General features: G+C 69.6%; 108 protein-coding genes and 1 pseudogene. 63 read left to right on the plus strand and 46 right to left on the minus strand.

What is annotated here, in order from left to right; translation table 11 throughout:
* From ON19_RS08130 to ON19_RS08155, 6 genes and pseudogenes are all read right to left on the minus strand, one after another.
* A pseudogene (locus ON19_RS08130) lies at window positions 1-192 on the minus strand (hydroxyneurosporene methyltransferase); the annotation flags it as partial.
* 39 nt (window positions 193-231) lie between these two features.
* Window positions 232-1,014 carry a MerR family transcriptional regulator gene (locus ON19_RS08135; RefSeq protein ID WP_043688681.1) on the minus strand — a complete coding sequence of 261 codons (783 nt, stop codon included), beginning with the start codon at window positions 1,012-1,014 and terminating at the stop codon, window positions 232-234.
* Window positions 1,015-1,108: 94 nt separating this feature from the next.
* On the minus strand, window positions 1,109-2,614 hold the full coding sequence (locus ON19_RS08140) for a flavin-containing monooxygenase (protein WP_043688682.1): 1,506 nt from the start codon (window positions 2,612-2,614) through the stop codon (window positions 1,109-1,111).
* 11 nt (window positions 2,615-2,625) lie between these two features.
* Complete coding sequence (locus ON19_RS08145; RefSeq protein ID WP_043688817.1) at window positions 2,626-3,546, minus strand: reductase; 921 nt, start codon at window positions 3,544-3,546, stop codon at window positions 2,626-2,628.
* 7 nt (window positions 3,547-3,553) lie between these two features.
* Window positions 3,554-4,456: an SDR family NAD(P)-dependent oxidoreductase gene (locus ON19_RS08150; RefSeq protein ID WP_051168649.1), complete on the minus strand. Its 903-nt coding sequence runs from the start codon at window positions 4,454-4,456 to the stop codon at window positions 3,554-3,556.
* Between the two features lies 1 nt (window position 4,457).
* Window positions 4,458-5,444: an alpha/beta hydrolase gene (locus ON19_RS08155; protein WP_043688683.1), complete on the minus strand. Its 987-nt coding sequence runs from the start codon at window positions 5,442-5,444 to the stop codon at window positions 4,458-4,460.
* A gap of 124 nt (window positions 5,445-5,568) precedes the next feature.
* On the opposite strand from ON19_RS08155, the gene ON19_RS08160 reads away from it, so the two are divergent.
* A complete protein-coding gene (locus ON19_RS08160) occupies window positions 5,569-6,150 on the plus strand; it encodes a GrpB family protein (RefSeq protein WP_043688684.1) in 582 nt (193 codons plus the stop codon).
* Between the two features lie 51 nt (window positions 6,151-6,201).
* On the opposite strand, the gene ON19_RS08165 is transcribed toward ON19_RS08160, so the two are convergent.
* Both ON19_RS08165 and ligD read right to left on the minus strand, forming a co-directional pair.
* On the minus strand, window positions 6,202-7,152 hold the full coding sequence (locus tag ON19_RS08165; RefSeq protein WP_043688685.1) for a D-isomer specific 2-hydroxyacid dehydrogenase family protein: 951 nt from the start codon (window positions 7,150-7,152) through the stop codon (window positions 6,202-6,204).
* A 112-nt stretch (window positions 7,153-7,264) separates the two neighbouring features.
* Entirely contained in the window at window positions 7,265-8,242 is a 978-nt protein-coding gene (ligD, locus tag ON19_RS08170) for a non-homologous end-joining DNA ligase (RefSeq protein WP_043688686.1), read from the minus strand.
* A gap of 140 nt (window positions 8,243-8,382) precedes the next feature.
* On the opposite strand from ligD, the gene ON19_RS08175 reads away from it, so the two are divergent.
* Together ON19_RS08175 and ON19_RS08180 are read left to right on the plus strand one after the other, a co-directional pair.
* On the plus strand, window positions 8,383-8,622 hold the full coding sequence (locus ON19_RS08175; RefSeq protein WP_043688687.1) for a hypothetical protein: 240 nt from the start codon (window positions 8,383-8,385) through the stop codon (window positions 8,620-8,622).
* Window positions 8,619-8,927 (plus strand): hypothetical protein, encoded by a 309-nt coding sequence (locus ON19_RS08180; RefSeq protein WP_043688688.1) that lies wholly within the window; start codon window positions 8,619-8,621, stop codon window positions 8,925-8,927. The genes ON19_RS08175 and ON19_RS08180 overlap by 4 nt, the downstream gene beginning before the upstream one ends.
* A gap of 568 nt (window positions 8,928-9,495) precedes the next feature.
* Here ON19_RS08180 and ON19_RS08185 read toward each other — a convergent pair.
* From ON19_RS08185 to ON19_RS08210, 6 genes are all read right to left on the minus strand, one after another.
* A complete protein-coding gene (locus ON19_RS08185) occupies window positions 9,496-11,619 on the minus strand; it encodes a RecQ family ATP-dependent DNA helicase (protein WP_043688833.1) in 2,124 nt (707 codons plus the stop codon).
* 75 nt (window positions 11,620-11,694) lie between these two features.
* Entirely contained in the window at window positions 11,695-12,627 is a 933-nt protein-coding gene (locus tag ON19_RS08190; protein ID WP_051168650.1) for an alpha/beta fold hydrolase, read from the minus strand.
* 262 nt (window positions 12,628-12,889) lie between these two features.
* Entirely contained in the window at window positions 12,890-14,113 is a 1,224-nt protein-coding gene (locus tag ON19_RS08195; protein ID WP_043688689.1) for an RtcB family protein, read from the minus strand.
* A gap of 93 nt (window positions 14,114-14,206) precedes the next feature.
* Complete coding sequence (locus ON19_RS08200; RefSeq protein WP_227954422.1) at window positions 14,207-15,301, minus strand: amidohydrolase family protein; 1,095 nt, start codon at window positions 15,299-15,301, stop codon at window positions 14,207-14,209.
* Complete coding sequence (locus ON19_RS08205; RefSeq protein ID WP_043688690.1) at window positions 15,289-16,659, minus strand: type I glutamate--ammonia ligase; 1,371 nt, start codon at window positions 16,657-16,659, stop codon at window positions 15,289-15,291. Before ON19_RS08205 ends, ON19_RS08200 begins: the two co-directional genes overlap by 13 nt.
* 51 nt (window positions 16,660-16,710) lie before the next feature.
* The gene (locus ON19_RS08210; RefSeq protein ID WP_043688691.1) at window positions 16,711-17,589 is read right to left on the minus strand and encodes a ribokinase; all 879 of its coding nucleotides are present in this window, start codon (window positions 17,587-17,589) and stop codon (window positions 16,711-16,713) included.
* Window positions 17,590-17,698: 109 nt separating this feature from the next.
* Here ON19_RS08210 and ON19_RS08215 point away from each other — a divergent pair, with 109 nt between their 5' ends.
* The 15 genes from ON19_RS08215 (at window position 17,699) to holA (ending at window position 35,780) form a co-directional block, all read left to right on the plus strand.
* Entirely contained in the window at window positions 17,699-18,964 is a 1,266-nt protein-coding gene (locus tag ON19_RS08215; protein ID WP_043688692.1) for a glutamate-5-semialdehyde dehydrogenase, read from the plus strand.
* 90 nt (window positions 18,965-19,054) lie between these two features.
* On the plus strand, window positions 19,055-19,936 hold the full coding sequence (locus ON19_RS08220) for an AAA family ATPase (protein ID WP_043688693.1): 882 nt from the start codon (window positions 19,055-19,057) through the stop codon (window positions 19,934-19,936).
* 3 nt (window positions 19,937-19,939) lie between these two features.
* A complete protein-coding gene (locus ON19_RS08225; protein WP_043688694.1) occupies window positions 19,940-21,367 on the plus strand; it encodes a vWA domain-containing protein in 1,428 nt (475 codons plus the stop codon).
* A 9-nt stretch (window positions 21,368-21,376) separates the two neighbouring features.
* Window positions 21,377-21,715 carry an MmcQ/YjbR family DNA-binding protein gene (locus ON19_RS08230; RefSeq protein ID WP_043688695.1) on the plus strand — a complete coding sequence of 113 codons (339 nt, stop codon included), beginning with the start codon at window positions 21,377-21,379 and terminating at the stop codon, window positions 21,713-21,715.
* Window positions 21,716-21,769: 54 nt separating this feature from the next.
* A complete protein-coding gene (locus ON19_RS08235; RefSeq protein WP_043688696.1) occupies window positions 21,770-23,620 on the plus strand; it encodes an HSP90 family protein in 1,851 nt (616 codons plus the stop codon).
* Between the two features lie 2 nt (window positions 23,621-23,622).
* Complete coding sequence (locus ON19_RS08240; protein WP_043688697.1) at window positions 23,623-25,584, plus strand: hypothetical protein; 1,962 nt, start codon at window positions 23,623-23,625, stop codon at window positions 25,582-25,584.
* Window positions 25,585-25,681: 97 nt separating this feature from the next.
* A complete protein-coding gene (nadD, locus tag ON19_RS08245; protein ID WP_083899221.1) occupies window positions 25,682-26,323 on the plus strand; it encodes a nicotinate-nucleotide adenylyltransferase in 642 nt (213 codons plus the stop codon).
* Between the two features lie 28 nt (window positions 26,324-26,351).
* Window positions 26,352-26,765: a ribosome silencing factor gene (gene rsfS / locus ON19_RS08250; RefSeq protein ID WP_043688699.1), complete on the plus strand. Its 414-nt coding sequence runs from the start codon at window positions 26,352-26,354 to the stop codon at window positions 26,763-26,765.
* Window positions 26,759-27,421: a histidine phosphatase family protein gene (locus tag ON19_RS08255; RefSeq protein WP_043688837.1), complete on the plus strand. Its 663-nt coding sequence runs from the start codon at window positions 26,759-26,761 to the stop codon at window positions 27,419-27,421. The genes rsfS and ON19_RS08255 overlap by 7 nt, the downstream gene beginning before the upstream one ends.
* Window positions 27,422-28,157: 736 nt before the next feature.
* Window positions 28,158-28,853 carry a diglucosylglycerate octanoyltransferase gene (gene octT, locus ON19_RS44490; RefSeq protein ID WP_043688838.1) on the plus strand — a complete coding sequence of 232 codons (696 nt, stop codon included), beginning with the start codon at window positions 28,158-28,160 and terminating at the stop codon, window positions 28,851-28,853.
* Window positions 28,854-28,856: 3 nt separating this feature from the next.
* Window positions 28,857-29,699 (plus strand): DegV family protein, encoded by an 843-nt coding sequence (locus ON19_RS08265; protein WP_043688700.1) that lies wholly within the window; start codon window positions 28,857-28,859, stop codon window positions 29,697-29,699.
* An 82-nt stretch (window positions 29,700-29,781) separates the two neighbouring features.
* Window positions 29,782-30,267 (plus strand): GNAT family N-acetyltransferase, encoded by a 486-nt coding sequence (locus ON19_RS08270; protein ID WP_043688701.1) that lies wholly within the window; start codon window positions 29,782-29,784, stop codon window positions 30,265-30,267.
* A gap of 611 nt (window positions 30,268-30,878) precedes the next feature.
* The gene (locus ON19_RS40005) at window positions 30,879-31,769 is read left to right on the plus strand and encodes a ComEA family DNA-binding protein (RefSeq protein WP_227954419.1); all 891 of its coding nucleotides are present in this window, start codon (window positions 30,879-30,881) and stop codon (window positions 31,767-31,769) included.
* Window positions 31,770-31,930: 161 nt separating this feature from the next.
* A complete protein-coding gene (locus tag ON19_RS38775) occupies window positions 31,931-34,555 on the plus strand; it encodes a ComEC/Rec2 family competence protein (protein ID WP_227954418.1) in 2,625 nt (874 codons plus the stop codon).
* A gap of 253 nt (window positions 34,556-34,808) precedes the next feature.
* Window positions 34,809-35,780, plus strand: coding sequence for a DNA polymerase III subunit delta (holA, locus tag ON19_RS08285; RefSeq protein ID WP_043688702.1), 972 nt, complete (start codon window positions 34,809-34,811; stop codon window positions 35,778-35,780).
* A 106-nt stretch (window positions 35,781-35,886) separates the two neighbouring features.
* On the opposite strand, the gene ON19_RS08290 is transcribed toward holA, so the two are convergent.
* Window positions 35,887-36,348, minus strand: coding sequence for a VOC family protein (locus ON19_RS08290; protein WP_043688703.1), 462 nt, complete (start codon window positions 36,346-36,348; stop codon window positions 35,887-35,889).
* Window positions 36,345-36,935, minus strand: a complete 591-nt coding sequence (locus tag ON19_RS08295; protein ID WP_043688704.1) for a DinB family protein — start codon at window positions 36,933-36,935, stop codon at window positions 36,345-36,347. Before ON19_RS08295 ends, ON19_RS08290 begins: the two co-directional genes overlap by 4 nt.
* A gap of 68 nt (window positions 36,936-37,003) precedes the next feature.
* Between ON19_RS08295 and ON19_RS08300 the strand changes: the two genes are divergently transcribed.
* Window positions 37,004-37,999, plus strand: coding sequence for a helix-turn-helix transcriptional regulator (locus ON19_RS08300; protein ID WP_218006386.1), 996 nt, complete (start codon window positions 37,004-37,006; stop codon window positions 37,997-37,999).
* 155 nt (window positions 38,000-38,154) lie between these two features.
* Here the strand turns inward: ON19_RS08300 and ON19_RS08305 are convergent, their stop codons facing one another.
* Together ON19_RS08305 and ON19_RS08310 are read right to left on the minus strand one after the other, a co-directional pair.
* A complete protein-coding gene (locus tag ON19_RS08305) occupies window positions 38,155-38,787 on the minus strand; it encodes a maleylpyruvate isomerase family mycothiol-dependent enzyme (protein WP_043688706.1) in 633 nt (210 codons plus the stop codon).
* Window positions 38,788-38,968: 181 nt separating this feature from the next.
* Window positions 38,969-40,039 carry an aldo/keto reductase gene (locus ON19_RS08310; RefSeq protein WP_043688842.1) on the minus strand — a complete coding sequence of 357 codons (1,071 nt, stop codon included), beginning with the start codon at window positions 40,037-40,039 and terminating at the stop codon, window positions 38,969-38,971.
* 124 nt (window positions 40,040-40,163) lie between these two features.
* Between ON19_RS08310 and ON19_RS08315 the strand changes: the two genes are divergently transcribed.
* A complete protein-coding gene (locus ON19_RS08315; protein ID WP_306307036.1) occupies window positions 40,164-41,078 on the plus strand; it encodes a helix-turn-helix transcriptional regulator in 915 nt (304 codons plus the stop codon).
* Between the two features lie 6 nt (window positions 41,079-41,084).
* Here ON19_RS08315 and ON19_RS08320 read toward each other — a convergent pair whose 3' ends face one another.
* The gene (locus ON19_RS08320) at window positions 41,085-41,330 is read right to left on the minus strand and encodes a hypothetical protein (RefSeq protein ID WP_043688708.1); all 246 of its coding nucleotides are present in this window, start codon (window positions 41,328-41,330) and stop codon (window positions 41,085-41,087) included.
* Window positions 41,331-41,485: 155 nt separating this feature from the next.
* Complete coding sequence (gene rpsT / locus ON19_RS08325; RefSeq protein ID WP_043688709.1) at window positions 41,486-41,746, minus strand: 30S ribosomal protein S20; 261 nt, start codon at window positions 41,744-41,746, stop codon at window positions 41,486-41,488.
* Window positions 41,747-42,039: 293 nt separating this feature from the next.
* Between rpsT and ON19_RS08330 the strand changes: the two genes are divergently transcribed.
* Window positions 42,040-42,828: an aquaporin gene (locus ON19_RS08330; RefSeq protein ID WP_043688710.1), complete on the plus strand. Its 789-nt coding sequence runs from the start codon at window positions 42,040-42,042 to the stop codon at window positions 42,826-42,828.
* Between the two features lie 56 nt (window positions 42,829-42,884).
* Here ON19_RS08330 and ON19_RS08335 read toward each other — a convergent pair whose 3' ends face one another.
* Window positions 42,885-43,289 (minus strand): DUF5360 family protein, encoded by a 405-nt coding sequence (locus ON19_RS08335; protein ID WP_043688711.1) that lies wholly within the window; start codon window positions 43,287-43,289, stop codon window positions 42,885-42,887.
* Window positions 43,290-43,297: 8 nt separating this feature from the next.
* Complete coding sequence (locus ON19_RS08340; RefSeq protein WP_043688712.1) at window positions 43,298-43,852, minus strand: type II toxin-antitoxin system PemK/MazF family toxin; 555 nt, start codon at window positions 43,850-43,852, stop codon at window positions 43,298-43,300.
* A gap of 557 nt (window positions 43,853-44,409) precedes the next feature.
* Here ON19_RS08340 and lepA point away from each other — a divergent pair.
* Window positions 44,410-46,311: a translation elongation factor 4 gene (gene lepA / locus ON19_RS08345; protein ID WP_086006610.1), complete on the plus strand. Its 1,902-nt coding sequence runs from the start codon at window positions 44,410-44,412 to the stop codon at window positions 46,309-46,311.
* Window positions 46,312-46,315: 4 nt separating this feature from the next.
* Here the strand turns inward: lepA and ON19_RS08350 are convergent, their stop codons facing one another.
* Entirely contained in the window at window positions 46,316-47,581 is a 1,266-nt protein-coding gene (locus ON19_RS08350) for a sensor histidine kinase (protein ID WP_043688714.1), read from the minus strand.
* Window positions 47,578-48,270: a response regulator transcription factor gene (locus ON19_RS08355; protein WP_043688715.1), complete on the minus strand. Its 693-nt coding sequence runs from the start codon at window positions 48,268-48,270 to the stop codon at window positions 47,578-47,580. Before ON19_RS08355 ends, ON19_RS08350 begins: the two co-directional genes overlap by 4 nt.
* A 487-nt stretch (window positions 48,271-48,757) precedes the next feature.
* Here ON19_RS08355 and ON19_RS08360 point away from each other — a divergent pair, with 487 nt between their 5' ends.
* Window positions 48,758-50,965: a hypothetical protein gene (locus tag ON19_RS08360; protein WP_043688716.1), complete on the plus strand. Its 2,208-nt coding sequence runs from the start codon at window positions 48,758-48,760 to the stop codon at window positions 50,963-50,965.
* A gap of 81 nt (window positions 50,966-51,046) precedes the next feature.
* Window positions 51,047-52,852 (plus strand): dynamin family protein, encoded by a 1,806-nt coding sequence (locus ON19_RS08365; RefSeq protein WP_043688717.1) that lies wholly within the window; start codon window positions 51,047-51,049, stop codon window positions 52,850-52,852.
* Between the two features lie 13 nt (window positions 52,853-52,865).
* Here ON19_RS08365 and ON19_RS08370 read toward each other — a convergent pair whose 3' ends face one another.
* On the minus strand, window positions 52,866-54,866 hold the full coding sequence (locus ON19_RS08370) for a glycoside hydrolase family 15 protein (RefSeq protein WP_043688718.1): 2,001 nt from the start codon (window positions 54,864-54,866) through the stop codon (window positions 52,866-52,868).
* A 111-nt stretch (window positions 54,867-54,977) separates the two neighbouring features.
* Between ON19_RS08370 and ON19_RS08375 the strand changes: the two genes are divergently transcribed.
* Window positions 54,978-55,256 (plus strand): hypothetical protein, encoded by a 279-nt coding sequence (locus ON19_RS08375; RefSeq protein ID WP_043688719.1) that lies wholly within the window; start codon window positions 54,978-54,980, stop codon window positions 55,254-55,256.
* An 80-nt stretch (window positions 55,257-55,336) separates the two neighbouring features.
* On the opposite strand, the gene ON19_RS44945 is transcribed toward ON19_RS08375, so the two are convergent.
* Window positions 55,337-55,519 carry a hypothetical protein gene (locus ON19_RS44945; RefSeq protein ID WP_043688720.1) on the minus strand — a complete coding sequence of 61 codons (183 nt, stop codon included), beginning with the start codon at window positions 55,517-55,519 and terminating at the stop codon, window positions 55,337-55,339.
* A 395-nt stretch (window positions 55,520-55,914) separates the two neighbouring features.
* On the opposite strand from ON19_RS44945, the gene ON19_RS44635 reads away from it, so the two are divergent.
* The 8 genes from ON19_RS44635 (at window position 55,915) to ON19_RS08415 (ending at window position 64,433) form a co-directional block, all read left to right on the plus strand.
* Complete coding sequence (locus tag ON19_RS44635; protein WP_312038717.1) at window positions 55,915-56,004, plus strand: Ms4533A family Cys-rich leader peptide; 90 nt, start codon at window positions 55,915-55,917, stop codon at window positions 56,002-56,004.
* A gap of 207 nt (window positions 56,005-56,211) precedes the next feature.
* Window positions 56,212-57,249, plus strand: a complete 1,038-nt coding sequence (locus tag ON19_RS08385) for a sulfate ABC transporter substrate-binding protein (RefSeq protein WP_043688721.1) — start codon at window positions 56,212-56,214, stop codon at window positions 57,247-57,249.
* A 36-nt stretch (window positions 57,250-57,285) separates the two neighbouring features.
* Window positions 57,286-58,179 (plus strand): sulfate ABC transporter permease subunit CysT, encoded by an 894-nt coding sequence (cysT, locus tag ON19_RS08390; RefSeq protein ID WP_372478622.1) that lies wholly within the window; start codon window positions 57,286-57,288, stop codon window positions 58,177-58,179.
* On the plus strand, window positions 58,176-58,982 hold the full coding sequence (gene cysW, locus ON19_RS08395; RefSeq protein WP_043688722.1) for a sulfate ABC transporter permease subunit CysW: 807 nt from the start codon (window positions 58,176-58,178) through the stop codon (window positions 58,980-58,982). The genes cysT and cysW overlap by 4 nt, the downstream gene beginning before the upstream one ends.
* Window positions 58,979-59,974 (plus strand): sulfate/molybdate ABC transporter ATP-binding protein, encoded by a 996-nt coding sequence (locus ON19_RS08400; RefSeq protein ID WP_043688723.1) that lies wholly within the window; start codon window positions 58,979-58,981, stop codon window positions 59,972-59,974. The genes cysW and ON19_RS08400 overlap by 4 nt, the downstream gene beginning before the upstream one ends.
* A gap of 588 nt (window positions 59,975-60,562) precedes the next feature.
* Window positions 60,563-61,669 carry an Hsp70 family protein gene (locus ON19_RS08405; RefSeq protein WP_227954417.1) on the plus strand — a complete coding sequence of 369 codons (1,107 nt, stop codon included), beginning with the start codon at window positions 60,563-60,565 and terminating at the stop codon, window positions 61,667-61,669.
* A 160-nt stretch (window positions 61,670-61,829) separates the two neighbouring features.
* Window positions 61,830-62,837: an AurF N-oxygenase family protein gene (locus ON19_RS08410; RefSeq protein WP_051168651.1), complete on the plus strand. Its 1,008-nt coding sequence runs from the start codon at window positions 61,830-61,832 to the stop codon at window positions 62,835-62,837.
* A 6-nt stretch (window positions 62,838-62,843) separates the two neighbouring features.
* Entirely contained in the window at window positions 62,844-64,433 is a 1,590-nt protein-coding gene (locus ON19_RS08415) for an FAD-dependent oxidoreductase (RefSeq protein WP_043688724.1), read from the plus strand.
* 63 nt (window positions 64,434-64,496) lie between these two features.
* Here the strand turns inward: ON19_RS08415 and ON19_RS08420 are convergent, their stop codons facing one another.
* Window positions 64,497-65,258: an SDR family NAD(P)-dependent oxidoreductase gene (locus tag ON19_RS08420; protein ID WP_043688849.1), complete on the minus strand. Its 762-nt coding sequence runs from the start codon at window positions 65,256-65,258 to the stop codon at window positions 64,497-64,499.
* A 536-nt stretch (window positions 65,259-65,794) separates the two neighbouring features.
* On the opposite strand from ON19_RS08420, the gene ON19_RS41315 reads away from it, so the two are divergent.
* Together ON19_RS41315 and ON19_RS08435 are read left to right on the plus strand one after the other, a co-directional pair.
* The gene (locus tag ON19_RS41315; protein ID WP_051168652.1) at window positions 65,795-68,044 is read left to right on the plus strand and encodes an Hsp70 family protein; all 2,250 of its coding nucleotides are present in this window, start codon (window positions 65,795-65,797) and stop codon (window positions 68,042-68,044) included.
* A gap of 89 nt (window positions 68,045-68,133) precedes the next feature.
* Entirely contained in the window at window positions 68,134-68,928 is a 795-nt protein-coding gene (locus ON19_RS08435; RefSeq protein ID WP_227954416.1) for an HAD family hydrolase, read from the plus strand.
* A gap of 286 nt (window positions 68,929-69,214) precedes the next feature.
* On the opposite strand, the gene ON19_RS08440 is transcribed toward ON19_RS08435, so the two are convergent.
* The gene (locus ON19_RS08440; RefSeq protein WP_043688725.1) at window positions 69,215-69,625 is read right to left on the minus strand and encodes a VOC family protein; all 411 of its coding nucleotides are present in this window, start codon (window positions 69,623-69,625) and stop codon (window positions 69,215-69,217) included.
* Between the two features lie 97 nt (window positions 69,626-69,722).
* Between ON19_RS08440 and ON19_RS08445 the strand changes: the two genes are divergently transcribed.
* Entirely contained in the window at window positions 69,723-70,691 is a 969-nt protein-coding gene (locus tag ON19_RS08445; protein WP_043688726.1) for a helix-turn-helix transcriptional regulator, read from the plus strand.
* 191 nt (window positions 70,692-70,882) lie between these two features.
* Here ON19_RS08445 and ON19_RS08450 read toward each other — a convergent pair whose 3' ends face one another.
* Window positions 70,883-71,608 carry a TetR/AcrR family transcriptional regulator gene (locus ON19_RS08450; RefSeq protein WP_043688727.1) on the minus strand — a complete coding sequence of 242 codons (726 nt, stop codon included), beginning with the start codon at window positions 71,606-71,608 and terminating at the stop codon, window positions 70,883-70,885.
* Between the two features lie 214 nt (window positions 71,609-71,822).
* Between ON19_RS08450 and ON19_RS08455 the strand changes: the two genes are divergently transcribed.
* Window positions 71,823-72,926, plus strand: coding sequence for an FAD-dependent monooxygenase (locus ON19_RS08455; protein ID WP_043688728.1), 1,104 nt, complete (start codon window positions 71,823-71,825; stop codon window positions 72,924-72,926).
* A 223-nt stretch (window positions 72,927-73,149) separates the two neighbouring features.
* Here the strand turns inward: ON19_RS08455 and ON19_RS41320 are convergent, their stop codons facing one another.
* Together ON19_RS41320 and ON19_RS08465 are read right to left on the minus strand one after the other, a co-directional pair.
* A complete protein-coding gene (locus ON19_RS41320; protein WP_043688729.1) occupies window positions 73,150-73,833 on the minus strand; it encodes an SGNH/GDSL hydrolase family protein in 684 nt (227 codons plus the stop codon).
* An 8-nt stretch (window positions 73,834-73,841) separates the two neighbouring features.
* Window positions 73,842-75,251: an MFS transporter gene (locus tag ON19_RS08465; RefSeq protein WP_043688730.1), complete on the minus strand. Its 1,410-nt coding sequence runs from the start codon at window positions 75,249-75,251 to the stop codon at window positions 73,842-73,844.
* Window positions 75,252-75,353: 102 nt separating this feature from the next.
* Here ON19_RS08465 and ON19_RS08470 point away from each other — a divergent pair, with 102 nt between their 5' ends.
* Window positions 75,354-75,974, plus strand: a complete 621-nt coding sequence (locus ON19_RS08470) for a TetR/AcrR family transcriptional regulator (protein WP_043688731.1) — start codon at window positions 75,354-75,356, stop codon at window positions 75,972-75,974.
* An 81-nt stretch (window positions 75,975-76,055) separates the two neighbouring features.
* On the opposite strand, the gene ON19_RS08475 is transcribed toward ON19_RS08470, so the two are convergent.
* From ON19_RS08475 to ON19_RS44640, 8 genes are all read right to left on the minus strand, one after another.
* Complete coding sequence (locus ON19_RS08475) at window positions 76,056-77,531, minus strand: ABC transporter substrate-binding protein (protein ID WP_083899227.1); 1,476 nt, start codon at window positions 77,529-77,531, stop codon at window positions 76,056-76,058.
* On the minus strand, window positions 77,531-79,555 hold the full coding sequence (locus tag ON19_RS08480) for a hypothetical protein (protein ID WP_043688732.1): 2,025 nt from the start codon (window positions 79,553-79,555) through the stop codon (window positions 77,531-77,533). The genes ON19_RS08475 and ON19_RS08480 overlap by 1 nt, the downstream gene beginning before the upstream one ends.
* Before the next feature lie 503 nt (window positions 79,556-80,058).
* On the minus strand, window positions 80,059-80,922 hold the full coding sequence (locus tag ON19_RS08485; RefSeq protein ID WP_083899228.1) for a sirohydrochlorin chelatase: 864 nt from the start codon (window positions 80,920-80,922) through the stop codon (window positions 80,059-80,061).
* Window position 80,923: 1 nt separating this feature from the next.
* Entirely contained in the window at window positions 80,924-82,219 is a 1,296-nt protein-coding gene (locus ON19_RS08490; protein WP_043688733.1) for a sulfate adenylyltransferase subunit 1, read from the minus strand.
* A gap of 1 nt (window position 82,220) precedes the next feature.
* A complete protein-coding gene (cysD, locus tag ON19_RS08495; RefSeq protein ID WP_086006611.1) occupies window positions 82,221-83,153 on the minus strand; it encodes a sulfate adenylyltransferase subunit CysD in 933 nt (310 codons plus the stop codon).
* 14 nt (window positions 83,154-83,167) lie between these two features.
* Entirely contained in the window at window positions 83,168-83,884 is a 717-nt protein-coding gene (locus ON19_RS08500) for a phosphoadenylyl-sulfate reductase (RefSeq protein ID WP_043688735.1), read from the minus strand.
* Window positions 83,885-83,904: 20 nt separating this feature from the next.
* Window positions 83,905-85,719, minus strand: coding sequence for a nitrite/sulfite reductase (locus ON19_RS08505; RefSeq protein ID WP_043688736.1), 1,815 nt, complete (start codon window positions 85,717-85,719; stop codon window positions 83,905-83,907).
* 125 nt (window positions 85,720-85,844) lie between these two features.
* A complete protein-coding gene (locus ON19_RS44640; protein WP_368854281.1) occupies window positions 85,845-85,937 on the minus strand; it encodes an Ms4527A family Cys-rich leader peptide in 93 nt (30 codons plus the stop codon).
* 213 nt (window positions 85,938-86,150) lie between these two features.
* Between ON19_RS44640 and ON19_RS08510 the strand changes: the two genes are divergently transcribed.
* The 3 genes from ON19_RS08510 to ON19_RS08520 all read left to right on the plus strand — a co-directional run bounded on the left by ON19_RS08510 (window position 86,151) and on the right by ON19_RS08520 (window position 88,319).
* On the plus strand, window positions 86,151-86,558 hold the full coding sequence (locus ON19_RS08510) for an SgcJ/EcaC family oxidoreductase (protein ID WP_043688737.1): 408 nt from the start codon (window positions 86,151-86,153) through the stop codon (window positions 86,556-86,558).
* A gap of 115 nt (window positions 86,559-86,673) precedes the next feature.
* Window positions 86,674-87,882, plus strand: coding sequence for a radical SAM family heme chaperone HemW (hemW, locus tag ON19_RS08515; protein ID WP_043688738.1), 1,209 nt, complete (start codon window positions 86,674-86,676; stop codon window positions 87,880-87,882).
* Window positions 87,883-88,103: 221 nt separating this feature from the next.
* Complete coding sequence (locus tag ON19_RS08520) at window positions 88,104-88,319, plus strand: hypothetical protein (RefSeq protein WP_043688739.1); 216 nt, start codon at window positions 88,104-88,106, stop codon at window positions 88,317-88,319.
* 3 nt (window positions 88,320-88,322) lie between these two features.
* On the opposite strand, the gene ON19_RS08525 is transcribed toward ON19_RS08520, so the two are convergent.
* On the minus strand, window positions 88,323-89,288 hold the full coding sequence (locus ON19_RS08525) for a helix-turn-helix domain-containing protein (protein WP_043688740.1): 966 nt from the start codon (window positions 89,286-89,288) through the stop codon (window positions 88,323-88,325).
* A 394-nt stretch (window positions 89,289-89,682) separates the two neighbouring features.
* Between ON19_RS08525 and ON19_RS08530 the strand changes: the two genes are divergently transcribed.
* The 5 genes from ON19_RS08530 (at window position 89,683) to ON19_RS08550 (ending at window position 94,645) form a co-directional block, all read left to right on the plus strand.
* Entirely contained in the window at window positions 89,683-90,504 is an 822-nt protein-coding gene (locus tag ON19_RS08530; RefSeq protein ID WP_043688741.1) for an alpha/beta fold hydrolase, read from the plus strand.
* 14 nt (window positions 90,505-90,518) lie between these two features.
* Window positions 90,519-91,322: an alpha/beta fold hydrolase gene (locus ON19_RS08535; RefSeq protein WP_043688742.1), complete on the plus strand. Its 804-nt coding sequence runs from the start codon at window positions 90,519-90,521 to the stop codon at window positions 91,320-91,322.
* 247 nt (window positions 91,323-91,569) lie between these two features.
* Complete coding sequence (hrcA, locus tag ON19_RS08540) at window positions 91,570-92,601, plus strand: heat-inducible transcriptional repressor HrcA (RefSeq protein WP_043688743.1); 1,032 nt, start codon at window positions 91,570-91,572, stop codon at window positions 92,599-92,601.
* Between the two features lie 151 nt (window positions 92,602-92,752).
* On the plus strand, window positions 92,753-93,904 hold the full coding sequence (gene dnaJ / locus ON19_RS08545; RefSeq protein WP_043688744.1) for a molecular chaperone DnaJ: 1,152 nt from the start codon (window positions 92,753-92,755) through the stop codon (window positions 93,902-93,904).
* Window positions 93,905-94,645, plus strand: coding sequence for a 16S rRNA (uracil(1498)-N(3))-methyltransferase (locus ON19_RS08550; RefSeq protein ID WP_043688745.1), 741 nt, complete (start codon window positions 93,905-93,907; stop codon window positions 94,643-94,645).
* A gap of 45 nt (window positions 94,646-94,690) precedes the next feature.
* On the opposite strand, the gene ON19_RS08555 is transcribed toward ON19_RS08550, so the two are convergent.
* Window positions 94,691-95,932, minus strand: coding sequence for an MFS transporter (locus ON19_RS08555; protein WP_051168654.1), 1,242 nt, complete (start codon window positions 95,930-95,932; stop codon window positions 94,691-94,693).
* A 100-nt stretch (window positions 95,933-96,032) separates the two neighbouring features.
* Here ON19_RS08555 and ON19_RS08560 point away from each other — a divergent pair, with 100 nt between their 5' ends.
* The 6 genes from ON19_RS08560 to era all read left to right on the plus strand — a co-directional run bounded on the left by ON19_RS08560 (window position 96,033) and on the right by era (window position 101,424).
* Window positions 96,033-96,935 carry a LysR family transcriptional regulator gene (locus ON19_RS08560; RefSeq protein ID WP_043688746.1) on the plus strand — a complete coding sequence of 301 codons (903 nt, stop codon included), beginning with the start codon at window positions 96,033-96,035 and terminating at the stop codon, window positions 96,933-96,935.
* A 156-nt stretch (window positions 96,936-97,091) separates the two neighbouring features.
* Window positions 97,092-98,153 carry a PhoH family protein gene (locus tag ON19_RS08565; RefSeq protein WP_043688864.1) on the plus strand — a complete coding sequence of 354 codons (1,062 nt, stop codon included), beginning with the start codon at window positions 97,092-97,094 and terminating at the stop codon, window positions 98,151-98,153.
* Between the two features lie 62 nt (window positions 98,154-98,215).
* Window positions 98,216-98,770, plus strand: a complete 555-nt coding sequence (gene ybeY / locus ON19_RS08570; RefSeq protein WP_043688747.1) for an rRNA maturation RNase YbeY — start codon at window positions 98,216-98,218, stop codon at window positions 98,768-98,770.
* Window positions 98,767-100,131 (plus strand): hemolysin family protein, encoded by a 1,365-nt coding sequence (locus tag ON19_RS08575; protein ID WP_043688748.1) that lies wholly within the window; start codon window positions 98,767-98,769, stop codon window positions 100,129-100,131. The genes ybeY and ON19_RS08575 overlap by 4 nt, the downstream gene beginning before the upstream one ends.
* Window positions 100,128-100,514 (plus strand): cytidine deaminase-like protein, encoded by a 387-nt coding sequence (locus ON19_RS08580; RefSeq protein ID WP_043688749.1) that lies wholly within the window; start codon window positions 100,128-100,130, stop codon window positions 100,512-100,514. Before ON19_RS08575 ends, ON19_RS08580 begins: the two co-directional genes overlap by 4 nt.
* Window positions 100,507-101,424: a GTPase Era gene (gene era / locus ON19_RS08585; protein WP_043688750.1), complete on the plus strand. Its 918-nt coding sequence runs from the start codon at window positions 100,507-100,509 to the stop codon at window positions 101,422-101,424. The genes ON19_RS08580 and era overlap by 8 nt, the downstream gene beginning before the upstream one ends.
* Before the next feature lie 6 nt (window positions 101,425-101,430).
* Here era and ON19_RS08590 read toward each other — a convergent pair whose 3' ends face one another.
* On the minus strand, window positions 101,431-102,861 hold the full coding sequence (locus tag ON19_RS08590; protein ID WP_051168655.1) for an amidase: 1,431 nt from the start codon (window positions 102,859-102,861) through the stop codon (window positions 101,431-101,433).
* Window positions 102,862-103,271: 410 nt separating this feature from the next.
* On the opposite strand from ON19_RS08590, the gene ON19_RS08595 reads away from it, so the two are divergent.
* From ON19_RS08595 to recO, 8 genes are all read left to right on the plus strand, one after another.
* Window positions 103,272-104,756, plus strand: coding sequence for an AbeC-like domain-containing protein (locus tag ON19_RS08595; protein WP_043688751.1), 1,485 nt, complete (start codon window positions 103,272-103,274; stop codon window positions 104,754-104,756).
* Window positions 104,753-105,139 (plus strand): DUF5955 family protein, encoded by a 387-nt coding sequence (locus tag ON19_RS08600; protein ID WP_043688752.1) that lies wholly within the window; start codon window positions 104,753-104,755, stop codon window positions 105,137-105,139. Before ON19_RS08595 ends, ON19_RS08600 begins: the two co-directional genes overlap by 4 nt.
* A 201-nt stretch (window positions 105,140-105,340) precedes the next feature.
* Window positions 105,341-105,889, plus strand: coding sequence for a hypothetical protein (locus tag ON19_RS08605; protein WP_051168656.1), 549 nt, complete (start codon window positions 105,341-105,343; stop codon window positions 105,887-105,889).
* A gap of 79 nt (window positions 105,890-105,968) precedes the next feature.
* A complete protein-coding gene (locus ON19_RS08610) occupies window positions 105,969-106,835 on the plus strand; it encodes an alpha/beta fold hydrolase (protein ID WP_043688753.1) in 867 nt (288 codons plus the stop codon).
* Window positions 106,822-107,427: a TetR/AcrR family transcriptional regulator gene (locus ON19_RS08615; RefSeq protein ID WP_043688754.1), complete on the plus strand. Its 606-nt coding sequence runs from the start codon at window positions 106,822-106,824 to the stop codon at window positions 107,425-107,427. The genes ON19_RS08610 and ON19_RS08615 overlap by 14 nt, the downstream gene beginning before the upstream one ends.
* A gap of 110 nt (window positions 107,428-107,537) precedes the next feature.
* Window positions 107,538-107,951 carry a hypothetical protein gene (locus tag ON19_RS08620; RefSeq protein ID WP_043688755.1) on the plus strand — a complete coding sequence of 138 codons (414 nt, stop codon included), beginning with the start codon at window positions 107,538-107,540 and terminating at the stop codon, window positions 107,949-107,951.
* Window positions 107,948-108,148, plus strand: a complete 201-nt coding sequence (locus ON19_RS08625; protein WP_043688756.1) for a DUF6186 family protein — start codon at window positions 107,948-107,950, stop codon at window positions 108,146-108,148. The genes ON19_RS08620 and ON19_RS08625 overlap by 4 nt, the downstream gene beginning before the upstream one ends.
* 299 nt (window positions 108,149-108,447) lie before the next feature.
* Window positions 108,448-109,275 (plus strand): DNA repair protein RecO, encoded by an 828-nt coding sequence (recO, locus tag ON19_RS08630; RefSeq protein ID WP_051168657.1) that lies wholly within the window; start codon window positions 108,448-108,450, stop codon window positions 109,273-109,275.
* Here the strand turns inward: recO and ON19_RS08635 are convergent.
* A complete protein-coding gene (locus tag ON19_RS08635) occupies window positions 109,232-109,612 on the minus strand; it encodes an Aca2/YdiL-like domain-containing protein (protein WP_043688757.1) in 381 nt (126 codons plus the stop codon). The genes recO and ON19_RS08635 overlap by 44 nt on opposite strands.
* 121 nt (window positions 109,613-109,733) lie before the next feature.
* Here ON19_RS08635 and ON19_RS08640 point away from each other — a divergent pair, with 121 nt between their 5' ends.
* Together ON19_RS08640 and ON19_RS08645 are read left to right on the plus strand one after the other, a co-directional pair.
* A complete protein-coding gene (locus ON19_RS08640; protein WP_043688759.1) occupies window positions 109,734-110,552 on the plus strand; it encodes an isoprenyl transferase in 819 nt (272 codons plus the stop codon).
* 14 nt (window positions 110,553-110,566) lie between these two features.
* Window positions 110,567-110,980: a YbjN domain-containing protein gene (locus tag ON19_RS08645; RefSeq protein ID WP_043688871.1), complete on the plus strand. Its 414-nt coding sequence runs from the start codon at window positions 110,567-110,569 to the stop codon at window positions 110,978-110,980.
* A gap of 70 nt (window positions 110,981-111,050) precedes the next feature.
* Here ON19_RS08645 and ON19_RS08650 read toward each other — a convergent pair whose 3' ends face one another.
* Window positions 111,051-111,671 carry a TetR/AcrR family transcriptional regulator gene (locus ON19_RS08650; protein ID WP_043688760.1) on the minus strand — a complete coding sequence of 207 codons (621 nt, stop codon included), beginning with the start codon at window positions 111,669-111,671 and terminating at the stop codon, window positions 111,051-111,053.
* Between the two features lie 104 nt (window positions 111,672-111,775).
* Here ON19_RS08650 and ON19_RS08655 point away from each other — a divergent pair, with 104 nt between their 5' ends.
* Window positions 111,776-112,747 carry a hypothetical protein gene (locus tag ON19_RS08655; protein ID WP_043688761.1) on the plus strand — a complete coding sequence of 324 codons (972 nt, stop codon included), beginning with the start codon at window positions 111,776-111,778 and terminating at the stop codon, window positions 112,745-112,747.
* Window positions 112,748-112,830: 83 nt separating this feature from the next.
* Here the strand turns inward: ON19_RS08655 and ON19_RS08660 are convergent, their stop codons facing one another.
* Together ON19_RS08660 and ON19_RS08665 are read right to left on the minus strand one after the other, a co-directional pair.
* The gene (locus ON19_RS08660; protein ID WP_043688762.1) at window positions 112,831-113,265 is read right to left on the minus strand and encodes a Fur family transcriptional regulator; all 435 of its coding nucleotides are present in this window, start codon (window positions 113,263-113,265) and stop codon (window positions 112,831-112,833) included.
* A gap of 3 nt (window positions 113,266-113,268) precedes the next feature.
* A complete protein-coding gene (locus ON19_RS08665; RefSeq protein ID WP_043688763.1) occupies window positions 113,269-113,619 on the minus strand; it encodes an ArsR/SmtB family transcription factor in 351 nt (116 codons plus the stop codon).
* Between the last annotated feature and the right edge of the window lie 165 nt (window positions 113,620-113,784).

Consider the following 113,784-nt stretch of genomic DNA (forward strand, 5'->3'; position numbering starts at 1 on the left):
CGCGAGCTCGTCGGCCACGCCGAGCGCCGCGGCGGCATGGATGGCCTGGGTGATCCATCCGGCCGCGATCAGCTCCATCAGCGCGACGTGGCCCGGCACCAGTTTGCGGAACGCGACGGCCAGCGCGCCGCGCACCGATTCGACGGCCCGTACCAGCGGCAGCGGAGGGATTCTCGGTCGGTCGGACGCCACAGCGACTCCATCCGTCGAAGGTCGGCACTCTGCGCTTGTCTAGGAGGGTACGTCGCGACCGGATTCGCTGCGCTGTTTCTCTCGCTCGGCCGCCGTGGCGAGGTAGTCGCCGAGTTCGCGTCGCAGCGTGACGTCCATCGAGCGGGCGAGCGTGGCGTGGACCGAGGCCACGGCGAGTTCGCGCATCTTGTTGAGCATCGTTGTGGTGTCGGCGATTTCGCTGCTGGTGTCGGGCATCCAGCCGGGGCCGTGCTCGTCGATGATGTGCTGTTTGGCGGCGGTGATCATGATGTGGGTGATGTCATCGATCCGGTCGGCCACCTTGGCGTAGATCTCGACGAGCGTGCGCAGTTCGAGCCCGTATTCGTGCAGTTCGGCGAACGAGGTGAGCAGCTGGGTCTCGGTGAACACCACCGTGTCGCCTTCCAGCCGGACCAGCTTCATCTCGCGCAGCCGGTCGACCAGCTCGTCGGCCTCGGCGCCGAGAATGGTGCCGATCAGCTCGCGGGGCACCTCGAAGGTCTCGTCCTTGGCCCAGGACGCCGTGACGGCGTGTTGCAGGCCGAGCACCTCGGTGAGGTCCTTACCGGTCTCCCAGCTGGTGATGAAATCGGCGATGTGCGCGGTGGTGAAGCCGCGTTGCAGCAGCGCGTCGATCAGGCGCAGCCGCTCCAGGTGCGCGTCGTCGTAGATACTGGCTCGGCCGTCCTTGCCGACCGGGGGCGGCAGCAGACCGCGTTCCTGGTAGGCGCGCACGTTGCGGGTGGTGGTGCCCGCGGCGCGCGCGAGGTCATCGATCCGGTACTCCGGCGTCGACCTCACCTCCCTCGCTGACCACGGCGCCGATGCGCCGGCGGCGCGCTGCTGAACTCCCTGCGGACCGAGTCTATCGTCCGCGCCGCCGGTTCCCCGGCACCTAGGAAACCGGTGCGACCCGTGGTTGCCGCTGGTCGGCGCTGGATTCGACCACGAGGTAGTCGTCGAGATCCACTGCGCGCAGCTGGTGGACGTACTGGGTGGCGAAACCCGGATACATCGTGGCGTTGAAGCCGTCCTCGGTGAGGTACCAGCTGCGGCAACCCGAGTTCCAGGTGGTGGCCGACAGCTTGCGCTGGATGGCGGCGTTGTAGCGGTCCTGCCGATCCCGCCGCACGTCCAGCATCCGCAGATTCCGGTCCAGAATGAGGCCGATCGCGCCGACCAGGTAGTCGATCTGGGCTTCCATGTAGACCAGCGCCGAGTTGTGCCCCGGCCCGGAATTGGGTCCGAACGTGAGATACAGGTTGGGATAGCCGGAGACGGCGACGCTCTTGTAGGCGTAGGCGCCACGCGACCATTCGTCCGCGAGGACCCGGCCGTCGCGCCCGACCACCGGCACGGGCGTCCCGGTCTTGGAGACGTCGAATCCGGTCGCGAAGACGATGCAATCCGCCTGGTGCTCGATGCCTTCCGCGGTGCGGATGCCGTGCTCGGAGATCCGGGCGATCGGCCAGGTGATCAGCTTGCAGTTGTCCCGCTGCAAGGCGGGGTAGTAGTCGTCGGTCATCAGCAGGCGTTTGCAGCCGGCCCGGAAGTCCGGGGTGAGCTGGCGGCGCAGCCAGGGGTCCTTGACCTGCCTGCGCAGCTGCGCTTTGCCGACCAGCTCGACCACCCTGGTCAGCGGCGTGTTCCAGACCACGCCCAGCGCCACCGACTCGTGCCCGTAGAACCAGGCGCGCCGGGCCAGTTGTTCGGCGGCGGGCACCCGGCGGTAGAGCTCCTTGGTCAGGCCGTTGGTCTGCCGGTCGACCCGCGGCAGTACCCAGCCCGGCGTGCGCTGGAACACCTTCACCGAGGCGGCCTTCTCGACCAGTTCCGGAATGATCTGGACCGCGCTGGCCCCCGTGCCGACGACCGCGACGCGTTTACCGGTGAAGTCGTAGTCGTGATCCCAGCGGGCGCTGTGGACCTTGTGTCCCTGATAGGTCTCGATGCCGCGGATATCCGGGAGACCGGCGTTGGCCAGCGGTCCCGACGCCAGCACCACGGTGCGGGCGAGGATCGGATGCGCGTGGCCCTCGACAGCGATTTCCCAGACCCCGGCCTGCTCGTCGAACACGATGCCGGTGACGTTGTGCCCCAACCGCAGGTGCGGGCCGAGCCCGAATTCCGCGGCCATCGCCTCGATGTAGCCGAGGATCTCGTTGCTCCCGGAATAGGTGCGCGACCAGTCCGGGTTGGGCGCGAAACTGTAGGAGTACAGCCGGGACGGAATGTCGCACGCCGCACCGGGATAGGTGTTGTCGCGCCAGGTGCCGCCGATCGCGGTGCCGCGCTCGAAGATCGCGAAATCATGGATTCCGCGCTGCTTCAGCCGGATGGCCGTGCCTATTCCGGCGAACCCGCCGCCGATGACGGCGACATCCAAGGTATGCGTGCTCATCGGGTTCCCTGTCATGCCGCGGGCTCGTAGGTCAGTTCTTTCGACCAGGTGGGGTTGTTGCGCAGCAGCGCCTTCGGCATCAGCCCGGTGATCTTCACCAGCGCGTCGGCGACCACGTGGTAGGGGTGGTCACGATCGATCACCCAGCTGCCGTGCATCTTCACGATCTGGTACATCGGGAGTCGGCGGGCGAATTCGCTGCGCTCGCCGACATTCGCGTAGCGCTTGAGCGCGCCGTAGAGCTTCTCCTCGTCGACGCCCATCGCGACGATGTTGTCGCGCATCTTGTTCAGCAGCGGCACGTAGCTCAGCACGCCGATGATCAGCGAGGGCTTCGCCCAGCCGCCGACCAGGTCGATGAACAGCTTGCGCATCTGCGCGTGGCCCAGCAGATCCATCACCGCGAAATCGACCGCGAGATGGCGGGATTCGTCGGAATTGATCTTCTTGAACGCCTCCTGGCAGACCGGGTCCTCGATCTCGTCCATGATGAACTTGATCAGCGCGCCGTCCAGGGCGACCTCCAGCATCGGGATCACGGTGCCGAGGAAAGACAGCGACATGTCGTCGGAGTACTTGTCCAAGAAGTCGATCACGAGCTTCACGTTGACGTTCGGCTGCGGGATCTCGTCGCCGTCGAGCATGCCCCACCGGCGCATCAGCGCCAGCTCGGCGTTGGCGTGCTTCTGCTCCTCGGCGTGGAAGTAGCGGTAGATCTCGCGCAGCGTCTCGGTCGGCGCCTTCTTGGCCATCGCCGCGAAGCCGCGCGCGCCGACGTTCTCGATCCACATCAGGTCGGCCATGAACGGCTTGAGCTTGGCGTGCAGTTCGGGCGTGATCGTCTCGGCGCCCGGCGCGTCCCAATCGATGTCGGCCAGCGCCCACTGGCGGTCCTTGATCTTGCGGAGCATGTCGTCGAAGTCCATCGCGATGGCCATGTCAGACTCCTGTCTTGTCGGTGACCGACGTGCGGTCGGTGGTGGTCGAGTCCTCCTGTGGCAGCAGCCGATCCAGGAGCCCGAGGACGAAGGTGTACTGTGCGGGGAAGTACCGCTTGAGCAGCCAGACGACGTGCGCGTCCAATTGGGGGAGCACGTAGAGCTGCCCGCGGTCGTGGGCGTCCAGGGCCGTGCGTGCGACGCGCTCGGGCGAGAAACCGGTCCAGCGCATGAGGAAATCGGCCAGTTGCGCCGACTCCCTGGTGATCCGGCCGTCACGGGCGACGTTCGTGCGCACGAACGTCGGGCACAGCACCGTGACCGCGACGCCGGAACCGCTCAGCTCGGCGGCCATGGTCTCCGACAGCGACAGCACGCCCGCCTTGGACACGTTGTAGGCGGCCATCGAGGGGGCGGCGGCGAATCCGGCGGCCGAGGCGACGTTGATGATGCCGCCGCGCCCGGCGGCGCGCAGGTGCGGAGCGAAGACCTCGCAGCCGTGCACCACGCCCCACAGGTTGATGCCGAGCGCCCACTGCCAGTCGTCGAAGCCGATGTGGCCCACCGGTTTTCCGCCGATGCCGACGCCCGCGTTGTTGACGACGAGGCTGACCGGGCGCTCGAACAGCGTTTCGGCGAACCGGGCCAGCAGCTCCACGTCTTCGCGCTGTGCGACGTCGCAGCGGAAGGCGTGGGCGGCGCCGGGGTGGGTGCGTTCGATCAGGGCGACGGTCTCGTCGGCGCGCGCCTCATCGATGTCGGCGCAGATCACCCGGCCGCCACGGGCCGCGATCTCCAGCGCGAACGCCCGGCCGATGCCGCTGCCCGCGCCGGTGACCACGGCTCGCGCGCCGTGTGTGCGCCGGGCCCGGCCCAGCGCCACCAGCTTGTCCAATCCGAACATCTCAACTCACCTTTTCCGTGCCGGAGGTAGCGACCAGCGCCGCGCGCAGGAAGTCGGCGGCGCGGGCGAGGGCCTGGTCGGCCTCGGGCACCACCAGGGGAAGGGCCTGGAAGACGTGCAGTTGCCCCGGCCAGATCTCGAGTTCGCAGCTGCCGCCCGCGCGCCGGACCATCTCGCACAGCGCTCGCGCGTCGGCGGCGAGCATCTCGGTGCCGCCCACCTGCACCAGGATCGGGGGCAGGGGCAGACCGTGCGGTACGGCGAGTCGCAGGCGCGGCGCGTCGGCCGGGTGCCCGGTGGTGTAGGACGCGGGCAGCCTGCTCGCCGCGGCGGCGGAGATCAGCGGATCGGTCCGGACGCGTTCCTGCTCGGCGGCCAGGCCGAGGGTCAGGTCGAGCAGCGGGGAGAACATCGCGACCGCCGCGGGCTGGGGCCGCCGGTGTCGTCCGTTCTCCACGAGCAGGTCGAGGGCGAGGTGTCCACCCGCGGAATCGCAGGTGATCACCAGGTCTCGCGCGGCGATGCCACGGTCGAGCAGCCAGCGGTAGCCCGCCTCGACGTCGTCGGCCGCGGCGGGGAACCGGTGTTCGGGCGCGAGGCGGTAGTCGGTGAGGAAGACCGGAAGCCCGGTCTCGGCCGAAAGCCGCGCGGCGAGAGCGCGATGCGTACGGGCCGAGCAGATCACATAGCCGCTGCCGTGGATGTAGTAGACCGCTCGCGTCCCGAACGGCACGCCGGCCGCCCGCACCCATTCGCCGCGCACCGCACCGGACCGGACCTGCGTTACGGACGTCCTGGGTGGAACCGGACCGCCGACGGTCATCAAGGTGGCGATGAGCTTGCGTGCGAACCAGACGCCCGGCGTGTTCATCGGAACCGCGCAGTTCAGCGGACGCAGGGCGAGCCGAGTGGCGGCCGCGGCCACAGTGGCGCGTGCCGAGGGCGCGGCGGGGACGCCGGGTACCGAGGTCCTCGTTGACCTTGTCATGCGTTCAGAATCAGTCACCAATGTGCCAGTTGTCAATGGCACATTTCTAAGAGGCTGATTGTGTTCGTCTTGGTCGGCGCATCATGCAGCGCCTGAACGGACGAGCCCGGCCGTACAGTGACGTGTGGCGACATTGGACGACGATGAGATCGCTGCCGTAACCGTCGGCGATTTGCAGCCGTATGCGGTCGAGGTGGTGCTCGAGGAATACAACCCTGCGTGGCCGAACTGGTACGCCGAAGAGGAAGCCGTCATTCGCGCGGCGCTGGGCGCGGTGGCTCTGCGGATCGAGCACACCGGCTCCACGTCGGTGCCCGGTCTCGCGGCCAAGCCGCTGATCGACATCCTGCTGCTGGTTCCGGACACCGCCGACGAGGCCGCCTATGTTCCGGCTCTCGAGGCTGCGGGGTACGCGTTACGGATCCGGCAGCCCGACTGGTACCAGCATCGCTGTCTCGTCCGCCGTCTGGGCACCGGTGCCTCGCGGGACGTGAACCTGCACGTGCTCTCGCCGGAGTCGGGCGCGCCGGAGATCGAGCGGATTCTCGCCTTCCGCGACCGGCTGCGCACTAACGACAGCGACCGGGAGTACTACGAGCGGACCAAACGTGAACTGGCGCAACGCGACTGGAAGTTCGTCCAGCACTACGCCAACGCCAAGAGCGCGGTCATCGAGGAAATACTCGGCCGGGCGCTGCCCGGCTGACGGTCGCGACGTGCGCCCCGCGCGGATGCTGCTTGCGCCGAAGTGTTTTCGTCAGTACCCGCGCGCGGGATCGATCGGCGCCAGTAGCTCTCCTCCGTCGAGGAACCGCTTCACGTTCGCCTCGACGTGATCGGCGAAGGCCGCGAACCGCAGCTGGGGCGGGTTCGAATCATGCGGCGTGACAATGGCGTTCGGCAGCTTCCAGAGCGGATGCCCCGCCGGGAGCGGCTCGGGGTCGGTGACGTCGAGCGCGGCGCCGCCGATCGCGCCGGAGGACAGCGCCACCACCAGAGCGTCGGTGTCGACGAGGCTGCCGCGCGCGACGTTGACGATCCACGAGGACGGCTTGAGTCGCGCGAGTTCGTCCGCACCGACGAGATGCCTGGTGGCGGGTGTGGCGGGCGCGGCGATCACCACGTGATCGGTGTGCGGCCAGATCCGGCCGAGATGATCGGCGGAAATCGTCTCGACCGAGGACGGAATGCCGGGGCCGGTGACCGGTCGCCCGCTGCGGTTGACCGCGATGATGTGCGCGCCGAGCGGGACCAGCATCGGGATCAGCGCGCGGCCGATGCCGCCCGCGCCGACGATGGTCACCGTCTTGCCGCGCAGCGTGCCGACGTGGGGAAAGAAGTCCTGTTGCCGCCAGTCCGTCGCGCGCAGGTGTTCGGGCAGGTACCGGACGCCCGCGAGCAGCAGCATGAGCGCGTGTTCGGCCACGCTCGCCGCGAAAGCGCCTGCGGCCGAGGTGAACCGGACACCGGGATGCCGGGCGATGATGCCCGCGGTGAACCAGTCCTCGACGCCCGCGGCCGGGAGCTGTACCCACTCCACGCGGGCGGGCAACTCGTCGGGGAACTCCTCAGGGTCGCCGACCCAGATCAGCCCCTGCGCCTCATCGAGGCCGGAGACCACGGCGCCCGCCTCCAGCACGGCCTTCTCCACGAGCGTGGGAGGAGGGTCGGTGGGGCCGATCGCGATGGATACTGCCGGTCGGTTCATGGACGGACCTCCTTCGGAGCAGTAGGACGTGGTCGCGAGCGGGATGGACGTTGCGACCGTAGCACCGCCGGGCGCGCGCCGACCGGTCGCGGGACGCCGGTCCGGATCGGCGCTAGGCCTCGCGCCGATCCGTCTGCTCCTCGTCGAGCTCCACGTCCACTTTGTCCCGCTCGGCCCACTCCAGGAGAGGATCCAGGTGGAACACCGCGTCGTCCATGCCCGCGTGCAGATCGCCGAGTTCGGCGAAGCGAGCGGGAACGGTGGACATGGTGAAATCGCGCGGATCGATGTCGGGAATTTCGTCCCAGCGTACCGGGGTGGAGACCGTGGCGGCCGGGACGCCGCGCACGGAGTAGGCGGCGGCGATGGTGTGGTCGCGCGCGTTCTGGTTGTAGTCGACGAACAGCAGCTTCGGATCGCGGTCGCGGCGCCACCAGGTGGTGGTCACGTCGTCGGGCGCGCGACGCTCGACCTCACGGGCGAAAGCGAGCGCTGCCCGGCGCACATCCTGGAAACCTCGGTCCGGCGCGATCCGCACGTACACGTGCAGGCCCTTGCCGCCGGAGGTCTTGGGCCATCCGACGGCGCCGATCTCGTCGAGCACCTCGTGCACCACTCCGGCGACGCGCTGCACCCGTGACCACGGGCAGTCCGGCATCGGGTCGAGGTCGATGCGCCACTCGTCGGGGCGCTCGGTGTCGGCGGCGCGGGAATTCCACGGATGGAACTCGACCGTCGACATCTGCACCGCCCAGACGACGTCGGCGAGCTTCTCGACGCACAGCTCGTCGGCGTGCCTGCCGTAGCGCGGAAAGTACACCCGCACAGTGGGAATCCAGTCCGGTGCGCCCGCGGGAAGCCGCTTCTGATGCACCTTGTCGCCCGCGAGTCCTTTCGGGAACCGGTGCAGCATGCAGGGCCGGTTGCGCAGCGCGTTGACGATGCCGTCGCCGACGCTCAGGTAGTACTGCACCAGATCGAGCTTGGTCGCGCCGGTCTCCGGGAAGTAGACCCGGTCCGGATTGGAGATACGGATCGTGTGGTCGTCGACCTCGAGTTCGATCGCCGACCCCGCGGATTTGCTTGCCACGAATCGACCTTAATAGGCAGAGCCGGACGGGGGCGGTCGGAAGCGCCGCAGGGGTGCAGCGCGGCGATGGCGAGGCATTCCCACAGCGGGCGGCCTGGGGCCGGTACCGGTCGTCGCACCGCTCTGGTATGCATACGAATATGAGCAAGGCGACGCGCGTGACCGTCACGTTGGATCCGCAGGTGGCCGAATGGGCCAGGGATGTCGCCGATCGCCAGAACCGCAGTCTGTCGGCGGTGATCAACGCCGCGCTGCGCACCACGCTCGTGCACGACAGCCTGACGGCGCTGGCCATCGACGACGAGGCCGAGCTGGCCGCCGCCTACGACGACGTCACGCTCACCCAGGCCGCCGAAGACGACGCCAGCGGCGCCGCATGAGACGCGGTGAGATCTGGCGCTACGCCCCGACGCTCAGCGACGGCACTCCCTTCCCCCGACGCATGACGGTCGTGCTGGTTTCCGACTCGGCGGTGATCACCTCGCGCTATCGCTGGCTGCAAGTCGTCCCGTTGCGCGAGGCCGACCCCGGCCACGTGCTGGCCACCCACACCGAGCACGGCTGGGCCGACACCCTGAAACTGCACCGCGCCTACCGTCCCTGGCTCACCGAACACCTCGGTGTGCTCACCCAGGCCGAGACGGAATCCCTCGACGCACGCTTGCGGGCGACGCTGAGTCTTTGATTGCAGCGCCTGCGGCGCTGCGTGTTCGCGGCCCCTTGGTGGCTCGCGTCCGAGCGACCGCCGCTTGCTCCTTCGTCGCCTACGCGGCGGCCACTCGGACGCGAGCCGGGCTGTGTTGGTTTTGCCAGCGCCTGCGGCGCTGGGTGTTCGCGGCCCCCTGGTGGCTCGCGTCCGAGCGACCGCCGCTTGCTCCTTCGTCGCCTACGCGGCGGCCACTCGGACGCGAGCCGGGCCGCGAACGGCGCATGCACGGTCTCGCTTCGCTCGAAACCTGGGGCTGAGCTGGGGTGGTGCGTAGGCGGTAAGCCTCTCGGCCTGATTTTTGCCATCGTCAGGTCGGGGGGGGGTCGGCACTTGTGCTTCGTCACGGATGCTGCGATTACTTGGACGTTCATGGTGGGCGAAGCTCGCGCAAACTTCGCTGTCGCTTCGTTCGAGACTTGCGGCTGGGAGGATGTGGGGGACTCGTCGCAGGCACACCCGATGGACGCCGGTGAGCGTGTTCGACGGTGCGGTGCAACATGTCCTTGGGGCGAGAGACCGGCCCGCGTCTGCCGAGCGTCGTCGTTTATGTCGGGGTGGCCAGGGCGAACGGCAGGATGGCGTCGGCTCCGGCCGCGCGGAGCGCGTGGGCGGCGACGGTGAAGGTCCAGCCGGTGTCGGTGACGGTGTCCACGAGCAGGATCGGGCCCGACACCTGGGTGAGGTCGGGGATCTCCCACGAGTCGAACAGTCCGGCGACGCGATGCGCGGAATTGGCCGCGGAGACCGGCGGCCTGCCCGGGCGGGTGCGCAGTGTGCCGAGGTCGTGCAGCCGGCCGACCTCGGCGAGCCGGGCGGCGAGGGTGGCGGTGAGCACGGGGTAGCGCGGGGATTCCAACGCGAGCACCGAGGTCGGGCGGGCTGCCCAGTCCCACTCCCGCAGAACGGCGATGCAGGCGTCGAAGACCGCGTCGGGAACCGGGTCGTCCGGCGCGTCGAGCAGCACTCGCAGCCGCTGCCCCCAGCCGAGGTCGGTCAGCCTGCCGAGTACGCGACCGGTCTCGGCGCCGCCGGTGATCTTGCCGGACAGCGGGATTCCGAGCTTGGCCATGCCGGTGGGCCACTGCTTGCGCGGTGCGAGATCGATGCCGGGGCGGTCGAGCCGGGCTTTGGTCGCGGCGACCGCTTCGGCGGCCACGGTGCGGTCGGGGCGACTGCCGGTGCAGTTGTCGCAGCGGCCGCAGCCGGGCGAATCGGCGGGTCCCGCGGACAGTCCGGGGTCGTCGAGCTGGCGGCGCAGGAACTCCATGCGGCAATCGGCGGTCGACTGGTAGTCGATCATGGCCTGCTGTTCGGCCTCACGCGCGACGGACAGCCGCTCGTAGCGCTCGGTGTCGTAGGTCCACGGCTCGCCGGTGGCGATCCAGCCGCCGCGGACGCGGCGTACCGCGCCGTCCACGTCGAGCACCTTCAGCACCATTTCCAGCCGGGAGCGGTTCAGTTCCACCAGCGGCTCCAAAGCCGCGGTGGACAGCGCACGGTCGGAGTCCAGCGCATCGAGCACCGCACGCACGATGTGCTCACGCGGAAAGGCGACAGAGGCGAAGTAGCTCCAGATCCTGGCGTCCTCGGGGCCGGGCAGCAGGACCACCTCGGCGCGGTCGGTGCCGCGCCCGGCGCGCCCTACCTGCTGGTAGTAGGCGATGGGCGAGGAGGGCGCGCCGACGTGCACCACGAACCCGAGATCGGGTTTGTCGAACCCCATGCCGAGAGCGGAGGTGGCGATGAGCGCCTTCACCTCGTTGTTCAGCAACGCCGCCTCCAGTGCCTCGCGTTCGGCGGGGTCGGTCTGGCCCGTGTAGGCGGCGACGGTGTGGCCATGGGAGTTCAGCACGTCGGCCAGATCGTGCGCGGCGGCGACGGTGAGGGTGTAGACGATGCCGGACCCGGGCAGCCGGTGCAGCTGACCGCTGAGCCAGGCGGTGCGTTCCACGGCGTCGTCGAAGCGGACCACCGACAGGTGCAGCGACTCGCGATCCAGCGTGCCGCGCAGCACCAAGGTGTCGGTGCCGATCTGGGTGGCGACGTCGGTGACCACCCGGTCGTTGGCGGTCGCGGTGGTGGCGAGCACCGGGACGTCGGAGCCGAGGTCGGCGATCAGCGTCCGGATGCGCCGGTAGTCCGGCCGGAAGTCGTGGCCCCAGTCCGACACGCAGTGCGCTTCATCGATCACCACCAGCCCGGCGTCGGCCGCGAGCCGGGGCAGCACCTGGTCCCGGAAATCCGGGTTGTTCAGCCGTTCCGGGCTGACCAGCAGGACGTCGACCGCGCCCGCCGCCACCTGTGCATGGATCTCGTCCCACTCGGTGACATTGCCCGAGTTGATGGTGGCGGCCACCACCCCCGCGCGCTGCGCCGCCGCCACCTGGTTGCGCATCAGCGCGAGCAGCGGCGACACGATCACCGTGGGCCCGCGCCCGGCCCTGCGCAGCAACTTGGCGGCGATGAAGTACACCGCCGACTTGCCCCAGCCGGTGCGCTGCACGACCAGCGCCCTGCGCCGCCGGACGACGAGCGCCTCGATGGCGGTCCACTGGTCCTCCCGCAGCGCAGCGCCCGCCCCGGCCAGTTCGCGCAACAGCTGTTCGGCATGCTCGCGCAGGTCGGGGGCCGTGAGGTCGATCGAGGACGCGCCGGTGGCCGTGGTCATGCGCTCCATCGTGCCCGACGGCTCCGACAGGTGGCCGCGCGCCCGACCGCCACCGCGGACGCCGCTCGGTCGTGATCAGGCCGGTCGCGCGGTCGCGGCCGCAAGTTCGACCAACCGGGCGCGGACCAGGTCGGGACGCTCCTCCAGGATGAAGTGGCCGCAGTCGCGCACCGGTTCGAAGCGGTAGTCGTCGGCGCGCGCGGTTTCCTCGGCGGCGAGCGAAGGATGGACCGCCGCGTCCTCGACCCCGAACAGGGCGCGGATCGGGACCCGCGCTCGACGCCGTTCGCCGTGTCCGGCCTTGCGCGGGACTTCGCGCAGCAGGAAGGTGCGGTAGGTGTCGGTCGCGGTGCGGGCGCAGACGGGGTCCCGGAAACGATCCGCGTACGCCCGGATCACCTCGGGGCCGAAGGCCTCGCGATCACGGACGGCGCCGGCGAAGACGAACTGCTCCAGAAACCGGGTGCGCCGGTGCAAGTAGGTGCCGAACGCCGCGACGGCCGGTTGGTAGAGCAGGAACCGCCACGCGTGCGGGAGGAAACCGCGCGCCGTCTGCCACGGGTGGGCGATGTTGAGCGCCAGCAGGGCATCGAATCGCTCCGGCTCGCGCAACACGAGCAGGTGGGCGATATAGCCGCCCCAGTCGTGGCCCACCAGCAGGACGCGCTGTAGGTCGAGCGCATCCAGCAGCGCGAGCAGGTCGGAGGCGATGTCCTCCTTGGCCCACCGGTGCGGCGCGGGACCCGACCAGCCGTAACCGGGCAGGTCGGGCGCGATGATCCGCACTCCTTCCGGTGGATCGGCGAGCAGATGCCGGTAGGCGTAGTGATGCTCGGGCCAGCCGTGCAGCGCGAGCACCGGGCGTCCGTCCGCCGGGCCCGCCTCGGTGACGTGGAAACGCACGCCGCGGGCGATCACCTCCGACCGTCGCACGCCGGGGATCTCCGGCGGGCCCGCCGCCGGGTCGGAGTCCGGAGGAGTCGAGAAGAACGAGGGCCACGAGGGCATATCCGATGATATCGAGGAAGTCGTCGGCGGATCCAGGTCGACAGGTGCGGGCGCGTCGGCGTCGGCGCAGCTCGCCGCACTCCCCGGTGTCCGATGGCACGAGCGCTGGACCAAGCCGTAGGAACCGAGTCGGCTGGGCACTGACGCTCGGCTTTTTCCTCACCGGGGAGCCGAGTTCGTCGCTCACCCTCGCGGCGACACTGAGCGCGACTCAGCGCCGGGCGAGCGCGACTCGCCCGGCGCGAAGCCCGCTACGCGGCGGTCAGCCCTTGACGCAGAGCACCTGACGCAACGTCGCGACCACGTCGACCAGGTCCCGCTGTGCCTCGATGACCTCGTCGATGTCCTTGTACGCGGCCGGGATCTCGTCCACCACGCCCGCGTCCTTGCGCGACTCGACGCCCTCGGTCTGCGCGATGAGATCGGCCACGGTGAACTGCTTCTTGGCCGCGTTGCGGCTCATCCGCCGCCCCGCGCCGTGCGAGGCGGACTGGAACGAAGCGGGATTCCCCTTACCGCGCACCACATACGAGCGGGTTCCCATCGAGCCGGGAATCAGCGCGAGATCCCCAGCTCCCGCCCGCACGGCGCCCTTGCGGGTGACCAGCATGGGCACGCCGTCGATGATCTCCTCCGCCACATAATTGTGGTGGCAGCTGAGCGGCTGCTCGAAACGCACTCCGCGCGCGGCGAATTCGGCGCTCACCGCACGGCAGACCAGGGCGAGCATCACCGCGCGGTTGCGCGCCGCGTACTCCTGGGCCCAGGTGAGGTCACGCCGGTAGGCCTCCATCTCCGGCGTGCCGGAGACGAAGACCGCCAGATCGCGGTCGGGCAGGTCGACGTTGTGCGGCAGCGTCCGCGCGATCGCCATGTGCCGCTCGGCGAGTTCCTTGCCTATGTTGCGGCTGCCGGAGTGCAGCAGGATCCACACCCGGTCGTCCTGGTCCAGGCAGACCTCGATGAAGTGGTTGCCGCCGCCGAGCGTGCCCATCTGCTTGTGCGCCTTGGACTCTCGTGCCTGTACCCGGTCGTCCAGCGCGCCGAACGATCCCCAGAAGCGGTCCCAGCCCGCACGCAGTGTGGCGGTGCTCGCGCCGAGCCCGGCCACCTGGGCGCCGAGCCGGGTGACGTCGACGGCGTCGTGGTGGGCCTGGAAGCCGACCGGCACCGCCGCCTCGATCCGCGACCGCAGCGAACGCAGGTTGTCGGGCAGATCGGCCGCGGTGAGGTCGGTGCGCACGCTCTCCATGCCGCAGCCGATGTCCACGCCCACCGCGGCGGGCGACACCGCGTCCTTCATCGCGATCACCGAGCCGACCGTGGCCCCCTTGCCGAGGTGCACGTCCGGCATCACTCGGACGCCGTGGACCCATTTCAGCGCGGCGATGTTGCGCAGCTGTTGGAGCGCGGCCTGCTCGACCTCGTGCTCCTGGGCCCACATCAGCGTCTGCGCCTTGGTGCCGCGCAGCTCGACGGGAAACATGGTCTCGATCCTTTCGTCGGTTCTCCACTCCAACGGTAGGGACCGAGCGCACCCGGCGCACCCCAATATCGAACCGGTCGGAATGCCCGGATGTCAGCGGGTGGCCGGGGCGAGCCGAGCGCGGTAGACGCGCTCGGCATTGCCGTGGGCGATGGCGCCGACCAGGCCTTCGGCGTCGGCCGTCGTGATCGCGTCGTCGGCGATCCACTCGTCGATCAGCTTGCCGAGCCCGCGCCGCCAGAGCAGGGCACCGAGGTAGTGCAGCTCCGGAAGCCCGTAACCGTCCGAGGAGTAGAGCAGCGCCCGGAACGGGGCGAGTTCCAGCGTCTCGGCGAGCACGGCGCCCGCGCGCTGTCCGACATACGGGATGGTGAGGCCGAGATCCAGATGGACGTGGTCGAAGACGTGCGTGAGGTAGGCGGCGTGGCGATGGAAGGGCCAGCAGTGCAGCAGCGATACCGAGAGGCCGGTGCCCGCCGTCCGGCGCAGGAAGTCGGTGAGCAGCGCCGGGTCGCCGCGCCGCAGCCGCAGATCGGGGTCGCCGAACCCGGTGTGGAATTGCAAGGGGATGCCGAACTCGGCGCCGATCCGTGCGCCGAGGCTTACCAGCCAGCCGAGTACCTGCGGATCGGTGAGCCGGTGCTCGGGCGCGAAACTGGTCGGCGGATGGTCGCGCAGCGGGAAATCCAGACCGCACCGATAGGCGACGATCGTCTTCAGCCCCACGGCATGGGCGGCCCGCGCCCGCAGCTCCGCCTCGATCCGCTCGTAGACCCCGGAGACCGCGCCGACCTGCGCCACGACTCGCTCGGCCACCTCCTCCAGCCGGACGATCTCACGCACCTCGCCGTCCACCAGCCGGGCGAACTCGGCTGTGCCGCCGCCGATCCCGGTATCCAGGAACCATCGGGTCACACCGGACGCGCGCAGCAGCCGCGCGGCGACCTCGCGCGCGCCGAGCCGGGCGCGATGACGGAGGTAGACGTCCGGGCTCACGTGGGCGGGCAGGTCCAGCGCCGGGGCGCACCACCGGCGCACCGCGAGCCCGAGCGCGGAATCGAAACTTCCCTGGGCGCCTTCGCCGAGCAAGCGCTCGAAGCCGGGACGGTCCAGTCCCTCGGTGTCGACACCGTGGCAGTGGTGGTCGGTGAGCGGAACACCGTCGGTGAGCACGGTCAGAACCGCCAACGCGTGAGCGCGACGAGCTCGTCGGTGCTCGCCTCGGCATATCGCTCGGCTTCCGCGCGCCGCACCGTGAGCAGCGCGTCGTGCAGCTCGGCGCCCATCGCGGCGGCGAGCACCCGGGACGCGGCGAGTTGATCGGCGGCTTCGGTCGGTGTGGTCGGCAGTCGGCGCACACCCGACATCATGAGCGCTTCGGCGTCGAAAGTCACCGGGTCCCCGGTGATTTCGGTGGGCAGGCGCAGCTGTTCGGCCACACCGGCGAGTCCGGCCGCGAGCACCGAGCCGACGATCAGGTACGGATTTCCGGTCGCGTCGAAGCACTTGATCTCGGCGTTGGCCGCCCAGCCCTCGGTGCCGCGCACTCCGGTGATGAAGCGCAGCGCGGCCTCTCTGGTCTCGCGACCCCAGCACTGCCACACACCGGCCCAGCGCGAGGGCGCCAGCCGCAGGAAGCTCGCCGGATTGCCCGCGCCGACCGCGACCAGCGCGGGGAGTTCCCGCAATATCCCGGCGAGGAATGCTTCGCCGGTCCGGCGCATCCCGTGCGGACCGTCACCGTGGGCGAACAGCGGTCCTTGCTCGTCGTGCACCGACAGGTGCAGATGCGCGCCGGAGCCGGTGCCGCCGGGTTCGATGCACGGCGCCAGCAGTGCGCGCCAGCCGTGCCGCGCGCTCACCTGACGGATCGTGTGCCGGACCAGCACCGCCTGGTCCGCGGCGGTGACCGGCTCGGACGGCTCGACCGACAATTCCAGTTGGCCGAGTGCGTATTCCGGATGGAACTGGTTGACGGTGATGCCCTGCCGTTCCAGCACCGCGACCAGGTCCGCGGCGTACTCGGCGACCTGGCCGAGCCGCACCATGCCGTAGGCCGGGCCGTGGATCGCGGGGGTGAAGCCGTCGGTGTCGTCGGCCCGGCCCACGGACCACTCGGTCTCGAATGCCATGGACAACCCCAGTCCGGCCGCCTGCGCCGCCTCGGCCTGGCGCGCCGCGAAATGGCGCTGGCAGGCGGCGAAACGGGTGCCGTCCTGGGTGTACTTGTCGGTCGGCGCCCACGCCCAGCCGGGCTGGCAGGCCAGTTCGGTCAGCATGGTCAGATCGGGGATCAGCCGCAGATCCCCGTCGGGGCCACCGAGATAGCGCCCGACCGCCATCAGGTCGTCGAAGGCGAAGGTCTCGAAGCACGGGGACACCCCGACGCCGTACCAGGACGCGAGGTCCAGCCGTTGCTTGGGCACCGCCTTCACCCGCGTGATGCCCGCGTTGTCCACGAAGCTCAGCGCGACCATGGCCGCGTCCAGCTTGTCGATCAGGGCGGTGTCGCCGTCGGCGGGAATGCGATCCGGCGTGGTGGCCATGCCCCCACGATATCGGCTCGGACGCACCGGCAGCCGGGTCGGCGCGCGGCGCTACTCGGCGGCCAGCGCGGCGGTGATCTCTTCGCGGGTGGGGATCGAACTGCTCGCACCCAGCCTGGTCGTCGCCAGCGCTCCGGCAGCGCAGGCCCAGGTCAGCGCCCATTCCGGACCGCGATGCCAGGCCGCTGCCAGCGCGCCGGTGAAAGCGTCGCCCGCCCCGGTGGTGTCCACGACGTCCACTTGTGGACTGGGCCGCGACAGGCGCGCACCGGCGGGTCCGCGATAGTCCGCGCCGGCCGCGCCACGGGTGACCACCAGGTGCGCAACCGGATCGAGGTCGGCGCCCAATCGCTCGGCCTCGCCCGAATTCACCACGGCCACATCGACATCGGCCCACAGCTCGGCGGGCAGATGGCGGACCGGCGAGGGATTCAGCACGACCGTCGTCCCGTTGGCCCTGGCGTGGTGCGCCGCAGCGGCGACCGTGTCGACCGGAATCTCCAACTGGCACAACAGGATGTCGGCCGCCGCGATGGCCGCCAGGTCGTGCTCGGTCAGGCCGGTCATCCGCGCGTTGGCGCCGCCGACGACGATGATGCTGTTCTCGCCGTCACCGTCGACCACGATCGTGGCGACGCCGCTCGGCCCGGCGACGGTGCGCAGCCGGTCGGTCGACACCGCGGCATCGGTGAGCGTCCTGCGCAGTTCGGCGGCGAAGACGTCGGTGCCGATCGCTCCGAGAAAACGCACCTCGCCACCCGCGCGCTGCGCCGCGACGGCTTGATTGGCCCCTTTCCCGCCCGGCACCATGGCGAAGCCGGTGCCCAGCACTGTTTCCCCTGGATCGGGCCTGCGTCCGGTCGTGGTCACCAAGTCCATGTTGATGCTGCCGAGCACCACGATCGCGGGAGCGTCCGATTCGGCCGTCATACCGCCGGACGGTAGTCGCCGGACCTGCCTCGCGCACGCACCCGCACGGCGTCGCCGGGCCGCCCAGCGGGTGGAATCGCCGCCGGACCGGATGCGTAGGCTGTAGCGCATGACGGTAGGAACGACCGCCCAACCTGATGTTCGTGAGGCGGTGCACGAGGCCGCGCGCAAGGCGAGGGTCGCGTCGCGGGTGCTGGCCCAGCTGACGACCGCGCAGAAGAACGACGCCCTGCACGCCGCCGCCGACGCGCTGCTGACCGCCGCCGACCGGATCCTCGCCGCCAACGCCGAGGACATCGCCGCGGCGCAGGCGGCGGGCACCGAGGAGTCGCTGCTGGATCGCCTGCGGCTGACCAAGGCCCGCATCGACGGCATCGCGTCCGGATTGCGGCAGGTGGCGGGGCTGCCCGACCCGGTCGGTGTGGTGGTCCGCGGTTCGACCCTGCCGAACGGCCTGGAGATCAAGCAGGTGCGCGTCCCGCTCGGCGTGGTCGGCATGGTGTACGAGGCCCGGCCCAACGTCACCGTCGACGCGTTCGGTCTCGCGCTCAAGTCCGGTAACGCGGCCCTGCTGCGCGGCTCGTCCTCGGCCGCCCGGTCCAATGCCGCGCTCGTCGTCGTCCTGCGGGAATCGCTTACCGCGCAGGGCATCCCGGCCGACGCCGTGCAACTGCTGCCCAGCGAGGACCGCTCCAGCGTCACCCATCTGATCCAGGCCCGCGGCTTGGTCGACGTGGTCATTCCGCGCGGTGGCGCCGGGTTGATCAACGCGGTGGTCCGCGACGCCCAGGTGCCCACCATCGAGACCGGCACCGGCAACTGCCACGTCTACGTGCACGCCGCCGCGGATCTGGACATGGCCGAGCAGATCCTGATCAACGCCAAGACCCGCCGTCCCAGCGTGTGCAACGCGGCCGAGACCGTCCTGATCGACGCCGCGCTCGCCGACACCGCGCTGCCGCGGCTGACCGAGGCGCTGGAGAAGCACGGCGTGACCATCCACGGCGACCTGCCCGGCCAGGTCCCGGCCACCGACGGGGACTGGGGCGAGGAGTACCTCACCCTGGACATCGCGCTCAAAGTGGTCGACGACCTGGATGCGGCGGTAGAGCACATCAACACCTGGGGCACCGGCCATACCGAAGCCATCGTCACCGGCGACCTCGCCGCGGCGCGCGAGTTCACCAGCCGCGTCGACGCCGCCGCCGTGATGGTGAACGCCTCCACCGCGTTCACCGACGGCGAGCAGTTCGGCTTCGGCGCCGAGATCGGCATCTCCACCCAGAAGCTGCACGCGCGCGGCCCGATGGCCCTGCCGGAACTGACCTCCACGAAGTGGATCGTCTGGGGCGAAGGCCAGGTTCGTCCGGTCTGACCCGTGCGGGACGCGGTCGCGACCGCCGCCGAGTCGGCGCGGGCGCCGCGCTGCCGTAGCGTGGGGAGTGGTTCGGAAGGAAGGTGCTCGGTGGTGTCGGACAGTACGGGTCAGGAACCGGTCTTCTCGTCGGTGGAAGACGTGATCGAGCGATTGGCGAGCACGGGCTACCTGGCGGACAAGGCCACCGCCACTTCGGTGTTCCTCGCCGACCGGTTGGGCAAGCCGCTGCTCATCGAGGGACCGGCCGGAGTGGGCAAGACCGAACTCGCGCGCGCGGTCGCGCAGACCTCGGGCGCCGAACTGGTGCGATTGCAGTGCTACGAGGGCGTCGACGAGGCCCGCGCGCTGTACGAGTGGAACCACGCCAAGCAGATCCTGCGCATCCAGGCTTCCAGCGAGAACGACTGGCAGGAGACGAAGGCCGACGTCTTCACCGAAGAGTTTTTATTGTCGCGCCCGCTGCTGACCGCGATCCGGCGCACCGATCCCACGGTGTTGCTGATCGACGAGACCGACAAGGCCGACGTCGAGATCGAGGGACTGCTGCTCGAGGTGCTCAGTGATTTCGCGGTGACCGTGCCGGAACTGGGCACCATCACCGCCAGCCGCAAGCCCTTCGTCGTGCTCACCTCGAACGCCACCCGCGAGCTGTCCGAGGCACTCAAGCGTCGCTGCCTCTACCTGCACCTGGACTTCCCGGACGAGGAACTGGAGCGGCGCATCCTGGCCAGCCGGGTGCCCGAGCTGTCCGCCGCGGTCGCCGCCCAGCTGGTGCGGATCGTGCACGTGCTGCGCGGCATGCAGTTGAAGAAGCTGCCCTCGGTCGCGGAATCGATCGACTGGGGCCGCACGCTGCTCGCTCTCGGCCTGCGCGACCTGGACGACACCACCGTGCGCGCCACCCTCGGTGTCGTGCTCAAACACCGGAGCGACCATCAGCGGGCGCTGGCCGAACTGAAGCTGGCCTGAGCCATGGCGGCGGGATCGGTTCCTGCGGATGCCGCACCGCTGAGCGCGCCGCACGGGCTGCCCGGGCATCTGGTCGGCTTCGTGGAGGCGCTGCGAGCGCGCGGGATACCGGTCGGGCCTTCGGAGACGGTGGACGCGGGCCGCGTGATGACCGTGCTCGACCTGATGGACCGCGAGGTCCTGCGTGAGGGTCTGGCCTGCGCCCTGCTGCGGCGCACCACCCACCGCGCGATCTTCGACGGGCTGTTCGACCTGTGGTTCCCGGTCGCGCTCGGAGAACGCACGGCGGCCGAGGACGAGATCGAGATCCCCCGCACGCCTACCGGTGATGTCGACATCCCGGCGCTGCGCGAGCTGCTCGCGGAACTGCTCACGCAGGAGGCGGCGACCCAGCAGCTGGAGGCGCTGGCCGCGCAACTGGTCGAGCGGCTCGGCCGCTATCAATCCGCAGGCGGCTCGTCGTTCTCGGCATACAAAACGCTGAAAGAGGTGCAGCCGCAAACCTTGTTGGCGAAGATTCTCGCCGGACTGTCCCTCGGACCCGATACCAGCGATTTCGACATGGAGATCGCCCGCCGCGCGGCGCGGCAGCGGATCGCCGGTTTCACGGCCTCCGTCGAGGCGGAGACCAGGCGGCGGGCCGCCGAACGATTCGGCCGCGAGCGGGTGGCGAGCTACAGCGTCGCCCGGCAGGCCGAAGAGGTCGACTTCCTGCGTGCGTCCCAGGCCGAACTCGCCGAGCTCAAACGCGGTGTCCAGCGGCTGGCCCGCATCCTGGCCGCGCGCTTGGCCGCGCGACGCAGGCACGCCCGCCGCGGCGAAATCGACTTGCGCCGCACCCTGCGCAAATCCATGTCGACCGGCGGCGTGCCGATCGACCTGGTGAACCGTAAGCCGCGCCCCGGCCGTCCGGATCTGGTGCTGCTGTGCGACGTCTCCGGCTCGGTGGCCGGTTTCAGCAATTTCACGCTGCTGCTGGTGAGCGCGCTGCGCGAGCAGTTCTCCCGGGTACGGATCTTCGCGTTCGTCGACCAGGTCGACGAGGTGACCCGGTTCTTCGATCCGCACACCCACCTCGAAGAGGCGATGACCAGGATCTTCACCGAGGCCGACGTCGCGGGCCCGGACGGGCACTCCGACTACGGCCACGCGCTGGCCGGATTCGCCAGGGACTTCCCGGATGCCGTTACCAGCCGCACTTCGCTGCTGATCCTCGGCGACGCGCGCACGAACTATCGCGACCCGCGACTGGCCACCCTCCGGTCGCTGGTCGAGGTCGCCAAGCACGCGCACTGGCTCAATCCGGAACGGCGGGACCAGTGGGGCTCCGGCGACTCCGCCGCGGACAAGTACGGCGATGTCATCGAAATGCACGAATGCCGCTCGGCGAAACAGCTCACCGCGGTCGTGTCCCGGCTGCTGCCGGTGTAGGAGACGAGCATGGACGACACCGCGCTGCTGAGCTACTGCCTGGCCAAGCCGGGCGCCTGGCAGGACGAGCCGTGGGAGGGCGACGTCGTCGCCAAGGTCGGCGACAAGATCTTCGCTTTCCTCGGCGCCACATCGGTCGGCCTCAAATGCGGACGGTCCCGCGAGGAGGCCGACGAACTGGTCCAGGTGTACCCGCACGACGTGGCGGCGTCGGCCTACATCGGCCGATACGGCTGGAACGTCGTCCAGCTCGCAGGCGCCGTCCCGGATAACGAACTGTACGAGCTGGTAGATCTCTCCTACGACGCCGTCGTGAGCAAACTGCCGAAATCCGAACGCCCCACCTGAGGCGAAAGCCTTCGTTAAGCGAACCTTTGGCGGGAGCCGACAAGATCGGCAGCCATGGTGAACAGAACGCCGCACGATCCGGCGGCGGCGCACAACAACTATTCGTTCCAGGTCGACCTGCGCGGGATAGTCGATCTGCTCTCGCATCACCTCTACTCGAGCCCGCGGGTCTATCTACGCGAGCTGTTGCAGAATGCCGTCGACGCGGTCACCGCGCGCACCTTGCTGGACCCGGGGGCGCCCACCGCGATCCGGCTCACCGTGGACGGGTCCGGCCTGCGGCTCAGCGATCCCGGTGTCGGCTTGACCGAGGCCGACGTCCACCGGTTCCTCGCCACCATCGGCCGTTCCGCCAAGCGCGACGACATCGAAGGCGCACGACGCGAGTTCCTCGGGCAGTTCGGGATCGGACTGCTGGCTTGTTTCACCGTCGCCGAGACCATCCGGGTGGTCACCAGATCGGCCACCGACCCGACCGCACCGCCCGTCGAGTGGCTGGCCGCCGCCGACGGCACGTACTCGGTGCGCTCGCTCGACCCGGGGGAGCACCCGGAGCCGGGCACCACGGTGTTGCTGGCTCCGCGCCGGGGAGCGCAGGCGTGGTTCCAGCCCCAGCGGGTGATCGATCTGGCGCGCGAGTTCGGGTCGCTGCTGCCCTATGCGGTGACGGTGGACGCGGACGATGTCGTCACGACGGTCACCGAAGGCGTTCCGGTCTGGCGTCGCGAGTATCCGACACCGGGCGAGCGCAGGGCCGCGCTGCTCGAGTACGGTCAGCGGACGCTGGGCTTCCCTCCGCTCGACGTGATCGACCTCGATGCCGGCCCGGCCGGAGTCAGCGGCGTGGCGTACGTGCTGTCCCAGCCGGGGAATCCGTCCGAGAGCAGTGCGCATCGGGTGTACCTCAAAGGGATGCTGCTGGGCGACGCGGTGCGCGGCGTGCTGCCGGACTGGGCGTTCTTCGTGCGCTGTGTGCTCGACACCGACATGCTGCGTCCCACCGCGTCGCGGGAAGGGCTCTACGAGGACGAGCGGCTCGCCGTGGTCCGGGAGGTGCTCGGTGACCGGATCCGGGACTGGCTCACCGAGATCGCCGCCGAACAGCCGCAGCGACTGGCCGCGTTCCTGTCCGTGCACGCCCTCGGAGTGAAGGCCCTGGCCTCGCATTCTCTCGACCTGCTGCGGATCATGTTGCCGCACTTGCACTTCGAGACCACCGATGGCCGGGTTCCGCTCACCGAATTCGCCCGCGGTCACCGCACCGTGCGGGTGACCGCGACGGTGGAGGAGTTCCGCCAGGTGGCCGCGACCGCCGCCGCGCAGGGGATCGGCGTGGTCAACGGCGGCTACGCCTACGACCGCGAGCTGGTCGCGCAGCTGCCCCGGTTGCTGGCCGGCGTCGAGGTGGTGGAACTGGACGCCGACGCGATCACCGCGGCGCTCGACCCGGTCGACCCCGGCGAGGAACTGGCGCTGGCCCCGGTGCTCGCGGTGGCGCGCACCACGCTCGACCCGCTGTCCTGCGACGTGATCCTGCGCGCTTTCCATCCGGTCTCGGTGCCCGCGCTCTACCTCGACGGCCGCGCCGCCCGCAACGAACGCGCCAGGGCGCAGACCGCCGAGGGCGCCGACGAACTGTGGACCGAGATCCTGGGCGCCCTGGCCGTCACCACGCCACGTGCCCAGCTCGTGCTCAACCACCACAGCCCGATCGTGCGCAGACTGGCCCGCATCGGCGACCCGGGCTTGCTGAAGACGGCCGTGGAATCGCTGTACGGGCAAGCCCTGCTGATGACGCATCGTCCGCTGAGCGCGGCCGACACGGCATTGCTCAACCGCGCCTTCGGCGAATTCCTCGGCTGGGCCACACAACGCGCCGCGGGCCGCGGCGAAGAGACGGAGTGAGCATGGACGCCACCGAGATCGGCGCGACGCTGGCGCAGGTCTGCGCGCTGCCGCACGGCCGGACGCGGACCGCGCGTTTGGAAACCCTGGCCGCGGCCGCCAAAGCGGGACCGGACCGCGCGCTCGAAGGCAGGGTGTTGCTGGAGCTGGCGAAGTCCTACACCTATGCGGGCGAACGCGATCTGGTGCCCGTCGCCTATGGCAGGTTGCTGCGCATCTACGACGATCACCCCGCCGAACTGGGGTCGATGACGTATTCGGTGCACTGGTACCTGAAATGGATGACCTGGGGGATGATCGACAACCCGTCGATCCCGTTGGACACGATCGACCGCTGGTTCGGCGAGCTGGAGAGCCGATATCGCCAGCGCGGCTACAGTCCGCGCCCGGTGCTGGCGCTGCGCTCCGAACTCGCCCGCAAGATCGGTGACACCGCGGCTGCCGCCACGTGGCTGGAGGCGGCGATGGCCGCCGCGCGCGACAGCATGTCCGACTGCGAGGCCTGTGAGCGCAGCGAATGGGGCGTGACGAGCGTGTATCTGGGCGACGACGAAGCCGGGCTGGCGCACTGGCGACCGGTCCTCGACGGCGAGCGCACCTGCGCCGAAGAACCGCACCGCGTGCTCGCCGCGGCACTGCTCCCGCTGGTGCGCACCGGTCGCGTCGCCGCCGCGCGCGGCGCGCACCTGACCGGGTACCCCTTGGTCCGGCACACCGAGGACCTGCGTCCCTCGGTGGCGCTGCATATGGAATTCTGCGCGCTGACCGGCAACGAGGCGCGCGGGTTGGAGATCCTCGCCGAACACGCGAGCTGGCTCACCGATCCCGGCGCCGACGCGGGCGCGCGGCTCTCGTTCGCGACCGGCGCGTGCGTGCTGTTGCGCAAGTTGGTCACCCTGCGGCTGGGCGAGCTTCCCTTGGCGGACGGGACGGTGGAATCGGTGCGTGCGGACCTCGAGGTCGAGATCGGCGCGCTGTGCGCGCGCTACGACGCCCGCAACGGCAACAACGCGGTGAGCCTGCGCACCGCCGCACGGCTCGCCGCCCCGCCGCTGCTCGACCGGTTGCCGCTCGGTGTGCGCAGCACCCTGCCCCGCGCCGGAAGCGGTCCGGACGCGGTCGCGGCAGCCGACGACTTCTCCGGCGACCGGGCCGCGGAGGTGCGCAGGCTGTCCGAACTCGGCGCCGCTCGGCTGGCCGATACGCCCGAGGAGGCGGAAGCGTATCTGCGCGAAGCGCTGGCGCTCGGTACGCCGGTGCTGGCCGGCGAGGAGGCCGCCCGGCTGGCTGCGCAGCTGGTCATCGCCGTGGCCGGTCAGCCCGACCGCGAACTCGATCTGGCCGACGCCGCGGTGCGCGCCGCCGCACGCTGGGAAGGGCTGTCCGAACCGGACGTGCTGCATCACACCGTGGTGGCCGCGCGCGCGTTCCACCGCGCCGAGCGCCACGGCGAGGCGGTCGCATTGTTCGAGCAAGCGCTGGTCAGCGGTGCCCTGCCGTATCCGTCCGGTGAACTGGCGGCGGTCCGCGCGCAGTTCGGCCGGTCGCTGCTCGCGCTGGACCGGCACCGCGAGGCCGCGCACCAGTTCCTCGAAGGGGCGCGGCTGGTCGAGCACGTCCCGGAGCGCACCGATCTGCACGCCGACCTCGCCTGGTCGGCCGCCACCGCGCTCGAGTACTGCGGGCAGGACCAGGAGGCGGTGGCGGCCTATCACCGGGCGGCCGAGCTGTCGGCCCGGCTGGGTGAGGTGGCGGCGCGGGCGCGCTGCCTGCGGTCGGCTGCCTGGCTCCAGGTGTCCGGTGGAGCTGATTCCGGACGCTGGCTCCCGTCGATGCGGGCGCTGACCGCCGAACTGGCCGCGCTGGCCGACCGGTCGGCCGAGGCGGCCGAGGAGCTCGCGCACACCCGCGATCAGCTGGCCCGCATGCTGGAGATCGGCGGCGTCACCGAGACCAGCGCCTGAACGCAGCGGTCGGAGTGCGGGCGGGCGTCACCAGTTCGGCGCCCGCCTCGCTTACCGGCCCGTGCGGGCCGCACGTCACCCGTTAAGCTCGGCAGTCATGCACGAGAGAGGTCGGCGCGGCCGCAAGCTCGGTGTGATGGGCGGCACGTTCGACCCCATCCACCATGGGCACCTGGTCGCCGCCAGCGAGGTCGCCCACCGGTTCGACCTGGACGAAGTGATCTTCGTCCCGACCGGACAGCCGTGGCAGAAATCGCACAAGCAGGTCAGCCCGGCCGAGGATCGGTACCTGATGACCGTCATAGCGACCGCGTCAAATCCCCGGTTCTCGGTGAGCCGCGCGGACATCGACCGTGGCAAGGTCACCTACACCGTCGACACCCTGCGGGAGATGCGATCGCAGCATCCCGGCGCCGAGCTGTACTTCATCACCGGTGCGGACGCATTGGCCAGCATCCTCACATGGCAGGATTGGGCGGAACTGTTCGAACTGGCGAAGTTCGTCGGGGTGAGCCGTCCGGGGTACGAGCTGAACACCGATCATCTCGAGGAGTATCTGCGGGATCTTCCGTCCGATGCGGTGACCATGATCGAGATCCCGGCACTGGCGATCTCGTCGAGCGAATGCCGTCGCCGCGCCGCCGAGAACCGGCCGGTGTGGTACCTCGTCCCGGACGGCGTGGTGCAGTACATATCGAAGCGGCACCTGTATGTGCCCGGAGCAGCGGAAGGTAGCTGAGCGTGAGCGAGCACAGCGAGGTGCGGGGATGACCGCGTCGGTCGAGTCGGTGGAGATCGCGCAGGTGGCCGCGCGGGCCGCGGACGAGAAGCTGGCATCCGACGTGGTGGTGCTCGACGTGTCCGAGCAGCTGGTGATCACCGACTGCTTCGTGATCGCGTCCGCGCCCAACGAACGTCAGGTCAACGCCATCGTCGACAACGTCGAGGAGAAGCTGCGCGCGGCCGGGCACAAGCCGGTCCGGCGCGAGGGCACCCGCGAAGGCCGCTGGGCGCTGCTGGACTACGTCGACGTGGTCGTGCACATCCAGCACAACGACGAGCGCAATTTCTATGCGCTGGAACGGTTGTGGAAGGACTGCCCCGTCGTGCCGGTCGCAGGCATCACCGGGGCCGCGCCACAGACGCGCGCCGCGGCGACGGAGGACGAGGCGCGATCGTGAGCAGACACGCCGGCGTGCGCACCCTGATCCTGTTGCGCCACGGGCAAACCGAATGGAACGCCACCGACCGCATGCAAGGCCAGATCGACACCGATCTCACCGAACTCGGTCGCAGGCAGGCCAAAGAGGCCGCGCGCGAGCTGGTTTCGCGCAACGCCATCGCCATCCACTCCTCGGACCTGCGCCGGGCCTTCGACACCGCGACGGCTCTGGCCGAGCACACCGGGCTCACCGTCGTTCCCGACGTCAGGTTGCGGGAGACCAACCTCGGCGACTGGGAGGGCCTGACCCACCTGGAGGTCGACGCCGACTACCCGGGCGCGCGCATGGCGTGGCGGCTGGACGCGAAGTACACCCCGCCCAATGGCGAGAGCAAGCTCGAGGTCGGCGCGCGGTCGCTGCCGGTGGTGCAGGAGTTGCTGGTCGGGCGGCAGGACTGGCCCGGCCGGACTATCATCCTGGTGGCGCACGGCGGGCTGATCGCCGCCCTCACGGCCGCGCTGCTCGACCTGCCGCCGCAGAACTGGCCCATCCTCGGAGGACTGGCCAACACCAGCTGGGTGCAGCTCAGCAGTCACGGTCCGAGCATCGAACAGCCCGGCTGGCGTCTGGATGTGTGGAACGCGTTGGCGAAGGTAGCACCGGATGTCCTCTGACGAGCCGATCAGATCGGTCCCGGACGAACTGTTCCGTAAGGTGTCGGCGAAAGCCGAGCGGCAGTTGCCGGACGCGTTGTTCGGCGGCCCGTCGCCGGCGGCCCGCGAACCCGAGGGTACGCCCGACGCGTCCCCGCGCGCGGTCGCGGAGTCCGGCGGGTCGTCCGACCCGGCCGAGGAATCCGACGCGGAGGACGACGGATCCGCCGAGGTCGCCGCGGACATCGCCACCGAGGCGGAGCCGCAGGTCCACGTCGGCGGCGCCACATCGCCGGTCGACACTGACACCCCGGGACCGATCGCCGAGTCGGCGGAAGCGTTCGATGCATCGATTGCGGCGGCGGGCGAATCCGCGGTAGCTGAATCGGTTGCTACGGCAGAGGAGTTCGCCGCAGCGCTCGACGAATCGGTTGCCTCGGCGGCGGACGGGTCCGCAGTAGTGCTCGATGAATCGGCTGTGGTGGCGGGCGGGTCCGCGGTAGCTGAATCGGTCGCTACGGCGGAGGAGTTCGCCGCAGCGCTCGACGAATCCGTTGCCTCGGCGGCGGACGGGTCTTCAGCAGACGCGATCGCCGCATCGCCCGTACCGACCGTCGCGGCAGTAGAGCCCGCCACAGTGGCGACCGGACCTGTCGAGTCCGGAGAAGCCGAACTCGCTCGAACCGAGTCGGCCGCTGCCGCTGCGGAATCCGCGGCAGGTGACGACCCTGCCGGAGCGGAGGAGGCCGCGCGCCCGGTGCTGCTGGTGATCGCAGACTCCCTCTCCTATTTCGGGCCCAAGGGCGGACTGCCCGCGGACGATCCGCGAATCTGGCCGAATCTGGTGGCCGCCGAACTGGATTGGGACGTCGAGCTGGTCGCGCGGATCGGCTGGACCTGCCGCGACGCCTACTGGGCGCTGATCGGCGATCCCCGGGTGTGGGCGGCGGTGCCGCGCGCGGGTGCGGTGGTCTTCGCCGTCGGCGGCATGGACACGCTGCCCTCGCCGCTGCCGACCGCGCTGCGCGAACTGATCCGCTATGTGCGCCCGCCCGCCCTGCGCCGAGTTGTCCGCGCCACCTACAACTGGTTGCAGCCGAAGCTGTCGAAACTCGGTAGGCCCGTGGCGCTTCCGCCCAAGGTGAGCGTCGACTACCTGGAACAGTCCCGCACCGCGCTGGCGCAGTTGCGCCCCGACCTGCCCGTTGTCGCGGTGTTGCCGTCGGTGCACGACTGCGCGGCCTACGGTCGGGTGCACTCCGGGCGCCCGCGGGCGGTCGAGGCAATGCGCGCCTGGTCGGGGCGGACCTCGGTGCCGCTGGTCGACCTGGGTGAAGCGGTGCGCGACAACATCTTCTCCGGTGCGGCGAATCCGGACGGTATCCACTGGGGCTGGGACGGCCACACGGCGGTGGCCAACGCGATGGTCAAGACCCTGCAGGAGGTTCGGTAGTCCGTGGCAGTCGTGGTCGTCACCGATTCGTCCGCCGGTCTCCCTACCGAACACCTCGACGAACTGGATATCGCCGTCGTCCCGCTGCACGTCCTGGTCGGCGACCGAGCGATGCGGGAAGGCGTGGACCCCGTCGACATCGACTATGCCTCCGACACCGTGACTACCTCCGCCCCCTCGCCCGGCGAGTTGCGCGAGGTCTACGAGCAGGCATGGGAACGCAGCGGCGGCGACGGCGTGGTCGCGGTGCATCTTTCCCGCCGGCTGTCCGGGACGTGGGAGGCCGGTCGCCAAGCCGTGCGGGACATGGACGCCGCCGACCGGGTCCGGCTGGTCGACTCGCTGGGGGCCGGGCTGGCCACCGGGCTGCCCGCGCTGGCGGCCGCGAGGCGGGCCAGGACCGGGGCGCCGCTGGAGGTCGTCTACGACGCGGCGGTCGCCGCCGCGGCGCGCGCCCGCACGTTCATCCTGGTCAATCGCACCGAGCAGTTGCGCCGCGGTGGCAGGCTGTCGTCGGCGGCGACGTTCTTCGGCAGCGAGCTGGTCACCAAGCCGCTGCTGCACCTTGTCGAAGGGCGGCTGGAACTGCGCGAGAAGGTCCGCACGCGGTCCAAGGCGTACGCGAAACTCGTTGCCGCGGCGGTCGACGCGGCCGGCGAGGACGGCGCCGCGGTGGCCGTGCAACACCTCGGCGCAGAGGACGCCGCCCATTCCATCGCGGATCAGCTGCGTGAACTCGTTCCCGGCATCAGAGAACTCATCGTCGCCGAATTCGGGCCTGCGCTCGCGGTGCACCTCGGATTGGGAGCGCTCGGCGTGCTCGTCGTCCCGGGCGGCTGCCACTGAGCGCTGCCGAACCGGCGCTGGGAGAACAATCTTGGTGATTCGAATGCGAGCGTGCCGCCGGACGCGCGGTTAGCGTCGGGGCATGAGTGTGTCGGGGCCGCCGGTTCGTCCGCCGCTGACCGTGACCTCGGTCGACTGGGAACATCCGGACGCGGTGACGTTGCGCGCGGAGATGGCTGCCGAGGTCGGTCCGCGCTACGCCGACCTGGCGCGGCAGCTGCCCACCAACCCGAACGCCGTCGATCCGCCCACCGTGCACAGCACCTTCGTGGCGTACTCGGACGGGCCGGTGGGCCACGCCGCGATGCGGTGGAACGCGGCGGACCTCGAAGTGAAACGAATGTTCGTCCGCCCCGCGCACCGCGGCTCGGCCGCGGCGGCGTCGCTGCTCGCCGCCGCCGAGGATGCCGCCCGCGCGGCCGGACGCCCTCGGTTGATCCTGCAAACCGGGCACCTGCAACCGGAAGCCGTACGGTTCTACGAACGCAGCGGCTACCAGCGGATCCCGATCTTCTCGCCGTATGAGGTTCTGCCGCTGTCGAACTGCTTCGCGAAAGATCTGGGCTGAGCCGATCTCCTGATCGTCCGAGTCGCCGACCGGTCGAGTAGGAGTTGTGCACAGCGCCGCGGTTATCAACAGGTTCGTCGAATCGGCTGGTCGGTCCGGATTCTTCACCGTGCGGCGGCACTACCGTCGCCGCCATGTCAGGACAGGACGAACGCGAGCGGGTACGACGGCGATTGGGTGAGCTGACCGCCCGGGTCGGCGCGAGCAGGACGGCCGGTGTGGGCACCGGGGCGGCCGAGCCGGGGGCGGCCGAGCGCGGACCGTCCGAGTGGGAGGCGGCGCGATCTCCGAGGGGCCAGCTCGGGCGCCGGACCGGGCAACCGGATAGGACGCGGCTCGGGGATCCCGGCCGAGCCGCCATGTCACGTACGGGCCAGCCGGCCCTGGTCGCACCACCGTCGGTACCCGACGAAAGTCCGTCGCGGTCGGCGGAATCCGGATCGAAGACGAGCAGCACGCCGCGTGTCCTTCGACGCGCTACCGGGACCGGAGAAGCATGGCCCGCATCCCGGAACGCCGAGACGGGGGTGGACATTCGTGCACCCGGATCCGAGGACGAAGATGGCCGCCGATCGGCACGCGAAAGCGGCTTCGCCGATGGCGCTGCGCAGGTGGGTGAACCACAGCCCGAGGACAGTTCGGGCGAAGCGGGAAAGTGGGAGCTCTCGCGGCTGCCCGGCGCCCCGGCTCCGGGCCGGGAGGACGACGACGATGTCGGTCGTGTGCGGTCTCCCGGCTGGCTGGAGGAGCCGGGGCGGCGGCAACGCCTTGTGCCCGAACGGTTCCGGGGCATGCGGATCGATCCGGGCCGTCGCGGGGTGCGCACGCTGGCGTTCGTCGGGTTCGCCGCGATGGTGATCGCCGGGGTGATCGTGTTCCGCGAGCGCCCGATCGCCCACTCGGTGCCGCCGTTGCCGGTCCGGCAAACCGTCGCGCTGGAAACCTCCGGTGCGGCTGTGTCGGCGAGCGCGGTCGGTGGTCCTGCAACTCCGCAGGAGCGTGTGGCCCCCGGCCCGCCGGTGACCGAACTGGTCGTCAGCGTGGTCGGCCTGGTCCAGCGCACCGGTCTGGTCCGGCTTCCGGATGGCTCGCGTGTCGCCGACGCCCTCGCCGCGGCGGGCGGCCCGAGCGAAGGCGCCGACACCAGTGGCCTGAATCTGGCCCAGCGATTGGCCGACGGCGACCAGGTGCTGGTCGGTCCGGCCGTGCCGAGCGCCGGTGCGCCGCAGCAGGGCAGCAGCACGATCGGTGCGGGCGGGCGTCCACCGTCCGGGTCCGCTGCCACAACGGGTCGTCCGTCGGTCCCAGCGGGCCGGGTCGACCTCAATACGGCCTCCGAGGCCGAACTCGATGCCCTTCCCGGTGTCGGGCCGGTCACCGCCCGCGCCATCATCAGCTGGCGAACGAGCAATGGGCGTTTCACCTCCGTCGAGCAACTCGGCGAGGTCGACGGCATCGGCCCGGCCCGCCTGGCCCGGTTGCGTGATCTGGTGCGGGTATGACCGCGGGCGGCTCGGGCGATTCGGTTCGCCGGGCGCTGGGATCGCGTGCGGGATCCTCGGTGGGCGGCGGCGGGGCTGTTCGAGCTGCGGAGGCGGGCGGTGCCGAGCCTCTCCGGAGTTCGACGGAGGGCGTTGCGGCGGCGGAACCCGGCATCGCACAGGTGCTGGACGCTCGCCTGCTACCCGCCGCGTTGTGCTGCTGGGGCGCGACCATTCTGGCGCTGACGGCGGGGTGGCGGGCCGGGGTGCTGGTGGCCGCCATGGCGACGATCGCGGCTATCGGGTTGTGGGTCCTGCTGTTGTGCGCAATCGCGCACCGTCGAGAACGCAGGCGAGCGGTAGCGGTGGTGGCGCTCGCGGCCGTGGTGCTCGGTGCGGGGTTCGCGGCCGCGGCGGCATGGCGGGAACATCGAGTGGCGACGCATCCGCTCCGCGCGGTGACGGGGCAGTCACTCCGGGTGGTCGTCACCCCCTCGGACGATCCGAAGCCGGTGCGCGCCAAGGTTTCCGGGGCCGAGCGGCTATGGGTGGTCCGGGCGGATCTGCGGGAGTACCGGCGCGGCGGCGTGACGGTACGAGCCGGTGGAGCGGTAGTCGTCCTGGCCACCGGGCCGGAGTGGGCCGACCTCTCACCGGGCAGGCCGGTCGAGTTCCGGGCCCGGGTGGATCAGCCGCGCCGACCCGATCTCACCGTCGTGACGCTCCATGCGCAGGGAGCGCCCGGCGTCGCCGGGCCGCTGCCCTGGTGGCAGCGCGTCGCGAATTCGGTACGCGCCGATTTCGCGGCGGCGGCCGCGCGGGCACTTCCGCCAGGCTCCGCAGGTCTGTTGCCCGCGCTCGTCGTCGGCGACACCTCCGCGCTGTCCGACGAAGTGCGCGCCGACTTCGAGGTCGCCGGGCTGCAACACCTGACCGTGGTGAGCGGGGCGAATTTCACCATCCTGCTGTCCGTCGTGCTGTTTCTCGTGCGGCTGCTGACGCTCGGTCCGCGCGCCGCCGCGGCCGTCGCCGCCGCGGCGCTGCTCATGTTCGTCGTCCTCGCGCGGCCGGACCCGAGTGTGCTGCGCGCCGCTGCGATGGGCGCGATCACCCTGCTGGCCGTGCTCACCGGTCGGCGGAAACAGGCGCTACCCGCGCTGTGCGCGGCGATCATCGCGCTGCTGGCCCTGTGGCCCGGACTCGCCGTCGACGCGGGATTCGCGCTGTCGGTCGTCGCGACGGGCGGCCTGATCCTGCTGGCGCCGAGCTGGGCCGATTGGTTGCGCGCTAAAGGATGGTGGCGCATGCCCGCGGAGATAGTCGCGGTGTCCGCGGGGGCGTTCGTGGTCACCACCCCGATCATGATCGCGCTCACCGGGCGGCTCAGTCTGGTCGCGGTGCTCGCGAATGTGCTCGTAGCCCCGGTCATCGCCCCGATCACCGTCATCGGAGCGGGCGGTGCGGTGCTGGCGTGTCTGTGGTCACCGCTGGCCGACTTGGTTCTGCGCTGCGCGGCTCCACCACTGTGGTGGTTGCTCTGGGTGGCCGAATACGCGGCCGCGGTGCCCGGCGCGGCCGTCGCGGTCCCGGGTGGTCTCGCCGGCGGGCTGGGCGCGAGCGTACTGGTAGTGGTCGCGATCGCGGCGTTGCGTGTACGAGCCGTGCGACGCATCGCCGCGGCGGTGGCGCTCGGTATCGCGGCGGTACTGGTCCCGGTGCGGCTCTGGCACCCGGGCTGGCCGCCGGACGGCTGGGTCCTCGCCGCGTGCGACGTGGGCCAAGGCGACGGCCTCGCCTTGGCGGTGGGCCCCGGCGCCGCCGTCGTCATCGACGTAGGACCCGACCCGCGCCCGATGCGCACCTGTTTGGACCGGCTGCGTATCTCACGCGTCCCGCTGCTGATCCTCACCCATCCGCACGCCGACCACATCGGGGGACTCACCGGTGCACTGCACGGCCGTGCGGTCGACGCGATAGCCGTCGGCATCCACGAACTCGACGGGCTTGCGGGGCCTGTCCGGCCCGAACACACGCAGCCGTCTCCCGCGGCGGACGGCGGCTGCGGTTCCGTGCCGGCCGCGGATGCCAACGGGCACGCCGAAGTCGGGAAGGGGCACGCGCTGATCACCCGCGCCGATCCTCTGATCGGTTCGGCGGGATTACCGGGGGTGTCGGCAGACAGCCGTATTCGCCTTGTTCGCCCACCCGGCCGGGTTCGGACAAGCTGCGGCGCAGCCGAACCGGAGAGCGGACAGGCCGCAGGGTCGTTCGACGACGCGCGCGTCCCAGTCTCTGGGCCGGCTCAGATCGTGGCCGTCGCCAAGAGGGCGCAAGTGCCGCTGCTGGAATTGTCGGCCGGACACGTCCTGAGTTTCGGTTCGGTCGAACTCGAGGTGCTCGCGCCGTCCAGGAACGGGCCGCGGCCGGTCCGGGGCGCCGAAACCGAAGACGCCAACGACCGCTCGATCGTCGTCACCGCCCGCACGCCCGCAGGCCGAATTCTGCTCACCGGTGACATCGAGGCCGACGGCCAGCGAGCGCTCATGCGCGCCGGAATTCCCATCCAGGCCGACGTCCTCAAACTGCCGCACCACGGATCACGCACCACCACAAGGGAATTCCTCGAGGCGGTGCGCCCTCGCCTGGTGCTGGTCAGTGTGGGCGTCGGCAATACATTCGGACACCCACACCCTGCCGTTCTCGCAGACCTGTCCGCTCTCGGCGCGACGGTGGCCCGGACGGATCGGCGAGGCGATATCGCGGTCATCGGTGGCGGGCCACACCTGCGCGTGACGAGTGCACGGTGACCGCGCGGGTCGGGACTGCTCCGCGGATCCGGTCGCCGTGCCGATCATTTCGCTCGCCGCACCCGGATCTTCGCCAGAGCAGCCGGCATGTGCTCGCGTTCGGCCGGTCTCATTGATCGATCCGCGCGTGCTCGGTGGTCGCGGTAGGTGTCGGTCCGTGACCGTAGGATCGGCCTGTGGACGAGCGCGACGAGTGGAGCAATGCGGCAGAGCCTTCGGGCGCGACGCCCTCCGGCATCGAGGAGACGCTGTCGTGAGCGAGCGTCCCGCGCCGGTGCACTTGGTACTGGGGGAAGAAGAACTGCTGATCGAGCGGGCGCTGGCGGCGCTGACCGCGCAGGTGCGGGCGTTGGCGCCGGATCCGGACGCGGTGCCGGTCGATCGCTTGCGCGCGGGTGACGCGAGTACCGCCGAGCTGGCGGAGTTGCTGAGCCCGTCGCTGTTCGCCGAGGACCGGGTGATCATCCTCGACTCTGCGGCCGAGGCGGGCAAAGACGCGGTCGCGGTGATCACCGAGGCGGCGCAGAGCCCGCCCGAAGGTGTGGTGCTGGTCGTTCTGCACTCCGGCGGCGGACGAGCCAAAGCGCTGGCACCGGCCTTGCAGAAAGCCGGGGCGGTCACGCACGAGTGCGCCAAACTGACCAAGGCCGCCGAGCGCGTCGAGTTCGTGCGCGGTGAGTTCCGCACCGCCGGAGTGCGGGTGACCGGCGAGGTCGTCCAGGTGGTGCTGGAGACGGTGGGCTCGGACCTGCGTGAGCTGGCCGCGGCGTGTGGGCAGCTGGCCGCCGACACCGGCGGCAAGATCGACGTGGCGGCCGTGCGCCGGTACTACTCGGGCAAGGCCGAGGTCTCCGGGTTCGACGTGGCCGAACTCGCGGTGGCGGGGGATCGCCCCGGGGCGATGGAGGCGCTGCGCTGGGCGAACGACCGCGGCGTTCCGCACGTCTTGCTCGCCGACGCGCTCGCCGACTCGGTGCACACCATCGCGCGCGTCGGCTCGGCCGGGCGCGGCGACCCGTTCAAGCTGGCCCAGCAACTCGGCATGCCGCCGTGGAAGGTGAAGAAGGCGCAGGCACAGGCCCGCGGCTGGACCCCGGCGACCATCGGCTCCGCCCTCCAGGTGGTCGCGACCCTCAACGCCGACGTGAAGGGCGGCGCCGCCGACGCCGGTTACGCGCTGGAACACGCCCTCACCCAGATCCTGGACCTGCACGGCGCGGGCTGAGCACCGATCTCGTCGGTCCGCGCCGACCTGCCCGCCTCGTCGAACGGTTCATCGAGCCAGCGGGCACCCACGTGCGAAGGGTTTTGCTCATTGGGTGACCGCGGGGTCAGTCCAGGCAGAACTCATTGCCCTCAGGGTCGGTCATCACGATATGGCCGGCGTCCAGAGGGGGCGAGGGCTCATGGCGGCGTACCCGTGTCGCTCCCAGCCCGACGAGCCGATCGCACTCGGCCTCCAGGGCCGCCATCCGTTCTTCTCCCTGTAGTCCGGGAGCCGCCCTGACGTCGAGGTGGACGCGATTCTTGGCGACTTTGTCCTCCGGCACCTGCTGGAAGAACAGTCGCGGGCCGTGCCCGTCCGGGTCCTCGATGGCCGATCTGGTATTGCGCTGCTCGGGCGGTACACCGACACGGGCGAGGAACTCCTCCCATGCGGCCAGAGGGTCGGCGTCGGCGGGCAGGTCGACGCCGGGTGGGCCTGGATGGACGTAGCCCAGTGCGTCGCGCCAGAAGGTCGACAGTGCTCGCGGGTCGTGGGCGTCGAAGGTGATCTGGATGTGACGGCTCATCGGGTTGCTCTTCCGTTCGTGGCGAGTCGGGTGTGCAGGTAGAGGTCGCGCAGCAGACAGACCTCGGACAGGTGGTGGATCAGTTCGCGGTGAATGTGTAGCACCAGGTCGGCCATGGGCAATTCGGGAAAGGGTTCCTGCGCGCCGATCGGCGCCCGCAGCCCGGCGTCGCCGAGGCCGCGCACGCCGGCCAGCCAGATGTCGAGCTGGTTTTCGAGCTGGTCGAGTGCGGTGGCCGCGCTGCCGGCGTATTCCCAGGTCTCGTACGACGCGGCGGGCGCCCCGAAGTGCGCGGCGTTGCGCGCGGCGAGCACGCCGACGATGACGTGACCGAGTCGCCAGGCGATCGTGGTGAACGCCGCGGGGACCGGCTGCGGGAAGACGTAGTCGATCGTGAAGTCTCCGGCGCCGATCGGCACCGGTGTGGTGGAGTCACCGCGCGGCCGGACGCTCCAGGCGTCCGGTACCGGTGACCAGAAGTACTCGTCGTCGGTGAGACCGTCCAGCCGCGAGCGGAGCTGATGGTTCCAGTGGTGCTCCCACTGCTCGCGCAGTGTCCGGTTCCAGTCGAGTTCGTCTGTGCCCATGGCGCTAGCCTGGCACCCCTAGCGGACAGAATCGGTCCGCTATTTCCGGCACGCTGGGCGAGGTGAATATGGCAGGCGGCGACGAACGGGGTACGACCGAGCGGGTGCTCACTCTGCTCGGGCTGTTACAGCAGCGCCAGGTCTGGACCGGCCCCGAACTCGCCGACCGGCTCGGGGTCACGCCGCGCACGATACGGCGCGATGTCGAGCGGCTACGCACGCTCGGCTATCCCGTGCAGGCCAGCAACGGTGTCGGCGGTGGCTACCAGCTCGGGCCGGGACAAGACCTGCCACCGCTGCTGCTCGACGACGAGGAAGCGATCGCCACCGCGGTCGCACTGCTCGTCGGCGCGGGTGGCGCGATCACCGGTGCCGGCGACGCCGCGCTGCGGGCGCTGACCAAACTCGACCGGGTGCTGCCCACTCGTCTGCGGCACGAGGTGCGCGCGCTGGCCGGCTCGGTGGAGTCTTTCGGCACCGGCCACGCGCCGGTCGACGCGGAGGCGCTCATGATGCTGGCCAGAGCTTGTCGCGACGAGGTCGAGGCCGGCTTCGACTATCCGTCCGGGAGCCGGACACGACGGCGGCGGGTCGAGCCGTATCGCCTGGTCGCCTCCGACCGGCGCTGGTACCTGCTCGCCTACGACCTCGATCGTGGCGACTGGCGCACCTTCCGTGTCGACCGAATGACCGATGTGGCCGCTCGGACCTGGCATTTCCGCCCGCGTGCCGCGCCCGACGCGGCGACGTACGTACAAGAGGGTGTGGCCTGCCGGGTCTATCCACACCACGCACGCTTTCTCGTGCACGCGTCGGCCGACACCGTGCGCAGGCAGATTCCGGCGTCTGCTGCCGTCGTACGGTCGCGAGACAACGAGCACTGCGAGGTGCTCAGCGGCGCCGACCACAGCCTCGACGTCGTGCTCATGCACGTGCTGCTGCTCGGGCACAACTTCGAGGTACTCGACCCTCCGGAGCTTGCGGCGCGCTGTCACACCTTGGCGGAGAAACTGCGGACGGCCGGTGCGACGCTTTCACCGATGCCGCAGGCGGAGGAATCCTGAGCTCCGGGCATTGCCGGAACTTCCTGGACAGACCCTCAGCGGATGGTGGATCCGAAATGGGCAGAGCGTGCCCCTAGGGAAGATGCCGCTCGGGCGGAGCCGAAAAGATGCTGTGACAACATCGCGTGCGGCCACGGCTCGGTGCGAGCGCTGGACTACAGCGCCTCCGCGAGTCGTTGGACGCCTGTCCCGGTCACCCCCGCGAGCCCGGCCGCCCGACCGGTCGCCAGGAGCAACAGATCGCTCAGGGGTCCGTGGATCTCCTCCGTCCCGGTTCCGGCCGACCACTCCGCGTCGGTGGCCACCACACGCACGCCGCGCAGACGCTTCTTGCTGCCGTAGAACGGGCTCCGCAGCACATGCTCCAGCGCGACGACGGCCTGTTCGGCGGGCATATCGCGCCGCCGCCCGAGCGGACGGGCGATATCCTGCCCGTGGATCATGGTGTCCACCAGGGGATCCAGCGGCCCGGCGCCTGGTGCTCGCCGAGTCCATCCGGCGCCTTCGCGCAGCTGCGCGATCAACTCTGCGGGTGTGTAGCGGCTCGCGCGATCGCGTGCCATCCGCTCGGTCATCCGGTTCCAGTCGCCTCGTGCCCGGACGACTCCGACGATGGTCGCCCCGAGAGTGACCCGATTGGACAGGGTGAGGTGGGCCGAGACGTCGTGCACGGTCCAGCCGGGACACAGTGAGTCGGCCGCCCATTCGTGGTCGTCCAGCTCGTCGAGGAAATCGGCGACCCCGAGACGTTCGGCGCGCGTCCACATCATGATCTTGTCCAGGTCCATCGTCACCCTCCGCGGTCGGTGCAGTCACCGATACGGACGATGTGACGAGCCGGAATTCATCGGACCGTGGTTCTCGTCACGACGTTCGAACCGGGGGGCTACTCGGCACCAACGGCGCACACCTCGGGCAGCGCCGTGCGGCGATACGAGATCGACTCGCACCGCCGCACGGAGCCGACGATCAGACGCGCCCTTCGATCTTCAGGTCACCGAAGGTGACGCTCTGGGTCATCGGTCGGGTCAGGAACTCGTGCGGGAAGCCGAGATCCACGGCGCTGGCCTGCTCGAGCCGGGCGAGCTGGTCCGCGTCGAACTCCACGTCCAGTGCGCCGAGGTTGTCCTCCAGCTGTGCCGCGGTGCGCGCGCCGATGATCGGCGAGGTGACCGCGGGGTCACGCAGCGTCCAGGCCAGCGCGACTTGCGATGGGGTCCGGCCGATTTCGGTGGCGACCTGCTTGACCACCTCGGCGATGGCGAGACCGCGTTCGGTGAGCGAGCCGTTCGCGGCGGCTACGTTCTTGCGGCTGCCCTCCGGCGAGCCTTCCGCCTCGTGGGCGAGATCGGCGGGGCCGTACTTGCCGGTGAGCACACCGCTGGCCAGCGGAGACCACGGGATCACGCCGAGACCCAGTTCGCGCGCCATCGGAATGAGATCGCGTTCGACGGTCCGCTCGATCAGGCTGTACTCGATCTGCAGCGCGATCAGCGGTGACCAGCCGCGCAGGTCGGCGATGGTCTGCATGCGGGCGACCTGCCAGGCCGGGGCGTCGGAGATGCCGAGGTAGAGCACCTTGCCCGAGCGCACCAAATCGTCCATTCCGCGCAGGATTTCCTCGACGGGGGTCAGGAAATCCCAGGCGTGCAGGTAGAGCAGGTCGATGTAGTCGGTGTTCAGCCTGCGCAAGCTGGCCTCGACCGAGCCGATCATGCTCTTGCGGTGGTTGCCACCGGAATTCGGGTCGCCGGGGCGGCGCAGCATGGTGTATTTGGTGGCCAGCACCAGGCTTTCACGGGTGTCCGCAGTGAATTCGCCGAGCATTTGCTCGGACGTGCCGTTGGTGTACTGATTGGCCGTATCGATGAAGTTGCCACCCCGCTCGACGTAGGTGTCGAAGATCTTGCGGGCTTCGTCCCGGTCCGCGCCCCAGCCCCAATCGGCGCCGAAGGTCATGGTTCCCAAAGACAGTGGAGAAACCCGAAGGCCCGAGCGGCCGAGCAGCCGATAGGTGTCGAGGGTGCGGGCTCCGGACATGTCCAGCTCCTTGTGTTTCGCGATGCCGTGTTGTCGATACACAGTCTTCAGCGGCGCACGAGCCCCAGTAAGGGAAGCTTCTTCCTGGGAAAGCCAGTCCTAGGCAGCCGTAGGATCGACGGTGATGACTGGCACGGTGAATTCGACCCAGCGCCGCGAGCTCAGGCCCGGCGGCGGCCCGCGTGACCACGCAGGGCCCGGGAGCGGCGCGGATCGAGTGCAGGAGATGGGCGCGTTCCTGAGGGCCCGCCGGGAGCGGCTGACGCCGGAGGATCTCGGATTGCCGCAACGCAGGCAGACGCGCCGGACACCGGGGCTGCGGCGGGAAGAGGTCGCCGAGCTGGCGGGCGTGAGCACCGATTACATCGTGCGGCTGGAGCAGGGCCGGGGGCTGCGGCCCTCGGTGGAGGTGTTGCACGCGCTGTCGCGGGCGTTGCGCCTGAACGACGACGAGCGCGCCTATCTGTTCGATCTGGCGCGTCAGCGGCAGCCGGACAACGGCAAGCCGAGCACGGTGCCCGCGGCCGCGCTGGCGATGCTGGTGTGCGATCTGTCGCCGCTACCGGCGATGCTGGTGAATCACCGCTACGACATCCTGGCCTGGAATCGGGAGATGGCGGCGTTGATCACCGACTTCGGCGCCCTGCCGGAGCGGCAGCGCAACTCCATGTGGTTGTGCCTGCTGGACCCGGGCATGCGGGATTTCTACGTCGAGCGTGAGCGCATCATCCGGGAGGGCATCGCGGATCTGCGCGCAGCGTGGGCCGCGCACCCGGACGACCGGGCGCTGGCCGACCTGATCGCCGAGTTCACCGCGTACAGCGCCGAGTTCCAGCAGGCCTGGGCCCGCCACGACGTGCGAGTACAGGGGCGGGGGAACAAACCGTTGCGGCACCCGGTGGTGGGTCCGCTGGTCGTCAGCTACGAGGTGCTGATGCCCGTGCAGGACCCCGACCAGCGGATCATCATCTATCGCGCCGCGGACGCGGATTCCCAGGCGGCGCTCGACCGGCTCGTCGCCGGTCTGGATGCGCCGTGACCTGGGCTATTCCGCGGAACTCAGCACCAGTTCCCCGTCGTCGTCGGCGTCCTCGTAGCGGCCTTCCCACTCCTCGTAGGGGGGCACGTCCTCGTCCCGCGTGACGATCCACTCCAACGAGTAACCGCCGTCGTCGTCGGGAACCAGCACATTCTCGATCTTCAGTCCGAATCCGAGCACCTCGGCCGCGCGGATCACATCCGGCAGATCCTCGGCGCGAACGACCGTCTGATTGGCATACACGGTTACCATGCGCCGAATGGTAGCTGGAACCTCTGACACGGCGCGGGTCGAATCCCGAATCCCCGTGGGGAAGGCGCGCCGGGCACGACAAAAACCGCCGTGGTCATCGAGGCCACGGCGGTTGCGTCACAGCGGGGCGGTACCGACGTGCGGTACCGGGTGGATCAGAGCTTGTTGAAGGCCAGCGACAGAGCCGACTTCTTGTTGGCGGCCTGGTTGGCGTGGATGACGCCCTTCGAGGCGGCCTTGTCCAGCTTGCGGCTGGCGAACTGCAGGCGCTCGGCGGCGGCGTCCTTGTCGCCGGTGGCCGCGGCCTCGCGGAAGCTGCGGATCGCGGTGCGCAGAGCGGACTTGACCGACTGGTTGCGCTTGCGCGCTTCCTCGTTGGTGCGGATCCGCTTGAGCTGGGACTTGATGTTGGCCACGCCGGTTCCTCGTGTTCCTGTCTGGTTGGTCTGCCCTGGGAAAAGTTTGTCGAGCGCGCGACACACCCGGAGTGAACGGGTAACGCAGCGCCGAAGATCGAGGGTACCAGCCACGGTCCGGCGCACGAAATCGACACCCGACCGGCGGCGGCGCGACCCACCTCGAAGTCGTTGTAGCGAGCACCCGACTCGCGTAGCGTCCTGTCCAGCAACCGTTGCTGTCGAGCGGCTCTGTTGTCGAAGCGGTACCACGACTCGTCCGAGCACATGTCTGGAACGCGGAAGGTGGACAGATGTCTCCTACGGCCCAGGAAGTTGTCGAAGAGGCTGTCGAGAACAAACCGATTCCCGAGAGCAAGAAATGGGGCGCCGAGGCGCTCGGGACCTTCGTCCTGGTGATCGGTGGCGTCGGCACCGCGGTGCTGGCGGGGGAGAAGGTCGGTCCGCTGGGCGTCGCGCTCGGCTTCGGTCTGTCGCTGTTGTTCCTCGTCTACTCGATCGGCCCGATCTCGGGCTGCCACGTCAACCCGGCGGTGACCGTCGGGCATCTGCTCCTCGGCCGACTCAGTGCCGTGTCCGCGGCGGGCTACGTGATCGCGCAATTGATCGGCGGGCTGCTGGCTGGTCTGGTCCTGTTCGCGCTGGCCAAGAACTTGCCGTCGTACGACCGGTCGGTCGACGGGCTCGGCGCGAACGGGTGGGGCAAGCACAGCCCGGCGGCGATCCGGGGGCCGCTCGGCGAGGTGGTCGTGCAGAACGGGTTCGGGATGGCCGCGATGATCATCGTCGAGGTGATGCTGACCGCGCTGCTGGTCTTCGTGGTGCTGTCCTCGACCGACCAGATCTCCGACGTGCCGCTGGCCGGTCTGTCCATCGGCGTGACGCTGGCGGTGATCCACCTGGTGTCGATTCCGGTGGACAACACCTCGGTCAACCCCGCCCGCAGTCTCGCCGTGGCGCCCTACCAGGACGGGGCGATGGGGCAGGTCTGGGCGTTCATTGTGTTCCCGCTGATCGGCGGCGCGCTCGGCGCGTTGCTGTACGGCCTGCTGTACGGCCGTTCCCGGGAAATGATCTCCTGACGCGCAGTGCGTCGTTCCGGCCCGGTCGTATGGCCGGGGCGGAACGCTGTGCCCGGTCAGCTCGCCGTACGCTCCTGCGGCCCGGTGCATACCAGGGTCACCAGCGCCGGGATGGGGAACAGCAGCAGAAATAGGTTGGGCACCCACCACAGCAGGCTGAAATCGCCGCGCAGCGTCCAGAACGCGATGGCCTGCAATCCGGCCACGCTGGTCAGCGTCAGCGAGACCGTCATCAGCGTGCGCCAGCCGGGTGTGCGGCACAGGCTGGCCAATCCCGTGACGCTCGCGGCCAGGTCCAACACCACGAACGAGTAGTTCCAGTCGCTGAGGATCGGATCGGTGTAGTCCTTGTACGCCCACTCGGGCGGGATCACCTGGGCGAACGCGATCGTCCAATAGAGCAGGAAGCCGATGTCGGTGATCAGCATGGCGATCTTGGTCGGTCCGAGTACGCGTGCCATGGCGGACGTCAGTGCCAGGAGTATTCGGCGCAGAGCCGGTGGGCGACCAGGTCGAACGTCTTGCGGGCCAAGATCGCGCCCTCCCGGCGGATCCCCGCTTCCGGCACGTCGAGCACCCGGTCCAGCCGCACCCAGCTCGGGCGGCCGTCGTGATCCCACGCGCCACTGCCGATGCCGATCCAATTGCGGTCGTAAGCGCGTTCCGGATTCGACGACAGCATCAGGCCCAGCAGCGTGCGGCGGTCGCGCCCGACCACCAGCACGGGGCGGTCCTTGCCGTTGCCCGGGTCCTCTTCGAACGGCACCCAGGTCCAGACGATCTCACCGGGGTCGGCGCGGCCGTCCAGTTGCGGCGAGTAGACGATCTGCCGCGCCCGCTCGGCGGTGGGGACCGGAATCGACGCGGCGGGCCGCACCGAGACCGCGCCGGGCGCGCGCCGCTGAGCCAGCGACCCCACCAGCCGGTCGACCAGCCTCGGGCCCTGCTGCTTGACGATCTTGGGACCCTGCTGCTTGGCGATGAGACCGATCTGCTTGCCGAGGGAGTTCCAACTTCGGGCCATCCCTGGAGAATAACGGCGCTCCCGCCGCTTCTCACCTGCCCGTGATCCCTTGTGTCGCCGGGCGCATTCACGATCCGAGCAGGCCGTGAGGTCGGACGCACGCGCCCATCCTGTACCCACCCAGACAAATCCCATCTGGAAGATGAACAGTGCGTTGATGCCGAGGCGAAGATAGCCGCAGAGAACAACTCGGTGCGCCCGGCAGGGGCGGTGGCGTCTTCGACGGTGTTGCCCGCGGCGAGTGCCTCGTCGTGAGCATGCCGGAGTGCCGTTCGCTGTCGGTCCCCTCTTCGAGTCGGCAGTAAGCACGCGGACGTCGATCGCCCGCCATGTGTCAGGCGTTGCGCAACGACTATCGCGGCCCACCTCTGCGGTCGTGCCTGGACGTCGTCTCCCGCCCGACTCGCGCCACGCCGGCCGGTAAACGACAAGCCCGCCGCCCGACCACCCTCTCGGCCCGCCGGATGCGAGTCTTACGAGCACCGTTCGCGACTTCTCGGGGCCGCGAACACGCAGCGCCGCAGGCGCTGCAAAAACCAACACAGCATCATGGGACGATGGAGGGCAGTTTGCCGATACCCATGAGGAGTGGAGTGCCCGCCAGCTTCGCCGACACCACGTTCACCGATCCCGCCCGGATCCGGAACTTCTGCATCATCGCGCACATCGACCACGGCAAGTCGACGCTGGCCGACCGGATGCTGCAACTGACCGGTGTGGTCGAGGAGCGGCAGATGCGTGCGCAGTATCTGGACCGGATGGATATCGAGCGCGAACGCGGCATCACCATCAAGGCCCAGAACGTGCGGCTGCCCTGGAAGCCGCGAACGGGGGAGCACGAGGGCACCGATTTCGTACTGCACCTCATCGATACGCCCGGCCACGTGGACTTCACCTACGAGGTGTCCCGCGCGCTGGAGGCGTGTGAGGGCGCGATCCTCCTGGTCGACGCCGCGCAGGGCATCGAGGCGCAGACGCTGGCCAACCTGTACCTGGCGCTGGACAAGGATCTGACGGTCATCCCGGTGCTGAACAAGATCGACCTGCCCGCCGCGGACCCGGAGCGCTACGCCGCCGAACTGGCGCACATCGTCGGCTGCGAGCCGTCGGACGTGCTGCGCGTCTCCGGCAAGACCGGCGAGGGCGTGACCGAGCTGCTCGACCAGGTGATCGCCCAGGTGCCGCCGCCGGTCGGGGACGCCGACGCGCCCGCCCGCGCGATGATCTTCGACTCGGTCTACGACACCTACCGCGGCGTGGTCACCTACGTCCGCGTGGTGGACGGCAAGCTGACCCCGCGCGAGAAGATCAAGATGATGTCCACCGGCGCGACCCACGAGCTGCTGGAGATCGGCATCGTCTCGCCGGAGCCCAAGCCGACCCAGGGTCTCGGCGTCGGCGAGGTCGGCTATCTGATCACCGGCGTGAAGGACGTGCGCCAGTCCAAGGTCGGCGACACCGTGACCAGTGCTCGCGGCGGCGCGTCCGAACCGCTCACCGGATATCGCGAGCCCCGTCCGATGGTGTACTCCGGCCTGTACCCGGTGGACGGCTCCGACTACCCGGACCTGCGCGACGCGCTGGAGAAATTGCAACTCAACGACGCCGCCCTGACCTACACGCCGGAGACCTCGGTGGCGCTCGGGTTCGGCTTCCGCTGCGGCTTCCTGGGCCTGCTGCACATGGAGATCACGCGCGAGCGCCTGCAGCGCGAGTTCGACCTCGACCTGATCTCGACCGCGCCGAACGTGGTGTACCGGGTGGAGATGGAGGACGGCGCCGAGCACGTGGTCACCAACCCCTCGTACTGGCCGGAAGGCAAGGTGCGCAACGTCTACGAGCCGGTGGTGAAGTGCACCATCATCTCGCCGAGCGAGTTCATCGGCTCGATCATGGAGCTGTGCCAGTCCCGCCGCGGCGAGCTCGGCGGCATGGACTACCTGTCCGAGACCCGCGTCGAGCTGCGGTACACGATGCCGATGGCGGAGATCATCTTCGACTTCTTCGACTCGCTGAAGTCGCGCACCCGCGGCTACGCGAGCCTGGACTACGAGGAGTCGGGCGAGCAGGAGTCGCAGCTGGTGAAGGTGGACATCCTGTTGCAGGGTGAGGCGGTGGACGCGTTCAGCGCGATCGTGCACCGCGACGCCGCGCAGGCCTACGGCCACAAGATGACCACCAAGCTGCGCGAGCTGATCCCGCGCCAGCAGTTCGAGGTGCCGATCCAGGCGGCGATCGGCTCGAAGATCATCGCGCGCGAGAACATCCGCGCCATCCGCAAGGACGTGCTGGCCAAGTGCTACGGCGGTGACATCAGCCGCAAGCGCAAGCTGCTGGAGAAGCAGAAGGAAGGCAAGAAGCGGATGAAGACGATCGGCCGCGTCGACGTCCCGCAGGAAGCCTTCGTCGCGGCGCTGTCCTCCGACGCCGCTTCGGACAAGCCGAAGGAAAAGAAGTAGGCGGCTAGCCCGTCGCGCGCAGTCGCACGCGCAGGCGGGCGCCCCCGAGCGGGCTTTCGTCGAGTTCGGCCGTGCCGGAATGCAATTCGGCCTGCTGGCGGACCAAGGCCAGGCCGAGACCGGAACCGGGGGAGCCGGGCCCTTTCACGAAGCGGTCGAAGGCGTCCCCGCGCAGCGCCTCGGGGATGCCGCGGCCGTCGTCGTCGATGACGATTTCCACGCAGTCCTGCGGGCCGGATCGGGCGCTGACGACCACGGTTTCGGCATGACCGTGCTGCACGGCGTTGGCGACGGCATTCGTGACGATGAGCATCACGCCGCCGGGCAGACCGGTCACGGTGACGGGGGCGCATTCGGCGAGTTCCACCCGGACCCCAGGGTGCCTGCGGCGCGCGTCGTGCACCGCCCGGTCCAGGGTGTCGCAGAGATCGAACGGCTCAAAGACGTCCGGACCGGTGAGTTCGCCGACCGCCAGGCGTTCCAGATCGGTGAGCGTGTTCTCGATCTGCTGCTCGGCGAAGAGCACCTCGGCCAGGATCGCGCCGCGCTGCTGCGCCGGAATCTCCTTGGTGGCCAGCACCTGTAGATCGGTGCGCAGGGCGGTCAGCGGCGTGCGCAGCTCGTGCGCGCAGACAGCGGCGAAGTCGCGAGCGCCGGTCAGCGCGCGGTTGGTGGCGCGGTGGGCGGCCTCCAGCCGGGCCAGCATGCGGGTGATCGCGTCGGAGAGTTCCTCGGCTTCCCGCGCGCCGCGGCCGGACAGCGGCGGCAATTGCTCCAACGTGTCGATGCTGTGCGTGGCGTTGGCCAGCCTGCGCAGCGGGCGTGCGGCGAACCCGGCCAGGTACCAGCCGAGCAGCGCGGCCAGCAGCGCGCCCGCGACGCCGATGCCGAGGCCGATGCGCTGGCTGCGATGGATGGCCGCCGCCACGACGTCGCGGTCGGGATCGAGCGCGACCAGCACGCCGGGCAGCCCGTCGACCGGGGCGATCGCCGCGTCGCCCGGTACACCGGGAAGCCGCGCGTCCGCCGCGTCCGCGGGGGCCTGCTCGGGGGACAAGGTGGCTGCGGACGGTGGAACCGGTTGCCCGGGAACGGCTTTCAGGGGCGGTGCGACGCGCACCGCCATCGAGGAGACGGTCTCGTCCAACTGGCGTTCGCCGGTGGCCCCGAGCAGGGCCGCGAAGGTGACCGTCAGGGTGAGCGCGACGAGCGCCGCGACCACCCCCGACACCACTGCCACCCGGGTACGCAACGACGGTGACCCGCTCATGGTTCCTCCCGGAGTACGAAGCCGACGCCGCGCACGGTGTGGATCACCCGGGGCGCGCCGTCCGCCTCCAGCTTGCGCCGCAGATAGGAGACGAACACGTCGACGACATTGGTGTCGGTGGGGAAGTCGTATCCCCAGACGGCGGACAGGATCTGCTCGCGGCCGAGCACGATCCCGGTGTGCTCGGCGAGCAGGGCGAGCACCTCGAATTCGCGCTTCGTCAGCTCCACCGGTTTGCCCGCGGCCAGCACCCGGTGCCCGGCCGGGTCGATGCGCACCTGCCCGACCGTGCGCGCCCCCTCCGGCCGCCGCACCGGCTTCTGGCTGCGCCGCAGCAGCGCGTTCAGCCGCGCGACCAGTTCGCCGAGATCGAACGGCTTGGTCAGGTAGTCGTCGGCGCCGCGCTCCAGGCAGGCGATCCGGTCGCTGACCGCGGTGCGCGCGCTGAGCACGCAGATCGGGATGTCGTTGCCCATCGCGCGCAGCGCGGTGACCACGCCGACGCCGTCGAGTTCGGGCAGGTTGACGTCGAGCACCATCGCGTCGGGCGTGGCGGCGCGGACCATGCTCAGCGCCGCCGCGCCGTCGGCCGCGGTGACGACCTCGAAATCGGAGAGCTCCAGTCCGCGCCGCAGCGACGTGAGGAGGCGAACCTCGTCGTCCACGACCAGGATTCGTTGTCCGGCCATGGTGTCAATCTAATCCCACAGTCTGGGACGGAAGGCGTGCGGTGGACTCGGGCAGGGCCGGTGCGTCCTGCGCCGACATTCCTGGCGGTTGATGCGCCCACGGTGGTCTCCTGCGCGTCGATGCTGCCGAACGGGTGGTTCGCCGAATTCGACAGTAGGGCGCGGATCTTCAGCACTCCTCTGGCAACTCTTAGAGTTTTATTAGTTTTCTCCGGCGCGTTCGCCGCCGCCCGTCGTCGCGGTCACGACGTTTTCGATCCGGCCTGGTAGTGGCGCGTATTCCAGACGGCGCGCGTTCGGGAAGGCCACCGGAAATAGGGCTTCCGATCCGGTAATTCGGATGGCAGGGTTGTGTTGCTCACCACAGTCGTATTCTCTACAGTCCTGGAGAATGTGACAGGCGAGTATTCCCGAAATACTGTTGGGTGATCTTCACTTGGTCGGACCGGCGTGGTGAGGATGCTGGAGAACCGAGAGTGGAGCCTTTATGACGCGTGATCTGCCCTTCGACGAGGACACCGAAGGGGCCGAGCGCGCAGGCGATACCGCCTACCGTGTGGCCACCGGCGTCGCGCGGGTCGCGCGGGCGGGCGCCTATGTCACCGGCGGTGCCCTGGTGGCCGCCAACGGCGGCGGCGTTCCCGCGCAGCCCGGCGAGTCCCGCCTCGACAGCCGGCAAACCGGCTGGGCGCACAGCACCGATCCCGATCCCGATCAGCCGAGCCCGGTCGTCACCTTCCCGGACCCGGTCGTCGAACCCGCGCCGTTCGCTTCGCACGGCTCGAATGTCCCGGTGGCGCATGGCAGCCCGGCGCCCGGCTCCCTCCCCGCGCCCGAGTTCACCATTCCGGGCACCCGTGTCGGGCCCGCCGGATCGCTGCCCCCGTTCGGCGAGGACTACAGCGGCACCGACGCCGGGTTCCCGCTGCCGACCTTGCCCGGTGGCGACGCGGGCGCCCACGGGATGCAGCTGCCCGGACACTCCGGAGGCGGTGTCCCCGGACTGGGCGGCATCCCCGGCACGGACGGCGGTTCCGGGACCGGACTGACCATTCCGGGGACCGACGGCAACGTCTCCAGCGGTTTATCGCTGCCCGGTACCCGGTCCGAGTCCTCGAACGAGTTCGACGCGCCCGGCGGCCACGGGTTCGGCCTGCCGGGTCACGGGCTCGGCCAAGCCGGGCACGGCTTCGGCCTGCCCGGGGCGAACGGCTTCGTCGCGCCCGGCTCCACCGTCTTCGACCTGCCCGGTAACAGTGGACTCGGTGCGGCGCCCACGGCGGGCGACCCGTTCGACGGCGTCGGCCAGGACGGCGATCTCGGGATGTTCGTCGGCACCCAGTGGTCGGTCGACTTCGGGATCGGCCCGAACGGGATCTACTTCACCTCCGAGATGAAGGTCGACGCCGCGGCCGGGGACGTCGGCGACCAGCTCGACCAGTACACCGACTGGCTGGCCGACGGCATCCACGTGCCGGACGGCACCGAGCGCGCGGGCACCGAGCCGCACGCGGCGGGGCCCGGCCATTCCGGTCTGCTCGGCGGGCTCACGTCACCGGGCACGTCCGGGACGCAGGCGTCCGGCGTGGCGCAGTCCTCGTCGGCGGGAGTCGCGCAGCCGCAGGCGGTGTCCGGCGTCGCGCAGCCGCTGGCCGCCTCGGCGCCGGTCGCGCCCGCCCCTGCTGCCGCGGTCGCGCCGGCCGCGTCGGTGGCCCCCGCCGCCCCGGCTCCCGCCGCCGCACCCGCGGCGGTCGCGGCCGCTCCGGTCGTCGCGGCCACCCCGTTGCAGACCACGATCCAGCCCGATGCCGCCTCGACCCCGATCGCGAACGTGCTCGCCGCGCCGGAGGGCGCGTCCGTGCTGACCGCTCCGGCGGCGGCCGTCCCCGCGCTGTTCGACGCGGTACGGCCGACGCCCGTGGTGAAGCCCGCGCCGGTGACCGACCCGCAGCCGTCCCACCCCACCCAGCCGTCCACGCCGACGGGGACCGCGCCGACGACGATCGTGAAGACCACGCCGACGCCGAGCGTTCCGGGCGACGTGACCATCCCCTCCGTGCCGAAGACGCCGGATCTCGACGTCACGAAGCTCCCGGGCGCCACCACGCTGCCGCACGGAGGCGTCACCACCGCGCCGGACGTGCCGACCACCAAGACCCCGGGCGCGACGGTCACCAAGCCCCCGGCGCCCACCCACGGCTCGACCACCCCGGACGACGACGTGACGACCCCGGGTGGCGTCACCGGCCGTCCCAGCACCGGCGGCACTTCGAACAGCACCTACCCGACCAACGACACCTACCCGACCGCCGACGTCCCGACGCACGACCTGCCGACCGACGACGTGCCGACCGTGAGCAGGCCGTCGCAGCCGACGTACTCCGCGCCGGACCAGCCGACCTACAGCGCCCCGGCGCACGCGCCCACCGTCGAGCCGCACACTCCGATGGCGCCGACCCCGGTCGCTCCCGTGCCCACCCAGGCGCCGATCAAGCCGCAAGTGATCGACCCGAAGCCGCAGGGGATCTCGGCGCCGCTGGCGGCCGACACCTCGGTGGTCGCCGAGCACACCTACGACCACTCCGCACTGACGCTGGTGTCCTACGGCGGTCTCTCCAGTGGGTTGCTGCCGGACTCGGCCATAGCGGATACGCACTACCAGGCGTCCGGTGTGTCGGACATCTCGCTGATGTAGCAGGGCTACAGGAGTCGGCGAGGACTGCGGAGCGTCCGCAGGGGGTACCAGAACAAGAGTCACCGAGAGTAAGGAGGAGGGTTGTCTGCCGCTGCCGGGCTGAAGGCTGCGACGGTGAAACATCCGGACGCGATGGCCCCGCTCATCCGAATACTCGACGAGCTGCGGGAGACGGCCCGATCCGCGGGACGCGACGACCTCGGCAGCCGACTGAGCATGGTCCGCGCCAGGGTGAGCGATCCCCGGGTGCGACTCGTGGTCGTCGGCCATCCGAAGAACGGCATGAGCACGCTGGTCAACAGCTTGGTCGGTGCCTCGGTCAGTGCGACGAACAGCGATCTGAGCGTCCCGGTGATCGTCGAGTACGGCCCAGAGCCGACCGCGACGCTGGTGCGGCAGACCGAATTCGGCCGCACCGAGCGCCAGTCGGTCGACCCGCTCGATCCCGGTCCGGCGCTGGCCACCCAGGGAGTCGTCCGCGCCGAGTTCACCCAGCCGAGTTCGCTGCTCGCCGACGGTGTCGTGGTCATGGACGCCCCCGGTGGGCTGGGTGACAATCGGACCACCTGGTCGATGATCGCCGCGGCCGACGCCGTGCTCTACGTCGGTGACGCGAGTGCCGAGCTGACCATGGAGCAGATCGCCGAGTTGCAGCGCATCCAGCAGATCTGTCCGACGGTGGTCTGTGTGCTGAACAAGATCGATGTGTATCCGCACTGGTCGCACACCCAGCAGCGCAATCGGGAACTGCTCGACACGGCGGGGCTCGGTTTCGCGGTGGCGCCGGTGTCCGCGGAATTGCACCGGCAGGCCGGGATGACCGGCGATTACCAGCGCGACATCGAGTCCGGCGTGCCGCAGCTGATCGATCACCTGCGCGACTACGTGGTCGCCCGCGCCGACGCGGTGGCGCAGGAAGCCGCCGTCCAGGACATCCGCCTGGTCTGCGACCACCTGGCGCTCACGCTGCGCACCGAGGCCGAGGCGCTGCGCGATCCGCGGCGCAGGGCCGAGATCACCGACCAGCTCGTGCGCGCCCGCGACGAGGCCGACCAGCTGCGCCAGCGCACCGCGAACTGGCAGGTCACCCTGGTCGACGGCGCGACGGAACTGATGGCCGACATCGAGCACGACCTGCGCCACCGGCTGCGCAGCCTGATCCGCGACGCCGAGGCAGAGATCGCCCAGACCGATCCGGCGCGCCGGTGGAAGGAATTCGGCGCCGATCTGGACGCGCGCATCTGCGAGGCGGTCGAGGAGAACTTCGCCGTGGCGCACTACCGCTCGATGGAGCTGTCCGAGCAGGTGGCCGCGAAGTTCCCGGCCGACAACCGGACCGCGCCGCTCCCGGACCTGCGCCTGAGCAATCCCGGTGAGGTGCTCGAAGCGGTGCAGCCGCTGGAGCCGTTGGAGAGCGCGAAGGCAGGGGTGACCCAGCAGTTCCTCACCGGTCTGCGCGGCTCCTACGGCGGCATCCTGATGGTCGGTCTGGCCACCAGCCTGCTGGGCATGTCGCTGGTGAACTGGTATTCGGCGGGCGCGGGCGTGCTGCTGGGCGTCAACGCGCTGTGGGACGACCGCAAGAACCGCAAGCTGCGCCGCCGCGCCGAGGCCAAGGTGGCGGTCGCCCGCCTGATGGACGACGTGATATTCCAGGTCGGCAAGGAGTCGCGCAACCGCTTGCGCGCCATGCAGCGGGTACTGCGCGACCACTTCACCGACATCGCGACCGAGGTCTCGCGCGGCGCGGACGACGCGCTGCGGTTGGCCGAGGAGAACTACGGGAAGTACGGCGACCGCGGGCCGGAGCGGATCGCCGACCTCGAGGCGCGGCTGGGCAAACTGCGGGTGCTGCGCGACGAGGCCGACGGGCTGGTCCCCGCGTAGGCCGATCGCCCGGTCAGACCGGATGGCCCTGCGGGGTGTGCGCGGGCTGGAACCGGCCCGCGTGCCGGGAATCCTCGGCGCGGATCACGTGGGTGACGGCGTTGATCAGCGCGAGGTGGGTGAACGCCTGGGGGAAGTTGCCCAGGTGGCGGCCGCTGCGCGGATCGATCTCCTCGGCGTACAACCGCAGCGGGCTCGCGAAGCCGAGCAGCCGTTCGCACAGGTGCCGGGCGCGCTGGATCTCACCGATCTCGACCAGCGCGGAGACCAGCCAGAACGAGCAGATGGTGAACGCGCCTTCCTCGCCGCTCAAACCGTCGTCGGTGGTCTCGGTCCGGTACCGCAGCACCAGGCCGTTCTCGGTGAGCCGGTCGGCGATGGCGAGCACGGTGGCGCGCACGCGGTTGTCCTCGGGCGGCAGGAAGCGGGTGAGCACCACCAGCAGCAGGGAGGCGTCCAGGGTGTCGCCGCCGTAGACCTGGGTGAAGACGCCTTCGGAGTTGACGCCGTTGGCCAGGACGTCGGCCTTGATCTCCTCCGCGATCGCGTACCACTCTCCGGCGTGCTCGTACTGGCCGTGCAGCTCGGCGAGTTTCGCGCCGCGGTCCAGCGCCACCCAGCACATCACCTTGGATGAGGTGAAGTGCTGCGGCTCGCCGCGCACCTCCCAGATGCCCCGGTCGGGCTCCTGCCAGTGCTCGATGGCGGCGTGCACTTGGCGGACCAGCAGCGGCCACAGCGTCTCCGGCACCTGCTGACGCGACTTCACGTGCAGGTACACCGCGTCGAGCATGGTGCCCCAGATGTCGTGCTGGGCCTGGTTGTAGGCGTTGTTGCCGATGCGCACCGGCCGGGAGTGGTCGTAGCCGCTGAGGTGGTCGAGGCTGAGTTCGTCGAGCTGCCGTTCACCGCCGATGCCGTAGAGCACCTGCAGCGGAACCGGGTCACCGTTCTCGCCGGTGGTCGCGTCGTTGAGGAACGCGAAGAAGTCGTCGGCCTCCCGGTCCAGGCCGAGTGTGTACAGGCCCCACAGCGCGAAACTGGAATCCCGCACCCAGGTGTAGCGGTAGTCCCAGTTGCGTTCCCCGCCAGGGGTTTCCGGCAGGGAGCTGGTCGCGGCCGCCATCAGCGCGCCGGTCGGCGCGTAGGTGAGGCCCTTGAGGGTGAGCGCGCTGCGCTGCAGGTAGTTGCGCCACGGGTGATCGGGGAACTTGCCGAGCGTGATCCATTGGCGCCAGCATTCGGTGGTCTGCCACATCTTGTTCGCGGCCTCCTCGAAGGTGCGCGGCGCGGGCAGCTCCGACCAGGTGAGCGCGACGAAGACCTCGTCGCCCTCCGTCATCCTGGTGCGGGCGCGGGCCTCCCGGCCCTCCAGGCCGAGGCGCAGATCCGTGGTGAGCACCAGCGTCGGGCCGGCGCTCGGATCGTCGCTGCGCACGGCGGTCGCCTCCTCGTACACCTTGCCGGTGTACTCCCAGCGGGCGGTGGCGCGGTGGAAGTCGAACGCGGGCTCACAGCTCACCTCGAGCTCCACGGTGCCGTTCACGCATTTCACCGTGCGCAGCAGCAGGTGCTCGGCATCCCAGTCCATCGGGGTGCGGCGGTGGGTCCTGCTGCGCTGATCGTTGTTGTGCCAGCGCCCGAGCACCAGCGCGTCGCGCACGATCAGCCAGCCGGTGCCGGTCTGCCAGGTGGTCTCCAGGATCATCCCGCCGGGCAGGTAGCGGCGGGCGGCGGGCACGTTGACGCCGTACGGTCCGACCCGGAAGTGCCCCGCGCTCCGGTCCAGGACGGCTCCGAAGACGCTCGGCGAATCCGGCCGCGGCACACACATCCACTCCACCGCGCCGTTGCTGGCGACCAGGCAGTTGGTCTCGCAGTCGGACAGGAATGCGTAGTCGTCGATCGGCGGGTAGGCGCCGTGACGGTGCGGTGCGGACAGGCTCGTCGGCTCGGACAAGCTCGTCGGCAGGCCGTCGGAGTCGTTCAGGGTGAGGTCATCGGAGGACGCCATACCCCATCTTCGGGCCGATGCGCGCCCGGCGTCCACCGCTCGGCACTTCGCGTCGGCCGCCGCGGCCGATGGCCCCGTGGAACCGGCCGCCGGACCCACTAGGCTGGAACCGTGCATCGCATCGCAGGATGGTGGGACGGCTTCGAGCTGTGGGTGGCGGGACTGCCGTTCATCCCGCAGTTCCTCGTCGTCCTCGTGGGCATGGTCCCGATCAGCTTCGCCATCGCCTACGGGCTCGATCGCGTGCTGCGTGCCGTGTTGCGCATGGTGGACCGCAGATACGGCGCCGATCCGGCGCCGGCGCGGCCCGTCCCGGTCGGCGCGCCGGCGGTGCTCGAGCCCGAGCAGGTCGCCGCGGCCCGCACCCCGGTGCAGAGCGGGGCGCACTGATGCCTCGTTCGCGGGTTCAGCTCGCCCTCGTCGCCCTGCTCGTGCTCATCGTCGTCGCCTGGTTGATCACCCGCTGAAGGTCAGCTCGCGCCGGTCCGCCAGTCGCCGAACCGCTTGCCGAGCTTCGCGACAGTGTGGCCGACCTCGTGTGCGACGGTGCTCGCCGCCGCTCCGACATCCCGGCCCAGCGTGCGCACGGTCCGGATGAGCGGGTCCTCCGACCGGTCGAAGTTCGCGCGGTAGGTGCGGGCTGCCGCTTGCATCTCGTCGGTGATCCTGGTGGCGCGATCCTGGTCACGCCGCGGGTAGTCGACCCCAGCACGCGGTCGTACTCGCCGCTCTGGATCCAGCGGCGCAGCTCGGCCGCGCGGATCCGCACACAGTCCTGGCGCAGCTGGTGCAGCGTGCGGAACTGCTGCTCGTCCACCCGGACCGCGGTGGCCAGATAGAGCAGCCGGTGCGCAGCACCACGTCGAACCCCGCCAGTGACCGCAAGGTAACCAGAGCGGTGCGGTCGGCGGGATGCTCCCAGGCGCGGGTACTGATGGCGGGGAACTCGGCGCGTATGCGGTCCGGACTACTGGTCGTGGGATGGAACCCCGCTCTTCCTGCGACTCTTCGATTCGAACTCCGTCGTCCGCTCTGCTAAAGTCTGCCCGTGTCTTCGAGCGCCGTCCCGCAGGTCCGCCATGAATTGGCGTTGATTGCTGTCGGTGACCTCGCAGTCGCGGACATCTACTGTCGCTGATCGGTAACAGAGCACGTCCGCGTCTCGTTTCCCAGTAGACTGGCGCGCTTCTCGCAGATGTGCTCTCCCTTCCCGGCGGCCCGTTGGGGCCGATAGTCGCGCCGCTGCCGTATCACTCGACCGGCAGGTCTGCTGAACCAAACAGATGGTCGCCGCCACCGATGTATTACCGGACAACTGGCGGTCCGCAAGAAAGGGTCCACCCCGATGGCTCGCAAATCTTGGCTCTCGCCGCGCCGACGCTACAGCGCCGTTGCCCTCGCGGCGGTCGCGCTGACCGCGTGCGGCGGCGGAGCCAGCGACACGGTCGGGGGAGACAATTCCGACGGCAGCGGCGGCACCCTCAACCTCTACGCCTACGCCGTGCCGAAGCCCGGCTTCGACAAGGTGATCCCCGAGTTCAACAAGACCGAGCAGGGCAAGGGCGTCCAGATCCAGCAGTCCTACGGCGCCTCGGGTGACCAGTCCCGCAAGGTGAAGGACGGCGCCGAGGCCGACGTCGTGAACTTCTCGGTCGAGCCGGACGTCACCCGCCTCGTGGACGCCGGCCTGGTGGACGCGAGCTGGAACGCCGACGCCACCAAGGGGATCCCGTTCGGCTCGGTGGTCGCGATCGTCGTGCGCAAGGGCAACCCCAAGGGCATCAAGGACTGGGACGACCTGCTGAAGCCGGGCATCGAGGTGGTCACCCCGAACCCGTTCAGCTCCGGTTCGGCCAAGTGGAACCTGCTCGCGCCGTACGCGGCCAAGAGCGACGGCGGCAAGAACCCGCAGGCGGGCCTGGACTACTTGAGCAAGCTGGTCTCCAACGAGCACGTGAAGGTGCAGCCGAAGTCCGGCCGCGAGGCGACCGAGACCTTCCTGCAGGGCACCGGTGACGTCCTGCTGAGCTACGAGAACGAGGCGATCTTCGCCGAGCGCAACGGCGATCCGATCGAGCACATCGTCCCGCCGGTCACGTTCAAGATCGAGAACCCGTTCGCGGTGCTGAAGAACAGCAAGAACCAGCAGAAGGCCGTCGCCTTCCGCGACTTCCTGTTCACCCCCGAAGGCCAGAAGGCCTGGGCCGACGCGGGCTTCCGCCCGGTGGACCCGAAGGTCGCCGCCGACTACGCCAACGACTTCCCGACCCCGCAGAAGCTGTGGACGATCGCCGACCTCGGCGGCTGGAAGACGGTGGACAAGGAGCTGTTCACCCCGAACACCGGCTCGGTAGCGGTGATCTATGACAACGCGACCAAGTGACCGGGTGACCCCCGTTACACCGGATACTGGACGACTGTGACGAACAGCAGTAGCGCCGGGACCGCGCAGGCGGACGGTCCCGGCGTCTCCGACGCCGCGCGCCAGGGCCGCCGCTGGAACTGGTCATGGCTGCGCGTGACCGGCTCGGTCGGCCCGCTGGGCATCGCCACCGCGGTGCTGTGGCTGAGCATCATCGTGTTGCTGCCGCTGGCGGCGCTGACCGTGACGAGCTTCGAGGACGGCTGGTCCGGCTTCGTCGACGCCGTCACCGCGCCCGCCGCACTGGACTCGCTGCGCATCACCGTGCTGGTCTCGGTGGTGGTGGCGGTGATCAACGTGGTGATGGGCACGCTGATCGCCTGGGTGCTGGTCCGCGACGAGTTCCCCGGCAAAAGCATCGTCAACGCGCTGATCGACCTGCCGTTCGCGCTGCCGACGATCGTGGCCAGCATCGTGCTGCTCTCGCTGTACGGGCCGCAGAGCCCGATCGACATCCACCTCAACGCGACCCAGCCGGGCCTGGTGGTGGCGCTGGCGTTCGTCACGTTGCCGTTCGTGGTGCGTTCGGTGCAGCCGGTGCTGATCGAGGCCGATCGCGAGGTCGAGCAGGCGGCGCTGTCGCTGGGCGCGAACAACTGGACCACCTTCCGCCGGATCGTGCTCCCCGCGCTGACGCCCGCGATCATCAGCGGCGGCGGCCTGGCCTTCGCCCGCGCGATCGGCGAATACGGTTCGGTGGTGCTGATCGGCGGCGCGATTCCGCGCAAGACCGAGATGGCCTCCCAGTACATCCAGAAGCAGATCGAGATCGACCGGCCGGTGAACGCGGCGGCCGTGTCGGTCGCGCTGCTGGCCATCTCGTTCGCGACGCTGCTGGTGCTGCGGCTGCTCGCCGAACGCAGCGCGCGCAAGGAACAGGCGGCTCGATGAATCTGTCTCCGTCGACCCGCATCTCGTTGCGGACGGTGGCGCTCGGCTACCTGTTCATACTGCTGGTCCTGCCGCTGGTCGTCATCCTGTGGCGCACCTTCGAGCGAGGCGTCGGCGCGTTCGTCGACTCGATCACCACGCCCGCGGCGATCTCGGCGTTCCAGCTGTCCATCCTGATCGTGGCGATCGTCGTACCGGTGAACGTGATCTTCGGCATCGTGACGGCGCTCGCTCTGGTCCGCGGAAAGTTCCCGGGGCGCACCCTGGTCCAGGGCATCGTCGACCTGCCGTTCGCGGTCTCGCCGGTGGTGGTCGGCGTCTCGCTGATCCTGCTCTGGGGCGTGGGCGGGTGGTTCGGCGGCTTGGAGGACTTGGGCTTCAAAGTCATCTTCAACCTGCCCGGCATGGTGATCGCCACCATCTTCGTCACGCTGCCGTTCGTGGTGCGTGAGGTCGAGCCGGTGCTGCACGAGATCGGCGACGACCAGGAGCAGGCCGCGGCCACTCTGGGCGCGTCCAAGTGGCAGACGTTCTGGCGGATCACGCTTCCCGCGATCCGGTGGGGCCTGACCTACGGCGTGGTGCTCACCGTGGCCCGCGCGCTCGGCGAGTTCGGCGCCGTGATCATGGTGTCCTCGGCGCTGCCCGGCAAGTCGCAGACGCTGACGCTGCTCGTGCACGGCCGCTACATCAACGACCACAACACCTTCGGCGCCTACTCCGCCGCGACCTTGCTGATGGGCATCGCCCTCGTCACCCTTCTGCTGATGACTCTCCTCGAACGTAAGCGGGGCGCAAAGTGATTACCGTGATCAACGCGAACAAGAACTACGGCACGTTCGCGGCCCTCGATGACGTCACCATCGACATTCCCTCCGGGGAGCTCACCGCGTTGCTCGGCCCCTCGGGCTCGGGCAAGTCGACGCTGCTACGTTCGATCGCCGGGCTGGAGTCGCTGGACTCCGGCGTGGTGACCATCGCGGGCCGCGATGTCACCCGGGTGCCGCCGCAGAAGCGCGACATCGGTTTCGTGTTCCAGCACTATGCGGCGTTCAAGCACATGACCGTGCGCGACAACGTGGCCTTCGGCCTGAAGATCCGCAAGCGCCCGAAGAACGAGATCAACAAGCGGGTCGACGAATTGCTCGGCATCGTGGGACTCGACGGCTTCCAGCACCGCTACCCGGCGCAACTCTCGGGCGGCCAGCGCCAGCGTATGGCGCTGGCCCGCGCGCTCGCCGTCGATCCGCAGGTGCTGCTGCTGGACGAACCGTTCGGCGCGCTGGACGCGAAGGTTCGCGCCGACCTGCGCACCTGGCTGCGCCGCCTGCACGAGGAGGTCCACGTGACCACCGTGCTGGTCACCCACGACCAGGAGGAAGCGCTCGACGTCGCCGACCGGATCGCGGTGATGAACAAGGGCCGCATCGAGCAGATCGGCACCCCGGAGGACGTGTACGACCGGCCCGCCAACGAGTTCGTCATGTCGTTCCTCGGCGCGGTGGCCCGGCTGAACGGACATCTGGTGCGGCCGCACGACATTCGCGTCGGCCGTGACCCCGGCATGGCGCGCGCAGAGCACGAGGGCACCGCGGAGTCCGCGGGGGTCACCAGGGCGACGGTCGAGCGCGTCGTCCATCTCGGTTTCGAGGTGCGCGTGGAGTTGCGCAACGCCGCGACCGGCGATCTGTTCGCCGCGCAGGTGACTCGTGGCGACGCGGAAGCACTGCGGCTTTCGGACGGGGAGACGGTCTACGTCCGTGCCACCCGGATTCCGGAACTGCCCACACACTGACGGTTCCGGGAGCCGGGCGCATCCACCGACCCGGAACACGATGTGGCGCTGAAAAGTAGCTGAGAACTCGGACATTTCGGTGCGGGGCATTCTTTCCTCGGGCTGCGTGGCGGTTGTCCGCAGGGAGGGAGAGGGGCGGGCGATAGGTCTGCCGTAGCGGCGCTCGATCCGAACCGAGCGGCAGGTGGAGGTGCCGTCCCCGCCGCCTTCCCGGCGGCCTGCCGCCTCGGCTAATTTCTCGCACCGCTCCGCCCGGACTCGTCAAGGGAAGTCTCCGCATGTGAGACGGATAGGGGGGCGAGATCCGGAGCGGAGGGCGGAAATCCGGCAAACTTCCACCGGGCACGGTCTATCCCCGCGTGTCGCAAGGAAATCCGACTGGACGGCATGTGTAGTGCCGGTGGGCCAGGTGAGGGCGTCGCAGATCGGGAAAGCGGCGCGGTCGCGGACAGGCGGCTTGCGGACAATCGGATGTCCGGGCTTGGCACGAAGATCGCGGAGTGGTTGCCTGGACGGCGTTCGAAGCAAATCGGCACGGCGATCGGGTGGATTGCGATGGCGGTTGGTCTCGGGTTGAGCATCGGTACGGTGAACACGGTTTCGGTTCTCGCGGAGGAAGGTTCGGCCAAGGCTCCGCCGGGGCGACGCAAAACGCAGCGCCCGCAGACCATCACGCGGCGCACGACACTGGCCTTCGACAGCACCGGCGTGGCCAAGGTGGGCATGATTCCACGGCACGGTCGAGCGGTCACCGAATTCGCCGACCTCACGCAGCGTTCCAGCACGTGGGCGCGGGTGGGCAATCGCGCGCTCGCACCGGCGGACCTCGTCGCCACGGTGGCCAAATGCCTGGTCGGCGAGGCGGTGCAGGATCGGCCTCCGGGCGCCGCCGGGCTCGGCATCGCGCTGACCTATCCGGCCCGCTACGCCGACGAGCAGGTGGACGCGTTGCGTGCGGCACTGGACGGGGTCGACCTCACGCAGGTCGCGCTGGTCGCCGAACCCGTCGCCGCGGCGGCCTGGCTGGAAGCCGACCGCGGTCCGCTGATGCCGGGCCTCGCGCTGGTCTACGATCTCGGCGGCGCCGGGCTGGACGTCACCTTGGTCCGCGTGGGCGCCGGGTGCCCGCACAACCCGATCGTCGGTGTATCGCTGCGGTCGACCGAATTCGGCGGCCGCGCGTTCGGTGCGTTGATCGCCGCGCATGCCGGCCCAGGTCTGACCTCGAACTCGGTCTCGGAGTCGGTCGCCGACGGCATCGCCGGTGAGCTGCGGGCCCGCCATGTCCGGGAGTCCATCGAACTCGTCTACCGCTGTCTGCGGGTCGCGGACGTGACCATGGCCGACGTCGACTGCGTCCTGGTGGTCGGCGGGGCGGCGCGACCGGCGGAGGTGGCCGAGGTGCTCGCCGCGGAACTGGCCAGGCCGGTGATCACCGCGTCGGACCCGGAGCGGACCACCGCCGACGGCGCGGCGATCATCGGCAGGCGGGCCGCGGCCGCGGCCGAAGCCGCGGCCGAACAGCGCCAGGCCAGGCGCCGCCGTGCCCGTCGTCGCGCCACCACGCGTGCCCTGATGCTGTCGCGCCGGACTCGGCGCAGGCTGGGCCGGGTGATGGTCGTCACGAGCACCTCGGCGGTCTTCGGTTTCGGGACCTCGATCTTGGCGGCCGGAGATGGGGTGCTGGTGAGTTAGGCACAGCGGGGCCGCGATGAAACAGGGCCGTCCGGCGGTGCGCGTGATGAGGGCGCGCATCGCCGGGCGGCCCTAGCAACTGTTGGGTTGACGTGACTCTCCGTTGGTGTAACTATGGGATACAGTTAAACGGTTCCATCGAGGAGAGGCAGTGACGACGATGTCCGCAGCCGTGACACCCGCAGTCGATCCCGATCTGGAGAAGGCGCAGGAGTACGCCGCGAAGCTGCTGCTGCTCTCCGAGGGATCGGTCAACAAGCATTTCGACCCGTTCGATGACATCGACTGGGATAACCCCGACTTCGCCGCCGACGCGGGTGAAGAGCGCTGGATCCTGCCGGTGTCCGCCGACACCGTGGCCCGCCACCCCTGGTACCAGGCGCTGTCCGACGAACAGAAGATCGCGGTCGGCAAGTACCGGCAGGCGAACATCGCGAAGGTCGGCCTGCAGTTCGAGTCGATCCTGATCAGCGGCATGGTCATCCACAATTTCGGCCTGCCGAACGGTTCGCCGGAGTTCCGGTACTGCTCCCACGAGATGATCGAGGAGCACAACCACACCCTGATGTTCCAGGAGATGGTCAACCGCATCGGGCTGGACGTGCCCGGCATGGGCCCGCTGGTCAGCAAGTTCAAGTACTTGGGCGCGCCCGTGGCGGCCTGGTTCCCGAACCTGTTCTTCATGGCCGTGCTGGCCGGCGAGGAACCGATCGACCACATCCAGAAGCAGATTCTGCGCTCGGGCGACGACGTGCACCCGATCATGCGCGGCGTGATGGCCATCCACGTCGCCGAAGAGGCCAGGCACATCTCCTTCGCGCACGAGTTCCTGAAGAACCGTGTGCCGCATGCGAAGCCCGCGCAGAAATTCATCCTCTCGCTGGCCATGCCGATCGTCATGTGGATCCTCGGTCGCGCCATCGTCACCCCGCCGCGCTCGTTCTTCACCGAGTTCGACATCCCGGAGAAGGTCCGCAAGGAGCTGTTCTACGGCTCGAAGGAGGCCAAGCAGGTCTTCAGCGACTACTTCTGCGACGTGCGCGCCCTGGCCAAGGACATCGGGCTGATGAACCCGGTCGCCAAGGCGGTCTGGAAGGCGCTCGGGATCGACGGTCCCAGCACCCGGTACCGGTCGGAGCCGCTGCGCGCCGCGAGCAAGGTCGCCTGAGCCGGTATGCCGTACGTCGTCACCCAGTCCTGTTGCAGCGACGCGTCCTGCGTGTACGCCTGCCCGGTCAACTGCATCCATCCCACGCCCGACGAACCGGATTTCCGGACGGCGGAGATGCTGTACGTCGACCCGAAGGCGTGCGTGGACTGCGGCGCCTGCGCCACCGCGTGCCCGGTCGACGCCATCGTGTCATCGAAGAAGCTGACCGCTGAGCAGAAGCCGTTCATCGAGATCAACGCCGATTTCTACCGGCAGACCCGGCCGCGCCCGCTGCTGGCGCGCCCGGTGCCCGCGGCGCGGATCGATACCGAGGGCGCGCCGCTGCGGGTGGCGATCGTGGGGTCGGGGCCGTCGGCGATGTACGCCGCCGACGAACTGCTGACCCAGCCGGAGGTATCGGTGACCGTGTTCGACCGGCTGCCGGTGCCCTACGGGCTGGCCAGGCACGGCGTCGCGCCGGACCACGACAAGACCCGCAAGGTCGGCGAGCTGTTCGACGTCATCTCGGCGCAGCCGGGTTTCGGTTCGTATCTGAACGTCGACATCGGCGCGCACATCTCGCACGCCGAACTGCTCGACCACTTCCACGCGGTGATCTACGCGGTCGGCGCGTCCTCCGATCGCAAGCTGGGCATCCCGGGTGAGGATCTGGCGGGCACCGTGTCGGCCACCGACTTCGTCGCCTGGTACAACGGGCATCCCGATTACGCCGACCGCGCCTTCGATCTGTCCGCCCGCCGCGCCGTGATCGTCGGCAACGGCAATGTCGCGCTCGACGTCGCACGCGTGCTGACCAGCGACCCGCAGACGCTGGCGGGCACCGACATCGCGCCGTACGCGCTGCGTGCGCTGCGGGAGAGCAAGATCGAGGAAGTGGTCGTGCTCGGCCGGCGTGGCCCGCTCGAATCCGCCTTCACGGTGCCGGAATTCGTCGGCCTGCTGGGCTGCGATGTGGACATCGTGGTGGAGGGCGAGCTGCCCGAACGCGGCCCGGATCTGCCCTTCCACGTCGAACAGAAGCTGGGGCTGCTGCACAGCGTGCGCTCGCGGCCGGTCGGGGAGCGCAAGCGCATCGTCTTCCGCTATCTGTCCGCGCCCACCGAGATCCTCGGGACCGATCGGGTGACCGGCATCGAGGTCGGCCGCAACGAGCTGGTCACCGATCCGGACGGTCGCGTTCGAGCCGTCCCGACCGGCCAGACCGAGCGGCTGGAGGCGGGCCTGGTGCTCACCTCGGTCGGCTATCGCGGCGTCGCGCTGCCGGGTCTGCCGTTCGACGAGCAGGCCGCGGTGATCCCGAACGTGGACGGCCGGGTGGTCCTGGAGCGCGCGGGCGGCCCGGTGGTCACCGGCACCTATGTGACCGGCTGGATCAAACGCGGGCCGACCGGCTTCATCGGCACCAACAAGTCCTGTGCGCAGGAGACGGTGCGGCAGCTGGCCGCGGACTTCAACGCGGGCCGCCTGCCCGAACCCGCAGGTACCGCCGCGGAGTTCGATCGGCTGGTGCGGCTGCGGCAGCCCGCGGTGCGTGCCGGTGGAGCGGCGGCGGCGCGCCCCGGCCGAGTTCGCCGCTTACTGGCCCGCGCCTGACGAACCCCGCCTCGGGATACTTCGGTCGCACCGGTATCCCGAGGCGGTCCCACGTTCCGGAGTTCAGCGCGCGGTGAAACCGCCGTCGATGGCCAGGGCGGCGCCGGTGACGAAACTCGCTTCGCCGCTGAGCAAGTAGGCGCAGAACGAGGCGATTTCCTCCGGCGCGGCGATGCGGCCCACCGGGTGCAGCGCCGCGATGGCGGCCTCGCCTTCGGGCGTCGCGCCCATCGAGTTCCGGAACGCGGGCGTGTCGACCGCTCCCGACACCAGCGCGTTGACCCGTACGCCCTGGTCGGCGGCCTCGAGCGCCACGGCCCGGGTCAAGCCGACGACTCCGTGTTTGGCGGCCACGTACGGCGCCACCGAACCCATCCCGACCACACCGAGATTCGACGCGTTGTTCAGGATCGCGCCGCCGCCGGAAGCCGCCAGCGCCGGAACCTGATGCCGGAGGCCGTAGAACACGCTGGTGAGGTTGAGCTCCAGGTCGGCGCGCCAGCCCGCCTCATCGATCTGCGTGACCGGGCCGAACGCGTGCACGGCGCCCGCGTTGTTGAATGCCGCGTCCAGGCGACCGAATTCGGACACCGCGGCGTCGGTCAGCCGGGCCACATCTTGCTCCACCGTGACATCGGTCGGCACGAACAGCGCACGGCCACCGGCCGCGCGGATGTCCGCGACCATCTGCTCGCCCGCGTCCTTGCCCCGTGCGCCGAGCACGACCGCGGCGCCTTCACTCGCGACCCGCATCGCCACCGCTTTGCCCACACCCGAGGTCGCACCGGTGATCAGTACGACCTGCTCGGCGAATCGTGTTGCCATCGTCCGCATTCCCTTTCGTTCGCGCGATCTCACCTCCGTGGTGGGATCCGCTGTCGAGTCAAGCCGGGCGCAAGCGGCGATGCTGGCGCGAATCGGACGTCTAGTTGATGTGTCATTAATACGCGGCAGGGCTTCCTTCCGCGCCAACGGGCGACTATGGCGAAGAGCTAGTTACCGACCGGTTGGTGTCTGTCACGAGGTGTGTTTACTCGGGGATAAACAGTCTATGGGTCGGATTGTCGAGGGATAACGAGATCGCTGTAAGGTAGCGGAATTGAAGGGCGCTCAGCACGTTTGGCGATGTCGAGCGTACTGGACAGTTGAATTGACACGTATTCACCTGGTAATTCGGGCGATCGTGGCGTCCGATCGAACTCTTCGTATCAATTGCGCATCCGTGTGGACGCGAAACAGCTAACCTGTGGTGGCTGTTTGGAAGACGACCGCGGCCACCGGAAGGTCCGTGTGATGGACGTGGTCACGGTGCGTTGACGGGATAGCGAATGACTACAGGTCTGGGTTTCAGCATCGGTGCAGTGAACTCCGTGACGGCTTCGGTCAGTGCGGAACGACCACGCCCGGCGGTGCGGTCTCGGCGCACCGCGGTGACCTTCGACAGCGCGGGCGGACTACGCCTCGGCGGGATTCCGCAATTCAGCATGGCGGTCACGGATTTCGCGGACCTGGGCCGGGATCCGGACACGGTGACCGTCGGCGGCCGCATCTGGTCGCCGGCCAATCTCGTCGCGGCGGTGGTCAACGAGCTGCGAGCGGTCGAGCCGGAGGCGTCCCAGGCGGGCGTCGTGGCCACCTACCCGGCAATGTATTCCGACAAGCAGGTCGCGTTGCTGCGCCAGGCGCTCGACCTATCCGGGGGCGGCGACGTGCTCCTGGTACCCGAACCCGTCGCCGCCGCGGAATGGCTGGAGCACGAGCACGGCCCGCTGCGGACCGGCTTCGTGCTGATCTACGACCTCGGCGGCACCAGCCTCGACGTGAGCATCGTGCGCGTCGGTCCCGACTGGGACAACCATCCGATGATCGGGAAGCCGGTGCGCTCCTACGACTTCGGCGGCAGGCCGCTGGGGTCGATGATCGCTCGGTACGCTCCCGACGTGTCTGCCGCGTCCGCGGGACTGTCGATGACGTCGATCGTCGACATCGACGGGTTGCGCGTCACCCATATACAGGACTCGCTCCAACTGGTCCGCGACTGCGTGCGTGCGGCGGACATCACCCTGTCCGATATCGGGTGCATCCTGCTGGTGGGCGGCGCATCGCGTCCCGCCGAAGTGGCACGCGCTCTCGCCGAACTCGGTCGGCCCGTCGTGATCTCGTCGGACCCCGGCCAGACCGTCGCCGCCGGGGCCGCTCTCATGGCGGCGCGCACCATGGCGCTCGGCGCGTCGGGCGAACACGCCGTGGCGCCCCGCGTCGCGGTGTTCTCCAGTGCGGCAGTCGTCTCCGCGGTCGCGATGTCGGCGGTGACCGTGTTCGGCGGCCCCACCGTGCCGGAGCTGTCGCCGATGCTCGAGCGCCTCCCGGACCTCGCGGCGCCGAGCGACAGCCTGCTGGTCGACGTCGGAAGCGAGCGTCTCGCCGACGCGTGGTCCTGGATGTCGGCGCCGACCACACGGAACTCGGGCCGGGCATTGCCCGCGTTCCTCTCGCAACGGACCTCCGCCTACACCCGATTCATCACACCGGCTCCGCGTAGCGCCGGTTACGGTCCTTCGATGGCCGAGTCGCAGCTCGGCTCGCACCCGCGAAACTGCTGCGCCCCGCGCGGATCGCGCCACGGGGGGTATGGCGATCCCGCCTACTTCGTGAACCCACTACCGTTCGGCCCGGTCGTGCGCCCCGCACCCGGAGACATCGCGCAGCCGCCCGGTCCAGGTCTGCCGCCGACTCCCGGTCTGCCGCTGCCCGAGCAGGGGACCGGATTGCCCGCGCAGCCGCCCGCACCGGGCCAGATACCCGCTCCCGGCGCCGGGACGCCGCCGGTGGGGATGCCGGGCTCGACCGTCCCCGCACCGCAGAACGGTTCGACGCCCGCGGAGACCGGCCCGGGTTCCGGTGGGACTGCGCCGGGGGACTCGGCGGGCGGTCCGTCGAGCGGGACGTCCGGCTCGCCGGGTGCCGGTGCGGCATCGGGTGAGCATGGCGGCACCTCCGGCACGAGTTCGTCAGGCGATTCCTCTGCTGGAGGTACCGGGGGATCGTCGTCGGGAGACGGCGCGGGAACCTCCTCCAGCGGAACGTCGTCCGGTGGAAGCTCCAGCGGTGGGAGCGCATCGACCGGTGGTTCTACGAGTGATTCTTCCGCGAATGGATCGTCCGATGGCTCGGCCGGTGGGTCCCCTGGTGGGTCGTCGTCGGGTGGCAATTCGTCGTCGCATGGTTCGTCGTCGGGTGGTTCGGGTGGTAACTCGTCGTCGCATGGTTCGTCGTCGGGTGGTTCGGGTGGTAACCCCTCGTCGCACGGTTCGTCGGGTGGTTCTGCTGGCAACGCCTCGTCGCACGGTTCGCCGGGTGGTTCGGGTAGCAACCCCTCATCGCATGGTTCGTCCTCGGGTGGTTCGGCCGGTAATTCGTCGTCGGGTGGCTCGTCCTCGACCGGTGGCTCCGCATCCAGCGGGCGCGCGGGCGGCGCGTCGTCGTCGGGTGGGAACTCCTCGGGCGCTTCGTCGTCCAGCGGTTCGCGGGGCCGGTCCGGCTCGGTCGGGGGCTCGTCGGCGGGCGGATCGTCCGCGGGTGGCGCCGGAGGCGGAGGCCGCGGGCGGTAGCGGCCGACGGTGAATTGTCCGGCACGCGTGTGGGTCTCGCGGCCCCGGATTCGCTGACGGGTGTCGCGCCGGCGATGCACAATGGGCTGATGGCCTCCGGGGGTCCCCAGCTGATCGCGCTGGACGTGGACGGGACGCTGCTGGATACGGGAACACCGATCAGTACGCGGGTGGTCGCGGCGGTGCGCGCGGCCGTGGCAGCGGGTGCGCATGTCGTGGTGACGACGGGGCGCACACTGCTCACCACCCGTCCCGTGCTCACCGAACTCGGTCTGTTCGAGGGACATGCGCTGTGTTCGAACGGCGCCGTGCAGATCGACGTGGCCCGAGGGGAGCCGGTCGCGATCCAGTCCTTCGATCCCGCACCGGCGATCACCGCGTTACGCGCGCTGTTCCCCGCGATGATCTTCGCCGTGGAGAAGGTCGGCGTCGGCACCTGGGCCACCGGAGCCGGTCCCGGCGAATACTCCCTCGGCGAGTACCTGCTCGTCGACCACCACGTGTTGAGCAGCGAACCGACCCCGCGACTGAACGGCTGGTGGCCGGACGGTTCACTGGAGGAGATGTTGCGAGCGCTGCGCTCCCTGCGCGTGCCGGGGGCGAGCTGGGTGCACGGCGAATTCGGGCCGTGGGTCACCGTTTCCCGCCAGGGCGTGTCCAAGGGGTGGGCGCTGGAACAACTGCGCATCGCCCTCGGCGTGCCGGACGAAGCGACGCTGGCCATCGGCGACGGATACAACGATCGTGAGATGCTGCGCTGGGCAGCGCACTCGGTCGCCATGGCCAACGCGCCCGCCGATATTCGCGACCTCGCCGACGAAGTGACCGGCCACGTCCTCGAGGACGGCGTCGCCACCGTTCTGGAGCGCTGGTTCCGTCCTTGAAGAATCGCGAGCCGAGGGCCCGCGCCGCATAGTCGCTCGCCACATCGGTGGTGATAGCGAACGGCGCTGACGATCGGTTCGACGGCGCAGCGCCGCGGACACCGGTCTCCTCGTGGAGTGGCCGTATTCGGTCGAATGGCGTTCGACGCCGCGACGTGATGATGCGGTGTTCGCATCGTCGGGCGACCGCCGCACGGCCCGGTGTCGCGTGGCAGGGTTTCCGCTGTGCGGCCCGGCGTCGGGGCTCATCGGCTTCGCCCGACGCCGCGCCGTCCCGCCTTTCCGGTTACGCGGGACCGGTTTTGGCGAGGACTTCCAGGTAGTGCGGGTTCGACATGAGACCGAGGACGTTGCCGAACGGGTCGACCACGGAGGCGGTGACGAAGCCCCCGCCGTTGCCCCTGGGGGTGACGGGGTCGTAGACCGTCGCGCCGAGTTCCAGCAGCCGGTCGAATGTCGCTTGCAGGTCGTCCACGTGCCAGTTGACGATCGCGCCGCCGGGTGCGTTGCGCGCGCCCTCCGGTGCGTAGGCGCGGTTCACGATGCCGAATTCGTGCTGGTAATCGCCGATGCGGAACTCGTAGTAGCCGCCTGCGACGTGGTAGTAGGGCTCGGCGCCGAAGAACTGGGTGTACCAGTCCTTGGCGGCCTCGAGGTCGTCGGCGTAGAAGGTGCTCGTCGCCATTCCGCGCAGCATGGTGGTTCTCCTTCGAGTTGTTCTCTCGTGCTTGTACAACCATCATCCGAGCTAAAGTGCGCACCGAATGAGCACTTTCCGCGGCAGAATTGTGCCTATGCGAGCGGACCGATTGGTAGCGATCCTGCTGATGATGCAGACCCGTGGGCGGGTGACGGCAGCGCAGGTCGCCACGGAACTCGAGACTTCGGTGGCCACCGCGCGCCGGGATCTCGAGGCACTCTCCGCCGCTGGTGTGCCGGTGTATCCGCAGCCGGGACGCGGCGGGGGATGGTCGCTGGTCGGCGGTGCGCGCACCGATCTGAGCGGGCTGACGGCGGGGGAGGCGCGGGCGTTGTTCCTGCTGGCGGGTCCCTCCGCGGGTGCCGTGCCGGAGGCGAGGTCGGCGCTGCGCAAGCTGGTCAGGGCGCTGCCGCAAACCTTCCGCGGCGACGCGCAGGCAGCTGCCGACGCCGTGGTGATCGACCCCGCGGGCTGGGGTGCGACCGATCGCGAACTGCCGCCGGTGGTGGCGCTGCTGCAACGAGCTGTCGTGCAGCGCAACAAGGTGCGGCTGCGCTATGCGAACCGCACCGGCGAGCGGTCCGAGCGGCTCGTGGCCCCCTGGGGCCTGGTGGACAAGGACGCCGTCTGGTACCTGGTCGCCGGAACCGAGCGGGGACAGCGGACGTTTCGCGTCGACCGGATCTCCGAGGCATCGCTCACCGATGAACCGGCCCACCGCCCGGACGATTTCGATCTCGCCGCCGCCTGGGCGCAGGTGGTCGAGGAGATGGAGCAGCGGCGCGCGACCACCGCCGCCACTGTGTTGATCTCCGAACGCCTGTTGCCGATCCTGCGTGACCAGCAGGGCAGGAACTGCGTCGTGGACGGCCCCGCCGACGACGGTCGCGTCCGAGTCCGCGTCACCGCCCCGACCGCTTGGATGCTCGCCCAGCAGCTGGCCGGGTGGGGCGGCTCCATCGAGGTCCTCGGTCCACCGGAGGTCCGCGCCGAACTGGCCCGCCTCGGCGCCGAACTGCTCGAACGCTATGGACCGGACAGTGGGCCCGGCGCGGCATCGTGACAATCCGTCGGGCGGTTCCTCCGCTCCTCATGGCCCTTGCTGATGTCAGCCGGAGCGCGGACCCATCCGCCGTTGCGCAGCTGAGCGACCTGCTGAGTGCGGGGTCCGCGGGAAGCCGCGACGGCGTCGGATCGACCTGTGCCGGTGAACCGCCCGCAGAGTGTGTCGAGCGCGGTCGCAACGGGGCATGCTCATGCGGACGGTTGGTCGGGGGGCGTGAGGCCGAGGATGCCGGTCAGGTCACGGAGGCATTCCTCATAGACGGGTTCCAGGTCGGAGTAGGCGAAGTCGAGCTGGTGCAGGACCTCCATGCAGAGCAGCCCGTACAGCCGGATCCAGCAGGACAGGAAGACGTGCGCGGCCTCGGGCGGCAGCTGGTCGTCGATAGCGGCCGAATAGGCGGTCAGTTGCTCGCGTAAGGACGGGGGCAGGTCGGCCGGATCGGGTACCGGGAAAGGGCGCGTCCGCCACAGTTCGATCGTCAGATCCAACAGCACTCGCTCGAACCGCAGTCCGGCTCGGTGGCGTTCGGAATCCGGTCGCCGGTTCAGCGGGGTGATCGGGGCGGCGAAGATCCAGCCGAACTCGGCCGGATGGGTGATCGCCCAAGCGCGCATGGCGCGGCAGACCGCCACAATGCGCTCGCCGATCGGCGCGTCGGCATGGGCATCCCTGACCTGTTCCATCGCGGCGGCCAGCTCGTCGAAGAAGTCCGCGGTCACCGCCCCGACCAGCGCGTCGTGGCCGGGGTAGTAGTGATAGAGCGACGGCCCGCTCATCCCGACCTCCCTGGCGACCGCATTGATGGTCACCGCGGCCGATCCCTGCTCGACCAGAAGTTTGCGCGCCGCCTCGTGGATTTCTTCCAAGGTGGCCTTGCGCAACCGCTCGCGCCTGCCGCCGGTTCGTGTCGACATCCTCGCCCTTCTTCTGGTCCACACATCTGTTGACATCTTAGAGATCCTTTGTTTTTCTAGAGCCTCTAGAAAATTTAGAGCCTCTAGGAGTTGGCATGGAACGTTGGTGGTGGGTGTTTCCGGCGGTGGTGCTGGTCACCGCAGCTGTGTGGTGGCGGCAATCCAGGTCCGCTCGCATGGGCGCCGGGGCGGCCCGCGATCGGAAGGTCCGGCGATGAAGGCGCTCGTCGTAGGCGGCGGTATCGGCGGGCTGGCCGCGGCCGTGGCGTTGCATCGCCGTGGCTGGGAGGTCGAAGTGCTGGAGCGCGCTCAGGAGTTCACCGAAATCGGTGCGGGGCTGTCGATCCAGCCCAATGGAGTGCGTGCCCTCGACCTGCTCGGCCTCGGTGATCTCCTGGGCACCGGCGGGCAACCCGGTCCACCGCTGGGTATCCGCGGTGCGGACGGGGGCTGGCTGATCCGTAACGACATCGCGGACCTCGAACGACGCTTCGGCTCATGGGCGATCCTCCACCGGGCCGCACTGGTGGACATCCTGCGCGCGGCCGTACCGGCGCATGTTCTGCGGCCGGGAACGACCGTGCGGCAGGTACTGCCCGACGGAACGGTCCACCACGACCACGGCACCGCCACCGCCGACCTCGTGATCGGCGCCGACGGCGTGCACAGCGTGACTCGGCGGTCGGTCTGGCCGCACGCGCCCGGACCGCGCTACGTCGGATACACCACATGGCGTCTGCTCACCGCACCTCACCCGGTCGAGGGAAGTGTCGAAGTGTGGGGCAGGGGTGAGCGTTTCGGGTATGTGCCGATGCCGGACGGCCGCGTCTACTGCTATGTGATGGCCAACGCTCCGGCTGGATCCCGGACGGGCCTGGATCGGCTCCGCGCACAGTTCGCGCGCTGGCCCGACCCCATACCGGCGCTGCTCGATGCCGCGCGCCCGGACGCCGTTCTGCAGCACGACACCTACGAACTGCCGAAGCTACCCACCTATGTTCGCGGGCGGGTCGCGATTCTCGGTGACGCCGCGCACGCCATGGCTCCCAACCTGGGCCAGGGCGCCTGCCAGGCGCTCGAGGACGCGGTCACGCTGGCCGCGGCCGTGGACACCCTCGGCGTGGACGCGGGACTGGCGGAATACGACCGCCTCCGCAGGCCGCGCACCCAGATGATCGCCCGGCTTTCGCGCCGGGTCGGCGCTCCGGCGCATTGGAGGTCCGCAGCGCTGGCGACGCTGCGCGATACCGCTCTACCGCTGCTGCCCAGCGCGCTCTTGGGCCGATCGATCACCCACGCCTACACCTGGACGATCTGACCCTGCCCGCGAAGCGCGGGCATCATCGGCCTGGCCTCAACCCCGCCCGGTCGGGACGCGCGGCGGCTGCTCGCCGCGAGCATGGCACCGTTTCGTCGAACGGACACACCTGACGTACCCAGTTCGCGCGTGCACCCCGCGCCGGTGTCGTGGGGGTCGGACATCGTTCGCGATGTGGTGGAGGCAGCACCCGCCTGCCGGTGCCTCCACCATGCCGGTCCGGTCAGCGCGGCGCGGGAACGTGATCGGCCAAAGTGCGCACCATGTCCGAGGCGAGGACCGCGTGGCCGCTCATGCTGAAGTGGATCAGGTCGGCGCTCATCAGATCGGGGCGCAGGCGCAGCGGGTGGTCCCAGAGTTCGAGCAACAGCGCGTCGTAGCGGTCGGCCAGCTCACGCACCAAGTCGTTGAGCGCGGCCATCCGCTCGCGCATCGGACGCATCGGCGCCATGCGCTCGACTTCCCAGACATCGGCCAGGGTGAAGGTGACGATCTGCGCTCCCGTGCGGGCCAGCGTCCCGAACAGTGTGTCCAGATTGGCTCGCAGCTCGGCGGGATCACCGCCGGGCAGGAACAGGTCGTTGCCGCCGCAGCTGAGATGCACCAGGTCGGGCCGGAATTCGAGCACCGACGGCAACTGCTCGGCGAGAACCTGGGCGGAGGTGGCGCCGATCCGGCCGGTGTTCAGGTAGGCCAGGCCCGGGCGCACCGCGGTGAGCACGGCGGCGACGCGGTCGGCCCAGCCCACCGGTTCGTAACCCGGGCTCGGGTCACCGACGCCCTGCGCGATGGAGTCGCCGAGCACCGCGTAGCGCTGCCACGGTGCATCGGCGAGCAGACGTCGTTGTTCGGCAGCAGGCAGCAGCAGGGGATCGTTGGCTTCGGTGCGGATGACGTTGTCGCTCACGGTGTTTCCTAGCTGTCGATGGAGAAGGACGGGCTGCGAGCGGGCAGGGCGGCCAAGCAGGCGGCCACGGCGGCGATGCCCGCGCACACGGCGAAGAGGGTGTGGAACGCGCCGAGCGGATCGTCCGTCCGCGCCGCGAACACGGCGGCGAGAACGGCCACGCCGAGCGCACCGCCCACTTGCCGCGCCGTCAGATTCATGCCGGTACCGGCGGCGAACTGCTGCGGCGGAAGGGAACTGGCGGCCGCGGTGCCCAGCACCGTGACGACGAACCCGATGCCGCCACCCCCGAGCACGCCGGCCGGAATCCAGGCCGACCACAGGGCGGGGGTGGAACCGAAGGCATCCGTGCTCATCCACACGGTGCACGCCACGAACATCAGCGCCCCGAGCACACCGAGCCATCGCCTGACCGTGGGGGAGCCGACCCGTCCCGCGACGGTGGCCGTCACCATCGAGGCCACCGCGCCGATGGTCATCGCGCCCGCCGAGCCGAGCACCGAGTAGCCCCAGATCGCGTCCAGGAACAGCGGTCCCGCCAGCAACCAGGCGAACATGGCGGCGCCGAAGACGAACGAGGTCGCGTTGGCCAGCGCGTACGACCTGCTACGCCAGAGGTCCACGGCGACGGCGGGATCGTGGTGTCGCGCCGAACGCGCGAGCGCGGCGACGACCAGCAGTCCGCCGCCGATCAGGGCGGCCAGTGTCCCCACCGAGGTCCAGCCCCAGCGCTGCCCCTCGGTGACGCCCGCGACCAGTCCGCCGAGACCGAGTGCGACCGCGATGGTGCCGATCGGGTCCGGTAGCGCGCCTCCCGAAGGTCGAGCGTCCGCCGGAATGCGCGTCGCCGCCGCGATGAGCAGCAGCGCCACCGGCACGTTGATCACGAAAACCGCTCGCCAGTCGAATCCTTCGACCAGCGCGCCACCGAGCGCGGGACCGACCACGGCGGCGAACCCGCCCGCGGCCGACCACGCCCCGATGGCCGCGCCGATCTTCTCGCGCGGCGTGGCGGCGAGCACCGAGCCGAGAGCGGACGGGACCATCAGCGCCGCCGTCGCGCCTTGCAGTATCCGGCCGGCGATGAGCCAGCCCGCCGTAGGCGCGAGACCGCACAGCAGGGAGGTGAGGGCGAAACCGGCCAGCGCGCCGAGGAACAGCCTGCGACGCCCGAGCGTGTCGGCGAAACGGCCGGCCGGCGTGAGCAGCGCGGCGAAAGCGACCGCGTATCCACTGACGACCCAGGTCAGTGTGGTAGTGGCCGTGCCGGGGAAGTCCCGGGCGATCGAGGGGAAGGCGATGTTGACGACCGAGAGGTCGAGGAAGGCGATGAACGCCGCACCGCAGGAGATCAGCAAGGTGCGGGTAGCCGCGGTCGCGGTCGGCGGGCTGTCGAGCCGTACGGACGCGTCGGTCATGGGAAGTCCTTCGGAGCAGGGAAACAAAACGCACGATCGTTCGTTCAGTTAAAGTACGACCATACGTTCGTATGTGCAACAGCGGAGTGAAAGAATGACGTCATGAGCGAGTCCGTCACCACGGGCCGGCCGCACGACACCGATCAGCGGTTGGCCAAGGGCGCCCGAGCGCGGGCGTCGATCGCCCGCCGCGCCGCCGATGTGGCGTCCGTCGAAGGGCTCAACGGCCTCAGCATCGGCCGGTTGGCCACCGACCTGGGCCTGAGCAAGAGCGGCATCGCGACCCTCTTCGGCAGCAAGGAGAGTTTGCAGCTCGCGGCGGTGAAGTGCGCGCGGCAGGTTTTCATCGATGAAGTCATCACCCCGAGCCGGGGCGAACCCGCCGGACTACCGCGTCTGCGCGCCCTGGTCGAGCGCTGGTTCGGTCAGGTGGCGCACCCGGCTTTTCCCGGCGGGTGCTTCCGCGTCGCGACACTCGCCGAGTTCGACAGCAAGCCGGGGCCGGTGCGCGATGCCATCGCCCAGGATCGCCGAGACTGGCTCGCCTTCCTGGTCGAGGAGATTCGGCGCGCGCAGGATCAGGGCCATTTCGGTGCACGCAGCGCCGACGCGGTCGCGTTCCAACTGGACGCGGTGATCGCCGCGGCGCACACCGCCCGGCAGATGGGGGACGAGCGGGGCGTCGCCACCGCCCGCGCCATAATCGACGAGCTGCTCGGCTGAGTCACCGCAGTCGTTGTCGCCGACACGTGGACGCAGGACCGTGCGGCGAGCGCGCCGGGGGTCGCCACCGCCGCGCAGATCTCATTTGCCGGGCCAGGACAGCCCCTCGAATTCCGGTGGCCGACCGGGAAGAAGCTTCAGCATCACGATCGGCTTGTTGACCGGGTTCCCCGACTCGTCGAACGACATCCTGCCGCTGGCGCCCTGCACCGCGGTCTGGTCGTGCAGCCGGGGCATCGTCTGCAAGACATCCCCCGCTGTCACCTTGTGGCCGTCATCGCCCGCCGCGAGACGGATCGCCTGTACCGCCGTCAGCACCGCGTCGTAGGCGATGATCGCGACGGCGTCGTCCAGCCGGTCGGCCGACAGTTGCCGGTAGCACACCTGTCCCTGGCACTTGTCGCCGAACTGGCCGATCGAATGCGGGTTGAACACGTTCGGGGGAGGCGCGTCCCACGCCTGCGGGTGCGCCAACTCGGTGTAGAACACGGAAACCTCGGTGGACAACGCCGTCGCCACCGCGTCATCGGGAATCGGGGAGTACGTCATGTCGTCGCCGGTGAGCACCCTGATCGGCTTGTCCCGGCAGTTGCGTTCCGCCAAAGCCTGGATGAACGTCGTCGCATGCCGCGCCCGCCCCGCGAAGAACACCACGTCGGGAGCCGCAGCGCAGATATTGGGCATCATGTGGTGAAAGGTATTGTCCACGCCAGGATTCAGTGAATCGTACGGCTCCGTGTGACCGGCGAAGTCGCCTGGGAAATACTTCGCGAATTCGTCACCGAGCGTCACCGAATAGCGATCCTCCGGATTCCGGTCACGCACCAGCACGGCGCGCTTCATGCCCTCGCCGACGGCATAGTTGGCAGCCGCTCTGGCCAGCGCGGCATTGGTCGGTGACACCCGCAGAAAGCCGCTGACGCCTGCCAGTGGCTCCGCGGTCACCGTGGACCCGATCATCGGCATCGGCAACTTCGCGAGTCTTTGCATCGCGTTCACCGCGTTGTCGACGCTGAGCCCGATACCGGTCACGGTCACGATGCGTTCTTCGGCACGACGCTGTTCGAGCTCTTCCAGCGCAGAGCGCCACTGAGTCAGCCCGCTGCCCGCGTTTGCCAGCAGTAGCCGGATCAACGGGGTGTCTCCGCCCATGAGTGTGGTTTTGTTGGCCGCGAGTTGGGCCAAGTGCGCGCCTTCCAAGTGGTGGCGGACCCACGCCATGGACACCACGTCCTCCGCACGCACCGTCATCGGCAGCAGCACCACGACACTCACATAGTCCGCACCTTTCTCGACGACATCGTTGTTCTCCTCGCGGATCCGCTGCTCTATATCGGCCAGCTCCGGCGCGAATACCACGCTCCCGTCGGTGACCCCGACGCACTCGTCGTACGGGCCGACTCGCGCGACACCCTCGCCGCAGCGCTTGGTCCAGTCGACCACGGCGGGCACCACGACTACCGCCGCCACCAGGCCGACGGCCACCGCGAAGACCACCCCGGCGATCAACATCCACCGCCGCCGCCGCGGCGGCGGCGGCGCGATCCGACCACTCATCAGTACCTCCCCGCACGTTCGTGCAACAGGACAGAGCCGGGACCCCGGCCACGAGCCAACTCCCGGAACTGCCCGGCGATGGTCTCGTTCAACGTCTTTTCCGGATCACCGAGCGGGTCACTGCGCACCCACAGGCCGGCGATCAGCCAGGCCAACGCGTCGTTCTTGCCGAACCCACTACCTCGCACCAGGTCGCGGACCCGGTCGATCGGCGTCCGCTCGGCGTCCGGGCGATTGGGTGCCGAGGTGATCAAGTCCAGCTCCGTCAGCCAGTCTCGCGCCTCCGCCACATCGATCTCGTCGTCGTCGCGTGCGAACGGCCGACCCAGATAGTCGACCACGGCGGCGAGATTCCCCAGAGCCAGCTCGTGATAGCACACGGCGACCTCCTGCCCGCCGCGGCGGTACACCTCCCGGCAGAGTGTATGAGTCCGCGTCCAGTCCCGCGGATCGGTCTCGTCACGAGCGGCCAACTCACGCAGGAGGATCCGGCGCAACCAAGGATGGATCTCCAGCTCTGTCGGCGCCCCGTCGCGCTCTCGGATCCACAAGTGGTCGCGCAGCGACTCGAGCAGTCCCTCCCCGTTGGGGACCTCCGAGTCGAGCACCTCGGGCCGATACAGCATGTCGACGTTCCGGGCGGCGCTGGCGGTGATCAGATCGCGTCTGTCGGGCACTACCGCGAAGTCTTGAAGAAACTTCTCGCGCATGCCTTCGTGCACCGTGGGCCGGGAACCATCGTCGGCCTCGGTGCCTGGTTGCCGCGGCCGCGGCTGGTCGAAGACTCGGCGTGCCGCGGCCAGCCGCGCCCGATAGTCGGACCGGGCCAACACGGCGAGAACCTCGGAACTGCCACCTGGATGTCCGGCCGTCAAGCTGCGCACGAAATCGGCGACCCGCGGGGTGTCGTACAGGCGGCGATCCGCCGCCAGCTGCGCGATGTCCTTCGCCGTGCGGCTGCCCACATCGATCAGGTACCACGGACTCCACGGACACTCCGCCGCGGGATCCCGCGGCCAATCGCTCTCGATGTCGGACGGCCTGCGTGGCGCAGGCCACCGCAGTGTTCCGGTGCGGTGCTCGGGCGGACGCTCGTCATCGCGATCGAACCGGTATCCACCGGGGCGGTGCCAACTCTCGCTCCAGTATGGGATCCACGTCCGGCTGGCCGCGATCACCACCATCGGATCGAACTCCGTGCCGGCTCTGCGCCGCGCCTCCTGAAGCGCGAGCAGAAACTTCCGCCCGGCCGGAGTATGCACATTGTCCAGCAGTGCAAGGCAATTCAGCGTCCGCCGCGATCCCGCCGACCCGGTGTAGGCGCGCCGGAGGTCACCGAGGAACGCCTCGCAGAACAGCGCGTCGGCCTCGGCGCGCAGATCGGCGTTGCCGTCGGCGTGCGTGCCGTTGTCGTGCGACCACATGGCCAGGTCGATGAGCGCATCCTCGGGGCCTGCGAGCGAGCCCGGCGCGCGCGGCACGCCGCGCAATAGCCGCCTGCGGTCCAACCGGCCCAGACCTCGCAGCAGCACGTCGACGGCCGCGGCCGTCCAGGGGGGTAGGCCGCCCGTGGTCCCGGTCAATGCCACCAACTCGACGATGCTCGCGCGATTGCGTTCGATCGGCCCGGAATCCAGCAGGATGCGGCGCAGCTGGCGCAGCGCTTCTCGGCGATCGTCGGCGTGCGTGTGCAGTGTGCTGCCCACCACGAGCAGGCACACCGACAGCTGCGGGAAGGCCGGCCTGCCGAACTGGCCCCAGTGTTTGCTCAGCTCGAAGGCCAGCTTCCCGAGCACTTCCCTCGGCTCCCGCTCCCCGCTCTCGAAGTCCAGATAGGCATGTGGGACCAGCTCGCATCGAGCCTTCATCGCGCGCAACAGCTCCGTCTTGCCGGTGCCACGCGGGCCGAGCGCCACCACGACCGGCAGCTTGCGGCTGCGCCCCTCCGGCCGCTCCAGTAGGTGCTCGAGCAGCCACCCGTTGACCGCGCGTAACCCACTCGAACTCCACTCATCTCCCGGCATCGCCCTCTATCCTGCGTTCGTCTGGCGCTACTGCTGACCGGAGCGTTTCGTCGTGGACACCGGATCACGCGGATGCTGAAGCAACTTCGCGGATTCGGCACATGTCGTCGCCCCCGCACGACGGATGCCCCTATTCCCACCGCAGGCAATACCCCCGTGTATCGACCACTATAATTCGCCGCCGACCACCTCGCGCGCGGCGGAAGCCGGGACGCCGAAGTATCGGAAGAATCCCGACAAACCCACGGGCGCACCGTCATTCAACCGAGACATCCGCACACGATGCGGTGAACTTATGCAGACCCTCTACTACGTTGTGGTCGACGGACGCGGCACTGCCACCACCGGCGTGGAGGATCATCGCGGGCCGACGGGGCCTCGTCACCACTCGCGGTGACGTGGGCGGCCGGCTCGGACCGGTTCACTAACCGGCCGGTGACCCGTTGACCGGTAGGAGCCCGGAATCGGGAACAGTTCGAGCCCGGCTCGCCGGAACTTTCCGATCAGGCGGAAAGAGCGCGCGGCTCCGCGATGGCCGCGTGATAGCGATCCAGGACGACCCGGGTGAGTGCCGGATGCGCGCCGAGGACCTCGGCGTGGATGGCCTGCGGCGCCGCGTGGGCCAGGCGATCGGTCAGCAGACCGGGTGCGAGGAACCAGGGGGCCACCAGCACCTGGTCCGCACCGCGGGCGCGCAGCCGCGTAATCGCCTCGGTCACCGACGGTTCGGTGGTCGCGAAGCAGATCTCGGTGCGCCAGCCGGTGCGGGCCGCGAGCCGGGTGGCGACCTCGGCGGTGCGGGCGTTGGCCGCGGCCGACGACGAGCCGACCGCCGCGACCGCGACGCCGAGGCGACGATCCGCCGAGGTGTGGCCGCCACCAGCGGCGAGGACACGGTCGCGTAGAGCGCCGATCAGCCCGGCGTCGGTGCCGAGCACGTCGGCCTGGGTCAGGTGCAGACCGAGCCGGCGGCTGCGGGCGGCGGCGAGCAGGCCCGGCAGGTCGACCCTGGCATGGAAGGCGCTGCCGAGCAGCAGCGGTGTCACCACCGCGTGCGTATGTCCATCGGCGGCAACGGCATCCACGACCTGTTCGACCGACGGGGCGGTGAGATCGAGGAACGCCGTCCGGACATCGAGGTCGGGCCGCGCGGCAGCGAGGGCGCCGACCACCTCCGCGACGGTCGCCGCCGAGCGCGGATCACGACTGCCGTGGGCTACCGCGATCAGCGCGGGTGGCCGCGCCGTGGCCGCACCGAACACGGCCGCGCGGTGACCGGCTCCTGGTGTCGTGGAGCCCGAGCGACCCGCCGGGGCGCTCGCGCGCAGGACCGGCGGGGTATCGAAAAGGGCTCGCGACACGGCCATGTCAGGCTCCGGTGCCGACCTCGACGGCGGTCAGCACGTCGCCGACCAGGCCGGCCGCCAGCGTATTGCCGCCGGCCGGGTCGATCAGCAGGAAGCTGCCGGTGTACCGGTTCACCCGGTAGTCGTCGGCCGCGATCGGCTCCGCGAGCCGCACCGAGATGCGCCCGATGTCGTTGAGTTCCAGCGACTCCGGGTTCGGATCGGCGACCAGGCGCTGCTCGTCGAAGCGCTCCAGCAGCGCGCCGACGATCGCCTGGGTGGTCCGGGTGCCGTGCTTGAGCAGCAATCGCGCGCCGGGCCGCAGCGGCTTGTCGCCCAGCCAGCACACGGTGGCGTCGAAGGTGTCCACCGGCTCCGGCGCGTCGGCGGTCGAGGCGATGATGTCGCCACGGGAGACATCGACGTCATCGACCAGGATCAAGGTCACGCTGCGCCCGGTCTGCGCCACCGCGAGTTCGCCGTCGGGGGTGTCGATCCGCTCGACGGTCGTGCGGACACCCGAGGGCAGCACCACGACCTCGTCGCCCGGAGCGACCGCGCCCGCCGCGATCTGCCCGGCGTAGCCCCGGTAGTCCGGGTGTTCGGCGGTGCGCGGCCGGATCACGTACTGCACCGGGAACCGCAGGCCCAGCGCGTGATTGCCGGTGCTGTCGGCGTCGACCGGCACCGATTCCAGGTGCTCGATCAGCGAAGGGCCGTCGTAGTAGGGGGTGTTGTCCGACCGGGTGGCGATGTTGTCGCCGTGCAGCGCCGAGACCGGGATCTCCAGCACGTCCTCGCTCGACCAGCCCAGAGTGCTGGTGAGCTCGCTGAATTCCGCGGAGATGGCGGCGAACACACCGGCCGCGTCGTCCACCAGATCGATCTTGTTGACCGCGAGCACCAGCTTCGGCACGCCGAGCAGCGCGAGGACGGCGGCATGCCTGCGGGTCTGCTCGATGACGCCCTTGCGCGCGTCGACTAGCAGGATCACCAGCTGCGCGGTGGACGCGCCGGACACGGTGTTGCGGGTGTACTGCACGTGCCCGGGGGTGTCCGCGAGCACGAAAGAGCGCCGCGGAGTGGCGAAGTAGCGGTAGGCGACATCGATGGTGATGCCTTGTTCGCGCTCCGCGCGCAACCCGTCCACGAGCAGCGAGAGATCCGGGGTGGCGAGACCTTTGTCCACCGACGCGCGGGTGACGGCGTCGATCTGGTCGGCCAGAACGGATTTCGTGTCGTAGAGCAGGCGTCCGACCAGAGTGGACTTGCCGTCGTCGACAGAACCGGCGGTGGCCAGCCTCAATAGGTCGGACATGTCAGAAATAACCCTCTCGTTTGCGGTCTTCCATCGCGGCTTCGGAAACCCGGTCGTCGCCGCGGGTGGCACCTCGTTCGGTCAGTCGGGACGCGGCGACCTCGGCGAGGATCGCCTCGTTGTCGGCGGCGTCGGAGAGAACGGCGCCGGTGGAGGAGCCGTCGCCCACGGTGCGGTAGCGCACCGACCGGGTCTGCAGCACCTCGCCGTCGCGCGGGCCGCCCCACACGCCGGGCGTCATCCACATGCCGTCGCGCTGGTACACCGGACGCTCGTGCGCGTAGTAGATGCTCGCCAGATCGATGTCCTCGCGGGCGATGTAGCGCCAGATGTCCAGCTCGGTCCAGTTGCTCAGCGGGAACACGCGCACGTGCTCGCCCGGAGCGTGGCGCCCGTTGTAGAGATTCCACAGCTCTGGACGCTGCCGCTTCGGGTCCCACTGGCCGAAGGCGTTGCGCAGCGAGAAGATCCGCTCCTTGGCGCGTGAGCGCTCCTCGTCGCGGCGGCCGCCGCCGAACACGGCGTCGAACCGGTGCTCGCTGATCGCGTCCAGCAGCGGGACGGTCTGCAGCGGATTGCGGATACCGTCGGGGCGCTCGGTGAGCCTGCCGTCGGCCAGGTAGTCCTCCACCTTCGCCACGTGCAGGCGCAGGCCGTAGCGCTCGACGACCTTGTCCCGGAACTCCAGCACCTCGGGCAGGTTGTGCCCGGTGTCCACGTGTAGCAGCGCGAACGGCAGCGGCGCGGGCCAGAACGCCTTGAGCGCCAGATGCAGCAGCACGGTGGAGTCCTTGCCGCCGGAGAACAGGATCACCGGCCGCTCGAACTCGCCCGCCACCTCGCGGAAGATGTGGATCGCCTCGGACTCCAGCGCGGCGAGGGTGTCGAAATCGCTGATGCCGAGCGAACGCTCGCCTCGAATTGTTTCGGTCATGCTGTGCCCTTCGGTCATGCTGTATGCAATCCGCATTCGGTCTTGGCGAGCCCGGCCCAGCGGCCGCTGCGCGGATCGGATCCCGGCTCCGGCTTCCGTGTGCACGGTGCGCAGCCGATCGACGGATACCCCTCCTCGACCAGGGGATTGACGAGGATGCCGTGCTTTTCGATGTAGTCCTGCATCTCGTCGTCGGACCACGGGGCGATCGGGTTGATCTTCACCAGTCCGAATGCCTCGTCGAACGAGATCAGCGGCGCGTTCGCCCTGGTCGGCGCCTCCACGCGGCGAATGCCGGTGACCCAGGCGTTGTATCCCGCCAGCGACTTCTGCAACGGGAGGACCTTGCGCAACCGGCAGCACTCGTTCGGCTCGCGGGCGAACAGATCCTTGCCCAGCAGCTGATCCTGTTCGGCCACCGTGTGTTCCGGCCGGACGTTGACCACGTTCACCCCGTACACGGCCTCCACCGCGTCCCGGGTGCCGATGGTCTCGGCGAAGTGGTAGCCGGTGTCCAGGAACAGCACGTCCACGCCGGCCCGGATGCCCGCGGCCAGGTGCACCAGCACCCCGTCCTGCATGTTGGAGGCCACGATGTAGTTCGTGCCGAAGGTGTCCTCGGTCCACTGCAGGAGTTCGGTCGCCGAGGCGCCGTCCAGTTCGGCGGCGCCGCGCGCGGCGATGGCGCGGAGCTCGTCCTCGGACAGCTTTTCCGCGAGTTCGATTGTCACAGTTGATCTCCCGTCGACACTTATCTCAGGTCGGCCTCGTCGGCGCGGACCGCCCACTGGGCGAACCGTTCGCCGTCCGCACGGTGCTTGACGAAATTGCGCACCACCCGCTCGACGTAGTCGCCGAGTTCCTGGGTTGTCACTTTGTGCTGGCGCAGCTTGCGTCCGAAGGCGCTGTCGAAGCCGAGGCTGCCACCCAGGTGAACCTGGAAGCCCTCCACCTGATTCCCGTCGCCGTCGTCGACCAGCTGCCCCTTGAATCCGATGTCGGCGATCTGCGAACGGGCGCAGGAGTTCGGGCAACCGTTGATGTTGATCGTGATCGGAACGTCCAGCTGCGCATTCAGATCCGCCAGCCGCTCCTCCAGCTCCGGCACCAGCGCCTGGGACCGCTTGCGGGTCTCGGCGAAGGAGAGCTTGCAGAACTCGATGCCGGTGCAGGCCATCAGATTGCGCCGCCACAGCGAGGGCCGCGCCTGCAGGCCGAGGGGCTCCAGCTCGTCGATCAGCGCGTCGACCTTGTCGTCGGGAACATCGAGCACGATCAGTTTCTGATACGGGGTGAACCGGATGCGATCGGAGCCGATCCGCTCGACCGCGGCGGCGACCTCGGTCAGAACGGTGCCCGAGACCCGGCCCGCGATGGGGGAGAAACCGACGGCGTTGAGCCCGTTGCGCAGCCGCTGCACGCCGACGTGGTCGATCGGCTTGGTCGGCTGCTCCGGCGCGGGGCCGTCGATCAGCTTGCGCTTCAGGTACTCGTCTTCCAGCACCTGGCGGAACTTCTCGATGCCCCAGTCCTTGATCAGGAACTTCAGGCGCGCTTTGGTGCGCAGGCGGCGGTAGCCGTAGTCGCGGAACACCGACACGACCGCCTCCCAGACGTCGGGCACCTCCTCCAGGGGCACCCAGACGCCCACCCGCTTGGCGAGCATGGGGTTGGTGGACAGGCCGCCACCGACCCACAGGTCCAGACCGGGGCCGTGCTCGGGGTGCACCACACCGACGAACGCGACGTCGTTGATCTCGTGCACCACGTCCTGCTGGCCGGAGATCGCGGTCTTGAACTTGCGCGGCAGGTTGGAGTACTCCTTCTTGCCGATGTAGCGGCGCACGATCTCGTCGATCGCGGGCGTCGGGTCGATGATCTCGTTCAGCGACTCGCCGGCCAGCGGGGAGCCGAGCACCACGCGCGGGCAGTCGCCGCACGCCTCGGTGGTCTTCAGGCCGACCGCCTCGATCCGCTTCCAGATCTCGGGGACGTTCTCCACCTCGATCCAGTGGTACTGCACGTTCTCGCGATCGGACAGATCGGCGGTGTCGCGGGCGAACTCGGTGGAGATCTGGCCGAGCGTGCGCAGCTGGGCGACGTTCAGCGCGCCGCCGTCGCAGCGGACGCGCATCATGAAGTACTTGGCCTCGAGGAGGTCGATGTTCTCGTCGCCGGTCCAGCTGCCGTCGTAGCCCTGCTCACGCTGGGTGTACAGACCCCACCAGCGGAACCGGCCGCGCAGGTCGCCCTTGTCGATGCCGTCGAATCCGGTCTTCGAGTAGATGTTCTCGATCCGGGCGCGGACGTTGAGCGGATTGTCGTCCTTCTTGGACTGCTCGTTCGGGTTCAGCGGCTCGCGGTAGCCCAGCGCCCACTGGCCCTCGGCCTTGCGGCGCACGGGCTTGCCGGTACGCACGCGCGGTCCCGTGGACGACGCCTCGGGACGCGGGCGGTCCGGGCGGACGCGGCGTTCGGAGGCCGGGCGTTCGGGGCGCGCGCGGTGGCCCGGCTGGGATTCGGGCGTGGGCTGATCGGTCGGACCGGCGTCGGTGCTCGACGTCATGGGGTCGCTCCTGCTGGGTGGGTGGTACATCCTGCTGAGGGCGCGAGGGGCTGACTCACGCCTGCGGTGTCAGCGGGCCGATGAAGTCGGGATCGCCGGGGATTCCGGGGATCGGGCGCGCTGAGCTACCGGAGGGAACCGGGCAGACAGCAGGCGCTGCAGACGCGCTTGTAATCGACGTGGCGACGTGCCACAAGTCGTACTCCGAAAGCGCGCATGCGGCCTATTGTGCCACGTCAGCGATGGCCTTCCGACCCCCCATTCGGTATTTCCCGCTGTTCGGCGGGAAATCCCCTGGACTACGGACCAGGTTTGTGACGGCAGTCATAGTAAGGAGGCCGAAGGAGGGGGGTGATACGGCGGCCCCGGCGGCTGTGACGTCTCGCACGCCGCTTGACCTCGAGCGCGGTCGAGGTAGCACGCTCGGCGCCATGAGTACCACAGTTGCCGACACCGCCGCCGAGATCGAGGCCATCCGCGCGGTCGTCGCGCGCGTCCAGCACGTCCAGCAGAACGAACTCGTCGACGAATTCGCCGCGCTGTTCCGCGCGGACGCGATCTGGACCACCGGCCACGGCAAACGCCTCTTCGGACGCGCCGCCATCGCCGAGTTCACCGCCCAGGTGCTGCCGGGAGCGAGTGCGCACGGCACGGCGACCTACGAGATCGAGCACGTCCTGTTCATCCGCCCGGATGTGGCCGCGGTCAAGGTGCGCCAGCGCTATTTCACCCCGGAGGGCGCCTTGGACAGCGAAGGCACCCCGATGTACGTCATGTCCAAGGAGGACGGCCGCTGGTTGCTCACCGCCAACCAGAACACGCCCGTGGTGGCGGACTGAAGCCTGGTTACGGGCTCGCCGCGCGAGGTGATCGGAACCAGCGATCCGGGGTCGGCCGGGGACGCTGCGCGGTCCCGGGCGTCGGCGCGCATCCGGCGGCGTTCACACTGGACATGTGAGTTCTTCCGCCGCGCCTGCCAGCACCGACGCCTTCGCGCCGGTGCTGCGCGATTTCGGCGCCGGGCCGTTCGGGATCTACGTGCACGTGCCGTTCTGCGCCACGCGCTGCGGCTACTGCGACTTCAACACCTACACCGCGGGGGAACTCGGCACGTCGGCCTCGCCGCAGTCATGGCTGGTGGCATTGCGGGGGGAGCTGGCCGCCGCCGCGCGGGAGTTCGCCGCGTTGCCGAGCTCCACGCCCGAGGTGGCCACCGTCTTCGTCGGCGGAGGGACGCCCTCGCTGCTCGGCGGCGACGGGCTCGCCGCGGTGCTGGACGCGGTGCGTGCCGAGTTCACCCTCGCTGCCGGGGCCGAGGTCACCACGGAATCCAATCCCGAATCCACCTCGCCGGAATTCTTCGAGCGCATCCGGGCGGCCGGGTTCACCAGGGTGTCGCTGGGCATGCAGTCCGCCGCGCAGCACGTCTTGCGGGTGCTCGACCGCACGCACACCCCGGGCCGCGCGGTGGCCGCCGCGCGAGAGGCGCGCGCCGCCGGCTTCGACCACGTCAACCTGGACCTGATCTACGGGACGCCGGGTGAGCGGGACGCCGACCTGGACGTCAGCCTGGACGCGGTGCTCGGCGCGGGCGTCGACCACGTCTCGGCCTACTCGCTGATCGTGGAGGACGGCACCGCGCTGGCCCGGCGGGTGCGCCGCGGCGAACTGCCCGCGCCCGACGACGACGTTCTCGCCGCCCGCTACGAGCGCATCGACGCGCGCCTGCGCTCGGCGGGGCTCGGCTGGTACGAAGTGTCGAACTGGGCGGCGGGCGACGCCGCGGTCTGCAGGCACAACCTCGGCTACTGGGACGGCGGTGACTGGCTCGGCGCCGGGCCGGGTGCGCACAGTCATGTCGGCGGCGTGCGGTGGTGGAACGTGAAGCACCCCGCGCGGTACGCGGATCGAGTCGGTGCGGGCGGCTTGCCCGCCGCGGGCTGGGAGGCGCTCAGCGCGGACGAGCGCTACCTGGAGCGGGTCATGCTCGCCGTCCGGCTGCGCAGCGGCCTGCCCCTGGCCGAGCTGACGTCGTCGGCCATGCCCGCGGTCGACCGCGTGATCGGCGACGGCCTCGCCGTGCGTTCGCCCGGTGATCGGCTCGTGCTCACCGACCGCGGCCGTCTCCTCGCCGACGGCGTCGTCCGCGAACTGCTCGGATGATCCACCCGGCGCGCTCCAGACGACATGGTCGGACCTGGCGATTCGGGCACGACCACCCCGGAAATCGCACTCGCCCAACCCGTACCGCGGACGGCCCTGCGCCCGTCCGGGCGGGCCCGATTCAAGCCCGCGGCTGCGGTGGTTCCGCGAACCGCGCCTCCGATTCCGGTAACGCGGCGCCGAACGGCCGCGTAGTCTGCGACCAACCCCCAAGGAGACCAATGGCGTCGGCACGGCACATCACCCTTATCCATGAACCGGGCGAATTCGCGGAGGCGCGAGCGGCGGAGAAAGCGGAGAATGCGCGCCAGTGCGCCGTCGCCGCCCGCACCGTGGCCAGCTACGCGCAGAACGCCACCGACTGCGAGTCGCTGCTGGCGATGCTCGGCCTCGACGCCCTCGCGGGCAAGCAGGCGAGAACCCCCGACTGCGGCTGACCGCTACGGCTCGTCCGTGGCGAGCGCGATCCTGCGCCATTCCCGGGGCGAGAGTCCGTAGGCGGTGCGAAAGCGCCGGGCGAAATGGCTCGGATCGCGAAAACCCCAGCGTCGCGCGATCATCGCGATCGTCCGGTGCTTCTGATCCAAGCGCGCCAGATCGCCGCGCACCTGCTCCAGCCGCTGACCGATGATCCACTGTTCGAGGCTGTATTCCGCGTTCGCGCAGACCTTGTACAGCTGCCGGACCGACATGTTGTGCGCCTTGGCGATCTGTTCGGCGCCGAGGCCGGGATCGGCCAGGTTGCGCCGGACGTAGGCGCGGATCCGGGCCAGCAGGATGTCGGTCGGGACGACGGGGCCGTTGCCGTCGTCGCTGCCCGCCGACAACAGCAGGCCCCGGATCAATTCGATACTGGCGCAGCCGGACAGCGCGGCCGCCGGGTCGGCGCTGAGCGCGTCGGCGTCGGCGGTCAGCTGGACGATGTGCCCGGCCACCAGCCGGTAGTGCGGACTGCCCTGCACCCTGGTCGCGGCCTGACTGATCAGGTCTGCGGGCAGGCCGAGTTGATCGAGCGGCACGTGCAGGCAGGTCGACACCCCGTCACCGCGCCGGCTGAAGTCGTAGGGGGCGTTCAGGTCCATGACATGGAGTTCGCCCGGCCGCACGACGCGCTGGACGCCACCCTGCTCGTAGTGCCCGTCGCCTGCCTGCTGCACCGCGACCGCCAGCATCGGCGCGGGTGAGCTGCGCACCTGCTTCGGCGTGCGGATCAACTGGATGCCGGAGGTCCGGGCGCGGAAGATGCTCGCGTCGCCGAACTGCCATACGTCGAACCTGGCGTGGACCCGCTCGTCCGGCCCGTCCAAGACGACGAGGGACGGGGCCGACGCCCGCTGCATCGCCGCGGACACCGCGTCCACCCGCTCGTGCGGCGCGATGGTGTCCGTATCGAACACGACCGTCATGGCAGCCTCCGTCGCAATTGGGACAGATTCGGCAATCCTCGCACGGACCCGGCGGACGGAGCCGTGCATTCTGAGCCCAGCATCGTGCACTGACAGTCGTTTTTCTGGTGTTTGCCCGTCATACGCTGTCGAACGGCGATCGACAGAGATTGATCGCGGTCCGCCGTAGGAGGCAGGGGTGAACCGACGCCAGGTGGTATTTGTGCACGGCCAGCGCGGGGGCCGCAGCAGAATTGCTCATAGATTGCTGAAGGTGGACTCCGTGAGTCACTTCCTGCCCGTCGAACGCGACCGGCGCGCCGTCGCCGACACCGCAGCACGATTCCCCGGCGAGAACCCTCCCGCGGTGCCCCGCGAGCCGTAATCCGATCCATCCAGAGCGAAGGGAACCGTCATGCCGACGATCACCACCACCGATGGCGTCGAGATCTATTACAAGGATTGGGGTTCGGGGCGTCCCGTGGTGTTCAGCCACGGCTGGCCGCTGAACGGGGACGCCTGGGAAAACCAGATGAACCTGGTCGCGAGCAACGGCTGTCGGGCCATCGCGCACGACCGGCGCGCACACGGCCGCTCCAGCGACGTGTGGGACGGGCACGACATGGACCACTACGCCGACGATCTGGCCGCGGTGCTGAACGAGCTGGACATCACAGAGGCGATTCTGGTGGGGCACTCGACCGGCGGCGGCGAGGTGGCCAGATACCTGTCCAGGCACGGCACCTCGCGGGTCGCCAAGGCCGTGCTGCTGGGCGCCGTGCCGCCGTTGATGCTGAAGACCGGCGCCAATCCGGAAGGAACGCCGATCGAGGCGTTCGACGACATCCGCGCGGGCGTGGCCGCTGATCGGTCGCAGTTCTGGAAGGACCTGTCGGTCCCGTTCTACGGCGCCAACCGCGCGGAATCGAAGGTCTCACAGGGGCTGCGGGACCACTTCTGGCTGATGGGCATGCAGGTGGGGCTCAAAGCCGCGCTGGACTGCGTCGCGGCGTTCTCCGAGACCGATTTCACCGCCGAGCTGCCGGGCATCGATATCCCCGTGCTGGTCGCGCACGGCGACGACGACCAGATCGTGCCGCTCGCCGCCGCGGGCGCCAAGACGGCGAAGTTGCTACCGCGAGCACAGCTGAAGGTGTATCCCGGCGCTCCGCACGGCCTTTGTGGCGACTACGAGAAGGCGTTCAACGCCGATCTGCTCGACTTCGTGAAGAGCTGAGGGACAAACATCCGATGACGAACAAACGCAGCCTGCGCGGCGCGGTGGCGGCGCTCGCCATCGCACTCGCCGCTACCGTCTCGGCCGGTTCCGCCCAGGCCCAGGCCCTGCCTACCATCGTGCTCGTGCACGGCGCCTTCGCCGACACCACCAGCTGGGACGGCGTCGCCGCCGTGCTGCGCGGACGCGGCTATCGCGTGGTGACGCCGGAGAACCCGCTGCGCGGACCCGCCTACGACGCCGCGGCCGTGCAGCGCACGCTGGACACGATCAGCGGTCCGGTCGTGCTGGCGGGGCACTCCTACGGTGGTTTCGTGATCAGCAACGTGCGCGATCCGCAGGTCGAGTCCCTGGTCTACATCGCCGCTTTCGCACCGGTGTCAGGCGAGGTGGCCCAGGCGGCGCTCGACCCGATCCGCTTTCCGGGCAGCCAGTTGCTGCCGCCCGCGCTACAGGTGAAGGTCGTCGACGACGTCACGGGTGTCGCCGGCAAGAACGTGGACGGCTACGTCGCTCCCGACAGTTTCAACGCCGTCTTCGCCCAGGACGTCGGTCCGGCGACCGCGGCCGACATGATCGCCCATCAGCACTCCATCGCCGTGAAGGCCAATCTCGAACCGTCCGGGCCGCCCTCGTGGTCCGGCATTCCGAGCTGGTATCTGGTCTCGGCGGCCGACCGGGTGATTCCCCCGTCCTCCCAGCGCTTCATGGCCCAGCGCATGGGGGCGCTGACCAGCGAGATCGACGCCTCGCACGCCTCGCTGGTCTCCCGGCCCGACGCCGTGGCCGCCGTGGTCGAAGCCGCCGCTGCACGCTGATCGCCGCAACTGGCGGGACGTGATCGTGGGTCCACCGACCGCACGGTCACGTCCCGCTCGGCGGTTTCCGGGCGCGTGCGTCGCGGTCCTGCCGCCGCCAGCGGGAGCGTTGCGGGCGAGCGATTCGGCTTTCGACAATTAGACTGGATAAAGAGACGAACCGTGATTCGCCTGCGCCGGGTCGTGGGCGCGGGCCGTCTGCGCCGGGTACGGCGCGACCGGAGACGCAAGCGAGGAGGTGGGGCCGATGTCGAGCACCGAGGATCGGCGCTTCGAGGTCCTGCGCGCGATCGTCGCGGACTATGTCGCGACCAAGGAGCCGATCGGGTCGAAGACGCTGGTCGAGCGGCATAATCTGGGTGTTTCCAGCGCGACGGTACGCAACGACATGGCGGTGCTCGAGGCCGAGGGCTACATCACACAGCCGCACACCAGCTCCGGCCGCATTCCCACCGACAAGGGCTATCGGCAGTTCGTGGACCGGATCTCCGAGGTGAAGCCGCTGTCGCCGGCGGAGCGCAGGGCGATCATGGAGTTCCTGGAGTCGGGCGTCGACCTCGACGACGTGCTGCGCCGCGGCGTCCGCTTGCTGGCCCAGCTGACCAGACAGGTCGCGGTGGTTCAGTACCCGACGGTGTCGGCGTCCACGGTGCGGCACATCGAGGTGGTCGCCCTCAATCCCGCGCGCCTGCTGCTGGTGGTGATCACCGACACCGGCCGGGTCGACCAGCGTCTGGTGGAACTCGGTGCGGTGATCGACGACGAGGATCTGGCCGCGCTGCGCGGCATGCTCGGCGGGGCGATGGACGGCAAACGGCTGGCCATGGCCTCGGCGGCGGTCGCGGAACTGCCCGAGCACGCGCCGGTGCGGCTGCGCGACGTGCTGGTGCGGGTGTCCACGGTGCTGGTGGAGACGCTGGTGGAGCATCCGGAGGAGCGGTTGGTGCTCGGCGGCACCGCCAACCTGACCCGCAACGTCGCCGACTTCGGTTTCCCCGGTTCGCTGCGCGCCGTCCTGGAGGCGCTGGAGGAGCAGGTGATCGTGCTCAAGTTGCTCGCCGCGGCGCAGCAGCCGGGCACGGTCACGGTGCGTATCGGCGAGGAGACGCAGGTCGAGCAGATGCGCGGCGCCTCGGTGGTGTCCACCGGCTACGGCGCGGCGGGTGCGGTGCTCGGCGGTATGGGGGTGCTCGGCCCGACCAGGATGGACTACCCGGGCACGATCGCCTCGGTGGCGGCCGTGGCCCGCTACATCGGCGAGGTCCTCGCCGAGCGTTGACCGGAAACCCGGTCGGCGACGCCACTGCTACGCTCGACCCTTCGGGCGGATAAAGTTGAGTGCACGAGACTAATGCTGTTGTCGGCGCGCTTCCTACGCGGCGCGGCACCGGCGGCACCGTCGAGAACGACCAAGGACTAGAGAACTCAAAGTGGCACGGGACTACTACGGACTGCTCGGCGTCGCGAAGAACGCGACCGATCAGGAGATCAAGCGGGCCTACCGCAAGCTGGCGCGTGAGCTCCACCCCGACGTCAACCCCGACGAGGCGGCGCAGGCCAAGTTCAAGGAAGTATCGACCGCCTACGAGGTGCTGTCGGATCCGGAGAAGCGGCGCATCGTCGACATGGGCGGCGACCCGCTGGAATCGGGCGGCGGCGGAGCCGGCTTCAACGGCGCGGGCTTCGGCGGACTCGGCGACGTGTTCGAGGCGTTCTTCGGCGGCATGAGCGGCACGACCGGCGCGCGCAAGCCGCGCGGTCGCGTCCAGCCGGGCGCCGATTCACTGATCCGCACCCGGCTGAGCCTGGCCGAGTGCGCGGTCGGCGTCACCAAGCACCTGACCGTGGACACCGCGATCCTGTGCGACATCTGTCAGGGCTCGGGCACCAACGGCAACTCCAAGCCGGTGCGCTGCGAAACCTGCGGCGGCGCGGGCGAAGTCCAGTCCGTGCAGCGGTCCTTCCTCGGCCAGGTACTGACCTCGCGACCCTGCCCGACCTGCCGGGGCGCGGGCGAGACCATCCCGGACCCGTGCCACAAGTGCGGCGGCGACGGCCGTGTGCGGGCGCGCCGCGAGATCGCCGCGCCGATTCCGGCCGGTGTGGCGAACGGCATGCGGGTGCGGCTGGCCGCGCAGGGCGAGGTCGGCCCGGGCGGCGGTCACGCGGGTGACCTGTACGTCGAGATCGTGGAGCAGCCGCACGACGTGTTCGTCCGGGACGGGGACGACCTGCACTGCACCATCCGGGTGCCGATGGTCGACGCGGCGCTGGGCACCACCGTCGTGATCGACACCATCCTCGACGGCCCCACCGAGCTGACCATTCCGGCGGGCACCCAGCCCGGCGAGATCTCGGTGCTGCGCGGTCACGGTATGCCGCGGCTGCGCTCCGGCGCGCGCGGCGACCTGCTCGCGCACCTGGACATCGTGATCCCGGCCAAGCTGGACAGCAAGCAGACCGAGTTGCTGCGCAAGTACAAGGGAATGCGGGAACGCGAGCGCGCCGAGGTGATGTCGGCACAGTCCGAGCACAACAGCGGCCTGTTCGCGCGGCTGCGGGCCTCGTTCAGCGGGCGCTAGGTGGCCGCGACGGTCTTCTACCTCGACGAGGTGCCCGAGCCGGGCGCGGTCGCGGTGCTGGACGGTCCGGAGGGCAGGCACGCCGCCACGGTGCGCCGCATCCGAATCGGCGAGCCGATCACCCTCTCCGATGGGCGCGGTGTGCTCGCCGAGTCGGAGGTCGTCGCCGCGCAACGCGACCGGCTCGAACTCGCGGTGCGCAACCGGGTGCTGGCGGCTCCGCAGGCGCCGCCGGTGACCGTCGTGCAGGCGCTGCCGAAATCCGATCGTTCGGAACTCGCGGTCGAGCTGATGACCGAGGCGGGCGCGGACACCATCATCCCGTGGCAGGCCGCGCGCTGCGTCGCGAACTGGGAGGGCAAGGCGGCCAAGGGGGTCGACAAGTGGCGGGCCGCGGCCCGCTCGGCCGCCCGGCAGTCCCGGCGGGCCTACATCCCGGCGGTCGCCGATCTGCACCACACCAAAGCCCTGCTGGAGGTGGTCCGCACGGCGAAGGCCGACGGCGCGGTCATCGCGGCGCTGCACGAGTCCGGCTCCGCCCGCTTCGCCGAATTGCCCTTCGCCGAGGCCGGCGCGATCGTCCTCGTGGTAGGTCCGGAAGGCGGGCTGGACGACGCGGAACTGGCCGCCCTGGCCGAGGCGGGTGCTGAGGTGACCTTGCTCGGCCCGACGGTTCTGCGTACCTCCACCGCGGCAGCGGTCGCGCTCGGCGCGCTCGGCGCGCTGACCCCGCGCTGGTGAACGCCTCCGAGGGCGGGTCCACCCAGCGTCGGTAGGGGTAGGCGGTCAGACCTCGACAGGAACCGCTACCGCGACGGTGCCGGTGTGCTCCGCGTGGCGCTGCGACCGATGCGATACCCACAGCAGCACCACCGCGATGACCATCAGGAATCCGATACCGCAGGTCAATCCGAGCCACCCCGCACGGGAGTAGGCGAGACCTGCCGCGCCGCCGACCAGCGCGCTGCCGAGGTAGTAGGCGAACAGATACAGCGACGACGCCGCGCCCCGGTTGCCCCGTGCCATCGCGCCCACCCATGCGCTCGCCGCGGTGTGCGCCCCGAAGAATCCCGCGGTGTAGAGCAGAACGCCGAGCAGTACGGTGCCGAGATGGTCGGGAACGGTCACCACCAGCCCGATCGTCATCACGCCGAGCGACACCGTGAGCACCCGCAGCCTGCCGATCCGATCGGTCAGCCGCCCGGCCGCCGCCGACGCCGCCGTGCCCGCCAGATACAGCACGAACACCAGCCCCACCAGCGCTTCCGGTAATGCGAACGGCGCCGTGGTGAGCCGGTAGCCGAGATAGTTGTACAGCGAGACGAACCCGCCCATCAGGACGAACGCCAGCCCGAACAGCGCGAGCAACCCGCGATGACGCAGCTGTCCGGCGAGATCGCCGAGCATCGTGTGGATACCGGCGGGACGCGGGACGAAGCCGCGAGACGGCGGCAGCCACCGGACGAACCACACCGTGCAGCCCGCGGCGGCGATCGCGGCCGCCGCCATCGCCCAGCGCCAGGAGGCCAGGTCCGAGGTGAACGCCGGAATCAACCGACCGGCCAGCCCACCGATCGTGGTGCCTGCCACGTAGATGCCCATCGCGGCGCCCAACCCCTCGCCGTCGATCTCCTCCGCCAGATAGGCCATCGCCACCGCGGGCACGCCTGCCAGCGCTATGCCTTGCAGTGCTCGTCCGGCGAGCAGCAGCTCCAGCGACGGGCTCAGTGGCAGCAGCAGTCCGATCACCGCCGCCGCGACGGCGGAACCGGTCATCACCCTGGTCCGGCCGAGCCGCGCGGACAGGGCACTCACCGGGATGATGGCCAGCGCGAGGAAGCCGGTCGTGAGCGACACCGCCAGCGCCGCCTTCGCAGGCGCCACGCCGAACGCGGCCGAGAGGCTCGGCAGCAGCGCCTGGGCGCTGTACATGGACGCGAAGGTCGTCAGACCCGCCGCGAACAGCGCGACGGTGATCCTGCGTTCGTGGGCGGCGTCCCCCGGCGCCGCGCTCTGTCTCGTGCTCATGGCTTCCTCCTTTGCTTCAGCGTCTGCGCTCGTTCTTGGGAAAGGAAATGAATAATGAGTAGCAACTTGATGCGTCAGGCGTATATAGGGAGGCAGGGCGATGCTGGGCGAGGATCTGGAGTGGTTCACGACACTCGCCGAACTCGAGCGGGTCGGCGCCGCCGCGGATCGGCTGCACCTCGCGCAGCCCACCCTGTCGCGCATGCTGGCCCGATTGGAGCGCAGGATCGGCGTCGAACTGTTCGACCGCCACGGCAAGCGGATCACCCTGAACGAGTTCGGCCGGATCTACTACGAACACGCCCGCCGCGCGCAAGCCGAGCTGGACGCCGCGGAACAGGCCATCGCCGATCGCTCCGATCCGGCCGGGGGCGTCGTGCGACTGTCCTTCCAGCACTCCTTCGGCGGTTCGCTGGTGCCGCAGCTGATCAGCGGCTTCCGGCGGGTCTCCGGGCGGATCACCGTCACGCTGTGGCAAGGGGCGGCCGAGGCGGTGACCGAGCGGGTGCTGGCAGGCGATGCCGATCTCGGCATCGTCTCGCCTCGTCCGGCCGTCGCAGGCGTCGGCTGGCGCACCGTGCTGCGACAGCCGCTGGTCCTGGCGGTACCGCCGGAACACCGGCTGGCCGGGCGGCGGCAGGTCCGGCTCGCCGAGGTGGCCGACGCGCGGTTCGTCACCATGCACCACGGCTTCGGGATGCGGCGCATTTTCGACGAACTGTGCGCGGCCGCGGATATCCGGCCGAGAATCGCGTTCGAGTCGAGCGATCTGGTCACCGTGGCCGGGCTGGTGTCCGCGGGATTGGGGGTGGCGATCCTGCCGGGCGAAGACCCGCCGTCCACGGGACCGCTGTCGGGCCCGGTGACGGTGCCGCTGACCGACCCGGGCGCCGCTCGCGCGGTCGGGCTGATCTGGCCCGCCTCGGCGACGCCATCGGACGCGGTGCGCCGTTTCCGTGACTTCACCGAGGAGTGGGCGCGGCGACGTGGTGGAATCCCGTGAGGAACCGGGCCGGCCGGGGGGCTTATTCACTGGGCGGTGTCGGTGGGGCGCGTTAAACTTCTCTCCATACAGCAGCAGTCGAGACCGGAAAGCAGGCTATAGCCACTTTTGAGAACACAAGGCGAGATCGGCGACCCGACCACCCCAGCGGCGGGCATCGGCGCCGGCGACGACGGTTCGGGTCCCGCAGCGCGCACCGTGCGCTCGAGTATCGAACTCGCTCCCGAATCCGTGTTCCCCTTCCTGGGTTCGGCCGACCAGAATCTCCGTGAGCTGGAAACGCTGCTCGACGCGGACATTCACGTCCGCGGCAATTCCGTGACCCTCACCGGCAGGGCGGCCGACGTCGCGCTCGCCGAGCGGGTCATCGAGCAGTTGGTCGCGCTCACCGGCCGCAACCGCGTGGTGACTCCCGAGGCGGTGCGGCACACCGTCTCGATGCTCACCGAGGGCTCCAGCGAGTCCCCCGCGGAGGTGCTGAGCCTGGACATCCTGTCCCGGCGGGGCAAGACCATCCGGCCCAAGACGCTGAACCAGAAGCGCTACGTCGACGCGATCGACGCCAACACCATCGTGTTCGGCATCGGCCCCGCTGGTACCGGCAAGACCTATCTGGCCATGGCCAAAGCGGTCCAGGCGTTGCAGACCAAGTCGGTCAACCGGATCATCCTCACCCGTCCGGCGGTCGAGGCGGGGGAGCGGCTCGGCTTCCTGCCGGGCACGCTGAACGAGAAGATCGATCCGTACCTGCGCCCGCTCTACGACGCGCTGCACGACATGATGGACCCGGAGGCCATTCCCAAGCTGATGGCGGCCGGTGTCATCGAGGTCGCGCCGCTGGCCTACATGCGCGGCCGCACGTTGAACGACTCGTTCATCATTCTCGACGAGGCGCAGAACACCACCGCCGAGCAGATGAAGATGTTCCTCACCCGTCTCGGGTTCGGATCGAAGATCGTGGTGACCGGTGACGTCACCCAGGTCGATCTGCCGACCGGCGCGCGGTCGGGCCTGCGCGCGGCCAGCGAGATCCTGACCGAGATCGATGACATCCACTTCGCGGAGCTGACCAGCAGCGACGTGGTCCGCCACCGGCTGGTCTCGGACATCGTCGACGCCTACGACCGCTTCGAATCGGAGACGCGGCCGCCGGTCGCCCCGCATTACGGCGGCAATCGGGCACAGCGCCGCGCGGCGAGCCGGGGGGACCGGCGGTAATTCGTTTCGCCGGGCGGGGCTCCGCTCCGGCGACGCGATCGCCGGGATCGTAGTCTGTTCGGGTGAGCATCGAGATCGCCAACGAGTCGGGTATCGACGTGCCCGAAGAAGAGCTGGTCAGCGTCGCGCGGTTCGTGATCGCCCGAATGGACGTGCACCCGGCCGCGGAGCTGTCGATGGTGCTCGTCGATCTCGACACCATGGCCGACCTGCACATGCGCTGGATGGACCTGCCCGGTCCGACCGACGTCATGTCCTTCCCGATGGACGAGCTCGAGCCGGGCGGACGGCCCGACAGCCCGGAACCGGGCCCGTCCATGCTCGGCGACATCGTGTTGTGCCCGGAGTTCGCCGCCGGACAGGCGCGCAAGGCGGGGCACGATCTGGACCACGAACTCGCGCTGCTCACCGTGCACGGCGTGCTCCACCTGCTCGGCTACGACCACGCCGAGCCGGACGAGGAGAAGGAGATGTTCGCGTTGCAGGCCCGACTGCTCGAGGAGTGGTACGAGAGCCTGCGCGAGGCGCGGCGGCGCGCCGAACTCGCCGAGCGCGACGCACGGTTGCTGGGTAAGGCGGGCTTCACCACACCGGGTGACTCCCTGGGCTCCGCGTGAATTCTTTGACCCTCGTTCTGCTCGCGGTCCTGCTGGTCTCGGTGGGCGGGGTGTTCGCGGGTGTGGATTCCGCCCTGAACACCATCTCGCCCGCCCGCGTCGATGACCTGGTGCGCGCCGACCGGCCCGGGGCGATGCGGCTGACCCGGATCGTCGCCGACCGGGCGCGGTACGTGAACCTCATGGTGCTGCTGCGGATTCTGTGCGAGATCGGCGCCACCGTTCTGCTGGCGGCGGGCCTGATGACGGTTTGGGGGAAGAACTGGGCGCTGCTGGTCACCGCGCTGGTGATGGCGCTGGTGTCCTATGTGGTGATCGGCGTCGGCCCGCGCACGCTGGGTCGTCAGCACGCGTACTCGATCGCGCTCGCCGCGGCGCTGCCGCTGCAGTTCATCGGCGCGCTGCTCGGTCCGCTGAGCAGGCTGCTGATCCTCCTCGGCAACGCGATCACCCCGGGTAAGGGTTTCCGCAACGGCCCCTTCGCTTCCGAGATCGAGCTGCGCGAAGTGGTCGAGATGGCCGGTGAGCGCGGCGTGGTGGCCGACGACGAACGGCGCATGATCCAGTCGGTCTTCGAACTGGGCGACACACCGGCGCGTGCCGTGATGGTGCCGCGCACCGAGATGGTCTGGATCGAGGCGGACAAGACCGCGGCGCAGGCGATGTCGCTCGCGGTGCGGTCGGGGCATTCCAGGATCCCGGTGATCGGCGAGAACGTCGACGACATCCTCGGCGTGGTCTATCTGAAAGACCTCGTGCCGTATGCCGATCGCAGCCGCAAAGTGCGGGTGAGCGAGGTGATGCGGCACGCAGTGTTCATGCCCGACTCCAAACCGCTGGACAGCCTGCTCGACGAGATGCAGCGCAGGCGCAACCACATGGCGCTGCTGGTGGACGAGTACGGCGGTATCGCGGGTCTGGTGACCATCGAGGACGTGCTCGAAGAGATCGTCGGTGAGATCGCCGACGAGTACGACACCGACGAGACCCCGCCCATCGAGGATCTCGGCGACGGCCGCTACCGGGTCTCGGCCCGGCTGCCGGTGGAGGATCTCGGCGAGCTGTACGGGCTGGAGATCGAGGAAGAGGACGTGGACACCGTGGGCGGCCTGCTCGCCCACGAGCTGGGCCGGGTGCCGCTGCCCGGATCGAAGGTCGAGGCCCACGGGCTGGTGCTGCGCGGCGAAGGCGGAGCCGACGCGCGGGGCCGGATGCGGGTGAACACCGTAGTTGTGCGCAAAGCGCGCGAGAAGGTCCCCGCCGGGAAGACCAACGGCGACAATCCCAATGGCAAGCGCAAGGCCAACGGATCGGAACGGGAGATCCCGGCCGATCGCGACGAGGACGGAGACACCGAATGACCGAACTGGACGCGGAGGACAACAAGCTGGTCGTGCTGGCCCGCGGCGCGCTGGGCCGCACCGGCGGGGCGAGCGGAGCGGCGATCCGTGACACCGACGGCCGCACCTACGCCGCGGGCGAGGTCACGCTGACCGCGCTGCGGCTGACGGCGCTGCAAGCCGCGGTGGCCGCCGCGTTGTCCAGCGGCGCCGAGGGATTCGAGGCGGCCGTGGTGGTCGGCGGGCGATTGTCCGACTTCGGTGTCACCGCGGTGCGGGAGGTCTCGGCCGAGGCGCGGATCATCTTCACCGACCGCGACGGCGCGGTGTTCGAGATCGTCGACGACTCCGCGGACGCGGTGGACGCGGTGAGCGCCGACGCGGGCGAGGTCCGCGGTGGCTGACGCGCGGGAGAAGGGCGAATTCCGTTCCGGGTTCGTCTGTTTCGTCGGTCGCCCGAACACCGGCAAGTCGACGCTGACCAACGCGCTGGTGGGCGCGAAGATCGCGATCACCTCCTCGCGCCCGCAGACCACCCGGCACACGATTCGCGGCATCGTGCACCGCGCGCACACGCAGTTGATCCTGGTCGACACTCCCGGCCTGCACCGCCCGCGTACCCTGCTCGGGCAGCGCCTCAACGACCTCGTCCGCGACACGTATTCCGAAGTCGACGTGATCGCGCTGTGCATCCCGGCCGACGAGAAGATCGGTCCGGGTGACCGCTGGATCGTGCAGCAGATCAAGCAGATGGCGCCGAAGACGACGCTGCTCGGCGTGGTCACCAAGATCGACAAGGTGAGCCGCGACCAGGTCGCCGAGCAACTGCTCGCCGTCTCCCGGTTGCTCGGCCCGGAGGCCGACGTGGTGCCGGTGTCGGCGGTCAAGGGTGAGCAGGTCGAGGTCCTCGTCGACGTCACCGCCTCGAAGATGCCCGAGGGACCGGCGTTCTACCCCGACGGCGAGCTCACCGACGAGCCCGAGGAAACACTGATGGCCGAGCTCATCCGCGAAGCCGCGCTGGAGGGCGTGCGCGACGAACTGCCGCACTCGCTGGCCGTCGTCATCGAAGAAGTCCTGCCGTACGAGGAGCGCGAGGACATGCTCGACGTGCACGCCCTGCTCTACGTCGAGCGCCCCAGCCAGAAGGCCATCGTCATCGGCAAGGGCGGCTCCCGGCTGAAGGAAGTCGGCACCAACGCCCGCAAGCAGATCGAGCACATCCTCGGCACCCGCATCTACCTGAACCTGCACGTGAAGGTGGCCAAGGACTGGCAGCGCGACCCGAAGCAGCTCGGCAAACTCGGCTTCTGACGTCGCTCACCACCACGGGGTGGGGCGGTGGCGGTGCCACTGGAGTTCGGATTCGAGCTGGGCGGCCAAGGAGATCAGTTGGGGTTCGGAGTTCGCCGTGCCCATCAGTTGGGCGCCGACGGGGAGGCCGGCGTCGGTGAATCCGGCGGGGACGTTGACGCTCGGCCAGCCGAGGACGTTCCACGGCCAGGTGTAGGGGCAGGCCGCGGTGATGAGGTTGTTGGTGGCGTTGACGCCGATGCCATCTATTTCCTCGACTCGCGGCGGCGCGGTCGCGGTGGTCGGCGCGAGGACCACGTCGTAGTCACGGAAGAAGTGGCCGATTCGCCTGTGCAGCAAGGGTTCCAGCTGCCGTGCCGCGTACAGGGCGGGGCCGTCGAGCACGCGCCCGATCCGGGCGTTGGCGGCGGTACGGGGATCGACCTGCAGGCCGGGCGTCCGGTGGTACACCCGCCGGATGCCGGCGAGCGAACGCGGCAGGAACGAGGCGCCGATCATCACGCCGTAGTGCAGGTCGGCGACGGTCACGGTGTGCCCGAGACCGCGCAGCGTGTCGGCGGTGCGCCGCACCGCTCGCTCGATCTCGGGATCCAGCGCGGTTCTGGTCGCGGTGAACGGAATGCGCAGCGACAGGGCGATGCGCAGTCTGCCAGGGTCACGGCCGACAGCGTCCGAGGCGGTGATCGGGGCCGGTGTGTGCAGGTCACCCGGGTGCGGGCCGGCCGCCGCGTCCAGCAGTAGCGCGGCGTCCGCGACGGTGCGCGTCAGCGGCCCGTTCACGGTGAGCCCGTAGAACGCCTCGGCCTCCGGCCAAGTGGAGATCCGACCGCGCTGTGGCTTGATACCGACCAGGTTCGTCCACGCCGCGGGGATGCGGATGGAGCCCGCGCCGTCGGAACCCAGGGCGGCGGGGACCAATCCGGCCGCGACGGCCGCCGAGGCCCCGCCGGAGGAGCCGCCCGGCGTCCTGGTGCGGTCCCAGGGGTTGCGGGTGTGCCCGAACCACTCGGCGCTGGTGAACGGCCACTGCCCGAGCTCGCAGGTATTGGTCTTCCCGACGATCACCGCGCCCGCGGCGCGCAGGCGACGGACCGATTCGGCGTCCTCGGTCTTCGGCGCGAAGTCGCCGCCGCACCCGAACGCGGTCGGCTCGCCCGCGATATCGGTGTCGTCCTTCACCGCGACGGGCACGCCCAGCAGCGGCAGCCGTTCCCCCGCGGCGAGCCTCCGGTCGGCGTCGGCGGCCTCCGCCGTCGCGCGTTCCCGGCGCACGACCCGGAAGGCGTTCAGCGTGCCCTGTGCCGCGTCGATCCGGTCCAGAGCACCGCCGACGGCCGCGGCCGACGTGATCGCGCCGCCCGCGATCGCGGCCGCCAGTTCGGCCAGCCCCAGCTCGCGGGTGTCGGGCGGCAGCCCGGTCGGATCGGACACGGTCATGTGAGCTCCCTGTCGTTCGATTGCGATCAACCGTAGCGGCCAACTGGTCAAGCGTCCATAATGTGTCGGAATGCGAGTGCGGCCGGTCCGCCGATTCCTTGGGCGAACAGCGCCGTGTGCGCACCCGCGAGTTGGCGGGGAACTCGATCGCTCGCCGTGCAAGATCTTGCTCACCGAAGTCGTGCCGAGTCGAGAATTACCCCATCTGGTGTGCTGCGGATCAGAGTTGGTACAGCGCAGGCATTTTCGTAGACCGGATGCTGACCGAATGCTTGGCTCGTCCTGTGCGATGCCCAGAATGCGAACAATCGAATCCCGAAGGCGCCACGTTCTGTGGGAACTGTGGTGCGCGGTCCCGCGGAACGGAGTCAGCGGAATCGTCGAGGGAGACCCGCGAGAATACCGGTGGGGTGCGCGGGGAAGAAGCGACGCGCTATCTGTGCGCCGCGGTTCATTTCGACAGTGCGCTGGCCTCCGAGGTGATCGAGAAGGTGCTCGAGGAACCGTTGCGATCGGTGGCCCGGTCACCAGGCGTCGATCTCGTCGCGGTGGCGAAGCACGCGGTGGCCGCCCGGGAGCGGCAGCTCGCGCGCAATCTGGTGATGATCGCGACGATGGTGGTCGTCCTCGGTAATCAGCTCGCCGCGGCCGATTTCGACGCCGGACCGCTGGGCTTGCTCTTGATCCTCGATCCTTTCCGCTTGTTGTCGCCGCTACCGTTGGGAGCCCTTCTCGTCGGTTGGCTCGCCGTGTGGGGCGAAGGATGCAGCGCGCGCTGGGGCGGGACGGCGAATTCGCTGCGGCGCGGCACATTTCGCTCCTCGGCGGCTCCGGTTCCGCGTAAGGCTTCGGTCCGGCAACAGATCGAGCACGTGGCGGCCTACTCCGACGGCAATGTGACGGCGTATCACGGCTACCAGCCGTTCCTCGGTCACGGCTGGCCGCTTTCGGCGTGGTCGATGGCATTGGACATCACCAGGCCGGGATCGGATCAGGAGCCGGTCCGGCCGTTCACCGCGGTCGAGTTGAACGAACGCCTCCGCAAGGAGATCACGCAGCTCGATATGCGCGGACTGAACGTCTACAACCGGCTGTTCGTCAACGGCGGGGATATCCACCACGACGGGCGATTCCTGCCGGATCCCACCGGCAGGCCGGTGGATCGCGTGCCGGAGACGACGATCGAGGCGCTGATGACGTCCCCCGAGGACCGGGCACGTCCCTATCTGACCGCGGAGATCGTCGGCTGGGGCGGGGAGGTGGTGTGGACCGCGTTCGTCCGCCTCGCCGTCAGCGCGTCATCGCTGTTCGTTGAGGCGAACTACTGCGCCCTGCCGCCGTTGCGGCAGGTCTATCACGAGATCGATGATCTGCTGCTGCGCCCGCAGCCGTCGCAGGTGCTGCGCCTGGCCTGGCGCAGCCTCCTGAGGCTGCCCCGGACCTACTGGCACGCGGTGCCGGACGCCATCCGGCAACTGCTCGGCGATTTCCGCAGGGAACGCAAGCACGCCCGTCAAGTCAGTGAGATCAACCAGGTGTTCACGTTCGATCACGGCGCGCTCATCAGCGTCCGTGAGGCGGCGGGCGATCTGCGGGTCGACCGGCGTGGCCGCTCGATCCGCTACCACCGCTACTTCCAGCTGCTCGACCAGGAGATGTTCACCAAGACGGTCGAGAAGAAGATCTTCGAGACGCTGGCGGAGTTCCTGACCGAACGAAATGTCGATCCGGACGAACTGATTCGCCGTGGGGAACAGATCATCAACAGCAGCGTGACGATCAACGGCGACGCCAATCTGCTGAATTCCGCTATCGGCGGCGTTTCCGCGCGGGTCGCTTCCGCACCCGCCGAATCATCGAGAAATAGTCCACTGCGCAGAAGGGAAAGCGAATGAACAAGAATGTCGGCAGTAATACCGGAGTTTCCATCGGTGGGGGCGCGAATCTGAGCGGGTCCGTCGTCGCGGGCCGTGACGGCACGGTGTCGAACACCACCGCCGGGGCAGCCGCGATTCCGGTTCCGCAAACCGTGGCTGAATTGCGTTCCGCCCTGGACGATCTGCTCGATCGGATCAGCCGGTACGACGCGGAATTGCCGGACCGGCAGCTGGTCGAGGACACGACGCGGCAGGCGGTGGCCGAGGCGGCGAAGGAACGACCGAACCGGCTGGTGCTCTCGGGGATCCTGCATGCGGTGGGGCGGTCGGTCGCCGGCATCGCCTCGCTCGCCGCTGTGGTGAGCGCGTTGGAAATCGCGGTCAAGGCCGTCCTCGGCTGACCGGTGAGTGGTGCGGGGGATTCCATGGCGAACTGCTGGAGATGCCGGGAACCGCTGTCCGGCGGGCGGCAACGGCACTGCACCGCGTGCGGCGCGGGTGTGTGCTGGAGCTGTGGGCACGAGCCGGGCGCCGGGGCGGGGCGATTCTGCACCAGGTGCGGCGCGAGCGCGACCGCGCTGGTGCGGCCGCCGAATCGGACGTTGCCGGTCGAGGGCGCCGCATCTCGCCGGAACCCCGCCGTCATCACAGGCGGCGTTCTGCTCGCCGCCGCTGTGGCAGTGGCGGTGGTGCTGGTCGTGGCGCCCGGCGACAAGCCGGCCGACCGGGGACCGTCGGCGGTCGGATTCCCGCTGACGACCACCGGCGCCCGCACCGCCTCGCCCACACCGTCGCGCACCGGCGCCCGCACCGCCACGACCACGCCGTCGCGCAGCAGCGCGCGCTCTACGACGACCACGCAGGCCCCGGCGACCGGGCCGTCACGGACCGTCACGGCGTACTTCGACGCCATCAATCGGCGGGACTACGGCCGTGCTTGGGAGCTGGGCGGCCGGAACCTGGACACGAGCTACGAGCACTTCGTGGCTGGTCTTTCGACGACCGCGCACGAGGCGGTGCGGATCACTTCGGAGAGTGGGGACATCGTGCATATCGAGCTGTCGGCCCGCCAGACCGACGACTCGGTGCGGACCTATTCCGGCTACTACGTCGTACGCAACGACGTCATCGTCGACGCGGTCATCCACTAGGGCCGGACGGAACCGCTATAGACATACATACCGTATGTATGTAATGGTGGGTTGTATTCGTTCGGACTGGGAGGACCACATGGCAACAAGCACATCACTCGGGCCCACTCATGAGGTGGACCTGCCCGGCGGCCGCATTCGCTACCACGAGACGGGGGAGGGCGCTCCGGTCGTCTTCGTGCACGGCCTGCTCGTCAACGCGGACCTCTGGCGCAAGGTGGTGCCCGCCGTCGCCGCGGCCGGATACCGCTGCCTGGCGCCGGACTTGCCGCTCGGCTCGCACGAGATCCCGGTACCGGACGCGGAGCTGACTCCGGTCGGCGTGGCGGACCTGATCGCCGCGTTCCTCGAGCGTCTCGACCTCACCGACGTCACCCTGGTCGCCAACGACACCGGCGGCGCGATCACCCAGGTGCTGCTCACTCGCGACCGGTCCAGGATCGGCCGCGTCGTGCTCGCCTCGGTGGACAGCTACGAGGGCTTCCTGCCGCAGCCGTTCACCGCGCTTCCGCTGCTGGCGAAGGTCCCCGGGTCGATCCGCCCGCTGACCGAGGCGCTGCGCATCCGGGCGCTGCATCGACTCCCCCTGGCCCTCGGTTGGCTCACCAAACGGCCGATACCGCCCGAGATCACCGACTCCTATCTGCTGCCGAGCCGGAACTCCTCCGCGATTCGCAAAGACCTGCGGCGCTTCCTGAAGTCGGCGCACCGCCGGTACACGCTGGAGGCCGCGCGCCACTTCGGCGACGTAGACATCCCGGTGCTGCTGGCCTGGGCGCGCGAGGATCGGTTGTTCCCGGTGTCGTTCGCCGAACGTCTGGCCCGTGATCTGCCGAACGCGACGCTGAAGCTCATCGACGACTCCTACACCTTCCTTCCGGAAGACCAGCCGGAGTTGCTCACCGAATCGATTCTGGAGTTCACTCGGCTACATGCCACGCCGTAGCCAGGAAGACCGCTCTCGGGCCACCAGAGCCGCGCTCGAACAGGCGGGACGCCGCCTGTTCACCGAGCGCGGCTTCGCGGGAACCTCGGCCGAAGAGCTGGTTACCGAGGCCGGGGTCACCCGGGGCGCGCTGCACCACCACTACGGCGACAAGCGCGGACTGTTCCTCACGGTGCTGGAGCAGATCGAAGTCGAGACCACGGAAGAGATCGAAAAGGCCATCGCCGCGGTCGACTCCGATGACGTGATGGCAGGCATGGCCGCGGGGCTCGGCCTCTTCCTGGAGATCTGCCAGCGCCCCGCGATGCTGCGGATCGCCCTCACCGACGCTCCCGCCGTGCTCGGCTGGCAGGCCTGGCGCGAATTCGAGTCCGCCCACGGCCTCGGCTTGATCACCGCACAGCTCGAGCGCGCCCGCGCCGCGGGGTTGATCGCCGACGCCCCCGTTCCCGTCCTGGCCCAGCTCGTCGTCAGCGTCGTCAGCGAGGCCGCCCTGATCGTCGCGCACGCGGCAGACCGCGACCTCGCGCGTGCGCAGACCCAGCAGTCGGTGCTGCTGTTGATCTCCGGCCTCCTGCGCACCAGCGGCTGACGACTCACGACCGGCGCGCGTCGACCTCGGCCGATGGATCGATGGCGCCTCTCGGAGGTTGCGGTGCGTGCCTGCCCAACTCCGGCCATTCAGGGCCTTATCCTGCGCATATGACGGAGCAATCGGCGTGGTCGGCAGGTCGATTCCGGTGGCGCGCGGCGCTGCTGACCGTGGGTCTCGTGCTGGCGGCGGCCGGTGCCGCGACCCGGCCGTTCAGCTGGTCGGCGACCGCGATCGTGGCGGTGGCGGCGCTGGGCGCGATGGTGCCTGCCTTCCGCGCGCGAATCGAGCGGCCTCCGCGCACCGCCCGGCTCGGGCACGGGGTCGCTGTGTGGTCGGCGCTGCTGGTCGCGGCATCGGCATGGGAGGTCTACGCATTGCTGCGCCAGCCCGCCCTGAACCAGCCGAGCCGAGAACACCCGAGCTTGTCCACGCTGCTGGATCCGGCACTCGAACAGTGGCCGCTGCGATTCGCCGGATGGCTGGTGTGGCTGGGCGCCGGATGGTGGCTGGTGTCGAGATGAGCGACCGGGCCATAGTCATCACCGGTTTCTGCCTGCTCTTGGCAGTCGCGCTGACCGCGGCCGCGGTCACATGGTTGCGCCGGGACCTGGTCGCGTCTTTGGGAGAGACGATCGCGTACCTGACCAGCACCCGGGCCACGAAGATCACCGCCGTACTGGTGTGGGCGTGGCTCGGCTGGCACTTCCTGGCCCGGTGACCCCGCAGCCGAACCGCCCTTCGTTGCGCGGGTCTGTCGCTGCCGACCGGCAAGAGCGAAGCCCAGTCGGCCACCACAAACGCGCGCACTGAATCCTGAGTTCAGAAACCAACGCCCCCCGCGCACCTCAACCCCAGGTTTCGAGCGAAGCGAGACCGAGCATCCGCCGTTCGCGGCCCGGCTCGCGTTTGCGCGGCCGCCGCGTACGCGACGAAGGAGCCAGCGGCGGCCGCGCAAACGCGAGCCCCAAAGGGGCCGCGAACACGCAGCGCCGCAGGCGCTGCAATTAGACTCAGCACGTGCGTTTGTATCGGGACGAGGCGGTAGTGGTGCGCCAGCACAAGCTGGGTGAGGCGGATCGCATCGTCACGCTGCTCACACGGCAGCACGGCCTGGTGCGCGCGGTCGCCAAGGGGGTGCGGCGCACCAAGTCGAGGTTCGGGGCCCGGTTGGAGCCGTTCTCCTACATCGATGTGCAGCTGTATCCGGGGCGCACGCTGGACACTGTCACCCAGGTGCACACGATGGAGGCGTTCGCCGCCGACATCATCGACGACTACGGGCGCTACACCACCGCGTGCGCCGTGCTGGAGACCGCCGAACGCCTGGCAGGCGAGGAGCACGCGCCCGCGCCCCGGCTGCACGCGCTCACCGCGAGCGCCCTGCGCGCGATCGCGGCCAAGCAGCGGCCGCACGAACTGATCCTGGACGCGTTCCTGTTGCGTGCCATGGGTTTCGCGGGCTGGGCGCCCGCCTTGGACGAATGCGCCAAGTGCGCGACGCCGGGTCCGCATCGCGCTTTCCATGTCGCGGCCGGTGGCGCGGTGTGCGTGCACTGCCGCCCACCTGGCGCGGCGACACCCGGCCCCGGAGTGCTCGACCTGCTGGTCGCGTTGTTGCGCGGGGACTGGGAGCGCGTCGAGACGACGCCGCATACGGTGCGCAGGCAGGCCAGCGGGCTGGTCGCGGCGCACTTGCAGTGGCATCTGGAACGTCAGCTGCGCACCCTGCCGTTGATCGAGCGGTCCGGGGCGCAGCAGGAAAGGGCGCGGCCGGAGGAAGTTCGTCCGCAGCCCGCGCCGCCTACTCCACGAATTGCAGCTCTACCTGGGGCAGCTCGCTCATGACGCGGGCGCATACCGAGCGATGCCAGGTGGCCGGGTAGCGGGTGTCCGGCTCGTGCTTGGCGTAGTCGTCGTTGGTGCGATAGGTGTGCAGGCGGGGGGAGATCTCCCCGGCGTCGATGGCTTCGACCATCGCCTCGACCACCTGTTCGGTCTCGTCGGCGAGAGCGGCGAGTTCGCGAGCCACGCTGTCGGGAATCTGGAAGGCCCCTTTCTCCCATCGCTCGACAGTGCGCTCCGCGACCGCGAAGAATCGCGCGCACCAAGGGACCGGGAGGCCGAGTAATTCGCGAGTGGCCCGGAAACCTGCCGCCGTCCCGGTGCCTGGTAAATCGGTCACGTCCGAGAAACCCCTCCCCAGTATCACGATTAGGAAAAGAATAAGTCACCGACGCCGGTGGGAACTGGGGAATTCATCAGGAAGCAACGCGGCGGCAGGGCAGCGGCGGCGATCGGGCAGTATGGAGGCCGTGATCCTCCGCCGAGACTCCGCTACCGCGACCGAGCTCAAGCCCGCGGGCGCCGTCCGCCCGCCCTCGCCGCATCCGTCGGGAGCTCGACCGCCGCAATTGCCGCCGGAACTGGTGCCCAGTCACGTGGCGCTTGTCATGGACGGCAACGGGCGCTGGGCTCAGGAACGCGGATTGCCCCGCACGGCCGGGCACGAGCGCGGCGAGGCGGTGCTGATGGACACCGTCGAGGGCTGCATCGAGATCGGCGTGAAGTGGCTGTCGGCCTATGCCTTCTCCACCGAGAACTGGCGGCGCAGCCCCGAGGAGGTGCGCTTCCTCATGGGCTTCAACCGCGACGTGATCCGCCGCCGCCGCGACGAGATGCACGAGATGGGCGTGCGGGTGCGCTGGGCGGGTCGCCGCCCGCGCCTGTGGCGCAGTGTGATCAAGGAACTGGAGATCGCCGAGGAACTCACCAAGGACAACACGGTGATGACGCTCACCATGTGCGTCAACTACGGTGGCCGCGCCGAAATCGCCGACGCGGCAAGGGAGATCGCGCGCCGGGTGGCGGCGGGGGAGATCGATCCGGAGAAGGTCACCGAGGCGACGGTGGCGAAGTACCTGGACGAACCGGACATGCCGGACGTGGATCTGTTCCTGCGCCCCTCGGGCGAGTTCCGCAGCTCCAACTTCCTCATCTGGCAGTCGGCCTACGCCGAATTCGTCTACCAGGACACGCTTTTCCCCGATTTCGATCGGCGCAACCTGTGGGAGGCATGTCTGCAGTACGCTTCGCGGGACCGCCGTTTCGGCGGCACCAAGTGAACGGCGGCACGGACATGGACGCAGCGGTGACCCCGGACCAGGAGCTGCAGGCACGAGCCGGAGCCTGCCTGTCGAGTTACGGCATCGACGTGCGCGTCGACCCTGAAGGGTCGCTGGGATTCGAGTACGAGGGCGCGCTGTGCTCGCTGCGCGCGGTGAACCTGGCGCCCGGCTTGGACGTGGTGAGTCTGACCTGTGTGCTGGCCTGGGACCGGCCGCTGAAGCCGCAGTTGCACAAGCGTGTGGCCGAGCGCAACAACGCGCTGCAGTTCGGTTCGCTGACCGTGATCGGGCGCGGCCGGCTCGCCGACGTCATCCTGCGCTACACCTTCCCCGCCGCGGGCCTGGACGACCAGGCCCTCACCACTATGTTGCTGCTCGTGCTGTCCAACGCGAGCCGGTCCAGGCAAGGCCTGCTGCTGCCCTGACTTCGGCCACCACCACCGGTGGCGGTCCCCAGTTCGGCGCCGCACACTCCTGCCTGCTGTGAGGGCCGGATCAGCCGACGTCCTCCGGGTGGGCCGTTTCGCCGTAGGGGAGCAGGGTGCGCACGCCGCGCGCGAGCGTCTGCGGGTCGAGGTCGCCGATGATGAGGTGCTGGAGAATGAACCCAGGCAGCAGCCCGATGATCGCTTTGGCCACGGCGTCGACGTCGGCGTCCTCGGGTAGCCAGCCCTTGTCGCGCATGCGTTCGGCGTAGGTCACCCACAGCGCGCGCATCGCGATCATCGTCTCGCGGACCATCACCGCCGCGCCGGGATGCACCAGGGCCAGCGCCCAGGCTTGCGGCGCCAGCCGCACCGGCCCGTCCGGCCCGCTGCGCCGCACCACCTCCTCGGCGATCATGCCGATCAGCTCGGCGGGCGTGGGGAGCGGTTCGCGACCGATCGCCTGGTCCATGGCGATGCGCAGCGACACCGTCGTCTCCGTGGCGAGTGCGGTGACCAGCTCGTCCTTGCTTCTGAAGTAGCGGTACACCGCCCCGGCCGAGAGTCCGGATTCCGCGAACACGTCTTGCATGGAGGTCTCGTGGAACCCCTTGCGGGTGAAGCAGCGCCGCGCGCCGTCCAGGATCTGCAGCCTGCGGCGTTCGAGGTGCTCTTCACTGACTCGGGGCATGTCCCCAAAATAAAACGAATATCCGTTCTTGACAACCGGCGGGCCGCGTACATACGGTAGGCGCAACTAAAAAAGAACGAGCATTCGATTTTTAGGAGTAGGCCATGAACACCACACAGCGGGCGTTCGCTCTCGGTCTCGGCGCAGCCCTGCTCCAGGCGCTGATGCTGATCGCGTTCGCCTGGCCGGCCGCCAACATCGCACCCCGTGACCTGCCGCTGGCCGTCACCGGCCCGCAAGCCGCGATGGTCACCGCCAAGCTCGCCGAGTACAATCCGGGCGCCTTCGAGATCAGCACACCCGCGGACGAGGCCGCCGCCCGCGCGGCGATCGAGGACCGGGAGGTCTACGGGGCCATCGTCACCGGCGACGGGCCGCCTCGCGTGCTGGTCGCTTCCGGTGCGAGCCCCGCTGTCGCGCAGCAGCTCACCCAGATCGGGCAGCAGCTCTCCGGCGTGCCCGCCGCCCGGGTCGAGGACGTGGTGGCGGCCGACTCGGATGACCCGCGCGGCACGGCGTTCGGCGCGATGGTACTGCCGCTGGTGATGTCCGGTATCGCCGCCGGGGTGCTGCTGGCACTGCTGATTCCCGCGATCGGCGGCAAGGTGATCGGGCTGGTCACCTTCGGCGTCGCGGGCGGGTTGCTGAGCATGGCGATCGTTCAGGGCTGGATGTCGGTGGTACCCGGGTCCTACCTGGTGCTCGCGTCGATCGCCGGACTGGTGTCGTTCGCGGTCGCAGGCGCGGTCGTCGGGCTCGCCGCGGTGCTCGGGCGACCCGGTATCGGTATCGCCGCGCTCACCATGCTGCTGATCGGCAATCCGTTCTCGGCGGCCACCTCGGCGCCGGAGCTGTTGCCGCAGCCGTGGGGCGCCGTCGGCCAGCTGCTGCCGCCCGGAGCCGCCGGGTCGCTGCTGCGCTCGGCCGCGTTCTTCGACGGCGCCGCCGCGACCGGCCCGCTGGTGGTGCTGCTGGTCTGGAGCGCCGCCGCGCTCGCACTGCTGGGCGTCGGCGCGCTGCGCGGTCGTTCGGCCGAGACTCCGGCTGCGACGCGGAACCCGGTGCCGGTCAGCTGAATTCGGTCACTGCGGCGGGCCGCCCTCGGACGAGGGCGGCCCGCCGTCGGTGCGTCAACCGGACATGCCGGGCAGCGCGGCGATCACCCGTTGCGTCGGCGCGCCGTCCCGCATGTCGTGCAGGTGCCGAACACTTCGAGGGTGTGGCTGATCTCGGTGAAGCCGTGCTCGTGCGCGATCGCCTCGGCCCACGCCTCCACCGTCGGGCCCTCCACCTCCACGGTGCGGCCGCAATGCCTGCACACCAAATGGTGATGGTGGCCGGTGGAGCACTGCCGGTAGACCGACTCGCCGGAGTCGGTGCGCAGCACATCCACCATGCCCGCGTCGGCCAGCGACTGCAGCGTCCGGTAGACCGTGGTCAGCCCGATGCCCTCGCCACGTTTGCGCAGCTCGTCGTGTAGATCCTGGGCGGAGCGGAACTCGTCGATGTCACCGAGCAGCGCGGCGATGGCGCTGCGCTGCCTGGTGCTGCGGATACCGACCGGTTTCTGTGGAGCGGCCGTGTTGTCTGGCACGAATCACCCTTCCTCGGCGTGCGCGACGGCGTCGACGACGATGTGCGCCAGATGGTCGTCGACGAGTTCGTAGAGCACCTCGCGACCCGAACGCTCACCGTGCACGACACCGGCGGCCTTGAGGATACGCAGATGCTGACTGACCAGTGGTTGCGTGACCCCGAGCGCGTCGACCAATTCGTGGACGCAGCGTGGCGACTCGCGCAACTGCAGCACGATAGCAATCCGCACCGGCGCGGCCAGCGCCCGCAACAGCTCACCCGCGTCCTCCAGCACGGTGCGTGCGGGCACCGGCGCCGGGCCGGGCGACCGATACGGGTTGTGCGGCGGAGCCGCGGCGGTCTCGGCGGTCATGTCACCAACTCCTTAATGGAAAGCATTACCAGTTTGCATATGCACAGGTGCGCATGTCAAACGGGCGCGCCGAACCGTGCGGTTGAAACCGCCGCCGAGCCTGCCGATAGGCTGGGCGCAATCGCAGCGTCGACGCAAAACTATCGTGTCGAGGCGACAAGAATC

Origin of the sequence: Nocardia abscessus NBRC 100374 (assembly GCF_000308455.1) — a bacterium.
Classification (GTDB): domain Bacteria; phylum Actinomycetota; class Actinomycetes; order Mycobacteriales; family Mycobacteriaceae; genus Nocardia; species Nocardia abscessus.

Coding starts and splice junctions, on each gene's coding strand:
- ON19_RS08140 (WP_043688682.1), bottom strand. CDS start 2,614: ATGAGCACGCATACCTTGGATGTCGCCGTCATCGGCGGCGGGTTCGCC.
- ON19_RS08150 (WP_051168649.1), bottom strand. CDS start 4,456: ATGTTCGGATTGGACAAGCTGGTGGCGCTGGGCCGGGCCCGGCGCACA.
- ON19_RS08155 (WP_043688683.1), bottom strand. CDS start 5,444: ATGACAAGGTCAACGAGGACCTCGGTACCCGGCGTCCCCGCCGCGCCC.
- ON19_RS08165 (WP_043688685.1), bottom strand. CDS start 7,152: ATGAACCGACCGGCAGTATCCATCGCGATCGGCCCCACCGACCCTCCT.
- ON19_RS08175 (WP_043688687.1), top strand. CDS start 8,383: ATGAGCAAGGCGACGCGCGTGACCGTCACGTTGGATCCGCAGGTGGCC.
- ON19_RS08180 (WP_043688688.1), top strand. CDS start 8,619: ATGAGACGCGGTGAGATCTGGCGCTACGCCCCGACGCTCAGCGACGGC.
- ON19_RS08185 (WP_043688833.1), bottom strand. CDS start 11,619: ATGACCACGGCCACCGGCGCGTCCTCGATCGACCTCACGGCCCCCGAC.
- ON19_RS08190 (WP_051168650.1), bottom strand. CDS start 12,627: ATGCCCTCGTGGCCCTCGTTCTTCTCGACTCCTCCGGACTCCGACCCG.
- ON19_RS08195 (WP_043688689.1), bottom strand. CDS start 14,113: ATGTTTCCCGTCGAGCTGCGCGGCACCAAGGCGCAGACGCTGATGTGG.
- ON19_RS08205 (WP_043688690.1), bottom strand. CDS start 16,659: ATGGCCACCACGCCGGATCGCATTCCCGCCGACGGCGACACCGCCCTG.
- ON19_RS08210 (WP_043688691.1), bottom strand. CDS start 17,589: ATGACGGCCGAATCGGACGCTCCCGCGATCGTGGTGCTCGGCAGCATC.
- ON19_RS08215 (WP_043688692.1), top strand. CDS start 17,699: ATGACGGTAGGAACGACCGCCCAACCTGATGTTCGTGAGGCGGTGCAC.
- ON19_RS08225 (WP_043688694.1), top strand. CDS start 19,940: ATGGCGGCGGGATCGGTTCCTGCGGATGCCGCACCGCTGAGCGCGCCG.
- ON19_RS08230 (WP_043688695.1), top strand. CDS start 21,377: ATGGACGACACCGCGCTGCTGAGCTACTGCCTGGCCAAGCCGGGCGCC.
- ON19_RS08235 (WP_043688696.1), top strand. CDS start 21,770: ATGGTGAACAGAACGCCGCACGATCCGGCGGCGGCGCACAACAACTAT.
- ON19_RS08240 (WP_043688697.1), top strand. CDS start 23,623: ATGGACGCCACCGAGATCGGCGCGACGCTGGCGCAGGTCTGCGCGCTG.
- nadD (WP_083899221.1), top strand. CDS start 25,682: ATGCACGAGAGAGGTCGGCGCGGCCGCAAGCTCGGTGTGATGGGCGGC.
- rsfS (WP_043688699.1), top strand. CDS start 26,352: ATGACCGCGTCGGTCGAGTCGGTGGAGATCGCGCAGGTGGCCGCGCGG.
- ON19_RS08270 (WP_043688701.1), top strand. CDS start 29,782: ATGAGTGTGTCGGGGCCGCCGGTTCGTCCGCCGCTGACCGTGACCTCG.
- ON19_RS08290 (WP_043688703.1), bottom strand. CDS start 36,348: ATGAGCCGTCACATCCAGATCACCTTCGACGCCCACGACCCGCGAGCA.
- ON19_RS08295 (WP_043688704.1), bottom strand. CDS start 36,935: ATGGGCACAGACGAACTCGACTGGAACCGGACACTGCGCGAGCAGTGG.
- ON19_RS08300 (WP_218006386.1), top strand. CDS start 37,004: ATGGCAGGCGGCGACGAACGGGGTACGACCGAGCGGGTGCTCACTCTG.
- ON19_RS08305 (WP_043688706.1), bottom strand. CDS start 38,787: ATGGACCTGGACAAGATCATGATGTGGACGCGCGCCGAACGTCTCGGG.
- ON19_RS08310 (WP_043688842.1), bottom strand. CDS start 40,039: ATGTCCGGAGCCCGCACCCTCGACACCTATCGGCTGCTCGGCCGCTCG.
- ON19_RS08315 (WP_306307036.1), top strand. CDS start 40,164: ATGACTGGCACGGTGAATTCGACCCAGCGCCGCGAGCTCAGGCCCGGC.
- ON19_RS08320 (WP_043688708.1), bottom strand. CDS start 41,330: ATGGTAACCGTGTATGCCAATCAGACGGTCGTTCGCGCCGAGGATCTG.
- ON19_RS08330 (WP_043688710.1), top strand. CDS start 42,040: ATGTCTCCTACGGCCCAGGAAGTTGTCGAAGAGGCTGTCGAGAACAAA.
- ON19_RS08335 (WP_043688711.1), bottom strand. CDS start 43,289: ATGGCACGCGTACTCGGACCGACCAAGATCGCCATGCTGATCACCGAC.
- ON19_RS08340 (WP_043688712.1), bottom strand. CDS start 43,852: ATGGCCCGAAGTTGGAACTCCCTCGGCAAGCAGATCGGTCTCATCGCC.
- lepA (WP_086006610.1), top strand. CDS start 44,410: ATGGAGGGCAGTTTGCCGATACCCATGAGGAGTGGAGTGCCCGCCAGC.
- ON19_RS08350 (WP_043688714.1), bottom strand. CDS start 47,581: ATGAGCGGGTCACCGTCGTTGCGTACCCGGGTGGCAGTGGTGTCGGGG.
- ON19_RS08355 (WP_043688715.1), bottom strand. CDS start 48,270: ATGGCCGGACAACGAATCCTGGTCGTGGACGACGAGGTTCGCCTCCTC.
- ON19_RS08360 (WP_043688716.1), top strand. CDS start 48,758: ATGACGCGTGATCTGCCCTTCGACGAGGACACCGAAGGGGCCGAGCGC.
- ON19_RS08370 (WP_043688718.1), bottom strand. CDS start 54,866: ATGGCGTCCTCCGATGACCTCACCCTGAACGACTCCGACGGCCTGCCG.
- ON19_RS44945 (WP_043688720.1), bottom strand. CDS start 55,519: ATGCAAGCGGCAGCCCGCACCTACCGCGCGAACTTCGACCGGTCGGAG.
- ON19_RS08385 (WP_043688721.1), top strand. CDS start 56,212: ATGGCTCGCAAATCTTGGCTCTCGCCGCGCCGACGCTACAGCGCCGTT.
- cysW (WP_043688722.1), top strand. CDS start 58,176: ATGAATCTGTCTCCGTCGACCCGCATCTCGTTGCGGACGGTGGCGCTC.
- ON19_RS08410 (WP_051168651.1), top strand. CDS start 61,830: ATGTCCGCAGCCGTGACACCCGCAGTCGATCCCGATCTGGAGAAGGCG.
- ON19_RS08415 (WP_043688724.1), top strand. CDS start 62,844: ATGCCGTACGTCGTCACCCAGTCCTGTTGCAGCGACGCGTCCTGCGTG.
- ON19_RS08420 (WP_043688849.1), bottom strand. CDS start 65,258: ATGGCAACACGATTCGCCGAGCAGGTCGTACTGATCACCGGTGCGACC.
- ON19_RS08435 (WP_227954416.1), top strand. CDS start 68,134: ATGGCCTCCGGGGGTCCCCAGCTGATCGCGCTGGACGTGGACGGGACG.
- ON19_RS08440 (WP_043688725.1), bottom strand. CDS start 69,625: ATGCTGCGCGGAATGGCGACGAGCACCTTCTACGCCGACGACCTCGAG.
- ON19_RS08445 (WP_043688726.1), top strand. CDS start 69,723: ATGCGAGCGGACCGATTGGTAGCGATCCTGCTGATGATGCAGACCCGT.
- ON19_RS08450 (WP_043688727.1), bottom strand. CDS start 71,608: ATGTCGACACGAACCGGCGGCAGGCGCGAGCGGTTGCGCAAGGCCACC.
- ON19_RS08455 (WP_043688728.1), top strand. CDS start 71,823: ATGAAGGCGCTCGTCGTAGGCGGCGGTATCGGCGGGCTGGCCGCGGCC.
- ON19_RS08465 (WP_043688730.1), bottom strand. CDS start 75,251: ATGACCGACGCGTCCGTACGGCTCGACAGCCCGCCGACCGCGACCGCG.
- ON19_RS08470 (WP_043688731.1), top strand. CDS start 75,354: ATGAGCGAGTCCGTCACCACGGGCCGGCCGCACGACACCGATCAGCGG.
- ON19_RS08475 (WP_083899227.1), bottom strand. CDS start 77,531: ATGAGTGGTCGGATCGCGCCGCCGCCGCCGCGGCGGCGGCGGTGGATG.
- ON19_RS08480 (WP_043688732.1), bottom strand. CDS start 79,555: ATGCCGGGAGATGAGTGGAGTTCGAGTGGGTTACGCGCGGTCAACGGG.
- ON19_RS08485 (WP_083899228.1), bottom strand. CDS start 80,922: ATGGCCGTGTCGCGAGCCCTTTTCGATACCCCGCCGGTCCTGCGCGCG.
- ON19_RS08490 (WP_043688733.1), bottom strand. CDS start 82,219: ATGTCCGACCTATTGAGGCTGGCCACCGCCGGTTCTGTCGACGACGGC.
- cysD (WP_086006611.1), bottom strand. CDS start 83,153: ATGACCGAAACAATTCGAGGCGAGCGTTCGCTCGGCATCAGCGATTTC.
- ON19_RS08505 (WP_043688736.1), bottom strand. CDS start 85,719: ATGACGTCGAGCACCGACGCCGGTCCGACCGATCAGCCCACGCCCGAA.
- ON19_RS44640 (WP_368854281.1), bottom strand. CDS start 85,937: ATGCGCGCTTTCGGAGTACGACTTGTGGCACGTCGCCACGTCGATTAC.
- ON19_RS08510 (WP_043688737.1), top strand. CDS start 86,151: ATGAGTACCACAGTTGCCGACACCGCCGCCGAGATCGAGGCCATCCGC.
- ON19_RS08520 (WP_043688739.1), top strand. CDS start 88,104: ATGGCGTCGGCACGGCACATCACCCTTATCCATGAACCGGGCGAATTC.
- ON19_RS08525 (WP_043688740.1), bottom strand. CDS start 89,288: ATGACGGTCGTGTTCGATACGGACACCATCGCGCCGCACGAGCGGGTG.
- ON19_RS08530 (WP_043688741.1), top strand. CDS start 89,683: ATGCCGACGATCACCACCACCGATGGCGTCGAGATCTATTACAAGGAT.
- ON19_RS08535 (WP_043688742.1), top strand. CDS start 90,519: ATGACGAACAAACGCAGCCTGCGCGGCGCGGTGGCGGCGCTCGCCATC.
- hrcA (WP_043688743.1), top strand. CDS start 91,570: ATGTCGAGCACCGAGGATCGGCGCTTCGAGGTCCTGCGCGCGATCGTC.
- ON19_RS08555 (WP_051168654.1), bottom strand. CDS start 95,932: ATGAGCACGAGACAGAGCGCGGCGCCGGGGGACGCCGCCCACGAACGC.
- ON19_RS08560 (WP_043688746.1), top strand. CDS start 96,033: ATGCTGGGCGAGGATCTGGAGTGGTTCACGACACTCGCCGAACTCGAG.
- ON19_RS08580 (WP_043688749.1), top strand. CDS start 100,128: ATGACCGAACTGGACGCGGAGGACAACAAGCTGGTCGTGCTGGCCCGC.
- ON19_RS08590 (WP_051168655.1), bottom strand. CDS start 102,861: ATGACCGTGTCCGATCCGACCGGGCTGCCGCCCGACACCCGCGAGCTG.
- ON19_RS08600 (WP_043688752.1), top strand. CDS start 104,753: ATGAACAAGAATGTCGGCAGTAATACCGGAGTTTCCATCGGTGGGGGC.
- ON19_RS08610 (WP_043688753.1), top strand. CDS start 105,969: ATGGCAACAAGCACATCACTCGGGCCCACTCATGAGGTGGACCTGCCC.
- ON19_RS08615 (WP_043688754.1), top strand. CDS start 106,822: ATGCCACGCCGTAGCCAGGAAGACCGCTCTCGGGCCACCAGAGCCGCG.
- ON19_RS08620 (WP_043688755.1), top strand. CDS start 107,538: ATGACGGAGCAATCGGCGTGGTCGGCAGGTCGATTCCGGTGGCGCGCG.
- ON19_RS08625 (WP_043688756.1), top strand. CDS start 107,948: ATGAGCGACCGGGCCATAGTCATCACCGGTTTCTGCCTGCTCTTGGCA.
- ON19_RS08640 (WP_043688759.1), top strand. CDS start 109,734: ATGGAGGCCGTGATCCTCCGCCGAGACTCCGCTACCGCGACCGAGCTC.
- ON19_RS08645 (WP_043688871.1), top strand. CDS start 110,567: ATGGACGCAGCGGTGACCCCGGACCAGGAGCTGCAGGCACGAGCCGGA.
- ON19_RS08650 (WP_043688760.1), bottom strand. CDS start 111,671: ATGCCCCGAGTCAGTGAAGAGCACCTCGAACGCCGCAGGCTGCAGATC.
- ON19_RS08655 (WP_043688761.1), top strand. CDS start 111,776: ATGAACACCACACAGCGGGCGTTCGCTCTCGGTCTCGGCGCAGCCCTG.
- ON19_RS08665 (WP_043688763.1), bottom strand. CDS start 113,619: ATGACCGCCGAGACCGCCGCGGCTCCGCCGCACAACCCGTATCGGTCG.